The following is a 113152-nucleotide window of genomic DNA, read 5'->3' on the forward strand; positions in this document are numbered from 1 at the left end:
GCCGGCCTTGCTCGCGGCGAACTGGACGAACTTCCTGGCCAGGTCGGCGTTCTCGCTCCGCTTGTTCACCGCGAACGCCGTCGGCGACCCGAACGTGGTGACGTCGGTGGCGCCCGGCCGCTGCGGCATCGGGGCCAGCGCCCAGTCGACCTGGCTCTCGCCCTTCTCCTTGGCCTCGAGGATGCCGGAGATGTACCAGGTGCCCATGGGCATCATGGCCGTCGCGGCGGTCTCGAACATGGTCCGGTAGTCGGCCTGCTGGGCCGTCGCGGTGCCGAAGTCCAGCGCGTTGCCGCCCTTCTGCAGCGACAGCGCCATGTTGTACTGGTCGGCGAAGAAGTTGTAGTCGCCGCTGAGCTGGTCGCCGCCGGTCTGGGCCGCCGAGATCGCCTGGATCACCGACCGCCAGGTGTGGTGGTAGGTGCCGTAGACCTTCTGGTTGCCGTCGCCCTGGCTGAGCTGCTGGGCGTACTTGGCGTAGTCGTCCCAGGTGATGGGGCCGTCGAGCTTGATGTTCGCCTTGTCGAACATGGCCTTGTTGTAGTAGAGCAGCCAGAAGTCCTGGCGGTACGGCAGCGCGAAGTAGCTGTCGTTGACGTTGAAGGCGTCCAGGCCGGCGAGCTTGGAGGTGTCGGTCGACTTGACCATGTCCGTGATGTCGAGGAGCTGCCCGCGGGCGGAGTAGCGCGAGTAGTCCGTCACGTTCTTCATGGTGATCACATCGGTCTTGTCGCCACCGGCCAGCATCGTGGTGACCTTCTCGGGATAGTCGTCCGCGAGAATGTCGGCCGGCTTCACCGTGACCCCGGGGTTCGCCTTCTCGAAGGCGTCGAACAGGGCGGTGAACTCCGGCGTCTTGGCGAGGTTCCACACGGTGATCGTGAGGGTGGTGCTCCCGCCGCCTTCGGCGGTCTCACCGGAGCCGCCGCCACCGCACGCGGCGACCGCGAGGGCGAGCGCGGTGGCCACTCCCGCGGTCTTCACAAGATGGCGGCGCACTCTGGCCTTGGGGGGGTTCGAAGGGATCATTGATCCGGTCTCCTTCCATGAAGCCGGGCTCAGGCGCTCACGCTGATCTCGTCGGCTGTGACCGGCGCCCGTGGCGGCAGGCCGGACAGGTAGCGTTCGAGCTCGTCGAGGGCGCTCTCACTCATCCGCCGGGTCTCTGATCCCAGAGATCCGGCGACGTGGGGGGTGATCATGACGTTGTGCAGGTCGTACAACGGCGAGTCGGCGGGCAGCGGCTCCGGGTCGGTGACGTCGAGGATCGCGTCGAGCCGCCCCGTCACGCACTCGCTCTCCAGAGCGGCGGTGTCGAGCACGGACCCACGCGCCGTGTTGATGACGGTCGCGCCGTCCCTCAGCAGGGCGAGCTCCGCCGCCCCGATCAGGTGACGCGTTTCGGGCAGCGCGGGCACGTGCAGGGTGAGCACGTCGCAGCGCCGCAGCAGGTCGGGCAGCTCGACCAGCCTGCCGCCGGCCGCGCGCACCTCGGCCGGGTCGGCGTACGGGTCGGCCACCAGGATGTCGACCTCCAGGCCGCGAAGCCTTTCGGTGACCCTGCGGCCCACCCGCGAGAAGCCGACGACGCCGATCGTGCGCCCGCGGTTGGACAGCTCGCCGCGCCCGGCCGCGTAGGACCAGTCGTCGCGATGTTTGCGCGCGTCGTGGGCCAGGAACGGGGCCTTCTTGCCCGCGAAGATGATCGCGGCGAGGGTGAACTCGGCGACCGGTATCGCGTTCTCGTCGGCGGCGTTGGTCACGAGTATCCCGCGCCGCCATACCTCGTCGGTGACGAAGGAGCGTACCGTGCCCGCGCAATGGAAGATCGCCCGGAGCTCCGGCGCACCGGCCAGCAGCTCCTTCGTCAGCGGCGGGCAGCCCCACGAGGTGACGAGCACCTCGACCTCGCGCAGCCTGCGCCGTACGAGCGGGTCGTCGAAGTTCATGGTCGAGATAGGATCGGTGAGTTCGACGAGTTCGTGCAACCGTCGTAACTGCGGCTCCTGAAACTGCACCCCGAAGTGCGCAGGATCCATGACCAGCAGGGCCTGTGGTCGACGACGGTCTCTCACCCGGGTCCTTTCGGCAGCAAGCGCTTACCAGTGTCGCTGATCATGTCCGATCATTTCAATCACGTCAAGATCTCTTTAGGGCGCTATACGATCGTTATCGATCGTCAAGGTCAGGCTTGGCGGCGCATTTCGGCGTGAAGGCTGATCGAAGTGAGCGCTTTTGATCAGTGTTTGCTTGACGTGTTCGCTCGGTGGTGCCAGCATCGCCTGAACTCATCGCTGACTGGGAGGCCCGATGCGCTGGCTGCGGGAGCTGGACGACCGGAAACTCTCGCCCCACACCGGCTGGACCCGCGACCACTGGGCGGCGCTGGCCGACCACCTCCTGCTGTCGGCGCGGCGCCACGCGTCCCCGTCCCACGCGCGGATCTCCTTCCCCGGCGAGCCGGGCGGCTACGGCCCCGACGTGGACGGGCTGGAAGGGTTCGCGCGCACGTTCCTGGCCGCCGGGTTCCGGGTGGCCGGCGAGGGCGGCCGCGACCCGCACGGCCACCTGGAGTGGTACGCGCGCGGCCTGGCCGCCGGCACCGACCCGGCCTCCCCCGAGCGGTGGGTGCGGCTGGACGAGCACGACCAGGCCAAGGTCGAGGCCGCCTCCATCGCGCTGGTGCTCCACCTGACCAGGCCGTGGCTGTGGGACCGGCTCGACGACGGCGTCCGGGAGCGGGTGGTCGCCTATCTGGCCCCGGCGATCGGGTCCTGGTATCCGCCGATCAACTGGGTGTGGTTCCAGATCGTGGTCGAGCAGTTCCTCGCCTCCGTCGGCGGGCCGTGCTCTCCCGCCGACATCGAGGCCGGGCTCGCGCTCACCGACGGGTTCGCCCGCGAGCAGGGCTGGTACGCCGACGGCGACAAACGCGCCTACGACCACTACGTCGGCTGGGCGCTGCACTTCTACCCGCTGCTGTGGACCGAGATGGCCGCCGGCGACCCGGCCGCCGACACCCGCCGCTCCGCCTACCTGTCCAGGCTGGAGCGCTTCCTGCGCGACGCCGTCCACCTCGTCGGCGCCGACGGGTCGCCGCTCATCCAGGGCCGCAGCCTCACCTACCGGTTCGCCGCCGCCGCCCCGTTCTGGGCGGGCGCCAGGGCCGGGGTCGGGTCGCCCGGCCTGCTGCGCCGCGCCGCCTCCGGCATCGTCCGCCACTTCGCCGAGCGCGGCGCCCCCGATGACGACGGCCTGCTGACGCTCGGCTGGCACGGCCCGTGGCGGCCGATCGCCCAGTCCTACTCCGGCACCGGCTCGCCCTACTGGGCCGCCAAGGGCCTGTACGGCCTGGCGCTGCCCGCCGACCACCCCGTGTGGACCGCCGTCGAGGAGCCGCTGCCGGTGGAGGAGGGCGACTTCCAGCTCGCGATCCGGTCACCCGGCTGGCTGGTCTCCGGCACCCGCGCCGACGGCGTCGTCCGCGTCGTCAACCACGGCACCGACCACGCGCTGCCCGGCGACCAGCTGTCCGACTCCCCGCTCTACGCCCGCCTGGGCTACTCCACCGCCACCTCGCCCGTCCTGGCCGGCCCGCACGCCGCCGACCCGCTCGACCAGTCGGTCACCCTCCTCGACCCGTCGGGCCGGCCCAGCCACCGCACCGGCTTCGACGCCCTCCTCGCCGACCGCCTCCCCACCGGCACCGCGCTCGGCGCCTCCCGCTGGCGGGCCCACTGGGTCGAGCCCGGCCTGGACGCCCCGGACCACGGCTCGGGCCGCGCCGGCGCCGCCACCCCCGGCCCGACGCTCACGGTCGTGTCCGCGCTGCGCGGCCCCTGGGAGGTCCGGCTCGTCCAGGTGGCCGCCCCATGCACGTCTCCTTTGCGGATCGGCGGCTGGCCGGTCTCGTCGGCCTCCGACTCCCTGATCGTCCCCGGCCCCGGCCTCGACCTGGCGGACGTCACCCGCGCCGAGGACGCCACCCCGCTGTCCCCGGAGACCTTCATCCCCTGGTGCGGCACCACCGCCGCCGCCGAGCCCGGCCGCTGGTACGTCGCCGGCGTCCATCTCGGCACGGCCGCCTCCCCGGCCCCCGAGATCGCCTGGACCGCCACCACAGCCCGCATCTCCTGGCCGGACGGCGTCACCGACACCCTCGACCTTCCCGCCCTCCTCCGCTGACGGGACGGCGGTCAGGCGGAGGAGGAGGAGCGCACGATCAGCCGGGGCTCGACGACCACGCGGTGAGCCGGTCGGTGCGGGTCCCGGTCGGCCAGGCGGGCCGCCAGCAGCGCGAACGCCGCACGCCCGATGGCCGCCTTCGGCGGACGCACCGCCGACAGCGGCGGGTCGCACAGCTCGGCCACCTCGTCGTCGTACGTGACCACCCCCAGGTCTCCTGGCACCCGCAGGCCGCGTTCCTGGCAGCGCTCGACCAGGCCGATCGCCTCCGGATCCGGATGGACGAGCAGCGCCGTGGTGCCCGTGGCGAGGCAGGCGTCGAGGATTTGGTCCAGGGCCGCCGTCCAGCCGGGATCACGCCGGTCGACCACGGTCAGGTCGGGGGCGCCCTCCAGGCCGAGCTCCTCGCTCGCCTGCCGCCACCCGCGCCGCACGTGCGGCGCGGTCGGGCTCTGCTCGGTGGTGATGACGCCGATCCGGCGGTGCCCCAGCGCGGCCAGGTGGCGCACGGCCATCGCGGCCCCGAGCGCGTGGTCGCTGACGACGGACTCCATGGCCTCCTGGTAGGGACCGATGGTGGCGGCGCGTTCGACGAGCACGACCGGGACGGGCGCCTGGCGCAGCCACCGCACCAGCTCCTCGCCGTCGTCGCCGGTGGTCGTGGGCGCGACGAGCAGCCCGTCCACGCCCACGAACTCCACCAGCCACGACAGCTGCCGCCGCTCGTCGGCCGCCTGGTAGGAGGCGCCGCGCAGGACGATCCTGGCCCCGGCCGCCGCCGCGGCCTGCCGGACGCCGCGGATCACGTCGGGCCAGTAGTAGTCGAGCGACGGCACGACCATCCCGATCGTGAGCCGCCGCGCCTCGCCGCCGTTCTCCTCGGGGACGGGCTGCGGCGGCGCGGCCCCTTCCGGCTCGCCGACGAGCGCGCCGCCGTGCAGCACGGCCCCGCCGCGCACCCGCCGGATCACCCCCTGGGAGGCGAGCAGCGCGATGTCGCGGCGGATGGTGATGGCGGAGACGTCCAGCTCCTCGGCCAGGTCGGTGACGCGCACCACGCCGCGCTGCCGCAGCAGCTCGACCACCTGGGCGCGGCGCTCGTCCGGCAGCGGCGCCGGCGAACCGGTCCCGGTCATCCCCGCACCCCCACCCGCACCAGGACCGACCCTTCGGCGGTGCCGGGCAGGGCCAGCTCCAGCCGGGTCAGCCGGTCGCCCCACACCGCGGTGAGCATCGGGTCGTCCAGCTCGCGCACGGTCAGCGAACCGGCCGCCCGCTCCGGGTCCCACGTGAGGACCGCGGCCCGCCCGCCGCCGGGCGGCCGCACCTCCACCTCCCCGGGCCCGTCCTGCCGCACCTCGCCGGCCAGCAGGAACCGCAGCGCGCTCGGCTCCCCGTCGCCGGTGAAGCGCCAGGCGTCCTCGATCGTCACCTCGCCGGACGAGCGGTCGAGCAGCGCCGTCCGCCACCACCGCTCCAGCCCGCCGACCGGGTAGGCGGCCGCGAGGTCCAGCCGTACCCGGAAGAGGCCGGGCTCGTCGGCCACCTCGACGTCCCTGGCTCGGTAGGACGCGCCCGCACGCTGCGGCGTGCCGCGGACCTCGGGCACGTTGTGCCAGTCACCGCGCATCGTCCAGATCGCGTAGCGGTCGGGCCCGAACGTCCGCGCCGTGTACGTGGGCCGCCCCGCGTCGACCACGGCCGGCACCCCGTCGACGGCCACGATCACGGAACCGACGTCGTTGTGGTTGTGGTTCTCCGCGTTGTGCCCGCCCTTGACCACGAGCGCGAGCCCCCGGTCGGTGCCGCCGGCCGCGCGCGCGACGCCCACCTGAGTGCCCGGCAGCCACGCGGAGGCGACCAGCGGCGGCCCGGCGGCCTCGGCCGCCAGCCACGCCGGGTCGCCCAGCGCGGTCATGACCCGCCCCAGCTCGGCGGCGGGGGAGACGGCGGCGGCGCGCTGGGCGGCCGCGTGGCGGACGCCGTCGGGATCGCCGACCCGCCGCGCCCACCGGTGGAGCACGTCCCAGGGCTGGCCGGCGGGCGGCCGCGCGCGGGCGTCGGCGACGTTCACGTACCACCCGCCGCCCAGATGCATCAGGTACGGGAAGCGCACGGTCGCGCGGACCACCGGCGCCCCGGCCGCGTCCAGCACCCCCGAGGTGGCGTGCGCCAGCACGTCGAGCGCCTCCAGCGCGCGGCAGGCGCCGTTCCACCAGTATTCGTAGCCCTCGTCCACCGACCCGTCGGGAGGCAGCGCCGCCAGATAGCGGTCGACGCCCTCGACGGCCAGCGCGACCTGCAGCGCCCGCTCCTCGCCCGGCTCGGCCAGGCGCAGCGCGGCGACCAGCACGTTGCCGCAGATCCACGGGCACCAGTTGTGCACGTGACCGTCGAGCCCGAGCCAGTGCCAGTCGCGCCGCCGGGTGAACGGCTCCAGCACCCGCGCCCGCACCTCGGCGCGCACCCGCTCGCGCACGCCGGGGAAGCGCTCGTCCAGCCGCTCGCCGATCGCCTGGTCGGCCCAGGCGAGCTGGGCGGCCACGTCGCCGGCGCCGAGGTCGAGGCAGGGGACGGCCGGGTCCGGCAGCACGGCGCCGCGCGGCCGGCAGGACTCCTCGTGCGCCGGCCAGCACCACGAGCTCTGCTCGCACAGCAGCACGATCCCGTCGGCGGCCTCGGCCAGCCACCCGTCGTCGCCGGTGGCCGCCGCCATGAGCACGGCCCGGGTCAGCCGGTCCTGGCGGTCGAACACGTTGCGCTCGTAGACCGTGCGGTCGCCGTCCTGGAAGTAGCGCGCGTACTGCGAGGCGAGCGGCTGCGGCCACGGCGAGCCGCGCTCGGCCTCCGCCCGCTCGCGCACCGGCTCCAGCGCCCGCCGCGCCGGCTCGCCCGCCAGGTCGGGGGCGGGCAGCGCGCGGCCGGGATCCAGCAGGACGCGGGCCAGCGCGCCCGGAGAGGCGGCCGCTCCCCAGAGGTTGAGCAGTGGGCCGGGACGGGCGGTCTCCGCGGCCCGGAGGGGCGGGCCGGTCGCCGTGTTCGTCATAGTCCCTCCTCGGGAGCCACCTCATAGTACCGATCGAACCTGATCGAAGATGATTCACCCGCGAACCTCCATGGAGCAAGTGATCGAACCCTTACACTCCTCTGGATCATGAAAAGAAAACTGTGGGTCGCCGTGGCGGCGCTCGTCCTCGTAGCCGCGTGGGGCTGCTACGAGCTGGTCAACGCACGCACGTTCCAGCTCGCGGGGAAGCTGGTCGACCGGGTGGAGACGGCGGAGAAGGTCGTCGCGCTCACCTTCGACGACGGTCCCGACGAGCACACGCGGGAGATCATCGACGTGCTCGCGAAGGAGCGGGTGCGTGCCACGTTCTTCGTCGTCGGGTCGGAGCTGCGCGCCCGCCCCGGGCACGCGGCCGCGCTGGTGCGGGCCGGCCACCAGCTCGGCAACCACACGTTCACGCACCGCAGGATGGTGTTCGTGTCCGGCTCGACCGTGGCCGAAGAGGTGGAGCCGACCGACGCGCTCATCCGCGCCGCCGGGCAGCGCGGCGACATCCCGTTCCGGCCGCCCACCGGCAAGAAGCTGCTCGCGCTCCCTCTCTACCTGGCCGAACGGGAGCGGGTCACGGTGATGTGGGACGTCGAGCCCGACTCGGGCCGCACCCCCACCGCGGAGCGGATCGTGGCCGAGGTCCGCGAGCAGGTGCGGCCGGGCTCGATCGTGCTGCTCCATCCCTGGTACGAGAGCGGCGCCCGGACCCGGGAGGCCATCGGCGGCGTCGTCTCGGGGCTGCGGGCCGACGGGTACCGGTTCGTGACCGTGGCCGAACTGCTCCGCCAGGAGTGAAAGCCGGAACCGAGGGGAAGAGGGGAGCCTTCGCGGACGGGAGGCCGGATGGGGACGAGCGCCGAGCGGCGGGTGGAACGGGTGGCCAGGGAGGCTCTCGGGCTGGACGAGCTGCGGCCCGGCCAGCCCGAGGCGATGGCGGCGCTGGCGGAGGGCCGCGACACGCTCGTGGTCATGCCGACGGGAGGCGGCAAGTCGGCCGTCTACCAGGTCCCCGCGCTGCTGCTGGACGGGCCGACGCTGGTGGTGTCGCCGCTGATCGCGCTCCAGCGCGACCAGGTGGAGGCGCTGCGCGAGCGTGACGAGCAGGCGGTCAGGCTGGACGCCGGCACCTCGAAGGGCGAGCGTGAGTCGTCGTTCGAGTCGCTGCGCGCGGGCGAGACCGAGTTCCTGTTCTGCGCGCCCGAGCAGCTCGCCAGGCCCGACGTGGTGCGCGAGCTGGCCGCGGCGAAGCCGTCCCTGCTGGTGGTGGACGAGGCCCACTGCGTCTCGGCCTGGGGCCACGACTTCCGGCCCGACTACCTGCGGCTGGGCGCCGTCGCCGACGCTCTCGGCCGGCCGGTCGTGGCCGCGCTGACCGCGACGGCCGCGCCCCCGGTGCGGGCCGAGATCGTCGAACGGCTCCGCATGCGCGACCCGCTGGAGGTGGTGTGCGGCTTCGACCGCCCCAACATCAGCCTGGAGGTACGGGGGACCACCGGCGACGGCGAGGACGTGGCCGAGGCCGTCGAGGCGCTGGCCAAGCCAGGACTCGTCTACACCGCCACCCGCAAGCGGGCCGCCGAGCTGGCCGGACGGCTGGGCGAGCGGGGCGTGCGGGCGGCCGCCTACCACGCCGGGATGCGGCGGGCCGACCGCGACGCCGTCCAGGAGGCGTTCATGGCCGGGGAGCTCGACGTGGTGGTGGCCACCAACGCGTTCGGCATGGGCATCGACAAGCCGGACGTCCGGTTCGTGGTGCACGCCCAGGTGCCCGGCTCGCTCGACTCGTACTACCAGGAGATCGGCAGGGCTGGCAGGGACGGCGAGCCCGCCGCGGCGGTGCTGTTCTACCGGGCGGAGGATCTGGGGATGCAGCGGTTCTTCACCGGCGGGCTGCCGGACGAGGACGCGCTGGCCGCGGTCGCCCGCGCCCTCGGCGAGGAGGGCGGGCGGACCGACCGCAAGCACCTGCGCGAACGGCTCGGCATCACCGCCCGCCGCGTCACGTCGCTGCTGAACCTGCTGGAGAAGGCGGGCGCGGTCCGGCTCGGCACCCGCTCCGTCGCCGCCGCCGAGGACGCGCCCGCCCCGGAGGAGGCGGCACGGGCCGCCCGCGAGGTCGCCGAGCGGCACCGGGAGGTGGAGCGCACCCGGCTGGAGATGATGCGCCGCTACGCCGAGACCCGCGACTGCCGCCGCGGCTTCCTGCTCGGCTACTTCGGCGAGCGGCTGCCCGGCCCGTGCGGCGCCTGCGACACCTGCCTGGCCGGCACCGCGTCCCACCCGGAGCCGGCCGGCGACGTCCGGTTCCCGATGCACGCCCGCGTCGAGCACGTCGAGTGGGGGCCGGGCGAGGTCATCCGCCGTGAGGAGGACCGGCTGACCGTGCTGTTCCACGAGGGCGGCTACCGCGAGCTGCTGCTGTCGGCCGTCACAGAGGAGGGCCTGCTGCGCGAGGCCGGGTGACCGGGCATCCCGCCCGGTCGTGCACCATGGAGACGTGACCGTAGCAGAAGGCACCGCGCTCGGCCGGCTGGCCGGGCTGGTGGAGTGCGGCGGGGTGGTGGTGCTCAGCGGGGCGGGCCTGTCCACCGAGTCGGGCATCCCCGACTACCGCGGCCCGACCGGCCGGTCCCGCAACGCCCAGCCGATGACCTACCAGCGCTTCGTCGGCAGCGAGCAGGCGCGCCGCCGCTACTGGGCGCGCAGCCACGTCGGCTGGCGGCAGATCGGCGCCGCGCTCCCCAACGCCGGGCACCGGGCGGTCGCCGCGCTGGAGCGGCGCGGCCTCCTGTCAGGCATCGTCACCCAGAACGTCGACGGGCTCCACCAGGCGGCCGGGGCGCGGCAGGTGATCGAGCTGCACGGAGGCCTGGACCGGGTGGTCTGCCTGTCCTGCCGCGAGCGCACCCCTCGGGCCGAGCTCGACCTGCGGCTGCGCGCCGCCAACCCCGGCTGGGCGGCCGACGCGGGGCAGATCAACCCCGACGGCGACGCGGTGCTCACCGACGAACAGGTCGAGGGCTTCCGGCTGGTCGGCTGCCGCTCGTGCGACGGCGTGCTCAAGCCCGACGTGGTGTTCTTCGGCGAGAACGTGCCGCGCCCGCGCGTCGAGCGGTGCTTCGAGCTCGTCGGGTCGGCGCGGGCGCTACTCGTGCTCGGCTCGTCGCTGGCCATCCGCTCCGGCCTGCGCTTCGTGGACCGGGCCGCCGCGCTCGGCCTGCCCATCGCGATCGTCAACCAGGGGGCCACGGGCGGCGACCACCACGCCACCCTCACCGTCGACGCCCCGCTCGGCGCCACCCTCACCGCTCTCACCGCGACCACTGCGCCGCTGCGGGCACAATAGGGTCATGCCCGCCACCTGCCACTGCGGCCTGCCCGCCGCCTACGCCGACTGCTGCGGCCGGTTCCACCGAGGCGAGGCCGCCGCCGCGACGGCCGAGCAGCTGATGCGTTCGCGGTTCGCCGCGTTCAGCGTCCGCGACTCCGCCTACCTGATGCGCACCTGGCACCCGGCGAGCCGCCCGCCCGGCATCGACCTGGAGCGGAAGACGCGCTGGGTGCGGCTGGAGATCCTGGAGAGCACCGGCGGCAGCGTCGTCCACACCGAGGGCACGGTCCGTTTCCGCGCCCACTACGTCCACCGCGGCAAGCCGGGCGAGATGGAGGAGCACAGCCGGTTCGTCCGCCACGAAGGCCGCTGGGTCTACTCCGGCGCTCTCTAGGAGGCCCGCCCCCGCCGCCCCGTCCGGTCCCGCCGGGTGAGCGCGGGCACCAGCCCCTGCGGCAGGAACAGCACGACCCCGATCAGCACCAGCGCGTACACCGCGTACGACAGCACGCTCGGCGCGTAGGTCGGCATCCCCGGCAGCGCGGCCAGCCGGTCGAGCCCCTGCACGAGCAGGGTGATCGCGCTCGCCCCCGCCAGCGCGCCCCACACCGTGCCCAGCCCGCCCACGACCGCCATGACGATGTACTGGATCGAGATCAGCACCGGGAACGACCCCGGCGCCACGTACCCGGTGTAGAAGCAGTAGATGCCGCCCGCCAGCCCCGCGAACGCGGCCGACAGCGCGAACACGACCAGCTTGTAGCGGCCCACCGGGATGCCGGAGGAGGCGGCGGCCGTCTCGCTGGTGGCCAGCGCGCGCAGCGCCCGTCCGGGCCGCGAGGCGATGACGTGGTGCGTGACCAGCATGACCAGCCCCAGCGCCGCCCACGTCAGCCAGGCGTACGCGGCCGCGCTGTCCATCTCCCACGACCCGATGCCGAACTGCGGGATGCCCTGCAGCCCGATGTCGCCTCCGGTGAACTCCAGCTGCCCCGCCAGCGACAGCAGGATGAGCTGCACCGCCAGCGTCGCGAACGCCAGATGGTGGCCGCGCAGCCGCAGCAGCGGCATCCCGATCAGCACCGCGAAGACGGCCGCCATCAGCGGCGCGGCCACCAGCCCCAGCAGCGGCGGGAACCCGTTCAGCGCCAGCAGAGCCGCCGTGTACGCGCCGACGCCGTAGAACGCGCCCTGCCCGAGCGAGACCTGCCCGGCGAACCCCATCAGCAGCGACACCCCGACGGTCACGATGGCCGCCAGCCCGAGCAGCACGTAGACGGCCAGCGCGCTGTCGTCGAGCACCAGCGGCAACCCCAGCGCGACGGCCACAACCAGAGCCGCGGCGGCGATCCTCTTCACACCGCCTCCTCATGGATGGCCGACCGGCGGCTCGCCTGCACGATCATGACCACGAGCATGAGCCCGAGCGCCACCTCCAGCTGGTGGGAGCCGTACCCGTACCCGGCGGCCATCGTCTCGGCCACCCCCAGCAGCAGCGCCCCGCCGAGCGCGACGACCGGGCGGGTGAGCGCGCCGAACACGGCCGCGGCGAACGCGTTCACGATCAGCGTCACGTCCGTGTCGAACGAGATCGGCCGCAGCGGCGTGATCAGCACCCCGGCGAGCCCGCCGAGCAGCCCGCCGAGGGCGAACGCCAGCAGCCCCATCCGCCGGGTGTCGATGCCGACCACGCGGGCCGCGTACGGGTTGGAGGCGCACGCGGTCAGCGCCTTGCCCAGGTAGGTGCGCCCGAAGAAGAGCGCGAGCAGCACGAACGTGGCGGCGGTGACGGCGATGACGAGCAGGTGCTGCGTCTGGATCCGGGCCCCGGCGATCGTCACCGACCCGGCCAGCCCCGGAGCCGAGCGCGGCTGGTCGCCCCAGAGCACGATCTCGACTGCGTACGCGAGCACCCCGACCCCGAGCGTGATGATCAGCGACGACAGCGGCGTGGTGCCCGGCCGGCCGATCGCGGCCAGCCCGGTCAGCAGCCCGGCCACGCCGGCCAGCAGGACCGCCGCCGCCTCGCTCACCCCGTGCGGCACCCCGAGCCCGAGCAGCGAGGACGTGCACAGCCCCGCGACCACGGCGAACGTGCCCTGCGCGAAGTTGACCACCCCGGTCACCCGGTGGATGGCGACCAGCCCGCTGGCGATGAGCGCGATCGCGCACCCCACGGCCAGCCCGTTCAGCAGGTACGTCAGGAACGCGCTCATGTGATCGCCCCGCCCAGGTAGGCGCTGGCCACCCGCGGGTCGTCCGCCAGCTCCGCGCACGCCCCCTCCGCACGCACCTGCCCCGATTCGAGCACGTACGCGCGCGAGCACAGCTCGAATGCCAGCCGCGCGTTCTGCTCGATGAGCAGCACCGCCAGCCCTTGCTCCCGGTTGAGCGTGGCCAGGTGGGCGGCCAGGTCGGCGGTGATGTTCGGGGCCAGGCCGAGCGACAGCTCGTCCACCACGAGCACCTGCGGCCGGGACATCAGCGCCCGCCCGACGGCCACCATCTGCTGCTCGCCGCCGGACAGCACGCCCGCCCGCCGCCCGGCCAGCTCGGCCAGGCGCGGCAGCAGCTCGTAGACGGGGGCCGGGTCGCGCTGCCCGGAACGCCAGCCGCCCAGCGCCAGGTTGTCGGCGACCGACATATCTGGAAAAAGCTGGCGGCCCTCCGGCACCAGCGCCAGCCTGCCCTCCACCCGCACCGTGCCAGAAACCGTGCCCGACGCCGGAGCCAGCAGCCCGGCCAGCGTGTTGGCCAGCGTCGACTTGCCCGCCCCGTTCGGGCCGAGCAGCGCCACCATCTCGCCCTTGCCCACCGCGAGCGTGACGTGGTCGAGCGCGATGGCCGTGCCGTACGAGACCACCAGGTCGGTGACGTCGATCATGAGGCCTGTCCGAGGTAGGCGGCGAGCACGAGCGGGTCCTCGCGGATCTCGGCCGGCGGGCCGTCGGCGATGACCCGCCCCAGGTCGAGCACCACGACGCGGTCGGCCAGCCGGGTCACGAACCCCACGTCGTGCTCGATGAGCAGGATCGTCAGCCCGTCCGCGCGCAGCTCCTCCACCAGCGCGGCCAGCCGCTCCCGCTCGTGCCCGCGCAGCCCGGAGGCGGGCTCGTCGAGCAGCAGCAGCCGGGGCCGCGCGCACAGCGCGCGGGCCAGCTGCAGCGCCCGCTGCTGGCCGATCGGCAGCCGGTCGGCCGGCCGTCCCGCCCACTCGGCCAGCCCCACCCGCGCCAGCGCCGCGTCCGCCTCGCGGCCGATCTCCCGCTCGTCGCGCCGGTGGCGGGGCAGCCGCAGCGCCGCCGACACGAACCCCGACCGGGTACGGCCGTGCATGCCGACCATGACGTTCTCCCGGACCGTCATGCCGCGGAACACCCGCGCGCCCTGGAAGACGATCGACATGCCGAGCCGGGCCCGCCGGTGCGGCGCCAGCCGGTCCACCCGGTGCCCGAGGAAGGCGATCTCCCCGTGGTCGGCCGCCAGATGGCCGGTGACGAGGTTGAACAGCGTCGACTTGCCCGCCCCGTTCGGCCCGATGATGGCGCACAGCTCGCCCTCGGCCACGGCGAGCGAGACGTCCCGCACGGCGTAGACGCCGCCGAAGGAGCGCGACACCCCGGTGACCGCCAGCACCCGCTACCCCAGCCCGGCGACAGTCTTGGTCAGCTGCTCCCGCGCCCACTCGGTCGGCACGAACGCGCCGTCCCGCACGGTGTTGACCGAGATGTACTCGGGCGTCAGGCCGGAGTGGTCGGTGGGGGAGTAGCGGAAGCGGCCGTTCGGGGTGATCAGGTCCATCGTCTCCAGCGCCTGCTGGACCTTCTCCTTGTCGGTGCCGCCCGCCTTCCTGATCGCCTCGAACAGCAGCAGGCTCGCGCTGTAGCCGTCCTGCGCGAACTGCGGCGGCGGGTAGCCGTGCTTCTCCTGGTAGGGCTTCGCCATCTGCTCGATGACCTGCTTCTGCTTGCCGTCCGGCAGGTGCTCGCCCACCACGCCGATCGCGCTCTGCACCGTCATGCCCTCGGCGGCCTCGCCCATCGGCTCCAGCCACAGCTTGCTGGCCTGCGACGCGGTCAGGAACAGCGGCGTCTTCAGCCCGGACGCCGCGTACTGCTTGGCCGCGGTCACGCCCGGCGCGCCCGAGCCCCAGAACACCAGCGCCTCCGCCTCCGAGTCGCGCACGTGCTGGAACACCGGGCTGAAGTCGGCGGTGGTGGTCTCGTATGGCTCGTCCACCGCGATCGTGACCCCGTACTTCGGCGCCAGCGCGACCATGGACTCGTGCCCGGAGACCGAGTAGGCGCTCTTGGAGTCCCAGGCCACCGCGATCGTCTTGATGCCCTCCGCCTGGATGTACTGCAGGTAGCGCTCGGCGTACATGCTCGACAGCGCGGGCGTGACGAAGATGTACGACTTGATCGGCTCGACCTGCTCGACGGCCGGGGCCAGTGACAGGTAGGGCATCTTCTCGCGCTGCGCGAGCGGCTCGATGGCCAGCGCCGAGTTGGAGAACACCGGGCCGATGAGCGCGTCGATCTCGCCCTTGATCTGGTTGTAGGCCACGATGCCCTGGTCCGGCGCGGTCTTGTCGTCCCGCACGACCAGCTCGACCTGCCGCCCGAGCAGCCCGCCCTGCGCGTTGACCTGCTCGACGGCCAGCTCGACCGCCTTCTTGTCCTCGCTGCCGAGCGGCGTGTAGTTGCCGGTGAGCGAGACGATGAGGCCGACCCGGATCGGGTCCTGGGCGCCGGAGCCGCCGCCACCGCCGCCGTTGCCGCCGCACGCGGCGAGCGCCACGGCGAGACTTGCCAGGAACGGTAGAAGCTTGCGCATCAGGACCTCCTGGTGGGAGTGGCCCGAATGTAGGCAGGTACATTACGGCTGTCAAGACAATGCCTAACATTGCGGCGGAGCGGGCTGTGGTGGAACGGGACGGCGGCGTGCGGCCGCAATCGGTGATCCTGACCTTTCTCGGCGATCACGTGTACGGCCGACGCTCCTGCGTGTTCTCCGGCAGCTTCATCGAGGCGTTCGGCCGGGTCGGCATCTCCGAGGAGGCCACCCGGTCCACCCTCACCCGGATGGTCCGGCGCGGCCTGCTGCGCCGCCAGCGCGCGGGGCGGCGCATGTACTTCGGGCTCACCCCGACCAGCGCCGAGGTGCTCAAGGACGGCGAGCGGCGGATCTGGCACACCGGCGTGGTCAACGACGCCGCAGGCGACCGGTGGACGCTGGTCGGCTTCTCGCTGCCGGAGTCGTGGCAGCGGCAGCGGCACGAACTGCGTTCGCGGCTGATCTGGGCCGGGTTCGGCCCGTTGCAGAACGGGCTGTGGATCGCTCCAGGCGAGGTCGACGCCCCCGGTTTGATCGACGACCTGGGCGGCGTGAAGGTGTTCTCCGCCGAGCCCCGGCATCCCACCGACATGCAGGCGCTGGTGGCCGACGCCTACGACCTGGCGGGGCTGGGCCGGCGCTACGAGGGGTTCCTGCGCCGCTGGGACCGGCCCGACCCGGTGCCGGCCGCGCCCGACGACCTGGCCCGCTCGCTGCTGCTGCTCACCGAGTGGCTGCAGATCATCAGGACCGACCCCCGGCTGCCGCTGCGCCACCTGCCGCCCGACTGGCCCGCCGAGAAGGCCCAGCGGCTCTGCCACGCGCTGCACCAGCGGTTCAAGCCGGAGGCGGCGGCGATCGCCGACGAGCTCCTCGACACCGTTCCCGATCTATGTTGGGCAGAACCGTGACAGCCGTTGCATAGTGGCCTAACTTGATGGCGAGAACGTCGAGGAGCGCGATGCGGAATCAGGGGCTGGGCTCGTGGCCGGCACGCAGGACCCGGATGACGCCCGACGGGGTGGCTCTCACGTACCGGGATGACCGGCGCACCTACCGCGAGCTGGCCACGCGGGTGGACCGGCTCGCGTCGGCGCTGCGCGCGCTCGGCGCGCGACGCGGCGACCGGATCGCCTACCTGGGCGCCAACCACCCGGCGCTGGTCGAGACGTTCTTCGCGGCCGGGGCGCTGGGCGCGGTCTTCGTGCCGCTCAACACCCGCCTGGCCGCGCCCGAGCTGGACTACGTCCTGCGCGACGCGGGCGCGGAGATCCTGCTGCTCGGCGAGGGCCACGACGGCGCCGGGCTGCCCGGACGGCACATCGGGGCGGGGGAGTACGAGGACCTGGTGGCCTCGGGCGACCCCGCGCCGCTCGACGAGCCCGTGGCCCAGGACGACATGTGCCTGATCATGTACACCTCGGGCACCACCGGGCGGCCCAAGGGCGCCGTGCTCACCCACGCCAACCTCATCTGGAACACCTTCAACCTGCTCGTGGACGTGCCCTTCCGGCATGACGAGGTGACGCTGATCAGCGCCCCGATGTTCCACATCGCCGCGCTCGCCCAGACGCTCGTCCCCACCGTGCTCAAGGGCGGCCGGGTCGTCCTGGAGCCGTCCTTCGACGTCGGCCGCACCTTCGACCTCGTCGAGGCCGAACGCGTCACGGTCATGTTCGGCGTGCCCGCCATGTTCACCTTCCTCGCCCAGTCGGACCGCTGGCCGCACGCCGACCTGACGAGCCTGCGCCACCTGTTGTGCGGCGGGGCCCCGGTGCCCGAGCCGCTCATCCGCCTCTACCAGGACCGCGGGCTCACGTTCCTCCAGGGCTACGGCATGACCGAGACCGCGCCCGGCGCGCTGTTCCTGGCCGCCGAGCAGTCGATCGCCAAGGCGGGCACGGCCGGCGTCCCGTGCTTCTTCTCCGACGTCAAGCTGGTCGCCCCCGACGGCTCTCCCGCCGCGCCCGGCAGTCCGGGCGAGGTGTACGTGCAGGGCCCGAACGTCACGCCCGGCTACTGGAAGCGGCCCGAGGAGACCGCCGAGGTGCTGTCGGACGACGGCTGGTTCCGCTCCGGCGACATCGGGGTGGCCGACGAGGACGGGTACGTGCGCATCTCCGACCGGATCGGCGACATGTTCATCTCCGGCGGCGAGAACGTCTACCCGGCCGAGGTGGAGAGCGCCCTTTACAGCCATCCCGCGGTCGCCGAGGTCGCCGTCATCGGCGTCCCCGACGACAAGTGGGGCGAGGTCGGCAAGGCCCTCGTCGTGCTCCGCCCCGGCACGGGCGCGCGGGCCGACGAGCTGATCGCCCACCTGTACGGGCGGCTGGCCCGCTACAAGATCCCGAAACACGTGGAGTTCGTGCCCGAGCTGCCCAGGAACGCGGCCGGCAAGCTGCTCAAGACCCGGATCAGAGCCCTTTACGGCGAGGCCGGCTCCGGCCCGCCCGATCCCCGTGACACGAGGAGATGACCCCGCATGCGCACCTCACCGCCGTTCCGCGCGGACCACGTCGGCAGCCTGCTGCGACCCCAGCGGCTGCTCCAAGCCAGGGAGACCCTGTCCGGGGAGGCGCTGCGCGAGATCGAGGACGAGGCGATCCGCGAGGTCGTGCGCAGGCAGGAGGAGATCGGCCTGCAGTCGGCCACCGACGGCGAGTTCCGGCGCGCCTCCTGGCACATGGACTTCATCTACCGGCTCGGCGGCATCGGCCAGGCCTCGGACGAGCACATCACGGTCCGCTTCCACAACGAGCGGGGCGACATCGAGTTCACCCCCGCCGCCCTGCGCGTGCACGACAGGATCCGGCTGGAGGAGCCGATCTTCGCCGGAGACTTCGCGTTCCTGCGCGACACCGTCACCACCGCGGTGCCCAAGCTGACCATCCCGTCGCCCAGCATGGTCCACTACCGCGGCGGGCCCGCCGCCATCGACCCGGACGTCTACCCGGACGTGGAGGAGTTCTGGGCCGACCTCAGCGCCGCCTACGCCGAGCAGGTGCGCCGCATCGGCGAGCTGGGCTGCACCTACCTGCAGTTCGACGACACCAGCCTGGCCTACCTGAACGACCCCGCCCAGCGCGCCGAACTGGCCGGACGCGGTGACGACGCCGATCACATGCACCTGCGCTACATCAAGCAGATCAACGCCGCGCTCGCCGCCAAGCCCGAGGGCATGACCATCACCACCCACATGTGCCGCGGCAACTTCCGCTCCTCGTGGGCCGCCGCCGGGGGCTACGACTTCGTGGCCGAGGCGCTCTTCTCCGAGCTGGCCGTCGACGGGTTCTTCCTGGAGTTCGACGACGAGCGCTCGGGCGGCTTCGAGCCGCTGCGGTTCGTGCCGCCGGGCAAGATGGTGGTCCTCGGGCTCGTCACCACCAAGCGTGGCGAACTGGAGTCGAAGGACACCCTCAAGCGCCGCATCGACGAGGCCGCCAAGTTCGTCGACCTCGACCAGATCTGCCTCTCGCCGCAGTGCGGCTTCTCCTCGACGGTGGAGGGCAACGTGCTCACGTCCGACCAGCAGTTCGCCAAGCTGGCGCTGATCGCGGAGACCGCCCGGGAGGTGTGGGGCTGACGGCCGGTCCGGACGTCCCCGCCATCCCTTTTTCGATGAGGGTACGGCTGGACGCCGTTATCTTCTCTGTGAACGAGAGGGTGTTCAGTTATCCGTTTTTATTGTGATTAATTCCTGAGGTACTCCGCCGCCGGGCAATGGGCCGATCTGACCCGCACCCTCCCTGACCGGGCCCCGCCACCGGGGCCCGGTCTTCCCGCGTCCGTCAGAGGCGGGGCTCCGCGCGGTTGAGCACGACCACCACCACGGGGCGCCCGGCCTTCCCGGCGCAGGGGCCGGCGGCGTGTTCGGCGGGCGCGGCGAAAGGGCGGGCGTTGACGAGGCGCCCGCACTCGGGACCGCCGGACTGCCGGTCGCACGAGGGGCGGGCCGGGAGGCCGAGCGCGGTCATCAGCGCGTGGGCGCCGGTGTTGGTGAGGCTGACCGGAGGTCCTGCCACGGCCTCCGGGCGCGCACCGCGGGCGGCCTTGCCGCGCCGGGGCGGTGGCTCGCCCCTGGCCCGGAGCAGGCCGAGCATGGTGAGGAGCACGACGAAGCCGCCGATGACGCCGGCGACCTCGTCGGCCGCGTCCGTGCCGCGCACGAGGACGGTGACGCCCAGATACACCAGCCCGACCGAGGTCAGGAGGGCGGTGAAGACCTTTATCGCTCGATTTTTACAGTTTTTCGGCATCGGAATCGTGTCTCGGCTTTCCCTTTAAGCGGTCGTTTCACCGTGATCTGACGAGGGTCAGCCGAGTTTCGCCGAAGTGTGGTCGTCACGATTCCGCAACGTTGAAAGTTGTACGAGAAACGCTGGGCGACATTTCGAGAAATGTCAGGTTGTCGAGCATGAAAGGGCGGGCGCGGTATTCGTGCCGTTCCATGACGCCAGGAAACCGAAACTCGTCGACCCGCCGGGGGAGAGGAGGGCGTTCCAGCCGACGTGCGTCACGGTCACGTTCGCACCGGAGGCCGCCAGGGTGCCGTTCCAGATCTGGGTGACGCGCTGCCCGTCGGCGAACGTCCACGACACCCGCCACCCGCTCGTCGCGGCGGCGCCCGTGTTGGTGACCGTCACCTCGCCCTGGAACCCGCCCTGCCACTGGTTCGTGTTCCGGTACACGGCGGTGCAGCCGCCCGGCGGCGTGACCGTGGGGGTGACGGTAGGCGTGACCGTCGGGGTGACCGTCGGCTGCGGGCCGGACAGGACGTCCACCAGCGCCGGGTACCACCGGTCGGCGATCTTGCGGTCGCCCGCCGCGTTCGGGTGCACCCCGTCGTAGGTGTCGGCGCTCGTGCTGAACCCCGTCCACTGGTCGACCACCACCACCGGAGACTGCGCGGTGGAGATGCCCGCGGCCCAGGCCGGGATGGCGTTGTTGAAGGCCACGACCCGCTGCGCGCACTCGCCGCAGGTGCTCGGGTTCATCGGGATGATCTGCGCGACCAGGATCCTCATCGCCGGGTTGCTCGCCCGCATCTGACCCACCAGCGTGGTGAACGCGCCGAGGATGGTGGCGGGCGCGACGTTGCTCCACACGTCGTTCGTGCCGAAGTGCATCAGCACGACGTCCGGCCTGGTGGCCGCCAGCCAGCCCGGCAGCTGGTTCTGGCGGGCCACGTTGGTGACGAGCGCGCCGCCGTGCCCCTCGTTGTCGCCGTCGTACGCGACCGAGCAGCCCTGCGGGGGGAGGGTGCCGACGAAGTCGACGTCCTGGTAACCGGTGTCCTGCAGCCGGTTCCACAGCAGCGCACGCCAGCAGCCGGGGGAGCCGGTGATCGAGTCGCCGAGAGGCATGATCCGGGTCGCGGCCGCGCCCGCCGCGGTCCCGTTCGCGGCCACGAGCATCGCCGCCACCAACGCCAGCACCGCCACCAGGATGACCCGCGCCCTCGCCATCGCCCGCTCCCGTCGTCGCCTCCGCAGATCGTAAGGAGCCCGCTCCGCCCCGGAAAGGCGGCCGGCCACCGCAAGGGCGTGACCTGCGCGGATGGGCGGGGAAGCGCTGTAACTTTCAGGATCCGCGCCGGTGGGGGAGGCCGTTCCCTCGTCCGGTTGACGGGTAAGGGGACACGGAGTCATCGGAAAGGGGGACTGATGATGAGCGGCATGGGCGACTGGGCCAAGAAGGCCGAAGACCTGGCCAAGAAGAACCCGGACAAGGCCGACGAGATCCTCGAGCGCGGCGAGCAGGCCGCCAGCGAGAAGACCGGCGGCAAGTACGACGAGCAGATAGGCAAGGGCGTGGACGCCGCGCAGCGCCGCTACGGCGGCGGCAAGGGCGAGGGCGAGGACCAGCCCGACCAGCAGCAGGGCTGACGACCTTCCGGGACCCGCCCATTCCAGGTGGGTTCCGGCCCGTCCGGACCCCCGGGAACGGGCCGTCACGGCGAGGAGAGCCGGTGAGCACTGTCACGGTCTTACCTGTATGCCTACAAGGCGGACGGCGCTTCCTCGCCGCCGTCGAGCGCGGAGATCACCGACCCGAGAATATGTCCTCCGGCAGCAGCGCCGACACGAGGAAGCTGGGCACGTCCACGAGCTGGCTGACCCGCAGGTCCACCGCCACGCTGCAGATCGCGTACGCCTGCTGCCTGTCGAATCCCCGCTCCCCGAGGTGGTCGATCATCTCCAGGAGGGCGTTGCGTGCCGCCAGGGTGAGGTCTTCGGCGGCCACCTCGCCGTCCCGGCTGACCGACATGCCGGTGGTGGCGTAGAAGGAGCGCGGGGCGGCGAAGGGGGCCGCGACCCAGTAGTCCGAGCGGGCGAACCGGGGCCCGCGGATGCCCTTGGCCGCGGCCTCGCCGGTGTGGACGGTGAAGCGGACGCGCAGGGTGGCGCGCATCTCGATGGCGGTGCCGCAGGTCTCGCTGTCGCCCTGGGCGTAGTGGGCGTCGCCGGCGGAGAAGAGGGCGCCGGGCGTGTCCACCGGGATGTAGAGGCGGCTGCCCGCGCCGAGCTGCTTGATGTCGACGTTGCCCGCCTGCTCGCGGGGCGGGATGGTGCGCAGGGCGCGGGTGGCGATGGCCGGGTCGCGGGGGACGGCGCCGTCGGCCGACGGCGGGAGGACGAAGCCGCCGCGCTCCATCGACGCCTGCTCGCGGGCGGCGGTCCTGGCGAGGCTCTGGTGACCGGGGGACAGGCCGATGGTGCCCATGAAGGGCGCGGCGGGGATGCGGACGCCCGGCAGGCCGGGGGAGTACGCCCAGCCGTCCGACAGGTGCCAGCGCACGATGTACGGGTCGGGGAACAGGTCGCGGAGGAAGCCGAAGCCGGGCACCTGCACCGTGTAGCCGTAGGTGTCGGGCACGACCTCCAGGATCTCGATCTCCAGCAGGTCGCCCGGCTGGGCGCCGTCGATGTAGACGGGGCCGGTGAGCGGGTGGACGACGTCGAGGTCGGGGGAGCCGACGGTCTTCAGGGTGGCGCCGGGGCCCATCTGGCCGTCGAAGGCGTCGCGGGTCTCCATGACGACCTCGTCGCCCGGCTGGACGCGCAGGATGGGCGGGATGTCGGGATGCCACCGGTTGTGGCCGGTGGCCGGCTCCTCGGCGAGGGTGCGGTTCGGGTCGATGCGGATCTCGTGGACGGCCATGTCAGGACCCCCTCAGGGTACGGGGACGGCGGGGATGGTCACCGGGCCGGGCAGCGGGTTCAGCACGTCGGCCTGGGAGACGCCCGCCGGCAGGACGACGTCGAGCGCCTTCGGCACCGCGCCAGGGGCGGACGAGCAGATGGGCTCGGCGCCGCCCGGCGCGCACACGCCGAACTGGAACGGCTGCGGCGTGGGGGCGAAGCCCCTGGCCTGGTCGGCGCTGAAGCCGTCCTGGCCGGTGAGCACGACGGCGAAGCGCCAGCCGGGGCCCGGCGTGCCGAACGACGCCCGGGGCAGCGCGACGGTGATCGTCCTGGTGGCGCCCGAGGCGCGCACCGCGGCGCCCGGCAGCGCGGTCCCGCCGGCCGTCACCCACACGGGCGCGGCGAACCCCTGCGCCTCCACCCGCTGCGTCCACGGGTCGGCGAGGCGGTGGTTGCGCTGCGGGAACGCGGCCTCGGCCGACCGCTCGGCCACCTGCGGGTCCTGGACGTAGACGTCGAGCAGCTGGGCGCCCATCTGGTTGCCGAAGGTCGGGGTGAGGTCGCGTACCTCGGCCCGGAGGTAGACGGTGGTCTCGTCGGTGATCACCTGGAAGCGGCGCAGGTCGAACGCGCCGTCGTGGAAGTCGGGCGAGGTCGGGTAGGCGTACGTGCCGGGCCCGTGGTCGTCGCCGTCCGGGTCGGTCACGTCGAGCACGGTCGTGGCCCCGGTGATGTCGCCGACGACCGAGCGGCGGGCGTAGGCGGTGCGGTCGTCCGCGGTCGCCGTGACGACCAGCGCGACCTCGCCGAACGAGACCGGCGCCGCGGCGGTGAACGAGCCGTCGGTACGGGCGCGTACCGACACCAGGCGGGCGGGGGCGCCCGTGTCGACCGGGGTGGCGGCGACGTCGACCCGCGCTCCCGGCGCGGTGGTGCCGGTGACGGTGACGGAGGTGCCGGAGGGGGTCGCGCCGTTCTCGGGGGCGGTGACCGTGAGCGGGACGGTTCCCGGCATGCCGTGGTCGGCGTAGCGGCGGCGGACCACCTCGGGCTGCTCCAGCGGGCGGCCCTCGGCGAGCGACAGGATCAGCCGCAGCTCCTGGGCCTGCGCCCAGGTCAGCGGCGAGGCCGAACCCGCGGGCCCGCCGGCCGTGAAGCCGATGGAGGCGGTCGCCGGGTCGGACCCGTACGGGGAGGCGGGCAGCGCGGGGTTCTCCCAGGTCTGCTCGGGGACGAGGCCGGTGCCGGAGGACATGGCGTGCATGGCGTCCAGCAGCGATCCGGCGGTGGCCCGGTCGCCGGTCTGCAGCGCGTGCTCGGCGCGCTCGCCGGACAGGACGGGCCACAGGTGGCCTGAGCCGGTGTTCGTGGTGGGCCACGGGCTGCCGGTGGGCGCGCAGGCGGTCGGGTCGGGTTCGTAGCAGTCGCCGTAGCCGTCCTCGGTGCCCTCGGTGCCGGAGCCGTACCGGTACCAGCCGGGGCCGTTCGGCGTGGTCCGCCGGATGACCCGGTCCACCACCTGGAGACTGGCCAGCACGTCCGGGTCGCCGGGCGGCAGGACGCCGAGCCTGGTCAGCTCCAGGAAGCCCGCGTCGACGACCCGCCGCTGGTCCTCGGTCGGCGCGCCGTTGCCCAGGTTGTAGGAGTCGGCGGCGTCCGGGTCGCCGTGGCGCGACAGGCGCAGGAAGTAGCGGTCCGCGTACGGGCCCGTCGTGGTCACGGTCCAGCCCTTGACCGAGCGGGCGAAGTGGTCGGCGGTCGCCCGGTAGAGCCTGGCCCTGGCCGGGTCGTCCTGCCGGGAGGCGATCTCCCCGGCGGCGACCAGCCCGGCGATCTGGGAGGCGATCGTGGACGGCGAGTGGCCCGACTGCTCCTCCCACCGCTCCACGCCGAACGCCGGCCCGTGCGCGACCACGAAGTCGGCCGCCGCCCGCACCCGGGGCCACAGCTTCCGGTCGCCGGAGAGCCCCGCCTGGTAGGCCATGAGGATCGGGAACGCCGTCTCGTCGAGCTGGTCGCCGCCCGAGTCGGGGGCGAGCCTCCCGTTGATCAGCGAGTTGCGCGGCATCCGGCCGTCGGGCAGTTGCTGGCGCTCGAACAGGAAGCGGGTGACGGCCCGCGCCGTGGCCAGGTCCCCGGCGGTGAGGAACCCGGTGAACGTCTCGTACGCGTCGCGGGCGAACACCTGGCGGTACGAGCCGAAGTAGACGGCCCGGCCGCCCACCTCGGCGCCCGCGTCGACAGCCTGCCCCCACGGGCTGCCCAGCGAGGCGACGACCGCGCCCGGGAACGTCTTGTCCTCACTGGCCTTGAGCACGTTCGCCGACAGCCGGTAGCGGTCGGCCAGCGGTCCCGACGGGCGCCGCAGCCCGGCGTCGTAGACCGTCCAGCCCGCCTCGTACCGGGCCAGCATCGCCGCGAAGGGACGCCCGGCCGCGTCGCGCGCGGTGCGCAGCGCGGCGGCCTTGGTGCGGCCGAAGCCGAGCGCGAACGTCACCTCGCCCGACCGGTCGAGCGGCAGCCGGACCGCGGCCACCACGTTGCCGTCCGGGGCGGCGGTGTACGGGGTGAGCGAGCGTGCGCCGTCGAGCTGCACGGCGCCGTCGCTCCCGGTGCCCGCGTAGCCGACGCTCGCCTCCGGCAGCCGCCGCTCGGCGCGCAGGGCCAGGTGGGTGGGCACGGCGTAGTCGCGGCCGGGCGCGGACGTCACCGTGTTCACGTCGGAGACCACCGGCGCGCCGGTGGCGGCGTCGACCGTGCCGCTGTCGGCGCCGCCGTTCGCGGTCCCGCCGCCGCCGTTGCCGTTCACGCTCGCGTCCAGCAGCGCGTACAGCCGCAGGTTCGCGGGCCGCAGCCGGGCGCTGACCACGACGGCGTCCCGGTCCGGGTCGGTGACGTACGTGGTGGTCAGCCGGTAGCGGCCGGCCCTGCTCGTGGCGGTGACGGTGCAGGCCATGCCGGAACGGCTGGTGGTCACCTCATAAGTCGTGTCGCGGGACTGCAGCTCGGTGAACGTGCGGCCGTCAGTGACCGCGAACCGCATGGTCTCCACGTTCGTGTTGTCGATGGTGGGCTCGTACACGTCGGACAAAACGCCGCCCGCCACCGTGAACCAGACCTTGGACTCGCGGCCCGCGGACGTGCCGACGCAGTCCTTGCGCGCGAGCCCGAAGTGGGACGCCGAGCCGGGCCCGCCGGGCGCGGGGGCGGCGTGCGCGGGCAGAGGCGGCACCCCGGCCAGCGAGGCGGCGACGACCAGGGCGAGCGCGAACCGGCGGACAGCAGCCATGCGAAGCTCCCTCTGGAACCGCACGCGCCCCGCCCCGTGCCTGGTAATCCCCTTTGCAGACAAGACCGTCACCGCCCGCGTGTCAACCCCGCGGGTGAGCCGCCACGCTGACGGGGCAGGGGCGACCGTCATGAAGAAGACACTGCTGGCCACGGCGCTCGGCACCGCCGCCGCGGCCGCCCTGGGCGGGATCGCCACCAGATCGGGGCGGCCCTGGTTCCAGAAGCTCGACAAGCCCTCCTGGCAGCCGCCACCGGCCGCCTTCCCGCTGGTGTGGAACCCGCTGTACGCGCTCATCGCCTACGGCGGCGCCCGCGCCCTGGACCGGGCGGGCGACGAGCGCGCCGCCCTCGGCCGCACGCTGGCCGCCAACCTGGCGCTGAACGCCGCCTGGCCGGCGCTGTTCTTCGGCGTCCGCTCGCCGCGCCTGGCGCTGGCGGAGATCGTCGCGCTCAACACCGCCAACGTGCTGCTCGTGCGCAAGGCCATGCGCGCCGACCGCACCGCGGGGCTGCTCCTGGTCCCGTACGCGACGTGGACGGCGTTCGCCACCGCCCTGAACGCGGAGATCGTCCGGAAGAACCCCGAGTAAAGAGCAGTAGATTCAAACATTAAGTAGCCAATCCCTCACTATGGGTACTGATCACTTCGGATGATCACATCACCGCCCGCAGGGGGATGCATGTACAAGTACGCCATGACCGCACTAGCCACCGCCGCCACCAGCGTGCTGCTGGTCGCGGGTCCCGCGGCAGCCGAGGACGCCGGCCAGTGCGCGCCGGCCGCGGCCGGCTCCGTCCCGAAATCCGGCTCCGTGGGCGGCGTGACCGCTCCGGCCCACACCGCGGAGACCCAGCGGTTCGTCGAGAAGCTGGTCCAGGTGGTCCAGCCGGGCCCGGCGGCACCAGTGCTGGACGAGTCGGGCGCCAAGGCGCTGCTCGGTCAGCTCGCCTGCCAGTCGGGCGCCGACGGCCACGTCGCGCGGACGGCCGACAACGAGGAGGAGAACTGCATCAGGTACCGGGTGGGCCCCGGCTGGTCGCCGAACTGGCCGATGCTCGACGCACTCGGCGTCAGGGAGCTCATCGAGCGGTCGTCAGGCACCGCCTCGGTCTGCGTCGGCGACCCGTCGATGCTGCCCGGCACCACGGCCGTCCAGCCGCAGCCCGGCCCGCAGGCCGGGTCCGCTTCGCAGGCCCTGTCCGACGACCCGACCCCGGCCCCGGCCGCGCCGGGCGCCGACGCCCAGCCGCAGCCCGAGCCCCAGGCCCAGCCGCAGCCCGAGGCGCAGAACCAGCCTGAGGTTCAGCAGCAGGTCCAGGTCCAGCCGCAGGTCCAGTGGCAGGGCCGGGGGCAGCAGCGGGCCCAGGCTCAGGTGCAGCCGTACCAGTACTCGCAGGTCTACGTGCAGCCGAACGGGCAGTCGCTGATGGAGAGCCTCGGCATCGGCCTGCTGCTGCGCGGCATGGTCGACGACGACTGACGGCCGCGGCCGGGCGCCGGGTTCGGCGCACCCGGCGCCTGACACCGTACGGGTGACAAGGTCAGGCGACAGGTGAAGAGAACCGGCGCCCGCTGAGGCCGTACGCTGCTGCGCATGGTGAATCGGGTGATCGACGGCCGATTCGAGCTCGTGGAGCGGCTCGGCGGCGGGGGCATGGGGCTGGTGTGGCGGGCCTGGGACCAGGCGCTGCACCGGGAGGTCGCGCTCAAGGAAGTGCGGCCGCCCGACCCCGCCCTGGGCGACCCCGACCCCGCCCGGGACCGCGAGCTGCGCGCCAGGGTGCTGCGCGAGGCCCGCGCCCTGGCCCGGCTCAACCACCCGCACGTCGTCACCATCCACCACATCGTCGACACCGGCGAAGACGGCTTCCCCTGGCTGGTCATGGAGCTGGTGACCGGCGGCTCGCTGCAGGACCGGTTGTCCGACGGGCCGATGGCCCCGGCCGAGACGGCCCGGCTGGGGCGTGAGGTGCTGTCCGCGTTACGCGCCGCGCACGCCGTCGGCATTTTGCACCGTGACGTCAAGCCGGGAAACGTCCTGCTCCGCCCCGACGGGCGCTCGGTCCTCACCGACTTCGGCATCGCCGCCGTGCGGGAGTCGCCCGGGCTGACCGCGACCGGCTCGTTCATCGGCTCGCCCGAGTACATGGCGCCCGAGCGCATCAACGGCCACGAGGGCGACCCCGCCTCCGACCTGTGGTCGCTCGGCATGCTCCTGTACGTGGCCGTCGAGGGCCGCCACCCCCTGCGGCGCGCCACTCCGCTGGCCACCCTGGCCGCGGTGCTCAACCAGGAGGTGCCGGCGCCGGAGCGGGCGGGCAGCCTGACCCCGGTGCTGTTCGCCCTGCTCAACCGCGACCCCGCCGCCAGGCCCGGCCCCGACGCCCTGGACCGCATGCTCGCCGCCGCCCACGACGCCCCGCCCCAGAACTTCTCCCCCCACCCCGGCCCGCCCTTGGCCCACCCACCCCACCGCCCACCCCCGACCGGTCCGCCGTCAGGCTTACCGTCCGGCCCGCTGTCAGGCGTATCGTCCGGCCCGTTCTCAGGTCCCCCGTCCGGCCCGCACCGGCCCGCCGGTCCCGCGTACCCCGGCTCGCACGGCGCCCCCGCCTATCCGGGCGCGCCAGGGCATCCCGGCGCGCCCGGGTACCACGGCGTGCCCGGTGGGCCCGCGTATCCCGGCTCGGCCAGGCCGTCCGGCCCGCAGTGGAACACCGAGCCGCCCTCGGTGACCGCGCCCACCAGGGCGTCCCGGCGCAGGAGTCAGGTGACGACGTCGGTCGTCGCCGGGGTGGCGGCGGTGTCGGTGGCGGCGGTCGTGGTGTGGGTGTTGCCGCCCGGCCATCGCGGCGGCGCCTCCGAGAGCCCTGCAGCCGACAGACGGACGAGCGCCGCCGAAGAGACCCCGGCCACGGAAGGGACCTCGGCGGAGACCGGCACGGAACCGACCCCGGCGGAGACCGGCACGGAACCGGCCCCGGCGGAGACCGAGGAGCGCGAGCCCGTCAACCTGCTCACCCCCGCCGGGATGCGCCGCCTCGTCGCCGACCTGAAGCCGGTCATGGGCGGCACCCAGGTGGTCGACCTGACCGTCTATCCCACGTACGCGATCGCCGGCGCCCCGGTCAAAGGCCGCAAGACGGTCTACGACCGGTACACCTACCGCGACGGCGTGGCCACCAAGGACGGCCCCGGCTCCACGGTCAGCAAACCCATCGTGGACCTGCGGAAGTACAACTGGGACGCGCTGCCCGCCCTGATCCGCAGGGCGAACAGGGAGCTCGGGGTCAAGAAGCCCACCACCCGCTACATCATCGTCGACGCCGCCTTCCACGAGACGGGCGCGATCCGGGTCTACGTCTCCGACGAGTACCACGCCAGCGGCTACCTGGCCGCCGACCCGACGGGCAAGGTGATCGCGAAGTACCCCGCCGGCGGATGAAGCGGTTAGTTCCCGGCGAACACGGGCACCTCATCGGCCATGGCGGAGCACGGGTTCGTGGTGATCGGCAACGCGGCGGCCGGCGGCGTCGACGGGACGGCGCGCGAGGAGGTGCTGGACGCCCTGTCGGGTGACGTGGTGGTGTGCGACGTCGAGCGGCCGGGCGACATCGAGCGCGCGCTGGCGGAGCATCCCGGCAGGGTCCCGGTGGTGCTGGGCGGCGACGGGACCGTGCACGCCGTCGTGGCGGCGCTGCTGACCAGGGGAGAGCTGGCCACCCGCCCGATCGGGCTGGTGCCGCTCGGCACCGGCAACGACCTGGCCCGCGCGCTGGGCATCCCGCTCGACGCGCGCGAGGCGGCCCGCGCGCTGTCCGACGGCCGGGAGCGGACGCTGGACCTGCTGGTCGACGACGAGGGCGGCATCGTGGTGAACGCCGTGCACGTCGGCGTCGGCGCGCACGCCTCCGAGCACGCGGCCGCGCTCAAGCCCTTGCTGCGCAGGGCCGCGTACGCGGTGGGCGCGCTGGTCGCCGGGGCGCGCAGCAAGGGGTGGCGGCTGCGGGTGAAGGTGGACGGCGAGCCGGTCACCGACGGGCGGCGGCGGGTGCTCATGGTGGGGATCGGCAACGGCGTCTCGATCGGCGGCGGCACCCCGCTCGCCCCGCACGCCCGCCCCGACGACGGCCTGGCCGACGTGGTGATCTCGTACGCGGTATCGCCGCTGGCCAGGCTGGCCTTCGGCGTCCTGCTGCGCCGGGGCAGGCACCCGGAACGCGCCGACGTGATCACCGTCAGGGGCAGGGGCATCACCGTCGAGGGCGAGCCGGTCGCGGCCAACGCCGACGGCGAGCTCCTCCCACCGGCCCCGCACCACGCCTGGACGCTCCGCCCCGCGGCCTGGAGCGTGATCGTCCCCAAGGAGGGCTGACCCCTGGCGAGGCGGCGCGGGATCGATCACAGTGGAGGCATCCGGATACTCACCTCCAGGGGGATCGCGTGAGCGAGCCGACGCAGCCGCCGATGTACATGCGCAGGGACGGCTTCGGCCCCGCGCCCGAGCTGTCCGCCCTGCGCGCGGAGGGCGTCAGCAGGATCGGCACCCCGTTCGGGGTCGACGCCTGGATGGTCACCCGCCACGCCGACATCCGCGAGGTGCTGGGCGACGCCGAGCGCTTCCCGATCGCCTTCTTCGGCCTGCCGCAGCTGCCCGGCGCGCCGGAGCTGTCGGAGGAGCAGCTCGCCACCCTGCGCGCCGGCAACCTGCTGCAGCTGAACCCGCCCGACCACACCCGGATACGCCGGATGCTGGCGCCCGAGTTCACCATCCGCCGGATGCGCCGCCTGGAGCCGCGCATCGCCGGCATCGTCGCCGAGCACCTGGACGCGATGGAGGCGGCCGGCCCGCCCGCCGACCTGGTCCGGTCGTTCGCGCTGCCGATCCCGTCGCTGGTCATCTGCGAGCTGCTCGGCGTCCCGTACGAGGATCGGGAGGGTTTCCAGCGGCGCACCAGCCGCATGCTCGACATGTCGACCCCGCCGGAGGAGGCGCTGGCGGTCCGGATGGAGTCGCGCGCGTACATGGCCGGGCTGGTCGCCCGCGAGCGGGCCGAGCCGGGCGACGACCTGATCGGCACGCTGGTGCGGGAGCACGGCGACGACCTCAGCGACGACGAGCTGATCGGCATCGGCGGGCTGCTGCTGCTCGCCGGGCACGAGACCACCTCCAACATGCTCGCGCTGGGCACGCTCGCCCTGCTGCGCCACCCCGGCCAGCTCGACCTGCTGCGCAAGGAGCCCGCCAGGATCGACGCCGCCGTCGAGGAGCTGCTGCGCTGGCTGAGCATCGTGCACTCCGGCACGCTCAAACTGACCGCCACGGAGGTCGAGATCGCCGGGCGGCGGATCGGCCCCGGCGAGCTGGTGGTGTGCGCGCTCCCGGCCGGCAACCGCGACCCCGGCCTGGCCGCCGACCCGGACACGCTGGACCTGTCGCGCGGCGAGCCCGGCCACCTGGCCTTCGGTCACGGCGTGCACCACTGCCTGGGCGCCCCGCTGGCCCGGATGGAGATGCGCATCGCCTTCCCGGCCCTGCTGGAGCGCTTCCCCACGCTCAGGGAGGCGGAGCCGGCCCCGGTCTTCCGCACCATGCACATCGTCCACGGCCTGACGTCCCTGCACGTCGCCTGGTAGCGGTCAGGCGGGCGTGATCGGGAAGTTGTGGCGGAACACGTTGCCCGGGTCGTACGCGGCCTTCACCTGCCGCAGCCTGGCCAGGGTCGCCGGCGGGAACGCCCTGGTCAGCAGCTTGTCCTCGAAGCGCGGCTCGAAGCTGAGGTAGGCGGCCGTCACGCCCAGCCCGTCCCACGCCCGCTCGGCCCGCGCCGCCCGCGCCGCGGAGATCACGCCGTTGACGGAGAAGTTCTGGGTGCGGTGGGCGTACGCGGTGGCGCCGGGGGCGACGTCGTTGACGGCGCCGCCGACCGAGCGCACCTGGACCATGGTGAGCAGCCGCTGCTCGAACATCTCCGCCAGCCGCCCCGAGGTGTCCGCGTCGAGGTGGTCCACCAGGGCGGAGTGGCCGCGCAGTCCGCCCTGCTGCCCGGTGTGCCGGTTGCGGTGCGGCGCGACGACGGCCGCGTACGGGGCGAGCTGCGCCTGCTGCTGGAGCACCGGCGCCACCTCCAGGAACGGCTCCAGCGCCGCCACGGCCGCGTCGGTGTCGTCGCCGGCCCACACGGCGAACGTCTGGGCCAGCGCCGAGTAGCCCTGCTGTCCCGGGAACACGGTGGTGAACGGGGTCAGCTTCCGCGGGCTCGCCTCCACGGCCCGCCCCCAGCGCTCCAGGAACGCGGCCGTGTCCGAGGCGTCGTGCACGAAGACCGCGAACACCACGTCGGACAGCTCGGTCGCCTCGATGTCGAACGAGGTGACGACGCCCAGGTTGCCGCCCGCGCCGCGCAGCGCCCAGAACAGGTCAGGATGGTGCTCTGGGTCCGCCCGGACGGTCCGGCCGTCGGCCAGCGCCACCTCGGCGCCCACCACGTGGTCGATCGTCAGCCCGTAGGAGCGGGCCAGGAAGCCCTGCCCGCCGGCCGTGGCCAGCCCGCCCACGCCGACGTCGCCGTAGTCGCCCGAGCTGATCGCCAGCCCGTGCGGGCTCAGCGCGCTCGCCACGTCGCCCCAGCGGGCGCCGGCGCCGACGCGCACCAGCCTCCGCCCGCGGTCGAGGACCTCGACCGCGTCCAGCGCGCCGACGTCGACGACGATCCCGCCGTCGTTGGTGGACCGCCCGCTGATCCCGTGCCCGCCGCTGCGCACGGCCAGCGGCACGTCCTGGCCCCGCGCGTACGTGAGAGCCTCGGCCACCTGCCCGGCCGTGGCGGGGCGGAGCACCAGCCCGGGGGAGCCGGTCCAGATGTAGGAGGAGCGGACGCGCTCGTACTCGCGGTCGCCGGGCTCCACCGCGGTGCCCGCCAGCGAGGCGGGCACCGCGTCGTAGTCGATGCCGGGGCGGCGCAGCGCGAGCGCCCGGGGAGGCCGCGCGGGGCCGGTCGTGACGCCGCGGGCGGCGCGTTCGGCGGCGACGGCCTCGCGCAGCGCGGGCGCCACCTCCCGGCCGAAGCGCTCGATGGCGGCCGGGTCGTCGCCGGGCAGGATGAACGTGCTGATCCCGTCCTCGACGGCCAGCGGCAGCAGCCGCTCCACCCACTCCTCGGCGGAATCGCCGGCGAACTCGCTCATGAGGTTGAGCAGGCGGCGGATCTCGCGCGGGTCGCGGCCCGCCCCGTCCGCCGCCTCGTCGATGATCTTGTTGCCGGCGGTGAGGTCCTCCGGCGTGGCGTAGCCGAGGCTGGGCAGCCACCCGTCCGCCTTCGCGCCGACCAGCCGCAGCATCCTCGGCTTGTACGCGCCCAGCCAGATCGGCACGTCGTGGGCCGGCGCCGGGCCCCGCTTGGCCCCCTTGACCGTGTAGTGGGCGCCGTCGACCCGCAGCGGGCGCCGCTCGTCGGCGTCCCACACGCCGCGGATCACGTCGATGGCCTCGCTGAGCGCGTCCACCGCCTGGCCGGGGCTCAGCCGCCGGCCGCCCATGGCCTCGATAGCGTCCCAGAACCCGCCCGCGCCCAGGCCGAGCTCGACCCGCCCGCCTGACAGCAGGTCCAGGCTCGCCACGGATCTGGCCAGCACCGCCGGCGGGCGCAGCGGCAGGTTGAGCACGTTGCCGGACAGGTGGACGCGCTCGGTGCGCGCCGCCACCCAGCTCATCAGCGTCCAGGTGTCCAGGAAGGTCGCCTGGTACGGGTGGTCCTGGAACGTCACCAGGTCCAGGCCCGCCTCCTCGCTCAGCCGCGCCAGCTCGACGGCCAGCTCGGGCCGGCCGTTCTGCGGGGTGATGAACGACCCGAAGCGTAGGTCGTGGCCGTAGTCGGGCATCCCGTCCTCCATATGGTAGATGTGTCAACCTTATTCGGGATGGATGACATGTCAACCTTTGTGACGTAGGCTGGTGGCATGACAGCCGACCTGGCCGCGTGGCGTGCTTACAGCACCGTGCACACCCAGCTCGCGGCTCACCTGTCCCGCGAGCTGACCCGGGCCACCGGGCTGTCCGAAGCCGACTACCAGGTCCTCGACGCGCTGCTCGACGCCCCCGGCGGCCGGATGCGCGCGCTGGAGCTGCGCTGGGTGCTGCAGTGGGAGAAGAGCCGGCTGTCCCACCAGGTCGGCCGGATGGCCAAGCGCGGCCTCCTGGGGCGCGAGTCGTGCGCCGAGGACGCGCGCGGCTGGGACATCGCGCTCACCCCCGAGGGGCGCGAGGCGGCCGCCCGCGCCCGGCAGGTGCGCGACGACTCCGTCCGCCGCCTCGTCCTCGACGCACTCGGCCCCGACCGGCTCGCCGGGCTGGAGGAGACGGCCGCTCTCCTGTCGGCCCGCCTGGAGAGGGCAGCGGAGGAGGACCCGTCCTGCCGCGCCGCCCGCGCCGAGGTCTTCCCCGGCGCCCCGTCAGTCGACTGAGCGCAGCAGGAGCAGCGCGATGTCGTCGAGGCGCTGGTCGACGTTGGACGAGGGGGCGATGAGGGCGTCCGCGAGCTCCTGCAGCGGCCGCCGGGCGAGCCTGCCGAGGTGCAGGGAGAGTTCGGCGATGGCGTCGTCCAGCAGCACGCCGGGCGCTTCGACCAGCCCGTCGGTGTAGAGGGCGAGCGTGCCGCCGGGCGGCAGCGCGACCTGCGAGGCCTCGTACTCGGCGTGCGGGTCGATGCCGAGCAGGAGCCCGGGGGTCGGCTCGATCAGCTGGGTCGCCCCGCCGTGGTGGTGCAGCAGCGCCGGCAGGTGGCCGGCGCTGGCCACGTCCAGCACCCTGTTGTGCAGGTCGAGGTTGATGTAGAGGCAGCTGGTGAACCGGTTCGGCGTCAGGTCGATGACCAGCCGGTTGGTGTGCGCGAGGATCTCGCCGGGATCGGCTCCCGAGGCCGCGTAGGCGTGGATCGCCGTGCGCACCTGCCCCATCAGCGCCGCCGCCGTCGGGTCGTGGCCCTGCACGTCGCCGATGACCGCCGCCGCGCACTCGTCACCCAGGCTGATCAGGTCGTAGAAGTCGCCGCCGATGTCCATGCCGAAGGTGGCGGGCAGGTAGCGGGCGGCCACGTCCAGCCCGTCGATGTGCGGCAGGCGGCGGGGGAGCAGGCTTTCCTGAAGGCTCTGCGCGAGCCGGTGCTTGGCGTCGTACAGCTTGGCCCGGTCGAGCGCCTGCGCGACCAGCCCGGCGAGCGAGGTGAGGGTGGCGCGCTCGTCCTCGGTGAAGTGGTGCGGGCGTTCGTAGCCGATCACCAGCGTGCCGAACGACCGTCCCTGCGTGGTCAGCGGCAGCACCGCGCAGGCCGCGATGGGGTCGTCGACCGCCGGAGGATAGATCGTGCGCAGCTCCCGCCGGGAGGCGAAGAACCCCGGCTCGGTGGCGTCGGCCGGGGACCCGGCCGGGCTCGATCTGGTCGTCGACCACTCGTTGAACGTGTCGATGGTCTTCCGGCTCGTGCCACGGCTGCCGAGCAGGATCATCCGGCCGCTCTCGGCGGTCAGGATGGACAGGGACTGCGCGCTGAAGACCGGCAGCAGGTGGTCGCCCACCAGGTCGACGATCTCCCGCACGGTGGCCGCCTGGCTGAGCATGGCGGTCAGCTGCAGCATGCTGTGCAGCGTGGAACTGGCCGTCCCCCTGCTCCCGGCCAGCATCTGGTCCGGCATGAGATGCCCGGGGTCACGCGCCATGGTGCTGGGCGTGACGCGGACGCTGATGCCCATCGGCGCGGGATAGAGCTGGAAGGCCAGCCACTGCCCGCTGGGCCGCCGGGCGGTGAAGGAGGTGGCCTCCTGGCTGATCACCGCCGCCCGGTAGCGGTCCTCGTACTCGGGGGTGTTCAGCCACGGCAGCGCCTCCCAGGCGCGCCGGCCGAGCAGTTGGGAAGGCGAGTCGCCGAGCAGCTCGGCGGCCGACGGGGTGAGGAACGTGATCCGGCCTTCCAGGTTCAGCGCCAGGTAGCCTTCGGGCAGGCCGATGAGGCAGTCCAGGGCGGCCATGCCGGCGTCGGGGTCGAGCCGCCGCCCCCGCCGGGGGGAGATCACGCGCGGCCGGACGCGGGGCGTCACCGGCTGCCCGCGCCGCGCGGCGTCGCTCAGCACCGCGCCCATCCGGTGGCACGTCCGCTCGATCAGCTGCCGCCGTTCCTCGGTGAGCTCGGTCTGGCCCGGCGGCCAGGCCAGCAGCAGCGATCCCCAGCACGCGTCGCCGGCGCAGATGGGAGCGGCGGCCATCGAGAAGTCGTACGGCAGTGACAGCGCCGCACCGGGGTAGTCACGGGCCAGCTCCGCCTGGTCGGCCAGCCAGACCAGGCGCCGCTCGCGCAGGGCCACCGCCGACGGCACGGGCCCGTTGACGCGCACTCTCGACCAGGCCCTGGCGATCGTGATGGGGAAGCCCTGCTCGGCGTCCATGAGCAGCAGCTCCTGGTCCTCGTCGAGCAGGTAGAGCGCGCCGAGGTGGGCCCCGGTGGCGTTGATGACCGCCACGAGCAGGTCATGCAGCTGCCGCGCCTCCGGACCGGGAGCCGCGGTGGCCTCGAACTCCTGTCGCACGCCGCTAGCCCGTCCGGCCCCCGGCGTGCGGTACCCGTGGAAACAGTCCTCCGAAATCCCCCATACAGGCAGGATGCGTCCACAGAGCGTCAGTCAAACCTAAAATCTCGGGCGCCGTCATCCGGTTTCGCGGCCTTGAGGTCGGCTTTTCCGCAGGTCGATGGGTATGGGGCAGGTGGAGCTAGGGCATCGGGGGAGGCGTGAGGGGTTCGAGGCGGGTGCGGCGCGGGCGGGCCGTTCTGTCAGAGTGGACTTTCGCCGCCATGCTGCTCGTCGTCACCGTGGCCGTGCTCGGGCTCGGCCTGCTGGTCGGGGCCGTCGACCGGCTGGTGCCGCTGCTCATCTTCCTGCCCGCGGTCATCTCCGGCGTGGGCAGTGTGGCGCAGACGACCACGGCGTCCGTGTGGGTGGTCGCGGTGATCGGCTTCGTCGTGGCGTCCGAGGGCGAGGGCATCGGCATGGACCTGGGCGCGATGACGTTCACGGCCCTGTTCGGCGTGTGGAGCGTGCTCAGCTGCCGCTACCGGATCGCCCGCGAAGAGGAGATCCACCGGCTGCGCTCGGCCGGCGCGGCGCTGCAGAGCCAGATCGTCCGCCCGTTGCCGGTGCGCACTGCCGACGTGGTCGTGGACGGGGTCTACGAGCCCGTGGAGGAGGACGCCACGGTCGGCGGCGACATGTACGAGGTCGTCGACACCGATCACGGCACCCGGGTGATGATCGCTGACGTGCAGGGCAAGGGCCTGCACGCGATCGGGGCGGCCATCGCGCTGCTGGGCGCGTTCCGGGAGGCGGCCCACCGGGAGCGGAGTTTGGCCGGGGTGGTGGAGGCGCTGGAGACCGCGGTGGTCAGGCACAACGAGGGCGCCCGGCGCACCGGCGAGTACGAGCGGTTCGTCACCGCCCTCGTGCTGCACATCGACGCCCGGGTGGAGGTGGAGGCGGTCAACTGCGGCCACATCGCCCCCTATCTGGTCGCCCACTCCCACGCCTGGCAGGCCGACCTGGGCGAGCCGGAGCTCCCTCTCGGCCTGGGCCGGCTGGCGGACAAGCGCCGCGAGGCGGTGCGCTTCGCCTTCCCGCCGGACGCGACGATGCTGCTGTGCACCGACGGGGTCACCGAGGCGCGCGACCCCCGCGGCGCCTTCTACCCGCTGGAGCCCCGGCTGCGGGCCTGGGCCAGGCGTTCTTCGTCGGCCCTCGCCGAGGCCCTGCTGGACGACCTGCACGCGTTCACCGCCGCCGACTTCGGCGACGACCTGGCCATCCTCACGTTGCGCAGGAGCGGCTCGCGGCACTGATCAGGAGGGGTCGCTCTCCTCCGCGCCGGCGGGCCCGAGGTCACGGTGGCGGAACATGTCGATCAACGCCTGGACCGGGATGCCGGCCTCGGTGTGGTGGCGCAGCTCGGCGCTCGGGTTGATCTCATAGCGGTTGCGGCGCCCCATCCGCTCGCGCATGAGGTATCCGGCGTCCTCCAGATCGGAGACGATGCCCTGGGCGGCCCGCTCGGTGATGCCGATCTTCGCGGCGATGTCGCGGAGCCGCACCTCGGGATCGGCGGCCACGGCTATGAGGACCCGGGCGTGGTTGGTCAGGAACGTCCAGCCCGATCGCCGATCGACGACGCCGCTCATCGACTTGCCGCCCTCCTTGGGGCTCGATTTCCGTACTGGAACATTTTATACAGAAAACTTCTTCCTGTATTGTGTTGGCAGGAGGTTGGTCGGGTCGTGGCGAGGCCTAGTGACGAGGGGTCGGGGCGATGGCGCTGGCGGGAGAGACGATGGTGATGAGTGGTGCCGGGCACGCCCACGTGCCGGCGGCTGAGCATCTGCTGTATGTCGACAGCCTGCTCCGCGTCACCTGCACGGTGATGCCCGGTCCCTCGCTGGTGCGGCTGGAGGGCGACATCGACGTCACCAACCGCGCGGAGGCGGTGTCCGCGCTGCAGCGCGCCCGGCGCATCGACGCCGACCTGATCGTGGACGTCGGCCGCGTCGGCTTCATCGACCTGGCGGGGCTGCGCTCGCTGCTCGGCCTCGCCGCGTGCGACGGCGTCGTCGTCCGCAACACCCCGCGGCAGATGCGCCGCCTGATCGACGTGCTCGGACTGCCCCCACTCGACTGACACCCGGCGACGCCCGCCCCGTGCGGGAGCGGGCGCCGGGGGAGAGTGTCTACTTCAGCGCCTCCGCCGGTCCGTGGCGGTGCTCGGCCTGGGCGGCGCGAGCCTGGGTCGGCGCGGCGGCGCCGATCGTGCCGGTGTCGAAGGCGTAGGTGGCCGCCAGGGTGGCGATCGCGTCGGAGTTCACGTCCAGCGCCTTGTCGCTGATGTTCTTGATCGTGTCGCAGGCCTGGTGGTAGCACGGGTCGAGCGGGATGCCCGCCGTGCCGCCGAAGATCGCGGCCTCCTCCTCCGTCTTGAGCACCTCGGCGCCGGTGAACAGGCCGCCGGCCGGGATGCCGACCGCGATGAACGGCCCGTAGTCCGAGCGGCCGGTGAACGCGGTCGCCTTGAACGGCTCGCCGCGATCGGCGAAGAACTTCTCGAAGTCCGCCTCGATCTGGTCGGATCCGGGAGGCCCGGCGGTGCCGAAGGCGTCGCCGTCACCGTCGTAGATGCCGAAGGTGTAGTTCGGTGAGGCGATCATGTCGAAGTTGAGGTACAGAGCGATCTTGGCCCGCTCCGCCTCCGTGAGGTTGGCCACGTAGTGCTCGGAGCCGAGCAGGCCGAACTCCTCGGCGCCCCAGAACGCGAAGCGCATCTTGTTCTTCGGCTTGAGCTTGGCCATCTGCAGCGCCACTTCGAGGGTGCCGGCGCTGCCCGAGCCGTTGTCGTTGATGCCGGGGCCCTCCTGCACGCTGTCGAGGTGCGCGCCGAGCATGACCACGTTGTCCGGGTCCCCCTTCCGGCTCTCCGCGATCACGTTGTACGTGGTCCGCGTCTCGGAGATCGGGTCCCAGTTCATCGTGACGGACGTGCCCTCGGCGGCGAGCTCCTGGCCGACGGCGAAGCTGGTGAAGAACGACGGGATCGTGATGCCGGGGCCGCCGAGCACCGGGTTCAGGTCGATCTCGGTGCGGCCTTCCTGGCCCTCGTTGAAGATGATGGCGCCGGTCGCGCCCGCGGCGATCGCGTTCTCCACCTTGACCCGGAAGTTGCAGGTGCCGCGCTGCATGAGCGCGATGCCGCCCGCGGTGAAGCCCTCGAAGTCGCTCGCCTCGCAGCCGGAGCTGGAGCTGTTGGGCTCGCCCGGCGGCAGGACCACGTCCACCGGCTGGACCTGGCCGCTCACCGAACCGGCGGGGGAGTCGCCCATGGCGATGTAGTCGCTGAAGAACCCGTAGGTGTAGGTCTCCTGCTCCGGCGCGGTCCGCTTGAGCACCGGCGGCGTCCGGTAACCCTCGAAGAGGAACTCGAACGGCTGGACCGTCACCTTGTAGCCGGCCAGGCGCAGCCGCAGGGCGACGTAGTCGCGGGAGGCGTCGTAGCCCCTGGTGCCCGACACGCGGGTGCCGTCGAACCTGTCGGCGATCGCCTGGAACACCTTGAGGTGCTTCTTGACGTTCTTGCCCGAGACAGCCTTGACGATCTTGCTTACGTTGTCGTGGGGTTTGGGGTGGGCTTGAGCCGGTCCGGCGGCGGCGACCGTGGAGAGCGCCACTGCGGCGGCGACCGCGCCGACCACGCATTTACGCAGGCGGGAACGCATGATTGCTCCTCAGAACCATGGGAGGTGACCCCGGGGTCAAAAAGCGCGCGTTCCCCGAACTTATTGATAAATCCGGCTATCAGGGAAGATGTGGCAATGCATCTGTTGCATCACGGAGTCAGAACGGGTCAGGAGGATTACCCGTCACCGTAGGGTGGGCGGCATGTCTCCGAGGATCGCCACCGCCCAGCGCGTGGAACTGCCCGAACTGCTCGACTTCCTCCGCCCCCGCCATCACGGCCTGCTCTCCACCGCACGGGCGGACGGGCGGCCCCAGCTGTCGCCCGTCGCCTGCGGCGTCGACGGCGACGGAAGGATCGTGATCTCCACGTACCCCGACCGGGCCAAGACGCGCAACGCCCGCCGTGACGACCGGGTGTCCATCTGCGTGCTGTCCGACGACTGGGACGGCCCGTACGTGCAGGTAGACGGGCGCGCGGAGGTGCTCGACATGCCCGAGGCGCTCGACGGCCTGGTCGAGTACTTCCGGTGCATCTCCGGCGAGCACCCCGACTGGGACGAGTACCGCGAGGCCATGCGCCGCCAGGACAAGTCGCTCATCCGCCTCCACATCGAGCGCTGGGGGCCGATCGCCACCGGCGGCTTCCCCGCGCGGCTGGCCGGGTGACCTGGGCGTCCACCCTTGTGGTGACCCCGCGCCGAGGCGGAGACTGAGAATGACGGAGGGGGACGTCATGATCGAAGTCAAGAGTCTCGACAAGCCGGACGAGCGCCGCGACTTCCCGCAGGGTCACATGGAAGTGCTGGAGCTGAGCGGGCTCAGCTTCGGCGTGGCCACCTTCGAGCCCGGATGGCGCTGGTCGGAGTCGGTCAAGCAGATCGCCGGAACGAAGTCCTGCCAGATCCACCACAACGGGCTCGTGGTCCGCGGCCGCCTCTTGATCAGGATGGACGACGGCACCGAGACGGAGGTCGGGCCCGGAGAGCTCTTCGTCTGCCCGCCGGGACACGACGCGTGGGTGCTGGGTGACGAGCAGGTGATCGTCTACGACTTCGCGGGTGGTGCCGCTGAGTACGCCAAGGCAAAGGAGTCCTGAAAAATCCGGACACGTGGGGCCCTCTGGGGCTCCCGTGTTCTCCTACGCGGAGCGGCTCGAGACCCCCGGCGGTTCTCCGTCACGGCAGACGGGTCACCAGGATCCCGTCGTCGTCGCTCCACAGCTCCGCGCCCGGACGGAAGGTGACGCCGCCGAACGTCACCGGCACGTCACGCTCGCCCGCGCCGTCCTTGGCGCTCTTGCGCGGGTTGCTGCCCAGCGCCTTGACGCCCAGGTCGAGTTCGCGCAGCGCGGCGACGTCGCGCACCGCGCCGTTGATCACCACGCCCGCCCAGCCGTTGGCCACCGCGGACCCCGCGATCACGTCTCCCATCAGCGCCGTGCTCACCGAGCCGCCGCCGTCGACCACCAGCACCCGCCCTTCACCAGGCTCAGCCAGGGCCGCCTTGACCAGGGCGTTGTCCTGGTGGCAGCGCACGGTCGCGATCCGGCCGCGGAACGCGCGACGTCCCCCGTACTGACGCAGTTGCAGGTCGCAGGAGTCGAGCTCGTCGCCGCGCTCGTCGTACAGGTCGGCGGTGATGACGGTCATGGGGGCTCCTTCGACGGTCCGGTACGGCGACACAAGCTACAGCCCAGCGGGCGGCGTCCCGCTACCGGTGGTGGCGCCACGGCATGGCCAGGTCGGCGCCGCGCGGCGCGTGGGCGCCGGTGTGCAGGCCGGAGGTCTGGATGGCGCGGCTGATGTCGGTCGGCGTGAGCAGGCCGACCAGGTGGCCGCCGGGATCGAGCACCACCGCCCGGCCGTCGGCGCAGCCCGTCATCCGGGGCAGCAGGTCCATCAGCGGCTCCTCCGGCGTGGACCTGGGCACCTCGCCGGGCGGGCAGGCGATGTCCGCCAGCCGGGTGGTGGCCCGCTCCTCGGGCGGCAACTGCCGGATGCGGTTCAGCGTGACCAGCCCCGCGAAGCCGCCGCGCTCGTCCACCAGCGGATAGGTCGACAGGCGGCGGCTGAGCACCACCTCCTCGATCAGGTCCGCCACGGTCTCGTCGGGACGCGACACCACCGGGTCGCGGGACATCACCTCGCCCACCCGTACCCCGCGCAGTGCCACGCCGAGCTGCGCCTGCTGCTCCTCGGCGCTCGCGGCGTTGACCAGGAACAGGCCGATCAGCGCCAGCCAGATCCCGCCGAAGCCGGCCCCGACCGCCACCTGGAGGAAGCCGAGCGCGATCAGCACGTACCCGAACGTCCGCCCGGCCCGGGCGGCGGCGACGGCGGCCCTGCCGCGGTCGCCCCACCGCCACCACAGCGCGGCGCGCAGCACCCGGCCGCCGTCCAGCGGCGCGGCCGGGACCAGGTTGAAGACGGCCAGCAGCACGTTCACCGCCGCCAGATAGACGAACACGTCCCCGGCGAGCGACGGCCCGGCGGCGGCCCGGACCAGCACCGCCACCACACCGAACAGCAGGCCCGCCACCAGGCTCGTCAGCGGCCCCACCACCGCGATCTGCAGGTCGGCGCGGGGCGTCTTGGGCTCGCCGCGCAGCTCCGCCACCCCGCCGAGGAGCCACAGCGTGATCCGCGACACCCCGATGCCGTGACGCCCCGCCATCAGCGCGTGCGCCACCTCGTGGGCCAGCAGCGAGGCCATGAACAGCAGGGCGGCCACCACCCCGGCGGCCAGGTAGGCGGCCGTGGACAGGCCGGGGAAGGTCAGCGGGAACCGGCCGAAGGCCAGCCCGAACACCAGGATCGCGACGATGAGCAGCACGCTGAGGTTCATCCCGACCGGGACACCGCCGATCCGGCCGAGTGGGATCGTTGAGCGCATCTTCCCTCCAACGGAGCCGACGTCCGCCATGCGCCTACCCACGCCGCGACCGAGGTCACCGGCCCCGACCTGCTCCGATCCGGTTTCGGGACGGGAGCGCCGGGCAGGTCGCACCGGGTGACGAGACGACGTTTCACCCCGCTCGACAACACGTTGGTCCTGCTCACCCGCGGTTACGCCTGGCTGCCCGACCTGCTCCGGCGGACCCGCGGCGACGTGATGACCCGGGTCATGGGCAACCGGGCCACCGCCCTGCGCGGGCCGGAGGCGGTGCGGTTCCTGTACGACGAGCGCCACGTGCTCCGGCACGGCGCACTCCCCGAGCCGATCCAGGCCACCCTGCTCGGCAAGGGCGGGGTGCACTCGCTCGACGGCGCCGCCCACCGGGCGCGCAAGGCGCTCTTCATGTCCGTGCTGGCCGACCCCGAGTCGGTCGCCCGCCTGGTCCGCCACGTCGGCGACGCGTGGGACGAGACCGTCGCGACCTGGCCGGGACGCTCGCCCGTGGTGCTCTTCGACGAGGCCGCGGAGATCATCGCCAGGGGAGCCTGCCGCTGGGCGGGCGTGCCCGTGGCCGAGGCCGGCGTCAAGGCGGTCGCGGAGGACATGGTGGCCATGGTCGACGGGTTCGCCACGCCGGGACCGCGCCACTGGCGGGCCAGGCGTGCCAGGAAACGCAGGGAGCGCTGGCTCACCCGGCTGTTCGACGACGCCCGCTCCGGCTCGGTCACCCTGCCCGCCGGCTCGCCCGCCGACCTCGTCGAACGCCACCACGACAACGAGGGGCAGCCGCTGCCGTCGCACGTCGCCGCGGTCGAGCTGATCAACCTCATCAGGCCGACCGTCGCCGTCGCCTGGTTCGTCGCCTTCGCCGGGCACGCGCTGCACCGCCGGCCGCACCTCAGGCAAGCGCTCGCCGATCCCGCGTACGCCGAGGCGTTCGCCCAGGAGGTCAGGCGCTTCTACCCGTTCGCCCCGTTCATCGGCGGCCGGGCGGCCGGCGACCTGACCTGGCGCGACCTCCGCATCCCCGAGGGCACGCTCGTCCTGCTCGACCTGTACGGGCAGAACCACGACGCCGGACTGTGGGAGGACCCGTACACCTTCGACCCCGGCCGGTTCGTCGAGTCGCCCCCGGGCCGCGACGACCTGGTGCCGCAGGGCGGCGGCGACCCGCACACCGGCCACCGGTGCCCCGGCGAGGCTGTCACCGTCGAACTGCTGAAGAGCCTCTCCGCGCGGCTGGCCGGCCTGGAGTACACCCTGCCGCCGCAGGACCTGACGATCCCGCTGCGGCGGATCCCCACCCGGCCGCGCAGCGGCGTCGTCATCGACGCCGTGCGGGTGCCGGCTCAGTCGAGGTCGACCACGACGGGCGCGTGATCGGACGGCCCCTTCCCCTTGCGGGCCTCGCGGTCCACGTACGCCGACCGCACCCGATCGGCGACGCCCGCGGCCGCGTACACCAGGTCGATGCGCATCCCCATGAGATCTAGCGAGGGAATTGCCGCGTTCACCCGGCAGGGGAATCGCTTCCCTGTTATAGTTTCTTTGTTCGAAACGGGCAGGGCTTGTCCGTCGCCTACCCCAGCAGGGGAAAGCGAGAAGCCGCTTCCTTCTGGAAGTGGAGGAGTCACGTTCTTGTGGAACATCCGCGGACGCGGACGTGGGTGGACCTGGCGAATACGGCCGGATCCACCCACGTCCGCGTCCGTCGGCGCCACGTTGAAGTCGCCGCACGCCACCACCGCGCGCCCGGCCCGCAACTCCGCCCGCACCGCCTCGCCGAAGGCGGCGAACCAGGCCAGCTTGTACGTGTAGTGCGGCGAGTCGAGCGTGCGCCCGTTCGGCGCGTAGATCGACCAGACCCGCAGCCCTCCGCAGGTCGCGCCCACGGCCCGTGGTTCGGGCGTGACCGTGACGGTGCCCTTCGCCGAGTCGAAGCCCGGTTCGCCGGGGAAGCCGGGTGACACGTCCTCCAGCCCGATCCTGGAGAGCACCGCCACCCCGTTCCACCGGCCGTCGCCGTGAGCGGCCGTCGCGTACCCGAGCGCGGCCACCTCCCGCGCGGGGAAGCCGTCCGCCGGGCACTTCGTCTCCTGGAGGCAGACGATGTCGGGCTCCTTGTCGGCCAGCCAGTCGAGCAGGCGCGGCAGCCGGGCCTTGACCGAGTTCACGTTCCACGTCGCCAGGCGCATGGTGCCAGCTTGTCAGAGCCGCGGCCCGGCCCGGCGCGGTAGCGTCGCAAGCGTGCGGCTGGAAGGAATGCCGGCGGGTCACCGGCTGCGTTACGGGCCCGCGGCCGAGGGCATCGAGCGGCTGGAGGCGTCGCTGGTGGGCGTGGCGTTCTCGCCGCACCGCCACGACACGTACGCGATCGGCGTGACGCTCGCCGGGGTGCAGACGTTCCGTTACCGGGGCGAGTCGCGTCACTGCCTGCCGGGGGAGTGGCACGTGCTCCATCCGGACGAGGTGCACGACGGGGCGGCGGGCACCGGCGACGGGTTCGGCTACCGGATCTTCTACATCGACCCGGCGCTGGTGCAGGAGGCGCTGGGCGGGGCGCCGCTGCCGTTCGTGGCCGACCCGGTCATCCGGGGGCGTGGCGTGCCCGCGTCGCTCGCGGCCTGCCTGGCCGGGCTCGACGAGCCGCTCGACGGCTTCGCGCGGGTGGAGGTCGGCGTGCTGGTCGCCGGGATGCTGGCCCGGTACGGGTCGGCACGGTACGGGTCTGCGCGGTACGGGCGCCGGGGGCCGCTCCCGATGGCGGCGCTGGCCCGGGTGCGCGAGCTGATCGCGAGCGACCCGGTGGTGCGGCGGCCGGTCGAGGAGTTCGAGCGGGTGGCAGGGCTGGACCGGTGGACGATCGCGCGCCAGTTCAGGGCCGCGTACGGCACGAGCCCGACGCGCTTCCGCACCATGCGGCAGCTCGACCTGGTGCGGCGGCTGCTCCTGGCGGGCACGCCGGCGCGCGAGGCCGCGGTGGGGGCGGGCTTCGCCGACCAGGCCCACATGACCCGCATGTTCAAACGCGCCTACGGCCGCACCCCGGCCGCCTGGCGAGCCGCCCTCCCCTGACCTCCCGCGGACCCTCCGCACAGGCGGTCGCCCGATCGGGCGGGACCGGTCCGGTACGGGCGATCGCCCGAGGGGGTCGGATCGCGGCTGGGTGGCGGGGGCGGTCGTCCGGTCAGGTCGGGTCCGGGTGGAGGGTCGCGGTCCGGTTTTCGAGGGCGTGGATGACGGCGGCCATGTCCTGGGCGCCGTGGCCGAGTGCGAGCGTCTCGCCGAAGAGCGCGTGGCAGACGTCCAGCAGGGGCGAGGCCAGTCCCCGTTCCCTGGCCGCCTCGGCGATCAGCCGGTTGTTCTTGAGCACGTCCGCGATCGCCGCCTGGGCGGTGAAGTCCTCCCGCGCCAGCTTGGCCGCCTTGGTCCTGGACACGTCGCTGGCCATCGGCCCCGAGTCGAGCACCTCGCGCAGCCGGTGCACGTCCAGCCCGTGCCCGCGGGCGAAGTGCACCGCCTCCGCCAGCCCGGTGACCGTCGTGATCAGGAACACGTTGACGGCCAGCTTCATCAGCAGCGCCCCCGGCACCGGCCCGCAGTCGAAGGCCTCGGCGCACATCGGGCGCAGCAGCGGCCGTACCTCCTCGACCGTCCCGGCGCCCCCGGCGAGCATCGCCACCAGCCGCCCCTCCTCGGCGGGCCGGCGTGACCCGGAGACGGGGGACTCCACGTATCCGCCCCCGGCGGCCAGGACGTCGGCCTCCAGCCCCGCCGAGTAGCCGGGCGAGGTCGTGCCCATGTGCACGATGACGCGACCGGCCACGTTCCCGGCGAACCGCGGCGTGCCGCGCCCCAGCACCGTGTCCATGGCGGACTCGTCGGCCAGCATGAGGATCGACACCCGCGCCCGCCGCAGCACCTCGTCGGGGCTCGCGGCCACCTCCGCCCCCGCCGCGCGGACCGGGTCGCAGCGTCCGGGGGTGCGGTTCCACACCACGAGGGGGATCCCGGCGCGTGCCAGGTTCACTGCCATGGGCTGCCCCATCAGGCCGAGCCCGAGGAAACCGACGTTCATGGGGCTTGTTGTAGCCGGAACGGCCGGTCCGGGTCTTGTACGGTTGTGACACCTCGCCACGCCGTGTCCGGCGGTGCCTTGATCGTACGGATGCGTGCATCTAGCCTCGTTCTGGGTGTTCAAACCTGTTCGGCTAGGGGGGCCACATGGCAAGAACGCGCAAAATCACTGTGGCGACGGCGGCGGTCGTACTCACCACATCCGCTCTGACCACGCCGGCGGCGGCCGCGAAACCGCCCCGCTGCCCGCTGATCTTCGGCCACGGGGGCTATCCCGACAACCCCGGCGCCAGCCTCAAGGACCGCATCCGCCAGGCCAACAACCCCAGCGCCGTGCGCCACATGCGGCGCTCCGGCGCCCAGGGCGTCGAGGCCGACGTCCAGCTCACCAAGCACGGCACCAAGGCCGTCATGTGGCACAACACCACCACCAACGGCCTGACCGGTCCCCGGCGGGCGATCACCGACCTGTGGTGGAGCACCGGCGACGGCAATCTCAGGTCCCGCCGGATCTCCCGCGGCCCCTACAAGGGCGAGAAGGTCTACACGCTGCGCGCCTGGCTGCAGCATGTCGCGTCGGTCCGCATGATCGCCCTCCTGGAGGTCAAGCCGCAGGCCAAGCGCGTCCTGGCCAGCAAGGCTCACTCCGCCGCCGCGTGGCGGGAGCTCTCCTACCCGCTCCTGGAGCGGCAGGACCTCCAGCCGATCATGGTCTACTCGACCGACCCGTGGATCCAGAACCAGCTGGCCAAGCGCCACCCGTCGCTGCTCAAGGGCGAGCACGCGCGCTGGACCGACAGCGTCGTCTGGGACGAGCCGCCGCCCGGCTGGAAGGGCAACACCCACCGCTGGCAGAGCATTCTCAAGCTCCGCCCCATCAGCATCATGACCAACTACCCGCTGGAGTACCGCCGCTGGCTGGAGGGCCGGTGCGACTGACGGCTACCTGGCCGCGCTGAAGTCGTTCAGCTCGCGTACGGCACGGTCCATGTCGTCGGCGGTGCCGAGGCGCAGCAGCTTGGTGTAGAGGATGTCGCCGGCGGCGGCGCCGCGGCGGATCGCCAGCGCGCGGGCGGTCATCCGCGCCTGGATCTCGTTGACGATCACCTGCGGGTCGCCGCCCCAGCCGTACGCCGACAGGAACTGCCGCAGCCGCTTGGGCCTGGCCTCGAACGCGGTGAAGCCCTCCGCGGCGGCCACGTGCCGGGAGTGCAGCGGCACCCAGCTCAGCGCCATCCACGCCACGTCGGACTCCACCGAGACCGGGCCGGCGAAGTCCCAGTCGAAGAAGCCGGTCAGGCGGCCGTCGTGCCAGGCGGCGTTGAACGGGCTGGCGTCGTTGTGCGCGATGATCAGACCGGGCCGCCAGCGCCCGCCGCCGCGCCAGGCCGCGTCCGGCGGCGGCACGAACCCCGCCACGGCCTTGTGGTAGTCACGCAGCCACCAGGCCACCTGCCGCAGCGCGTCCTCGGTGCGGGTCCACTCGGGCCACACCTGGCGGGTGCCCAGCGTCTCGCCTTCGAGGAAGGTCAGGACCTCCCGCCCCTGGCTGTCGACGCCGACCACGCGCGGCGCCCCGGCGAAGCCGACGCGCTCCAGGTGTCTCAGCAGCTCGTGGACGGCCGGGGTCCACGAGCGCACGGTCCTCCTCACTGTCGCGCCCAAGCGGGTCGCGCCCCCGTCGTTGCCTCCATCGAGGCGAGTCTCCAACTCTCACCCACCTGCCTCTGGGCTCGCAGGAACGCCTCAACCCAGGCTCTCAACAGGCAGGGCAATCTCCAAGATGGAGAACTGCCAAGGAACAAGCTTTGTCCACATTTGGACATACCAATAAGCCAGCTAAACGGGTGTATCTGCTTATACGCCGATTTTTCGTGCTTGACAAGATCTTGTCAGGCCATCCGGCCGGTGCTACCTCTTGCGGATGCGGGTGAAACCGCGCGTCCCGGGCACCACTGGAGGGAAAACGTGCCGACCATACCCTGGTTACGCAGCACCGTTGTCGTCGCCGCCACCGCGGCGTTAGTCCTGCCCCTCGCCACGCCGGCCCTGAGCGAGCAGACCCGAACCGCCGGCAACGACCCGATCGTCCACGACTTCCAAGCAGAGGAACACGGCAAACCCGACGTCGACAACCGGCAGGGAACGGTCCCGCCGCCGATCGGGGCCAACGCGCGCACCGCCGCGCCCGAGGCGACCGTCCGATGGAACGCTCTCGGCACCCCTGCCGTCGTCACCGCCGCCCAACCGCTCGCCGAGGGCCTCGGGTCAGTCCCCGAGCAGGCCGCGCGCGCGTACCTCAAGAACAACGAGCGGCTGTTCGGCCTGTCCGCCGAGGCGGTCGACGCGCTGGAGAAGGTCGCCGTCAACCCGATCGGCGACGGCCACGCCGTGCTGCTGCGCCAGCGCTTCGGCGACCTGCCCGCCGGGGTGGACGGCATGGTCGCCGTCGGCGTCCATGACGGGACCGTACGGCACGTCACCTCGACGCTGTCACGCGAGAGCGCCGCGCCGCCGGCGGCCACGCTCAGCGAGCAGCAGGCGCTGGAGATCGCGGCGAGGGACGGCGAGATCGACCTGGCCACCGCCGTCACCAAGCGGGTCACCAAGGTCGCGGTGCCCGCGCCCGACGGCGTGCACAGCGCGTACGAGGTCGTCCTGATCGGCGGCGCCGACGGCGAGGCCGCCGCGTACACCACGCACGTGGACGCGGTGAGCGGCCAGATCCTGGTCCGCGAGAACCTCGTCGACCACCACCACGACGCGGACAACCCGAAGTGGGACGTCTTCCCCGCCAACCCGCCGGCGAACTACTCCTCCCGCGACACCCGCGAGACCTGGTGCCACGAGGGCGAGCGCGGCTGTGACTACGTGCCCGGCGGCGACCCGGCGACCGGCAAGGCGTGGGACGTGGACCACGCCACGGACCAGCCCACCGGCACCAGCCTCGGCAACGCCGCGCGCACGTACGAGAACCGGGCCAGCGGCGACCCGTTCACCGTCGGCACCCGGAGCAACGTGCTCACGCCGAGCCGGAACTACCAGTACCCGTGGCGCAACACCTGGTTCGAGGCCAAGTGCAACCCGGCCGTGTTCGACCAGGAGGGCGAGGCCGACCTGGAGGCCGCGATCGCCAACCTGCACGTGATGCACAACCGCATGCACGACTGGTCCTACCGGCTCGGCTTCACCGAGACCGCGTGGAACATGCAGCAGGACAACGGCGAGCGCGGCGGGCTCGGCGGCGACCCCGAGCAGGGCAACGCGCAGGCCGGCGCGCGCGACCTGACCGTGCGCGACAACGCCAACCAGATCACCGGACCCGACGGGGTCGCGCCGATCACCAACATGTACCTGTGGCAGCCCATCGCCGGCGCCTTCTACGCGCCGTGCGTCGACGGCGACTACGACATGTCCGTGATCGGGCACGAGTACAGCCACGCGATCTCCGGCCGCATGATCGGCGGCCCGAACGCCGGCTGGAGCGGCGCCCAGGCCGGCGCCATGAACGAGAGCACCTCCGACCTCATCTCGATGGAGTACCTGTTCGAGTACGGGTTCCGCCCCGCGGGCAAGACCCCGTACGTGACCGGCGGGTACGTCACCGGTGACCCGGAGCGCGGCATCCGCAACTACGACATGTCCAAGTCGCCGCTGAACTACAGCGACATCGCCTACGACCTGGTGGGCCAGCAGGTCCACGCCGACGGCGAGATCTGGACGGCGACCCAGTTCGACGTGCGCGAGGCGTTCGTCAAGAGGTACGGCAAGGGCACCGCCAAGCAGCAGCGGGAGTGCGCGGACGGCAAGAGGCCGGTGGACAAGTGCCCGGGCAACCGGCGCTGGGCGCAGATCTCGTTCGACGCGCTGCTGCTGATGGCCTCCGGCGCGGTCAGCTACGTCGACCACCGCGACGCGCTGCTCGCCGCCGACACCATCCGGTTCGGCGGCAGGAACCACGACATCATGTGGCGCGCGTTCGCCGCTCGGGGCCTGGGCGCGGCCGCGGCCAGCAACGGCTCCGGCGACCCGGACCCGACGCCGAGCTTCGTCGACCCCGAAGGCCGCAACGGCTCGCTCAAGCTCAAGCCGCTGGGCGAGGCCAAGGGCGCGGCGCTGCGGCTGTACGTGGGCGACTACGAGGGCCGCGCGGTGCCGGTCGCCGACACCGACCCGGCCACCGAGCTGGGCGACACCGTCGAGATGACGCCCGGCGTGTACGACTTCGTGGTCACCGGAGCCGGCTTCGGGCACACCAGGATCAAGGGCGCTGTGGTGCCCGGTGTCACGCTGCCGCTCCCGCTGGCCCTGACCCGCAACCACGCCTCCGGCGCGGCCGGCGCCGCGGCCGCGGGCGACGGCGTCAACCACGGCAGGCTCATCGACGAGACCGAGGCCACGAACTGGGCCTCGCTCACCGGCGCCCCGGCCGGCAAGTCGGTCACCGTGGACCTGGCGGGCGACAAGCCCGTCAAGATCCGCCGCGTCCAGGTGAGCGCCATGCTGCGGCCCAACGTCAACGACCCGGCCGACCCGGGCGGCCAGAACCGGTTCTCGGCCCTGCGCTCGTTCGAGGTGCTGGCCTGCGCCAAGGACTGCGCCGACCCGGCGAAGTTCAGGAAGATCTACACCAGCCGGGCGGACGCCTTCGACACGGCGCTGCCCCGGCCCCGCGGAGCCGACCTGCTCATCAAGTCGTTCCGCGTGCCCGCCACCGACGCCACCCACCTCATGATCCGCGCGCTGACCACCCAGTGCACGGGCAACCCGCTGTACGCCGGAGAGCAGGACGAGGACCCCAACTCGGCGACCGACTGCGGAACGGCCAGCCCGGCCCGCGACCAGGTCAGGGCCGCCGAGTTCCAGGCGTTCTCGCACTGACGTCCCGGATCGCGGCCCGCGCCCGGCACGGGCGCGGGCCGCGGTGACGGCGCGGACCCCCGGATCCGCGCCGTCGCATCGCACAACACCCGTGGAGGCCTTCCGTGCGTCTACCCGCCGCCCTCGCGGCCGTCGCCTTCTCCGTCGCGCTGCTCGCCCCAGGAGTGGCCGTCGCCGAGCCCGTACCGCCCTCCAGAGACTTCGGCAACGGGCCGGAGCGCAACGAAGAGGCCGCCGGCCTCGGCGAGCGGGCCTCCGCCCTGCGCGCCGCCCCCGGCGAGGACTTCCGCCGCCGTCCCGGCCATGACCAGGGCTACCCCCGGCGGAACACGCTGCCCGTCCCCGCCGAGAACCCCGCCGACGCCGCCATCAAGCTCGGTCTCGTCCCGTACCACGGCATCGCCGCCAAGCTGAACGACCTGCAGAAGCGCAGCGACCGGGTGAGCGCCGAGATCACCGGCCGCAGCCACGACGGCCACGACCTCTACCTGGTGACCGTCACCGCGCCCGAGAGCCGCGGCGAGGCGCGCGAGCAGGACCGGATCCGCGAGCGCATCGAGAACGACCCCGCCGGGGCGGCCCGCGACCGGAAGCTCGTCAAGAAGTACAAGGCGCCGGTCTTCTTCAACGGCAACATCCACGGCAACGAGTGGGAGGGCACCGACGCCGTCCTGCGCGTGATCGAGGAGCTCGCCACCAGCACCGACCCCAGGACCGCCGCCCTGCTGGGGCGGACCAGGCTGTACTTCAACGTGACCGCCAACCCCGACGGCCGGATCGCCGGGACCCGGCAGAACGGCGCCGGGTTCGACCTGAACCGCGACTTCATCACGGCCTCCCAGCCCGAGGTCAGGGCGATGCGCCAGATCATGATCGACACGCAGCCGGTGGCCATGATCGACCTGCACGGGTACGTCAACGGCACGCTCGTCGAGCCCACCACGCCGCCGCACGGCGCGAACTACGAGTACGACCTGTTCATCACCAACGCCTACCCCAACGGCCTGGGCATCGAGGCGGCCATCCTGGCGCTCGGCTACACGCCGGAGGCGGACGGGGTGTTCCCGCCGCAGATCCCGTTCCGGGACTCCGCCGAGGGCTGGGACGACTGGCCGCCGATCTTCACCCCGCAGTACGCGCCGTTCCAGGGGGCGGTCGCCTCGCACACGATCGAGTTCCCGATGCGGGTGAACGGCTCCGACTACACCAACCGGCCCGTCGAGGAGCTGCGCCGCCGCTCGGCCATCAACGTCGACATCGCCGCCGCGGCCGTCCGGGCCACGTACGCGTTCGTGGACTCCCGGCACGACCGGATCATCGCCGACCAGATCGAGGTGTTCAGGCGCGGCGCGGCGGGAGAGCCGGCCAAGGAGGTGCCGCTGGGCATCGTGCCCGGGTTCGGGCCCGAGGACGTCTACACCACCACCTACCCGCGCGCGTACGTCATCCCGGCGGGCAACGCGCAGCGCTCGGCCACCGCGGCGGCCCGCCTGGTGGACCACCTGGTCGCCAACGACGTCCGGGTGGAGCGGGCGAAGCTGCCGTTCCGGGCCGGCGGGAAGACCTATCCGGCGGGCTCGTACGTGGTCGACATGCGCCAGCCCAAGCGGGGGCTGGCGAACGTGATGCTGGAGCCGGGGCAGGACATCTCCCCACGGGTGGATGCCATGTACGACATCTCCGGCTGGAGCCACGCCCTGCTCTGGGGCGCCACGGTGGACACCGTCGCCTCCGGCTCGCTCCACGTGCTCGGCGTGCCGGTGAGCGCGGCCGCGCCGACCGGGTCCGTGCCGGACGGGCGCGGGCCGCTGGCGCTGGCCGTGCGTGACGCCAAGGAGGTGCGGGCCGTGAACGACCTGCTCTCCCAGGGGGTCGAGGCGGTCTGGGCGGACGGCGCCGTGGTCGTCCCCGCCGGGGCCCGTGGCGCCGCCGAAGCCGTGGCCGACCGCTACGGCGTGGCCTTCACCAGGGCGCGCTCGGGCGCCGGCGTCCCGCTGACGCCGGTCCGCGTCGCCGCGGCGGTCTCCGCCGACGAGCTGTTCACGCTGCGCGAGCTGGGCTTCGCCGTCACCCCGGTCTCCACCGCCGTGCTCAACGCCGGCTTCGACTGGAGCGGCGCGGACGTGCTCGTCGTCTCCAGCGGGCTCAGCCACGCCGCGCTCGACCCCCAGGCCAGGGCGGCGCTCGACGCGTTCCTCACGACCGGCGGCGTGGTCACGCGCGGCGGCACCGGCGCGGCCTTCAACGCCGCCGCGGGGCTGCTCACCGCGACCTCGGTGACGCGCCCGCCCACGCGTTCGTCTACTCGCCGCGCTGGTTCACCGGCCTCGGGCCCGAGGTGACGGTCGAGCAGTCGTACGCGGCCGGCGACCCGCTCGTCTCCGGCCACTGGCGTCCGAACCCGGACGGCACCGGCGGCCAGGACGCGGCGGCTGGTCAGGCGGCCGTGGTGAGCGGGCGGGACGAGCGGGGCGCGGCGGTGGTGCTCTTCGGCACCGAGCCGCTGTTCCGCAACCACCCGAAGGGCCTGTTCCCGCAGGTCGCCCGGGCGCTCTACTGGTCCGCCGCCGTCACCGGCAGCCCCGTGACCACCCGATAGCGGGCGTGGCCGGCGGCCCCTCGCGGGCCGCCGGCCCGTCCGTCAGTCCGGCGCCGGGACCAGGGGCAGGAACTGGTCGTAGAAGTCCGTCTTGATCCGCAGGACCCGCTGCTCGGTCTCACGGAAGCCCGCCGCGGACTCCTCCCCGGTGACCAGCTCGGCCAGCCGGGCGCCGAGCTGGTCGGAGTGCGTCCCGGACGGGAGCGACTCCGCGCCGAGGGGGTGAGCCTTCGCGTCGTGGACGAGGTGGGGATGGTAGAACCTCGACCGGTTCACGCCGTCGCCGGTCAGCACCTCGGCCATCCTCGGCCAGAGCCGCCCGTACTCGGCCGCCACCAGGATCTCGCCCCAGAACCGCAGGATCGTCACGAGCCTCAGGTCGGCGTCGGGCCCGCGGCCCGCCTCGGCGATCAGCCGGAAGATCGCGGTGGTCGCCTCCACCGTGACGGCGGTCGGCGCGGTCTCCACCAGCGCCTTCCTGGACACGCCCAGCCGGAGCATGTCCGCCTTCATGTCCTCCCGGTGCGAGGGCACGCGGCCGTCGCCGCCGGGGTACTCCTCGCGCAGGATGACGCGCGCGATCCGGCGGCTGGACTCGTCCTCCAGCAGGTCGATGGCCAGGTCGTAGGCGGGGGTGAAGGCGAGCGAAAGGAACCGCCGCTGGAGCAGCACGGCGGCGAAGCCGTCGGCGGAGAGCAGGGCCGCGCCGGCCAGCACCGGGTGCCGCTCGAACCGCTCGACGAGGTCGTCCTCGAACGCGTCCAGCTCCTTCATGTGGGCCTCCTGGGCGGGATGTCCTTGAGTGATGTGCGCCAGTCGGAGAGGTCGACGTCGTGGCCGACGGCCCAGAGCATGTCCAGCTCGCCCTGGATCTCCGCGCCCATCGGGGTGTCGGCGCCGTCGATCTCCAGCTGCGTCGAGTCGACGGCCAGCTTGCCGTGCAGGAACGAGCTGACGAAGTAGCGGTCGTCGGCGCGGTAGACGGCTATCGACGGCAGGGAGTCGTAGACGCGGACGCCGAGCAGGTGCTTCTTCGCCCCGGCCTTCTTGTGCACCGAGGCGAGGACGGACAGGCACCGCTCCACGTTCGCCGGCACGTCCTCTTCGAGTGCCGGGTCGCGCACCACCCGCAGCGCCTCCTCCCTGAGCTTCGCCACGGCCGACCGGGGATGCAGGAGCAGGACGCGCACCCGGACGCCGCGGTGCAGGGCCTCCTCCAGCGCGTCCTCCAGCCGGTGCAGGTGAGGTATCCACGTCTGCAGGATCGCGGCCTCGCGCCTGGCCGCGACCAGGTGGTCGATGAACACGTCCTCGGCGAAGCGGCGGTGGATCCGGGTGACGCCGCCGTAGTGGGAGACCTTGCGGTCGCGGGCGATGGCCTCGACGTCGAGGGTGACGATCAGGTCCTTGATCTTCTCGATCGCCCTGAGCCGGTCCAGCTCCAGGAGCAGGAAAAGCGTCACCGTGCTCAGGATGAGCAGCGTGATCTTCGGAATGGCCGCGCCGAGCATGCCCGGGTCGAACCAGCCGAACAGGGCGGCGGCCGAGACCACCGCGCCCAGGCCCACCGTGAGGGTGAGGGTGACGCGCTCCGCTATGTGACGTATTCCGCTGGCCATGGCAGATCCCGGGGGGTTGCGCGCTGCGATCGACTGCGACGATAACCGCGGATCGGCCGCCGCGCTGCGGGAGTGGTGAAGTGCGGTGTTTCGTCCCCGCGCAGGGCGGTCCCCGAGGCGCTGGCGTAGGATGGAGCGATGTTCTGCCGCGTCAGGGACGGCGTCGTGCCGGAGAGGGACGGATGAGGCTCACGCTCGGCTCCCGGACGTTCGGAGAGACGCCGCTGCTGATGGCGATCGTCAACCGCACCCCCGACTCCTTCTACGACCGCGGCGCCACGTTCGCCCGTGAGGAGGCGCTGCGCCGGGTCGACCAGGTGGTGGCCGAGGGGGCCGACATCGTCGACATCGGCGGGGTGAAGGCGGCGCCCGGCGGCGACGTCGACGTGCGCGAGGAGATCGAGCGCACCGCCCCGTTCGTGGCCGAGGTGCGCGAGCGCCATCCCGACCTGGTGATCAGCGTCGACACCTGGCGTCACGAGGTGGGCCGCGAGGTGTGCCTGGCCGGGGCCGACCTGCTCAACGACGCCTGGGGCGGGGCCGATCCCAAGCTGGCCGAGGTGGCCGCCGAGTTCGGTGCGGGGCTGGTGTGCGCCCACACCGGCGGGGTGGAGCCGCGCACCCGGCCGCACCGGGTGGAGTACGACGACGTGGTGACCGACGTGATCGAACGGACCGTCGCGCTGGCCGAGCGCGCGGTGGCGGCCGGGGTGCCGCGCGAGCGCCTGATCATCGACCCGGCTCACGACTTCGGCAAGAACACCTGGCACTCCCTGGAGGTGACCCGGCGCGTCGACGAGCTGGTGGCCACCGGCTGGCCGGTGCTGGTGTCGCTGTCCAACAAGGATTTCGTGGGCGAGTCGCTCGACCTGCCCGTGGGGGAGCGGCTGATGGGCACGCTCGCCGTGACCGCGCTGTGCGCCTGGCAGGGGGCGCTGGTGTTCCGGGCGCACAACGTGCCGGAGACGCGGCAGGTGCTCGACATGGTCGCGGTGACGCGCGGCGTCCGCCCGCCCGCGCGCACCGTACGGGGGCTGGCATGATCGTCGCGGCGGCGACCGTTCCCGGCGCGCCGCTGCTGCTGCCCGGCGTCACCGGCGGGCCCGTGCGGGAGGTCGCGAAGGCGCGCGAGGCGATGGCCGCGGCCGTCACCGCGCTGCTCGACCAGGGGGCGGAGGAGATCGTCGTGGTGGGCGGCGCGCCCGCCACCCGCCCGTTCCCGCCCGACGCCCCCGGCCCCGAACAACGCGTGGCACCGGGCTGGCGACGGCCGCATCATGACCGCCGGTCCGCGCCCGACGGGCGGCGGGGCGGGGCGGGTGCTTCGCCGGAGGTGCCCGGCGGCCCTGAGAAACGGGTGGCACCCGGCAGCCCCGGTCGGCGATGGCCGCGTCTTGACCATCGGCCCGCGCCCAACGGGCGGCGGGGCGACGAGGTGCTGCCCGAGGGTGCTTACTCAGAGGTGTCCGGGCCGGGTGGCGAGAGCGTGCCGGGGTCGGCTGGTTCCGGGGGGAGAGACGGCGCGGGGGTGGCGGTGGAGGATCTTCTTCCGGTGTCGCTCGCCGTCGGGCGGTCCCTGCTGGGAGGGTGCCCGGTGCCGTGGACCTTGCGGGGGGTGGGTCGTGACGAGTCGCGTGACCGTTGCCTTGAGCTCGGCCTTGAGCTGAGGGAGGGCGGGCGTCCGGCGGGGCTGCTGGTGGTCGCCGATGGCAGCGCCCGGCGGAGTGAGAAGGCTCCCGGTCATCTCGACCCGTCCGCGATCGGTCTCGACGCCCGGATCGGGGCCGCGCTCACGGCGGCCGACGCCGGCGCGCTGCTGCGCCTCGATCCCGCCGCCTGCGAGCGCGCCCTGGTCGCCGGGCGGGCCGCCTGGCAGGTCATGGCCGCCGCCTGCGAGGACCGGCCATGGCAGGCCCAGGTCCTGTACGAGGAGGACCCGTTCGGCGTCGCCTACTGGGTCGTCACCTGGACCTGACGCGGGCCCCGTACGTCACCTGGACCTCATGCGGACCTGGCGTCAGGGCTTGGACGCGAGCCCGGTGTGCGGCGCAAGGAGTGCCCACCCTGGAGGTGATGGTGGGCGGACGTCTCAGCGCGTGGAGTGCCCAGTCGCAAGGAGTGCCCACCCCGGGGGACGGGGTGGGCGGGCGGGTGTCAGCGGAGGCTTGCGTGCTGGGTGGCTGAGGCCCAGGTGCGGAGGTAGGACTCGGCGCCGGCGGCCAGGTCCTGGACGATCTCCGGGCCGGCGATGATCCGCATGTCCTCGATCCAGTCGGGCACCAGGCCGTAGTTCGCGACGCCGTCCTGGTTGACGTCCCAGACCCGCTCGCCGGTGCGCTGGCGGTCGAGGGTGACGCCGTCGAGGGAGGTGAAGGGGTACGTGACCGGGTTCGACGCGTTGCCGGCCCGGGGCGCGGGGAGGCGGCCCATGCCGTTGGCGTCCAGCCCGTACCCGTAACCCGGCACCTGGTGAGCCTGCCGGAGCGGCTCGGTGCGCCGCCACTCGTCCACGAAGTGCTCGGCGTCGTGACCGTACTGGGTGACCATGCCGCCGAGGGCGTAGATGCGGTCCAGGTAGTGCGGGTCGGTCCAGCTGTGGGAGGAGATGACGCCCGGGTAACCGGCGGCTTCGAGCAGGTCGAGAGCGCTGTCGGCGGCCTTGACGCTCATGTGGTCGACCTCGATCATCATGCCGCGCCGCATCATGCCCTCGATCATGTACTGGCCGAGCGAGGTCAGGCCGCGCGTGTTGCAGTGCGGGGCCGCGGGATAGATGGGCAGCGAGACGCCCGGCGGCAGCAGGCGGGCGATCTGACCGGGCAGCACGCCCGCGGGCTCGATGGTGTTGTCGTGCTCGGCGGTGGTGCAGGTGCGCGCCTGCCAGAACCTGCCGGTGCCGAGCAGGTTGCCGATGTTCACGATCGCGCCCTGGGTGCCCGAGTCGAACCGCACCCCGCACAGCGCGTTGTCGTACTTGTGACAGGCGAACATGCTGCGCACGCCCAGCTCGTACATCTCGTCGAGGCCGCGGTCGATCTGCGCCCGCGTGCACGCGGAGATGCCGAGGACCTGCCGGCAGCCGAACGGCTCGGAGGTCTCCACGCCGAGCACCACGGCCAGCTTGCCCGCCTGGACGACCTGCCGCGCCTCGGCGGGGTCGCGGACGATCCGGAACCAGCCCCGGCCCGGCCCGCCGTGCTCGGCGTCGATGTGGGCCTGCAGTTCGCGGGCGCGCTGGGCCTGGAGCCTGATGGAGTCCATCTCGTCGCAGCCGTGGCGTCGCAGCGGGTAGATGGCGCACAGCTGGCGGTTGGCGACCAGGTGGTTGACCATCACCCGCAGCCCGCCGCGCCAGGCCCGCTCCACCCAGGTGTAGTACGCCTGCTGGTGGGTCAGCGAGTCGTGCGCGGGCCAGTCGCGGAACGTCGGCCAGCCCACCGGGTCGTGGGTGCCGGTGGGCGAGCCGGTGCGGGTGAAGTTCTCGAACCAGGCCAGCTCGCCGTTCGGCAGGTGGTCGGGGCAGTCGCGCAGCGCCTTGGCGATGCCGTCGGGATCGAACGGCTTGCCGCACATCAGCATGCCGCCGAACGCCTCGTACGAGAACAGGTGGCTGTGGGCGTCGACGAGGCCGCGCACGTCGGCGGCGGCCGAAGCGGTGGCCGGGGTGGTGGCGGAGGTGGCGGTCGCCGGCGCGGAACTCTGCGCGATCAGCGAGCCGGCCAGGAGGACGAGGCCGGAGGTGATGCGGACGAGGGATCGGAGGCTCTTCACGGACACCTCACAAGTGGGGGGTGCACTCAGCATCCGCCGCCCTCAAGGACCCGGCAAGGCCCAAACATGAGCTGCTCTCATCAACTCGCGAGCCGGACCAGCCGCGTGATCGTCACCAGCACCCCGGCGGCCGCGGCCGCCAGCAGCGCGATCGACAGCGGGGCGGCGTAGTACGTGACCTGGGCCCAGGTGACGGTCCGCCCGTTCATGAGGGTCGAGACCAGGTCCGGATAGGCGGCCAGCAGCGCGACCGGCAGCAGCGCCGGGACCAGGCGCACCGCGATCCGCCACCGCGGCCTGCCCGCCCGCTCGGCGGCCCAGCGCCGCGCCCGGAGCGCGCCCGTGATCCCGAGGCCCGCCGCCAGCAGCGCGATCGCGGCCAGCACCAGCTCGAACAGCTGCCGGTCGCCTCCGGGCACCTCGGGCGCCCGGCCCTCGCTCATGGCCACGAGGCCCGTCATGACCGCGTAGGTCTCGTCGGTGAGCCCGGCGCTGTCCGTCATGACCGCGAACCCGTACCCCGTCCCGGGGGAGATCGCCTGGACGGCGTTGTAGGTGAACAGGTTGCCCGAGTGCACGAGCAGGCCGGACTCGCGGCCGGGGCTCCAGCCCATCCCGTACTCGTGGATCCCGGAGGGGGCGTGCATGGTCTCCAGGCTCTGCCGCTGCACCAGGGGGCGGCCGTCGCCCGTGTGGAGCCTCAGCCACCTGCCCATGTCGGCGGCGGTGGTGATGACGCCGCCGCTGCCGCTCTCGTCCAGGAACCCGTCCAGCTCGGGACGGGGCAGCCAGAGGCCGAAGATCGAGTTACGGCCGTCGGCCGGTCTGACGACCTCGTCGCTGACCGCGCTGGACGTCATGCCCAGCGGGGTGAAGATCCGCTCGAGCAGGTAGTCGCCGAAGCGGCGGCCGCTCGCGGTCTCGACCAGCCTGGCGGCCAGGTTGTAGTTGACGTTGCAGTACTCCCAGCGGGTGCCGGGGGCGGCCGCGAGCCGGTCGTCGGCCAGCCGCGAGGTGTAGTCCGCGAGCGAGGCGGCGTCGCCCAGATCCGTGACGTCCACCGAGGTGTCGGACAGGCCGGAGGTCTGGTTGAGCAGCTGCCGCACGGTGATCCCGGCCGCCCGCGGGTCGGCCATGCGGAACCCGGGAAGCTGCGCGGCGACCGGCTCGTCGAGCCGGATCTCGCCCCGCTCGACGAGCGTCATGACCGCCGCCGCGGTGAACGACTTGCTGACCGAGGCCACCCGCATCGGGGTGCCGGCGGTGATCGGGGCGCCGCGGGAGTCGTGCCCGTACCCGGCCGCGTGCACGACCTCGCCGTCCCTGGTCACCACCAGCGACATTCCGGGCACGCCCGTCGACTCCATCGCCTGCCGGGCGTAGGCGTCGACGGCGGCGGCCGTGAGCTCGCCCGGCACGCGGGCGTCTCCGTCGAGGGCGGCGGGGGTGAGGGCCAGGACCAGGGAGAAACCGGCCAGAAAGGACTTCATGGGCAAGCACCGTACGAAGCCCGGTACCCCTGCCGGATCCGCCGAACGTCCAGTGACACCCCTGACGAAGGTGAGGAGTCTCGCCTGAGTCAGGCGACGGAGCTGTACAGGGGGTCGCCCGTCCACGCGTAGGTCATGTAGACGACGCCCGCGTCGGTGGTGGTGCAGCCGGTGAGCTTGAGCCCGGCCGGGAGGGCCCCCTCGGCGAACATCCGCTTGCCCTCCCCGAGGACGACGGGGAAGACCATCAGGCGGTACTCGTCGACCAGCTCGGCCCTCTGCAGCGTGCGGATGAGGTCGCTGCTGCCCTGGGTGATGATCTCGCCGTCGGTGCGCCGCTTCAGGTCGGCGACCGTCTGCGCGGCCTCGCCCGCAAGGACCTCGGTGTTGCGCCACTCGGCCGTCATCGGCGACCTGGTGGCGACGTACTTGGGCATGCTGTTGATCTCGGCGCCGCCGTCCTCGTCGGACACGTGCGGCCAGTACGAGGAGAGGATGTCGTACGACCTGCGGCCCAGCAGCATGCCGTCCGCGCGGTCGAGCTGGTCGCCCATGATGCGGTTGAACCCCTCGTCCACGTGCGGGGCCAGCCAGCCGCCGTGCTTGAAGCCGTTGTCGTCGTCCTCGCCGGGCCCGCCGGGAGCCTGCATGACACCGTCCAGCGAAACGAAGGCGGAAACCACCAGCCTGCTCGTCATCTCGTACTCCTTCTTCCCGATACGGGCCCTTTCTCCGAGCCCGCCGTGTTCATGTCCCCAAGGCTGCCGATGCCCTCTTAAGAGATGCTTCAGGTTTCCTTCAGCGAAGGGCCGGTCCCCCCGAAAGGAGGGACCGGCCCCGGCCGTCACGGTATCCGGGCGTAGCCCGCGGCACGGGTGGTGAACGTGCCCCGGCCCTGCGTACGGCTGCGCAGATGGGTGGCGTAGCCGAACACCTCGGCCAGCGGCACCGTGGCGGTGGCCACCACCGTGCCGGCCTTCGCCGCCGTGCCGCTGATCCGGCCGCGCCGGGCGGCCAGGTCGCCCAGCACGCCGCCCGCGGCCTCCTCCGGCACCGTCACCGTGACCTCGACCACCGGCTCCAGCAGCGCCATCACGCAGGACCGCAGCGCCTCGCGCAGGCCCAGCCGGCCCGCCGCGCGGAAGGCCGTCTCGGAGGAGTCCTTCACGTGCGTGGCGCCGTCGGTCAGCGTGACGCGCAGACCGGTCACCGGGTGGCCGCCGAGCGGGCCCTCGGCCAGCGCGTCGCGGCAGCCCGCCGCCACCGCGCGCACGTACTCGCGCGGCACCCGGCCGCCGGTCACCGCCGACTCGAACGCGAACCCGGTGCCCGGCTCCACGTCGAGCACCACGTGCGCGAACTGCCCGGCCCCGCCGTCCTGCTTGACATGCCGGTAGAGGAGCCCGGACACGCCGCGCACGACCGTCTCGCGCAGCGCCACCCGGGGCCGGCCCACGGCGACCGCCATCCCGTGCTCGCGGCGCACCTTCTCCACCGCCACCTCCAGGTGCAGCTCGCCCAGGCCGGACAGCAGCGTCTGCCCGGTCTCGGGATCGGTCCGTACGGACAGGGACGGGTCCTCGTCCGTCAGCCGCGCCAGCGCCGACGACAGCCGCCCGGCGTCGGTGCTCCGGCGCGGTTCGACGGCCACGGACACCACGGGCTCGGTCGCCGACGGCGGTTCGAGCAGCAGCGGCGCCTCCCGTGCGCACAGCGTCGCGCCGGGACGCGCCGCCTTCGGCCCGGCCACCGCGACGATGTCCCCGGCGACCGCCCGGTCCACCTCGGTGTGCCGGTCGGCCTGCACCCGCAGGATGCGGGCGACCCGTTCGGTGCGTTCCGCGCCCGCGTCCAGCACCGTGTCACCCTTGCGCAGCGTCCCCGCGTACAGCCGCAGGAACGTCAGCCGGCCCGTCGCGGTGGAGCTGACCTTGAAGGCCAGCGCCGCGAGCGGCGCCTCGGGGTCGGCGGCGCGCTCCTGCTCCGCGCCGGCGTGCGTGCCGCGCACCGGCGGCACGTCCAGCGGCGAGGGCAGGTACGCGACGACGGCGTCCAGCAGCGGCTCGACGCCCCTGTTCCGGTACGCGGACCCGCACAGCACCACGACGCCGTCACCGGAGCGGGTGAGGTCGCGCAGCGCCGTCTGGAGCGTGCCGGCGGAGATCTCCGGTCTTGCGCAGAACTCCTCCAGCGCGCCCGGGTGCAGCTCGGCCACGGCCTCCTCCAGCAGTCTGCGGCGCCGCCGCGCCTCGTCCAGCAGGTCGTCCGGCACCGGGCCTTCCCTGAGCACGTCCCGGTCCCAGGTCAGGGCCCGCATGCGCGGCAGGTCGACGACGCCGGTGAAGGCGTGCTCGCGGCCGATCGGCAGCTGCGCGACCAGCGGCGTCACCCGCAGCCGGTCGCGGATCGAGGCGACGGCCGTGTCCAGGTCGGCGCCCGCCCGGTCCAGCTTGTTGACGAAGGCGACGCGCGGCACGCCGTGGCGGTCGGCCCGCCGCCACACCGACTCGCTCTGCGGCTCGACGCCCGCGACCCCGTCGAACACGGCGACGGCGCCGTCGAGCACCCGCAGCGAGCGCTCCACCTCGTCGGAGAAGTCGACGTGGCCGGGAGTGTCGATGAGGTTGATCCGGTGTCCGGCCCACTCGCAGCTCACGGCCGCGGCGAAGATCGTGATGCCGCGGTCGCGCTCCTGGGCGTCGAAGTCGGTGACGGTCGTCCCGTCGTGCACCTCGCCGCGCTTGTAGGTGGCGCCGGTGGCGTACAGGACGCGTTCGGTCAGGGTGGTCTTGCCGGCGTCGACGTGGGCGAGGATGCCCAGGTTGCGGACGACGGCAGGCGATCGGGTGGTGTGACGGCGCACGGTCCATGACCCTTCTTGCGGGATGGAGAACAGGACGGCGCGATGTGCCGGACGAGAAGAGGGGCAGGGCAGACAGAGCAGGGCCCCGCCCCGGGAGGATCAGGGGTTCGTCACGGCGTCCGGTGGCGGGCGCGCAGCCGGCACCGGGCCGCCGGAGACACCAGGATCACCTCGTACCGCGACGGGGGGACGGCGGCCGCGGTGCTGTGGTGGCGCACGGCGGGCTCCCCTCACACGTCGGAGCGCGCCACTGCGGCGCGCGGTACGGCGGCGAGTCTAATGATCGCGAGGGTGACGCGGAACCGGTTTTTCCGGTCAGCGTGACGTCCAGCGGGGGCCGTCGAGGCGCTCGCCGTTGTGCAGCGCGGTGAACAGGTCCTCCCACAGCGGCATGACGACCTCGGGCGAGTAGCTCTGGGCGGTCCTCGCCGCGGCGGCGCCCAGCCGCCGGCGGGTGTCGATGTCGCCCATCAGGCGCGACAGCGCGGCGCCCAGCGCCTCCGGGTCGCGCGGCGGCACCAGCACCCCGTCCACGTCGTGCGTCAGCACGTCCGCCGGGCCGGTCGGGCAGTCGAAGGCCACCACAGGCAGCGCGTGGCCCATCGCCTCGATCATCGCCATCGGCAGGCCCTCGATGCGGGAGCTGAGCGCGTAGATCGACGCCGCGGCCATCTCGTCGTGGATCGTCTCGGTGCGGCCCATCAGCTTGAACCGGCCGGTCAGGCCCGCCTCCTCGATGCGCTCGCGCAGCTTCTCCTCGGACGGGCCGGTGCCGAAGACCTTCAGCTCCCACTCGGGGCGCTCGTCCGCGATCGACGCGAACGCCTTGATGAGGTAGTCGAAGCCCTTCTGTTTGACCAGCCGGCCCACCGCGATCACCACCGGTGCGGTGTGGTCGGAGTGCACGCGCCCCGCCATCGGGATCCCGTTGGGGATGCGGATGACCGGGCAGCCGGGGAGCGCCTCGCGGTATTCGGCGCGGCTGGTCTCGGTCAGCACCACGACCGCGTCGAAGCGGCTGTAGTGGCGGCTGATCTGCTCCCGTACGGGCTTCCGGTACGAGCCCAGGTTCATGTGGTCCTGGGCCACCCGGATCACGCCGGACGTGGCCCGGCGGGCGGCGATGAGGTTCAGCGCTGGGCGGGTGGTCACCAGGATGCCGTCGCTCAGCGGGCTGACGTAGTCGATGACCGCGCGCTCCACGCGCTCGGTGAAGTAGCCGGCGGCGAACTCGCCCGCGGGCACGATCTTGCCCCGCGCCCGGCGCCACACCTTGCGGGCCAGGGAGTCGGTCTCGACCGCCGTCCGCTGGTCGACCAGGGCCCACACCTTCACCCGCGGATCGATGGCGAACTGCGGCTTGGTCCGCCGGCGGACCGCGCTGACGATCTCCACGTCGTGACCCGCGGCCGCCATGGCGTTCGCCTGGTTGACCACGGTGCGGATGGTCCCGCCCATGCCGTAGGCGTGCAACAGCATGTACCGGATCTTCATCTCTTGCGTCTCCGAGGCATGTCTCAGCCGGATGGCGTCCCGGGGCCACCCGTTTCATGCGGAACGAGGCTAATGCCTCTAGCTGGGAGTTCACTGGCAACGGCCCATGGACCCGCTCAGCCAGGGTACTGGCGATCCGGAGGACAATGATCAACGGAACGGGCGTCAGGGGCGGATCGAGCGGCGCAGCAGGGCCCAGGACCGCTCGGCCGCGGCCGGCCGGGCCTCCGCCGAAGCGCTGGACAGCACCCCGGCCAGCATGGCGATGACCAGCAGCAGGTCGTCGGCCGTGACGTCGGGGCGCACGGTCCCTTCGCGCCGCGCCTGGTCGAGCTTGCCCGCCAGCAGCCGGGCCACCCGGGTGCGCACCGCGGCCATGCGCTCGTCGGCCGAGGTGACCAGGTCGAGGAACGCCACCGAGGCGACGGTCTGCTCGATGATCCGCGCGAACAGGTCGTCGAGCGTGGTCGTCCGTTCGGCGGCGAGCGATTCCAGTTCGGTCACGTTTCCGTCGAACACCGCCAGCGCCAGGCTCGCCCGGTCGGGGAAGTGGCGGTAGAGGCTGCCCTGCCCCACACCGGCCCGCCGCGCGACCGCGCTCAGCGGAGCGCCGAATCCGGCGGTCGCGAACAGCTCCCGGGCCGCTGTGACGAGCGCCGCGCGGTTCTCCGCCGCCGCGCTGGGCCCTCTGTTGGCTTTCCGTACGTGCGCCACGGCAGCAACGGTAGCCACCGGACAGTAATGTCCTGGGGCTTGCGGCGAAATGTCCAGTACGTGCCATGGCCATTCCGGTCAGGAGGCGCGAGGGGAGCCGAGGCTGCGGGAGAGGGCGCGGGCGGTGGCGCGCAGGGCGGGAGCGAGGGCGCGTGGCTCGGCGCCGGAGGCGGGGACCACCACCGACAGCGCCGCCACCACCCCGTCGTCGGCGCCGCGGACGGGCGCGGCGACGGTGAGGAGCGGCCCCGGCTCCGACCGCTCGGCCACCGCCAGCCCTGTCTGGCGCACCCGCGCCAGCGTCCGCCGCAGCGCGGCCGGTGAGACGGGCAGCCCCTCGGGCTCGTGCACCAGCGGCTCCGCCAGCACCCGGTCCTGGAGCTCGGGCTCGGCGTGCGCCAGCAGCACCAGGCCGACGCCGGTCGAGTGGAGCGGCAGCCGCCCGCCCACCCGGTAGAGCACGTCGACGGCGTCCCTGGCCGACAGCCGCTCCACCAGCAGGGCCTCGTGCCCGTCGCGCACCGCCAGCAGCACGTGCTGGTGCGTGGCCTCGTACAGATCCTCCATGTACGGCAGCGCGGCCTCGCGCAGCCCGTGCCCGCGCGGCGCGAGCGAGGCGAGCTCCCACAGCCGCAGCCCGATCACGTACCGGCCGCCGCCGTCGCGTTCCAGCGCGCCCCAGTGGAGCAGGCGGCGGGCCAGCCGCAGCGCCGTGCTCGGCGGCGTGCCGGTGGCGCGGCTCAGCTCGGCCAGCGTCATCGCCCGCCGGGTCGCGGAGAAGGCGCCGAGCAGCGCGAAGGCCCGGTCGATCACGGGGGCGCCGTGCGGCGGCCGGTGTCCGCGTGGAGCGTTCGTCACCCGTGCAGTGTGCCAGTGACGCATGCCATTGAGTGAAATCCTCCCTGGTGCGCGCCGGGGCCACGCCCTAGGGTTTGCCGATCAAGACAGATGTGGAGGCGACGATGACCGCGAACCCCGGATCCGACCGGCTCGACGCCCTGCTCGCGCAGGTGCTCGCCTCCGTCGGCGGTGAGGACGCGCGGGTGCGCGAGCTGGTCGGCGGCCTCGTCGCCCACCTGCACGCGTTCGTCCGCGAGAGCAGGCCCACCGAGGCCGAATGGCTGCGTGCCGTCGACTTCCTGGTCCGCGTCGGGCAGACCTGCACCGAGACCCGCAACGAGTTCATCCTGCTGTCCGACATGCTGGGCGTCACCTCGGCCGTCGACGAGGTGAACCACACCGGCCCGCCCACCATGACCCCCAGCTCGGTCGAGGGCCCCTTCCACTCGCCCGCGCCGCCCCGCCCCATGGGCGCCTGGATCGCCGAGGGCCCCGAGCGGCACCGCGGCGAGCCCGCCGTCGTGCACGGCCGCGTCACCGACTGCGACGGCAACCCCCTCGCCGGCGCGGTGCTCGACGTCTGGCAGTCGAACGACACCGGCCTGTACGACAGCCAGGACGCCGAGCAGCCCGACGGGAACCTGCGCGCCCTGCTCACCACCGGCGACGACGGCGCGTACTGGTTCCGCACGGTGAAGCCGAGCAGCTACCCGGTGCCGACCGACGGCCCCGTCGGCGAGCTGCTGCGGGCGATCGGCCGCCACCCCATGCGGCCCGCGCACGTGCACATCAAGGTCCAGGCGGCCGGGCACCGGCCGCTCACCACCCACATCTTCGTCGCCGGCGACCCCTACCTCGGCTCCGACGCCGCGTTCGCGGTCAAGGACGCGCTCGTCACGGACTTCCTGCCGTCCGCCGGCGCGCGCTTCGGCATGGACGGCCCGTTCCTGGCGGCGGAGTTCGACATCAGGCTGGTCGAGGAAGGAGACCCGCGGTGAAGCTCGTCGGCATGGCCGCGCGCGACAACGGACGGCACGTCACGGTCGGCGTCCTGGCGGACAGCACCGTCACGCCCCTCGCCGAGGTGACCGACTTCTACAGCGACGTCCCGTACTGGCTGGACCGGGCGCGCCAGGCGGGGCCCGGCGGGGTGCCGCTGGCGGAGGTGGAGCTCGCGCCGCCCGTGCCGCCGTCGGCGCGGGTGCTGTGCGTCGGGCTCAACTACCGCGCGCACGCGGCGGAGGGCGGCTTCGAGCCGCCCGCGCACCCGACCGTGTTCGGCCGGTGGACGGCCTCGCTCTCGGTGACCGGCACGGCCGTGCCGGTGCCCGCCGGAGAGCCGGGGCTGGACTGGGAGGGCGAGGTCGCCGCCGTCGTCGGCGCGCGGCTGGCCGACGCCGGCGAGAGCGAGGCGGGGGCGGCCGTCCTCGGGTACGCCGCGTTCAACGACATCACCGCCCGCACCGCCCAGAAGCTCACCAGCCAGTGGACGCTCGGCAAGAACGCCGACCGCAGCGGCCCGATCGGCCCGATCGTCACCGCCGACGAGACCGGGAGCCCCGGGGACGGATGGCGCGTGGTCACCCGGGTCAACGGCGAGGTGATGCAGGACGGCGACACCAGTGACATGATCTTCACCGTGCCCGCACTCCTGTCGCGCATCAGCGCCACGCTGACACTCCACCCCGGCGACGTCATCGCCACCGGCACCCCGGAAGGCGTCGGCTACGTCCGCACGCCGCCCCGGCTGCTGACGCCCGGCGACGTGGTCGAGGTGGAGGTCGACCGGCTGGGCGTGATCCGGACGCCGGTCACCGGCCCGGCCGGCAGGAGGGGCGCGTGAGCCGGGTCCTCGTCGCGGGCGGCGGCCCCGCCGGGCTGGCCGCGGCCGTCGAGCTCGGCCGCCGCGGCGTCACCGTCACCGTGGTCGAGCCGCGCACCACGATCGACCAGGACCGGCCGCGCGCCAAGACCACCAGCATGCGCACCATGGAGCACCTGCGCCGGTGGGGGCTCGCCGACCGGCTGCGCGCCGCCGCGCCGCTGCCCGTCTCCTGGTCGCAGGACGTCCTGTTCTGTACGAACCTGCTCGGCGTCGAGCTCACCCGCTTCCCCCACGCCTTCGGCCTCCACCCCGAGCGCGACGAGCGGTGGGCGGAGCCCGGCCAGCAGGTGCCGCAGCCGATCGTCGAACGGCTGCTGCGCGAGGCGGTGGCCGAGCTGCCCGCCGTCACGCTGCTGACCGGGGTCGCCGTCACCGCGATCGACCAGGACGGCGACCGGGTCCGCGCCCGGCTCTCCGACGGCTCTGCGCTCGAAGCCGACTACTTACTGGGCTGCGACGGCGCCGCCGGGGTCAGCCGCGAGGCGATCGGCGCGTCGTACGAGGGCTCGTCCGGCGAGCGGCCCAACCTGAGCGTGGTGTTCCGGGCGCCCGGCCTGGCGCAGAAGATCCCGCTCGACCCGGCCGTGCAGTACTGGGTGATCCATCCGGAGGTGTCCGGCCTGATGGGCCGGATGGACCTGGACGACAAGTGGTGGGCGATCATGGTGGGCGTCGACGTGCGCACCTCCGCCCCGGACCCGGAGCGGCTGGTGCGCGTGCTCATCGGCGCCGACCTGCCGATCAGCGTCGTCAGCACCGACCCGTGGGTGGCCCGGATGCTGCTCGCCGACCGCTACCGCGCCGGCCGGGTCTTCCTGGTCGGCGACGCCGCCCACCTCAACCCGCCGTGGGGCGGCCACGGGTTCAACACCTGCGTCGGCGACGCGGTCAACGTCGCGTGGAAACTCGCCGCCGTGCTGCAGGGCTGGGGCGGACCCGGCCTGCTCGACAGCTACGAGGCCGAGCGCCGCCCGGTGGCCGTCCAGACCGTCGCCGACAGCTCCGCCCAGGAGAAGCTGCTCGCGCCGACCTTCGCCGACCGGCCGCTCACCGGCCCCGGCCCGGAGGCCGCCCGCGCCCGCGCCGAGACGGCCGCCGCGCTGCGGGTCAAGGCCGGCGAGTTCTACAGCGAGGGGCTCGTGCTCGGCTACCACTACGCGGGCTCGCCGATCGTGGCCGACGACGGCTCGCCCGTCCCGCCGCACACCCCGCAGGACTACCACGGCTCCGCCCGGCCGGGCGCGCGGCTGCCGCACGCCTGGCTGCCCGGCGGCCGTTCCCTGTACGACACGCTGGGCGAAGGGCTCACGCTGCTGCGCCTGACACCGGAGCCCGGCCCGGCCTTCGAGGAGGCGGCGCGGGCCCTCGGGGTGCCGTTCACGGTGGTGGACCTGGCGGGCGAAGGGCTGCTCGACAGGTACGGCGCGCCGCTCGTCCTGGTCCGGCCCGACCAGCACGTGGCCTGGCGGGGCGGCGGCGGCGACCCGGCGGCGATCCTGCGCACGGTGCTCGGGTTCAGCGGGGCGTGAACCAGACGCTGATCTGGTTCAGCTGGTCGGCCGGGCCCTCGGCGAGGACCCGCACGGTCTCGCCGTCCATCCCGCCGAGCACCAGCCGGCCCTTCTCGCGGCCGATGACGGTCGCCAGGAAGTGGCTCCGGTCCAGCCAGCCGTTGAACACCATGCCCTTCGCCGGCGGGATCACCGCCTTCCGCTCGCCGGTGGCCGCGTCCCACAGGCAGACGTCGCGCGACCCCTCCCGGCAGGTGGTGGTGAAAACCCGGCCGGCCGTGGTGTCCGCGACGCCGCCCCGGATCAGCGCGCCCTTGCCGGTGAACGTGCGCAGCACCCGGCCGTCGAGCCCGACATACCGGATGGCGCCGTCGCCGCCCTGGGTGACGAGCGTCGAGCCGTCCGGCCCCCACCCGTAGCCGGCCTCGCCGCCGAAGTCCGTGCGGCGGGTCTGGACGCTCTTGGCGGCCGGGTCGACGACGACGAAGCCGACGGTGCGCTGCTCGTCCGGGCCCGCCCTGAGCGTCAGGAGCAGGCGGCCGCCGTCGGCGGTCCAGGCCGGGTCCAGCGTGAGTCCTGGCTTGCCGGCGGTCCGCAGCGTGACGTCCTCGCCGGTGCCGCGGTCCACCAGCCGCAGCGTGTTGTGGTCGGTCACGTCGAGGTTGGAGACCGGGAGCGCGGCCACGTACCGGCCGCCGGGGGAGACGACCGGGATCTGGAAGCTGCCGAACCGCCGGAACTGCCCGGTCCGGGGATCGCGGACGTAGGCGGGGAAGTCCGCCTCCGCGAAGCCGCCGTAGTAGGAGCTGGCCCAGATCGGGTCGGCGGGGTTCTCGTGCAGCTCGACCCCGGTGCCGGGGAGCGTCGAGGTGGTGGTGGAGCCGGTGCTCATCGGACCGGAGGAGACGCGCTGCGGCGCCGGCGGGATCGGGTCGTCCGGCGTGCTCCGGAGGCCGAGCACGGCGGCCGTCGCCGCGCCCGCCAGCACCACGGCGGCGGCGCCCGCGACGAGCACCCGCCGCCGCGGCCCGCGCGGGGCGGGCTCGGGGGCCGCGCTCCTGGTGCCCTCGGCGAGCAGGCGCTGCGGCTCCACCCGGTGACCGAGCAGCCGCAGCAGCGCGGTGCGCGCGGTCGGCCGGGCCGCCGGGTCCTTGGCCAGGCAACTGCTCACCACCTCGCGCAGGTCGCCGGAGAGATCGCCCAGGTCCGGCTCGGCGCGCAGGATCCGGTTCACCAGCGCGGGCACGTCGCCGGAGCCGAACGGCGGCGAGCCGGTCGCCGCGCACACCACCGTGGCCGCCCACGCGAACAGGTCCGCGGGCGCGCCCGCCCCGCGCCCGAACTGTTCGGGGGCCATGAACGGCGGCGTCCCCGTCAGGTGGTCGCCGTCCGGTTCCGCGGCGTCGAGCGTCCTGGAGATGCCGAAGTCGATCACCCGCGGCCCGTCCCTGCCGAGCAGCACGTTGCCCGGCTTGAAGTCGCGGTGCACCACCCCCGCCTGGTGGATGGCCGCCAGCGCGGTCACGCTGCCGATCGCCAGCCGGCGCAGCTCGGCCCCGCCCAGCGGCCCCCGCTCGGCGAGCACCCGGGCGAGCGACGGCCCGTCGACGAACTCGCTGATCACGTACGGGACGCCGTCGAGCTCGCCGCTGGCCAGCACGCTCGCCGTGCAGAACGCCTTGACCCGCCGCGCCAGCTCGACCTCCTTGGCGAAGTCGGCCCTGGCCTCCTCGTCCAGCGCGTGCGCCAGCAGCTTGATCGCCACCCGCTCGCCGGTGGCCGACTCGCCCAGGTAGACGACGCCCTGCCCGCCCTCGCCCAGCCGCCCCGCGACGCGGTACGACCCCACCCGCGCGGGGTCCTCCGTCAGCAGCGGCCTCGGCTCCACGGTCACCGCCGGATCGCCGCCCACTGGCGGTTGCTGCCGCGCTCGTCCACGTCCGCGAGCACGCGCTTCGTCCTCCCGAGGAAGTCCACGACCTTCACCTGGAGGCGGCCCTTCTTCTTGCCGGGATCCTCGATCAGCAGGTGGTCGTCGTCGAACCAGCCGATCAGCCGGACGTCGTCGTCGAGGCCCTCCACCGTGGCCTTGCGTGCGCCGGTCACCGCGTCCCAGACGCACACGTCCCCGCTCTTCGGACAGACGGTGAAGAACTGCCTGCCGTCGGGCGAGTACCAGTCGCGGTCGCGCGGCATGCCCACCCAGTGCCTGGTGGTCGTCACCTTGCCCGACATGTCGTACGTCTCGATGCCCTGCGACTTCTCACCCGAGTAGCCGCGGGCGATCGTCCCGTCCGGGAGGAACGTGAACGGCAGTGAGATCGCGTCCTTGTACTGGGTGTTGACCACCGTGGAGGTGCGCGCGGCCACGTCGACGACGACGAAGCCCGAGAACAGCTTCGCGTCCTCCGTCCTGATCGACAGGAGCAGCCGGCGGCCGTCGCGCGACCATGCGGGCACCTGCGTGGACTCGGGCTTCTTCACGGTCTGGACGGTGAAGGTCTCGCCGGTCGACAGGTCGCGGAACCGGACGTGGTCCATGTCGGAGTTCTGGTACTTGAGCCACGGGTTGAGCGCCACCCACCGGCCGTCCGGCGACACCCGGGGCTCCTCGGCCAGGCCGACCTCCTCGAACCGGCCGGACGCGTCCCTGACGAACGTCTTGAAGGGCCGGCTCACCTGGAGGTAGGCCGTCAGGCGCGCGACGTCGTCCGGGTGCTCGTGCAGCGTGGCGCCGATGTCGGGCAGCTCGACGTCCTTGTCCGCCTTCGGGGGGACGCTGGCGACCGGCGCCGTGGTCACGCTGGGGGTGATCGGCGCGCCGGAGGTGATGACCGCGCCGGGCGAGGGGGACGAAGCCGCCGAGGTGGTCACCCACGGGGGCGCCAGCGTGTACACGGCGGCGCCCGACAGCAGCGCCCCGGCGGCGAACGCCGCCACCGCGACCAGCGGCCCCCGCCCGCGCCGCGCGGGCGGCGGCTCGTCCCTCCCGCCGGCCTGCGGGAGCAGCTTGCCGGTCAGGAACCGCGTCTCGCCGACCAGTCGCAGCAGCACGTCGCTGGAGGAGGGGCGGCGTGCCGGGTCCTTGTCCAGGCACCCCTCGACGACGCCCCGCAGGTCCCCGAGATCGGGCAGGTCAGGCGGCTCGCCGACGATCCGGTTGACCGTGCCCGCCATCGACCCGCCGTCGAACGGGGAGCGCCCCGTGGCCGCCGACACCAAGGTCGCGGCCCACGAGAACATGTCCGCCGCCGGCCCCGGCTCCGCCCCGTCGAGCCGCTCGGGCGCCGCGAACGCGGGCGTCTCCACCTGCCGGGTCGTCGTCTCGGCGGAGGCCGCCATCGCCCCCGCCACGCCCACGTTGATCAGCCGGGGGCCGTCGGGACCGAGCACCACGTTCTCCGGCCGCACGTCGCCGTGGACCGCCCCCGCCTGGTGGATCGCCACCAGCGCGGTCACCGTGCCGACCGCGAGCCGGTGCAGCGCCGCCTCCCGCAGCCGCGTCCCGCCCGCCGTCACCGCCGCCAGCGTGGGCCCGTCGATGTACTCGCTCACCACGTAAGGGCGGCCGCCCGCCGTGCCCGAATCGAGCACCTGGGCCGAGCAGAAGGCGGACACCTCGCGGATCGACTCGACCAGTCGCAGGAACCGCTCCTGGTCGACCTGCGGGCCCAGCAGCTTCACCACCACGGGCCGGCCGGCCTCCGCGCCCTCGGCCGCGTACACGCCCCTGCCGAGCCGGCCGATCAGCCGGTACGGGCCCACGTGGGTCGGGTCTTCCTCGCGCAGCGGTAAGAACTCGGGCATCCCGGTTTCTCCTCCCGGCAGGTGAGGCTGCCGCGTAGATCACCGATTATGAGTGTTCACCGGGCGGATTGACATGCCCTTGACACCCATTGTGCGCCCGGATCCGCGCGGGAGCGCTACCCCGGATCCCGGTGCGCCCGCACCGCCCCCACCAGCAGAACGACCAGCCCGAGCACGATCCCGGCGAGCACCAGCGGCTCGTTCCAGCCGGTGACGAAGGGGGTGGCCGCGGTGACCGCCCAGAGGACGGCGACCGCGTACGAGAAAGGGGCGAATCTGACGTGTATCCGCCGCCAGGCCTCATCGCTCGCCATGGACGTCCTCGTACGGACCCCGAAGAGGGGGTTGCGCGGCAGCCGCCGGGACGCGCCCAGCAGGCCCAGGGCGAGCGCGAGGAACGCCGCCCCGCCGAAGAGGACCGCGACGATGATCTGCTCGCCCGCCGTCATGATCGCCCCTCCTCGGATCGAGGCTGTCACGCGCAGAGGGCGGTGTCCAGGGCGGCTTCCAGGTTCTTGACGGCGGGCAGGTCCGACGGCAGGGAGGTGACCGCGACGGTGGCGGCGCGGCCGTCCTCGGTGACGCCGTTGCCCGTGGCGTAGCCGGGGGCGGAACCGCCGTGGGACCAGGCGAAACCGCCGCAGCTCAGCTTGAAGGTGGCGATGCCCAGCCCGTACCGGGCGCCGCCCACGGTGTCGAACTCGGGCGCGGCGACGGTCTTCTTCATCTGCTTGAGCTGTGCGGGCCTGAGCAGCTCGCCGTTCATGAGCGCGGTCATGAACGTGTTGAGATCCTTCGGGGTGGCCACGAGCGCGCCCGCCGCCCACGCCATCGACGGGTCCAGCCGGGTGACGTCCCGGTACGGGTCGCCGGGCTTCAGCGCGAGGTAGCCCTTGGGGTGCGGGCCGCGGATGTCCCGCTCGCCGACGCCTGGCCAGTACGTGTCGCGCAGGCCCAGCGGCTTGATGACGCGCCTGGTGATCTCCTCGCCGATCGGCCGGCCGGTGACCTTCTGCACGACGAGCCCGGCCAGGATGTAGTTGGTGTTGCTGTAGTCCCAGCCCTTGGCGGGGGAGTCCCGGCGCGCCAGCGCCGTGTCCACCAGCTCGCGCGGCTCGAAGTGGCGCTCCAGCACGGAGAAGAAGTCGCCGATGAGGACGTCGTCGTAGTCGCGCAGGCCGCTCGTGTGCTGGAGCAGCCGGCGGGTGGTGATCTTCCGCCCGTCGACGCCCTTGCCCCGGACCACCCCGGGCAGGTACTTCTCGATGGGCGCGTCCAGGTCCAGCTTGCCCTCACCGGCCAGCTGGAGCGCGACCACGGCGGTGAACATCTTGGTGTTGCTGGCGATCCGCACCCGCGCGTCCGCCGGCATCTTCGCCTCGGTCTTCAGGTCGGCCACGCCCGCCGTGTAGGTGCGGGTCCGCCCGTCGCGCCCGCGCACGGCCGCGATCGCGCCGGGGAACGACGACTCCTGGACGAGCGTGTCCAGGCGCTTCTGCACGGGGTCGGCGGGGGCGGCGTGCGCGACCGGGGCGGTCAGGCCCAGCCCGGCCAGCGTGGCGAGTGCCGACGCCGCCAGGATGCGTGCGGGGTGCTGCGACATGGGTGGCTCCCTCTGCTCGGATGGCTCGTTCTCGAACACCACCCAGCCTGTCGGCGCGCCACCTCAAGATCGATCCAGCCCGCTGGAGACCGCTGGTACAGCCTGCACTACGTCGTGGGAACGGCGGCGGCGAGCAGGTGCTCGTCGCCCGGCCGGCAGACGAGCTGCAACCCGACAGGCAGCCCGCCGGCCAGGCCCGCCGGCACGGACAGCGCCGGGAAACCGAGCACGTTCCACGGGGAGGTCAGGGCCAGCAGCGCGGCGCGGACGCCGACCGGCCGGCCGTCGAGCACCGTCTCCCGCAGGCCCAGCGGCGGGGCGGTGAGCGGCACGGTCGGCAGCGCGAGCACGTCGTGGTCCTCGAACAGCTTCTCGGCCACCCCGGCGAGCCGCCGCCGCTCCGCCGTCGCGCGGACGTACTTCCAGCCCGGCACCCGCATCGCGCCCCTGAGCCGGTCGAGCACCTCGGGCTGGAACAGCTCAGGCGCCTCCGCCACCCGCTCGGCGTGCACCTCGGCCGCCTCGGCGCCGCCGATCGTGACGTACACGTCCATGAACGCCTCGGCGGCCCCCGGCGGGAGCGCGACCCGCTCCTTCGCGCCCGCAGCCCCGGCGGCGACCCGCACCACCTCGGGGTCGCAGGGGTGCAGGTCGGAGGGGTCGAGCCAGGCGACGCGTGGCGTGACGGAGCCGCTCTCGACGGCGTCCCGGCCGCTGAGGAGACGGTAGGCGAGGAAGCACTCGCCGGCGGTGCGGGCGAGCACGCCCACGTGGTCCAGGCTGGGCGACAGCGGGAAGGCGCCGTCAGCCGGGATCGCGCCGTACGCGGGCTTGAGACCGGCCACCCCGCACAGCGCCGCGGGGATGCGCACCGAGCCGCCGGTGTCGGTGCCGATCGCCAGCGGCACCAGCCCCGCGGCCACGGCTGCGCCGCTGCCGCCGCTGGAGCCGCCCGACATGCGCGCGGGGTCCCACGGGTTGCGGGACGCGCCGTTGGCCGAGCAGTCGCCGGTCGGCCCGTACGCGAACTCCTGGGTCGTGGTCTTGCCCACGATCACCGCCCCGGCCTCGCGCAGCCGGGTCACGCACGCCGCGTCGGTGTCGGGGACGTACCCCGCGAAGTGCCGCGAGCCCATGGTGGCGGGCATGCCCGCCACCAGGAGCAGGTCCTTGACCCCCACCGGCAGCCCGTGCAGCGGGCCCCGGTCGGCCCCACCGGCCAGCTCGGCGTCGGCCTCCCTGGCCGCCGCCAGCGCGCCGTCCTGGTCGACGCTCACGAAGGCGTTCAGTACGGGATCGAGCCTGGTGATGGCGTCGAGCGCCTCCCGCGTCAGCTCCTCGGCCGTCGTGCGGCCCGCCCGCAGGTCGCGGCCGAGGTCGTCGATGGTGCGGCCGGCGAAAGGCCCGGAAGACGTCGTCATGCAGTCACTTCTACATGCTCACGCCACGCGCCCCAAATGTGCGGGTGGTTAACCGATTCAGGGTTCACGACATGACCTTAGTTGTGTTGGGCTGGCGAAACTTTCAGTCGGTTCGGTGAACCAGTTAAGAAAAGCGTTGACGGTGTGGATCAGCGTAGGTAGCGTCCCCGATCGCGTACCCCGCCATCAGCCGGAGGCGTCCATGCGGCTCACCGCCCTCGTCACCGCCCTGCTCGTCGCCGGAGCGACGCTCGTCGCGGCGCCGGTCCAGGCCGCGGCCCCCGCGCCGCCGACCGCGGGGCCCGCCCTCGCCGCCACCCCGCCGATGGGGTTCAACAACTGGAACGCGTTCGGCTGCGAGGTCAGCGAGACCCTGATCAAGGAGACGGCCGACGTCCTGGTCTCCAGCGGGCTCAGAGACCTGGGGTACGAATACGTCAACATCGACGACTGCTGGTCCCTGCGCGAGCGCGGACCCGACGGCAGGCTCGTCCCCGACCCTGACAAGTTCCCCGGCGGGATCGACGGCGTCGCGGACTACGTCCACGCCAAGGGCCTCAAACTGGGCATCTACGGCGACGCCGGCACCAGGACGTGCGCCGGTTATCCGGGCAGCCTCGGCCACGAGGAGATCGACGCCCGCACGTGGGCCGGCTGGGGTGTCGACTACCTCAAGTACGACAACTGCAACAACCAGTCCGACGGCTCGCAGGAGGACTACATCCGCCGCTACACGGCGATGCGCGACGCGCTCGCCCGAACCGGGCGGCCGATCGTCTACTCCATCTGCGAGTGGGGCACCTCCCAGCCGTGGACCTGGGCCGAGGGCGTCGGGCAGCTGTGGCGCACCACCGGCGACATCAGCGACGACTGGTCCAGCGTCCGCTCCATCATCCGCCAGAACGCCCCCCTCGCCCCGTACGCGGGACCGGGACACTGGAACGACCCCGACATGCTGGAGATCGGCAACGGCGGCATGACGGCCACCGAGTACCGCACCCACATGAGCATGTGGGCGATGATGGCCGCCCCGCTGATCATCGGCACCGACCTGCGGGCCGCCTCCGCCGAGACCCTGGAGATCCTCGGCAACCGCGAGATCATCGCCGTCGACCAGGACCGGCTGGGCGTCCAGGGCGCGGTCGTCTCCGACGAGAACGGGCTCATGGTCCTCGACAAGCCGCTGGCCGGCGGCGACCGGGCGATCGCCCTCTACAACTCCACCGACACGCTCGCCACGGTCGGCGTCGCCGCCGCCGACACCGGGCTGCGCCGGGCCGGGGCGTACCGCCTGCGCGACCTGTGGACCGGGCGGACCCTCCAGGCCCGGTCCACCATCTCCGCCGCCGTCCCCGCGCACGGCACCGTCGTCTACCGGGTGAGCCCGCTGCGCGGCCCCGGCGACGTGCCGCCGTCCGTCGTCGCCGGCGCCGCCCTCGGCACCGTCGTCCCCGCCGACGGCGGCACGCTGACCACGGCGGTCACCAACCGCGGCGCCGGAGACGTCCGCGACGTCAAGGTCACCGTGCGGACGCCCGAGGGCTGGACCGCCACCGCGACCGGCCCGTCCGGCAGCGCCCGGCTCCGGACGGACGCCGCCCTGGAGACCGCCTGGCGGATCGGCGTCCCCGCGACCGCGGCAGCCGGCCGCCACCCGATCGAGATCACCGCCGCCTACCGGTGGGGCCGCCGCTCCGCCGGCACGTCCAGCGAGATCGTCGCCGTGGTCGTGACCGCCCCCGGGGACGGCCGCCGCCACCTCAGCACCGTCGCCCCGGTCAGCACCGTCAACGCCACCGGACCCGTCGAGGCCGACCAGAGCAACGGCGGGCCGCTGGAGGACGACGGCAACCTCATCACCATCGGCGGCCGCGTGTACCAGCGCGGGCTCGGCACCACCACCGGCAGCGAGATCAGCTACTACCTCGGCGGCCGCTGCTCCCGCCTGGTCACCGACGTGGGCGTCGACGACGAGGCGGCGGCCGGCGCCCCCGCCACGTTCACCGTCCACGCCGACGCGCGCACCGCCGCGACCAGCGGCCCCATGACCTCCGGCCAGGCGCCCGCCACGCTCACCGCGGACCTCACCGGCGCCGACTGGCTGCGCCTGACCGCCGAGTCCGGCGCGGCTGCGGTCCACGCCGACTGGGCGTCACCGGTGCTCACCTGCGGCGACGTCCCCGACGACAGCCCGGTGCTGCCGGTCTCGCGCACCCTGTTCTCCTTCGAGACCGGCACCGACGGCTTCACCATCGCCAACCCCGGCGACGGCGGAACCGTCGCCCGGTCACCCCTCTTCCACACCCACGGGACCAGCGGGCTCAAGGTGTCCACCCCGGTCGCCGGCAACTGGTTCGGCAGGCCGCTGGACGAGCCGCTCGACCTCACCGGCACGAGCATGCTCAGGTTCGACGTGCGGGCCGGCGAGGTCGGCACCGTCGGCGAGATCGCCATCCAGGTCGGCGAGGACATGTCGTGGTGCCAGGGCGGCCGGTGGGGCTGGATCGGCCCGCACTCCAGCAGGACCGTCACCGAGCGGTTCGACCAGATCGCGTGCCCGCTCGGCGTCACCCTCGACCTGGCCGACGTCCGCGCCGTCTGGGTGTTCCTCAACACCGGCGGCGACGTGCACATCGACGACGTCCGCGCCGAGTAGGGCGCGCTGTGCGACGATGCGGTGTCGTCCCGCGCCGATCGGAAGCAGATGAGATACGGAGTACGCGAGTTCGAGCTCACGCTGATGCACCGGATGCGCGACGTCAACGCCCCGCGGGTGGAGCGGGCGCTGCGCGACCTGGGCGCGACCCGGGCCGAGCTGCGGGCCGCGCACGCGCACTGGACCAGGCTGGCGCACGCCGCGCGGGCGCCGAAAGGGCTGACGGCGCTGCGGTCGGCGCTCGGCCCGCCGGCCCATGAGGGCGAGCGGCCGGTCGGCAGCCTGACGTGCGAGGTGGCGTGCTGGGTGCTGCCGTCGTGGCCGGAGCTGGAGTTCGAGGTGCTGACCGGGCCCGGCGGCGAGGTGTGGAACCAGTGGTTCGTCCGCCCCGGCGGCGGCAGGCCGGTGGCCTTCGCCGACCTGGAACCCTGGGAGTGCGTGGTCGCCGACCTCGGGGCCGGCTTCCCTGACGCCACCCAGCTCGAAGGCGGCGCCCCGCACCACTGGGCGGCCGACTTCCGGCACGACGGCGCGACCTACCGGGCCCGCTTCGTGTACGGCCTCTACCAGGACAAGGAGCGCGTCACGCGGTGACGAAGTCGGCGACGAGCACCGTGGCGTCCTCCTCCGGCTCCACCACCGACATCTCGTCGTACAGCTGATCCAGGCAGGACGCCGGGGACCGGCCGTCGGCGAACAGGGCGGTCATCCGCTCCGCCCCGAGCGCCGTGACCACGCCGTCGGTGACCACCACGATGCGATCGCCCTGGTGGAGCGGCACGCTGCCGACCTCGGGTTCGGCCGTCCCCACCGGGCCGTCCCCGGGCCTCGTCAGCCGCCGCGGCCGCCCGCCCTTCGCGCAGTACCAGATCGCGCCGCCGCCGACGTGGGCGTAGCGCAGGCGCGGGCGCTCGCCCGCGTCGAGCACGATCAGGTCCAGGCCGGTGGCCCGCTCCGCCAGGGCGAGCTCGTCGCGGGCCGCCCGCGCGCAGCCGCCCAGATCCTCCTCTTCCGTACCGGCCGTCTGCGGTCGTGCCGCGACCACCGCGCCCAGGGCCAGCGCGGCCGCCGTGTGACCGCGCCGGCCTCGCCCCCCTCCGTCCGCCACCGCGATCAGCCGCTCCTGGATCACGTAGACGTCGGACGGACGGCCGTTCGAGCCCTCGTACGTGCCGCCCGCTGCCGACAGCCGCGGCCGTGCCACCGGAATGCCCGGTGGCCACGGCCCCCGCCTGCCACGGACCGCCATCACCGACAGGCAGGAGATCAGGATCGAGATCGAGATGAGCGTCATTGAGGTCCCCCCTCGGCCGCAGTGATCGCGACACGGATCAGTACACGCCGCCCCGCCCGGGGTGGCATGACGGTCGATCAGCCGTCATGCCGCAGAGGGCGCGGACGGTGGAAGGTTCGAAGGTGAGACAGGCCCGAGGAAGGCTGCCATGCGATCCATGACCGCGCACCCGGCCCGCCCGCGCCCGGTGCGTTATCGTGAGTGCCGACTTGTGATCTCGTCGCGGGCGGACGGGCGATGGCTCACCTCGGTTCCACGCGCTACGACTCGGCGGCCAGGCAGCTGGAGCGCACCGCCGCGCGCACCGCTGCCGGCGCGCGCGGTGTCGTCGGCCTGGTCGCGGCCGTCGCCGCGGCGCTCGGGGCCGCCCCGCCCGTCTCCGCGGCCTGGCTGGCGCCCGCCCTGGCGGTGGAGCTCGGCTGGACCGCCCTGTTCCTGTGGCGGATGTGGCGCGGCACGCGGCTGCCCGCCTGGCTCGTGGCCGGCGACGTGGCGATCACCGTGGCGCTCTGCCTGGCGCAGCGTCACCTGGTGGCAGGGGAGGCGCTGGCCGGCGGCGCGAGCTGGGTCGCGGGGCTGGTCACGATGACGATCATCGTGCCCGCCGTCGTCTGGCGGCCCGCGGCGGCCGTGCCCACCGGCCTGGTCGTCGCGGTGGCGTACCTGGCCGGGATGCGGCTCGCCGACCCGGGGCAGGACGTGACCGTCTCGCTCGGCATCCACCTCGTCCAGGTGCTGGCCATCGCGGTGCTGATGACGCTGCTGCGCCGCTCCGCCGCCTCCGCCGACGGCTTCCTGCGGGAGAGCGCCAGGGCCGACGTCGCGCTCATGGTCGAGCGGCTGCGCCGCGAGGACGAGCTGAAGCAGGTCGGCAGCGTGCACGAGACGTCCCTGCACACCCTCACCATGGTCGGGCTGGGAACCTACGACGGGCCCTCGGCCACGCTGCGCGAACAGGCGTCCCACGACCTGTCCGCGCTCGACCGGCTGCGCGACACCCCCGGCAGGGAAGGCGTGCCCATCGCCCTGGACGCGCTGCTCGACGAGGTGGCCGGGCGCGCCACCGGGCTGCGGGTGCGCAGGCGGCTCACCCACGAGACCGTGCCGGGCGAGGTGGCCGAGAGCTTCGCCCGCGCCGTCGCCGAGGCCCTGTCCAACGTGGCGCGCCACGCCGGCGTGCGCGAGGCCGAGCTGACCTCGCGCAGGAGCGGCGGCGAGATCCGCGTGGAGGTCGCCGACCACGGCCGCGGCTTCGACCACGACCGGCTGCCGCCCGACCGGTTCGGCGTGCGCGGCTCCATCCTCGACACCATGCGCGCCCTGCCCAACGGCGGCGCCGACATCACCTCCGGCGGCGACGGCACCCGGGTCACCCTGTGGTGGCGGCCATGACCGGCGACATCGAGCAGGTCGCGCGGCGCTACGCCCGCTACACGGCGATCGGCGCCGTGGTCATCGCCGGCGTCTGGCACGTCGGCTACGACCTGACGGTCACGGTCACCGGCTGGCACGACTTCCGCTGGCCCGTGCTCGCGGCCGTCGCCTGGGTGGTCTACACCGCCGTCGGGGCCGTCGCCGCCGTGGCCCTGTTACGCGGCGCCGAGCCGTCCACCGCGGGGACGGGCCTGCTCGTGGCCGCGACGCTGGCCGTGGACGTCGCGGTCATGCTCGCCTGCCACCCGCGCGACCTGCTCGGCACCATCGACTGGGGGTGGGGCTCGGTCGGCTGGGTCGGCGTCATGCTGCTGTGGAACCGGCCGCGCTGGCGGGCCGAGCTCATCGCGTTCCTGGCGGCGAACGCCGGGCTCATGCTCGCCGCGATGGCCGTCACCGGCACGTTCGACCGCGTCTCGGTCGCCAAGTATCTGGTGGTCGTGGCCGGCAGCATCACCCTGCAGCTCGGCTACAGCGTCGGCTGCCACGCGCTGCGCGCCAGCGCCGAGGACGCGGCGCTGCTGGCGCGGCGGCTCGCCGCCGACGAAGCCTGGCGGATGTCCGCCCAGCGCATCCACGCCGACCGGCTGCGCCGCTACGCCGCCATCCGCGACGTGGCCGAGGACCTGCTGGAACGGCTCGCCGACGGCGCCGACCCCGGCGACGCGCGGGTCCGCGAGGAGTGCACGGCCGGCGCCCTGCGGCTGCGCCGCCTCATCACCGAGCGCGAGGACGTGCCCGACGCGCTCGTCACCGCGCTGCGCGAGCGCATCGACGCCGCCGAGCGGCGCAAGGTGCTGGTGACGGTCCCGCCGTTCGGCGGCACGTTGCCCGACCTGGCCGACCGCGTACGCGAGGACCTGCTCAGAGTGCCGCTCCAGGCGCTGGACGGGGCCAGGTCGCGGGCCAGGGTCACCGTGTCCGCCATGTCGACCATGGTGAGCGTGGCCGTCGTGGCCGACAACGACGACCTGCCCGTCAGCCCGGCGCCGGTGCGCGAGGCGAGCGGGGTCGTCATCACCTACCAGCGGCAGGGAGGGGAGGTATGGGTCAACAGCATCTGGCAGGCCCCGTGACGGTCGCCCTGGTCGAGGACCACCAGGTGGTGGTCGACGGCGTCCGGTCCTGGTTCGGGCAGCCGGGCCCGGTGACGCTCGTCGCCCAGGGGCCCACCATCGAGTCGGTCCGCGGCGTCCACGCCGACGTGCTGCTGCTCGATCTCAACCTCAACGGCACCATGATCGTCGACCGGATCGGCGACCTGTGCGAGGGCGGGCAGCGGATCATCGTCTTCTCCGAGCACGAGGAGCCGGAGACGGTCCGCGCCGTGCTGGACGCGGGCGCCTCCGCGTTCATCGGCAAGGGGCGGGCCACCCGCGAGTCGTGCGTCGAGACCATCCTGGAGGTGGCCGCCGACCGGCCCAGCGTCACCCCGCCGATGGCGCAGGCGATCGCCACCGACGAGAGCCCGCACCGGCCCCAGCTCTCCGACCAGGAGCGGCTGGCGCTCCTCTACTGGTTCCAGTCCATGTCCAAGGCGTCCGTGGCGGCCCGGATGGGCATCAAGGAGCGCACCGTGCGCCAGTACATCGACCGGGCCAGGGTCAAGTACGCGGCGGCCGGCCGGCCCGCCCCCACCAAGGAGAAGCTGCTCATCTGCGCCATCCAGGACGGCCTGATCAGCCCGGGGGAGGTGGACGTCTACACCTCGCTGGCCGCCCGTCCCGACCGGTAGGCGATCCGGCCGCCGAGCATGGTCAGCCACGCGTCCACGCCGGACAGCTCGTCGGCCGGCAGCGACCGGACGTCCGCGTCGAGCACCACCACGTCGGCCAGCTTGCCGGGGGCGAGCGAGCCGATCACGTCCTCCATGCGCAGCGCGTACGCCGCGTCGACGGTGTGCGCCCGCAGCGCCTCCTCCAGGGTGACGGCCTGCTCGGCGCCGATCGGCCCGCCCTCGCGGGTCCGCCGCCGCACCGCGTTGGACACCGTCTCCATGGGCCGCAGCGAGGAGACGAACGAGTCGCTCGACAGCACCGGGCGCAGCCCCGCGTCCAGCTCCTCGCGCATCGGCTGCAGCCGGTGGGCCCTCCTGTCGCCGAGCCGGCGCACGAAGTCGGTGCCGCTGTCGTACAGGAAGTTCGGCTGGTTGACCGGGATGACGCCGAGTGAGGCGAACTCGCGCACCTGCGCCGGCGTGGGGTGGCCGCAGTGCTCGATCCGCGGCCTGGCGTCGTCGCCGGACACCGCGACCGCGGCCTTGAGCGCGTCGAGCGTGTAGCCCATCGCCCGGTCGCCCTGGGTGTGCACGCCGACCTGCCAGCCCGCCGACGCGGCCCGTCGCACCAGGTCGACGAGCTCCTCCGGCCGGTGGTAGAGCGTGCCGGTGAAGTCGTCCCCGTACGGCTCGTCGAACATCGCGGTGCCGCCCAGGAGCGTGCCGTCGCAGTAGAACTTCATCGCGCCGAACCGCAGCCGGTCGTCGCCGAACGGGCCCGCCAGGCCGATCGAGGTAAGCTCGTCGAGCATGTGCGACAGCGGCATGACCACCGTGCGCACCGGCAGGGTGCCCGCGTCCCAGGCGGACCGGTAGATCTCCAGCTCGCGGCGCGACACCTGCGGGTCGCACACGGTGGTGACGCCGGCCTTCAGGTACGGTTCGGCGGACATCTCCAGCCAGGAGCGCAGCTGCTCGCGCGGCAGGTCGACGTGGAAGTTCGGGCCGTGGCAGCCGATGTCGACGGCCACGGGCAGCAGCAGCTCCATGGCGGAGTCCAGCACCATCCCGGTCAGCCGGCCGCCCTCGTCCCTGACGAACGCGCCGCCCGCCGGGTCGGCCACGTCCTCGCCGATGCCGCGCCAGGCCAGCGCCGCGGAGTTCACCACGGCCTGGTGCCCGGAGACGTGGTAGACGATCACCGGATGGTCGGTGGTGGCCTCGTCGAGCTGCCGCCGGGTGGGCCGGCCGCCGGGGAACTTCGCGTCGTCCATGCCGTACGCGCGGATCCACTGGCCGGCCGGGGTCCTGGCCGCCTCGGCGGCGATCCTGGCCACCAGGTCCCGCGCGCTGCCCACCCCCGGATAGCGGGCGTCCACCGCCACCAGCGACTCCGCCGTGGACAGCAGGTGGTTGTGCGGGTCGACGAACCCGGGCAGCACGCTGCGCCCGCCCGCGAGCACGACCTCCGCGCCCGGCCCGGCCGCGGCCAGCACCTCGGGCTCCCGCCCGACGGCCAGCACGCGGCCGTCGCGCACGGCCACGGCGTCCGCGGCGGGGTTCGCCGGGTCCATGGTGATGACCTTGCCGCCGGTGATGACGATGGTGGACACGCGAGTCTCCTTACGGGATCAGTGGGTGGCCGGGGCGGCCGGGGCGGGGTCGCGGTAGCGGGGCGCCACGGCCAGGCAGATCGCGCTCAGCGCGCACATGCCGACCAGCATCGCCACGGCCGGCCAGGCCGCGCCGCCTGCCGCGCCCACGAAGGCGGTCGCGACGATCGGGGACAGGCCGCCGAAGATCGCGCCCGCGCCCTGGTAGGCCAGCGAGATGCCGGTGTAGCGCACCTGCGGCGGGAACATCTCGGACAGGATGGCCGCCATCGGCCCGTACGTCCCCGAGGTGGCCAGCCTCATCAGGCCCAGCATCGCGAAGATCAGGAACGCGTTCTGCGAGCCGAGCACCGCGAACTGCGGCACGGCCAGCGCGGCGGTGATCACCAGGAAGAAGACCACGACCTTGCGGCTGCCCAGCCGGTCGCCCACCCAGGCGATGGCCAGCGTGGCCACCAGCTCGACGAACGCGGCGAAGCTCAGACCGCTGAGGATGAGCTGCTCGGACGCGCCGACCGACTCGCCTGTCGCGTACGCCAGCAGGAAGGTGGTGAGGATGTAGTAGCCGCCGATGGCGACCGGCAGCGTGCCGATGCCGAGCAGGACCGACCGCCACGAGAGGCGGAACACCTCCTTGATCGGCGTCGCGGCCTTCTCCACCTTCTGGAAGACGGGCGACTCCTCGACGCGGAGCCGGATGAACAGGCCCACGAACACCAGCACGGCCGAGACGATGAACGGCACCCGCCAGCCCCACGTGTGCAGCACGTCGTCGCCGAGCAGCGTGATGAGGCTGAACGCGCCGGTGGCGAGCAGCGCGCCGGCCGGGTTGCCGAGCTGGGCGAACCCGCCGAAGAACGTCTTGCGGCCCTCCGGCGCGTGCTCGACCGCCATCAGCACGGCCCCGCCCCACTCGCCGCCGACGGCCAGCCCCTGCACGAAGCGGAGCACCACCAGCAGCAGCGGCGCGAGCGCGCCGATGCTCTCGTACGTGGGCAGCACGCCGACCGCGAAGGTGGCGGCGCCCATCATGACCAGCGTCACCACCAGCGCCGACTTGCGGCCCACGCGGTCGCCGAAGTGGCCGAACACGATGCCGCCGAGCGGCCGGGCGAAGAACCCGACGGCGTAGGTGGCGAACGACGCCATCAGGGCGACCGTGGGGCTCGACGCGTTCGGGAAGAAGAGATCCCCGAAGACCAGCGCGGCCGCTGTGGCGTAGATGTAGAAGTCGTACCACTCGATCGTGGTCCCGACGAAGGCGGCGCCGGCCGCTCTGTTGGCGCGTTTCATGGGGTCCTCCGGGGTCATCAGGGGGTGCGATGACGATATGCGCAGGTCACAGCACCGGCCCCCGGGGCAAATCGCACCGTTGGCGATGAATTAGAGTGCGGTATGCACCTTGCAGAGGATGCGTCATGGCCCTGACCGTCGCCCAGGCGATGACGCTGCCCGGGATGAGCATGCGCCTGCTCGCCGGACGGGCTGGGCTGGGCCGGGAGGTCCGCTGGGCGCACGTGTCGGAGCTGGCCGACCCGGTGCCGTGGCTGCGCGGCGGCGAGCTGGTCCTGACCATCGGGCTCGGCCTGCCCGGCGACGTCGAGGGGCGGCGCGCGTACGTCGAACGGCTGTCCGTCGCGGGCTGCGCGGCGCTCGCCTTCGCGCTGGACGAGGCGATGGCGGAGGTGCCGCGCGACGTCCGGGACGCGGCCGATTCGTGCGGGCTGCCGGTCCTGGAGATCCTCACCCCGTTCGTCGCCGTGACCGAGGCGGTCGCCCGCTGGCACGCCGACGAGCGGGTGCGCGGCGAGCGGAAGGTCGTCGCCGCCCAGGAGGCGACGGCCAGGGCCGCGCTGACCTCGGGCACGACGGGCATCCTGCGCGCGCTGGCCGAGCACGCCGGCGGCGTGGCGCTGCTGCTCGGCGCCCGCGCCGAGCCCGCCGCCGCCAGCCCGGAGGGGGAGCGGCCGTGGCACGCCCGCGCCGTGGAGGCGGCTGGCCGCGCGGCCCCGCGCAGCGCCGGCGTGCTCGACGACGGCATCCAGGCCGTCCAGGTGCAGAGCCTCGGCTTCGCCGGGCCGCCGATCGGCTGGCTGGCGGTGTGCACCGCCTCGCCGCTGGACTGGCACGTGCGGATGCTGGCCAACCAGGCCGCCTGCCTGCTCGCCCTGGAACTCCTCGGCGTGCGGGCCGGCCGGGTCAGGGAGCACGTCCAGCGCGGCCGGCTGCTGTCGGCCGCGCTCGACGGGGTGCTGCCCGCACCCGCGCTCGGCGAGCTGTGCCAGGTCGCGCCGCCCCCGTACGAGGTCGTCCTGGTACGGGAGGAGATCGCCCTTGAGACGGCCGTCGAGGCGCTCGAAGAGGTGGCGGCCGGCTCCCATGCCTTCGTCTGCGTCCGGCCCGAGGGCACGCTGTTCGTGCTGCCCGAGGACGGGCGGCGGCGCGGCGGCGACCTGTGCGGCCTGCTCGGCGCTCCGGGTGGCGGCTGCCGGGCGCACCGCCTGGACGAGCTGCCCGCCGCCGTCCGGCACGCGGCGGGGCTCGCCGCTCTCGGCGGCTACACCCACGTCGACGACCTGGAGCCGTGGGCGTTGTTGCGGGAGGCGATCGTGCCGGACGCCGCCGGTCGCTTCGCCGCCGCGGTGCTCCGCCCGCTGCGCGAGCACGAGGAGCGGCACGGCGGTGACCTGATCGCGTCCGTGCGCGCCTACCTGGAGTCGGGGGAGAACCTGGAGACCGCCGCCCGCCGCCTGGGCGTGCACCGCAACACGCTGCGCCGCCGGCTCGCCGCCGCCGAGCGCGTCTCCGGCCGCCCGCTGTCCGATCCGGACCACCGGCTGCAGATCTGGCTGGCGCTGTCGCTCGCCGACCTGGTCCCGCCGGGCCGGCCATGAAAGTTTCTTGCCGTTGCTAGATCGTCTGCGCATGTCAGAGGGCTGACCTGCTGAGGGCGGGCGCGCCACCGGTTGCTCGACAAAAAATTTCGGCTCACCATCGAAATGTTTCGACCCCGATGGGAGAGGCGCGGATGAGAGCACGTCACCGTATAGCCGGAGCCGCGGTCGCCACCGCCCTCCTGGCCGTCCTCGGCCTGGTCCTCGCCGCCCCGGCCTCGTCGGCCCAGCTGGTGGAGGTCACCGGATTCGGGACCAACCCCACCAACCTGCGGATGCACCTGTACGTGCCCGACGGCGTGGGGTCGCGGCCGCCGGTGCTGCTGGCCGTGCACTACTGCACCGGCTCGGGCCCCGCCCTGCACTCCGGCACCGAGTTCGCCTCGCTGGCCGACCGGCACAAGTTCATCGTCGTCTACCCGTCGGCCACCAGGAGCGGGGCCTGCTTCGACGTCTCCTCGCCGCAGGCGCTGCGGCGCGACGGCGGCAGCGACCCCGTCGGCATCATGTCCATGGTCCGGTACGTCCACCAGCGCCACGGCGGCGACCCGGACCGCACCTTCGTCACCGGCGTCTCCTCCGGCGCGATGATGACCAACGTGCTGCTCGGCGACTATCCCGACGTGTTCAAGGCCGGCGCCGCCTACATGGGCGTCCCGTTCGGCTGCTTCGCCACCACCGACGGGTCGAGCTGGAACAGCCAGTGCGCCAACGGGCAGATCGTCAGGACGCCGCAGCAGTGGGGCGACCTCGTCCGCGCCGCCTACCCCGGCTACGCGGGCCCCCGGCCGCGCATGCAGATCTGGCACGGCACCGAGGACAGCACGCTGCGCTACCCCAACTTCCAGGAGCAGATCAAGCAGTGGACGAACGTCCACGGCCTGGGCCAGACGCCGTCCTCCACCGACACGCCGCAGGCCGGCTACACCCGCACCCGCTACGGCGGCACGGGCGGCACGGCCCCCGTCGAGGCGATCAGCCTCCAGGGCGCCGGCCACGACCTGCCCAGAGGCGGGATGGCCGCCGAGACCATCCGCTTCTTCGGCCTCGACTCCGGCGGCGGCCCCACCTCCACACCCACCATCACGCCCACCGTCTCGGGACCCTGCCAGGTCGGCTACACCATGAACACCTGGAACACCGGCTTCACGACCGCCGTCTCCATCACCAACAGGGGCGCCTCACCCGTCACCGCCTGGTCGCTGGCCTTCACCCTGCCCGCCGGCCAGACGATCACCGGCGCCTGGAACACCACGATCACGCCGTCGAGCGGCCAGGTCACGGCCACCAACGCGCCCTACAACGGCACCATCGCCCCCAACGCCACGGTCACCTTCGGCTTCCAGGCCACCCACACCGGCAACACCGCGAAACCCTCCGCCTTCACCCTGAACGGGGCCGCCTGCGCGGTCCAGTGAGTCCCCGGGACGCCAGGAGGATGACCGCCCGGCGAGGCGGCGCGCGGATCACCACCGGGGGTGACCCGCGCGCCGGCCGGACAGGCGGCAGGCGCGATCTCCGGGAGCCGTCCGGGCCCTCGACCGCCGGTGCAGCGGGCGATCGAGGGCCCGGCGGTGTGCCGCTACCCGGCTCCGAAGAACCGGGTGATCGCCTCGGCGAGCGCTTCTGGATGGGTCAGCGGGGCGGCGTGCCCGGCGCCGGGGATCTCGCGCATCCGGCCGTCGCGGACGTGACCGGCCACATGCCGCGCGCCCGCGCGGTAGAAGGCCATGGTGCCGGACCCGTACAGGACCAGCACGGGAGTGGAGACCGCGCCCAGCACGGCCGGGTCCTCGACGGTGGGACCTCCGGACGCCTCCACCTGCCCGAGGAGGCTGAGCAGGTGCGGGACGTATCGGCCTGCGGCCTCGAAGTAGCCGGCCTCCTCTGCGACGGCGAGTTCCTCGTCGCTGAAGGGCCCGCCGGCGAACGCCCGGATCGCGGCCGTCACGTCGCCTCCGGCGGCCAGCTCGCCCATGCGGGCGATGGCGCCGACGATGACGGCTAGCTCCCGCCCGTCCATCAGGCCCCGCATCGGAGGCTCCAGAAGGACCACCGCGTCCACCGCGCCGGATCGCGCCGCCGTGTCGGATCGCGGCGTGCCGGACCGCGCCGCCGCGCCGAGCGCCAGGTTGGCGCCGGCGGACCAGCCCACCAGTCCGGCCGGTTCGCCCAAGCTGTCGAGGTAGGCGAGGACGTCGTCGACCTGCCTGCCCGGGCTGAGGTCGGGGTGGTCGCCGCTGAGGCCGCGGCCGCGCATGCTCGGCAGATGGCAGGTGAACCGGCCGGTGAGGTGTCCCACCAGCCGGCCCCAGTCGAGGTCGCCGTCGCCGATGGCTCCGTGCAGGAACACGAGCGGCCGCCCCCGGCCGTGCACGGTCCCGCCGATGGTGACGCCGTCGGTGGTGGTGACGTGGTGCGTGCGCTGTGTGCTCATGGCAGGCTCCGGCGTTCGGGCAAAGTAAACGCGTTTACTCTAGCCGGGGCTTCCCAGGTAAGTAAACGCGTTTACTTTCTGGTGTCACCGTGCAGCAGCGCCCGCACTCCCTGGCGGACGTACTCGACCACCTGCTCGGGCGGCGCGGTGGCCAGCCGCCCCTCCGGGGACGCCCACCGCATCACCCGGATCCCGGCGAGCAGCGCGGCGGCCAGCTCCGCGCGCAGCCGGGGGTCGTCACCCGCCGCGACCGTGGTGAACGGGCCGACGACGGTGTTCTCGGCGTAGTCCCGCACCTCCTCGGGCAGCTCCACCTGACCAGGGGTCTCCCCGAGGAGCCGCCAGACCGTGAGCAGGTCGTCCAGGGCGAGCGGGCTCTCCGAACCGGACCCGTACAGCTCGGCCATCCGGTCCGGCAGTTCCTCGGCCGGCACGTCCAGCTGCCCGAACATGGCCGAGTCCGCCGCGGCCATGGCGAACAACCCCGCCTTGGACCCGAAGTAGCGGTACACCAGGGCGACGTTGACGCCGGCGTCCGCGGCGACGTCCCTGACGCTGACGGCCTCGTAGCGGTCACCGGCGAACCGCCGGCGGGCCGCCTCCAGCAGCGCCTGCCGCGTCGCGGCGGCATCGCGGCGTCGCCGCGGCGCCGCCGCGCCCTCGGGGGTCTTCTTCTCCGCCGCCATCTCCGTCACCACCATGACTCGACGTCAACGGCGGTAACGCTAGCGGACACCCGCCGGGCCAGGAGGGTCGTCAGTCCGCCTGGAAGTGCCAGATGACCATCGAGGACAGGCCGGCGCTCGCGGCCCTGGCCGCCTCCGGGGCCAGGTCGGTCAGCACCCACGGCCACACGTCCCAGGGACCGAGCGCCTCGGCAGGGGCGGGCGGCGGGCCGTCGTCCGGCTCCGGCGTCAGCTCCTCGCAGCGGCGCGGGCGCAGGCCGGCGGCCAGGGCGGCGCGCAGGTAGTCGCCGATGCCGTGCCGGTAGGTGGTCACGCGGCCGGGGCTGCCGTCCGGCAGGCGCACGGGCGGGACCACGCCGCGCGCCACGCTGTCCGGATGGATGTCGGAGAGCACCACGTGCCCGCCCGGCCGCAGCACCCGGGCGAACTCGGCCAGCACCGGCCCGAGCGCGGGCACGTGCGTCAGCGCGAGCGAGCAGGTGACCAGGTCGACGGCGTCGTCGGCCACCGGCAGCCGGTCCAGGTCGCCGGGCAGGAACTCGCGGCCGGGCGCCTTCTTCCGTGCCAGCGCCAGCATCTCCGGCGATCTGTCCACGCCCCGCACGCGGTGGCCGTGCCCGGCGACCAGAGCTGTGAGCCTGCCGGTGCCGCACGCCGCGTCCAGGGCCTCGCCCGCCGGGATGGCGCCGAGGATCTCGTGGAGGATCGGCTCGTCGAGGTCGAAGGCCGCGTTGGGGCCGTCGTAGGTGGCCGACCAGATGCGGTAGCCCGCGACGGGGTCCACGCGGGCGACGTCCACGGCGGCGTCGGCCAACCGCGGGTCATCCAGAAATTTCCGGATCTCGGCGATGCGCGCCTCGGTGAACTCGCGCCCGTGCGCGCCGGTGAAGGCCCGCAGCAGCGCCATGCCCTCGATGCCGAGCAGGTATCCCAGGGGACTTTCGTGAATCATCGCCCGCCACGCTAAGCCCCAGCCTCCGGAGACCGCCACGGATTATCCGTTCCGGGCCACTTGCCGGTGATTGGCCGGATACTCCTGGCGGCCCCGTCCCTACGCTGGGGCCATGGACCCGCGACTCGACGACGATCTCGTACAGCTGCCCGACCTGCTCAAGGAAACCCAGGAGCACGCCGTACGCCTCCTGGAAGGGCTGGCGGAGCGGCCGGTGGCGCCGCCGCCAGGGCGGCGCGAGCCGGTGGCGCTGCCGGAGCGCGGCGAGGGGGCGCGCGGTGCGCTGGAGGCGTTCGCGCGGCGCTGGGAGCCCGGCTTCTCGGCCAGCGCGGGCCCCCGCTACCTGGGGTTCGTCACCGGCGGCAGCACCCCCGCCGCGCTCGCGGGCGACTGGCTGACCGGCGCGCTGGACCAGAACGTGGTGGGCGACCTCGACTCCGCCGCCGCCGGCCTGGAGCGTGAGACGGTCTCGTGGCTGCGCGAGTTGCTCGGCCTGCCGGTCGCGTACGAGGGCGCGTTCGTCAGCGGCGCCACCATGTCCAACGTCACCGGACTGGCCATCGCCCGCGAGTGGATCGGCGAGCGGCGCGGCGTCTCGGTCGCGGAGCAGGGGCTCGCCGCGCTCGGCCCGGTGCGGGTGCTGTCCGGCAGCCCGCACTCCAGCATCGGCAAGGCGCTGTCCGTGCTCGGCCTCGGCCGCTCGGCGCTGCGGCGGGTCGAGTCGCTGCCCGGCAGGGAGGCGGTCGACGTGGACCGGCTCGCGGAGGCGCTGCGCGAGCTGGACGGGGAGCCGGCGATCGTGGTGGCGAACGCCGGCACGGTCAACACCGTCGACTACGACGATCTGCGGGCCATCGCCGCGCTGCGCGAGCGGCACCCGTTCTGGCTGCACGTGGACGCCGCCTTCGGCGCCTTCGCCGCCCTCTCACCTGAGCACGCCCACCTGGTCGACGGGCTCGGCGAGGCCGACTCGATCTGCGTCGACCTGCACAAATGGCTGAACGTCCCGTACGACAGCGCCGTCCAGCTCACCCGCCGCCGCGACCTCCAGGCGCGGGTCTTCCAGAACTCCGCCGCGTACCTCGGCGCGGTCGGCGACGACCCCGACTTCGTCCACCTGACCCCGGAGAACTCGCGGCGGCTGCGGGCGCTGGCGGCCTGGTTCACGCTCGCCGCCTACGGGCGCGAGGGCCACGCGGAGATCGTCCGGCGTGACGTCGCGCTCGCCGCCCGGCTCGGCGAGCGGCTGGCCGCCATGCCCGCCTACCGGCTGCTCGCCCCGGTACGGCTCAACGTCGTCTGCTTCACCGTCGCCGCGGACCCGTCCCGCGCCGACGAGGTGGCGCGGGCGGTCGCCGCGTCCGGCGAGGCGTTCGTCACCCCCACCGTGTACGCGGGCGTGCCCGCCCTGCGCGCCGCCTTCTCCAACTGGCGTACGACCGAGGCCGACGTCGAACGGGTGGCCGAGGCGCTGGCACGGGCGGCCGGCTAACCCCACACCAGCCGGGCCGTCCGCGCGACCAGCTCCAGCTTGCGCCGCTGGTCGTCGACGGTGAGCAGGTTGCCCCTGGAGGTGGAGGCGAACCCGCACTGCGGGCTGATCGCCAGATCCTCCGGAGGCACGAACGCGGCGGCCTCGTCGATGCGGCGGCGCAGCTCGTCGGGTGACTCCAGGACCGGCACCTTGGACGAGACGAGCCCGAGCACCACCGTGGTCCCCCGGGGCACGAACCGCAGCGGCTCGAAGCCGCCGGCCCGCTCGGTGTCGTACTCCAGCAGGAACCGGTCCACCGGGACCTCGCCGAACAGCCGCTCGGCGACCGGTTCGTAGCCGCCGCTGGACATCCAGGCGCTGCGGTTGTTGCCGCGGCAGATGTGCATGCCGACCGTGACGTCCGGGTTGATCGCCTTGGTGGCGCGGACCAGCTCGGCGTCCACCGCGATCGTGGCGTCCAGCAGCACCTCCGGGGGAGGGGCGGCGGCGCCGAACATCCGCATGCGGAACCCGGGGTCGATCACGAAGTTGTAGCCCAGCGAGTCGAGCTGGATCCACCGCACGCCGAGCCTGATCAGCTTCCTGATCTCCTCGATCCGCAACGCGACCAGGTCGCGCATCATCGCGCCGGGGTCAGGGTAGGCGTCCGCGCTGATCTCCGGCCGCCACAGCAGGTTCCCCATGGACGAGCTCATCATGGTGATCTTGAAGGGGCCGGGCGCGTGCCGCATCAGGAAGTCGGCCTCGGCGGCGGTGAGGTGCTTCTTCTGGGTGAGCCGGGCGTTCGCGGCCACCATGTCGAAGGAGGTCTCGTCGGGCGGCACCGGCTGACCGTCGCCTCTGAACCAGGCCGAGTTCGTCACCTCGGCCGGCACCACTCCGCCGAGCGACTCCAGCAGGCCGGCCATCCAGGTCGCCCGGCGCATCTCGCCGTCGGTGAAGACCTCGATCCCGGCCTCGCGCTGCAGGTCGATCGCGGCCAGCGCCGCGTCCTCCGTCAGCTTCGCGAGGGTCTCCTCGCTCAGCTCGCCGCGCCGGTGCGCCTCACGGGCCCGCAGCAGCTCGGGCGGCCGCAGAAGGCTGCCGACGTGCTCGGCGTGATGGGTGGTGGGCATGCGTTCCTCCCGGTTCGTCAGGTGGAGCGTCCGCCACCACTTTCCGCCCGCCGCCCCGGATCGTCCACCCGTTCCCACGAGATCGCGTCCTCATCTGCGCCTTTTCGTCAGGACGCAATGGTGTGGCCTCATCTTCACCTCCTGGCACAAGCTGTGGAGCGGGGGAGATCCACTCGGGGGCTTGAGGGGGAGCTGAAACGTGGCTTCGGACGACGGGGGAACCAGAACCATCCGTGACCGCTTCGTACCGCTCGCCGCGGCGGCATGCCTGCTGTCCCTGGCCGCGTGCGCGGCGGAGCCGGAGCCGCCCCTGGACCCGGGCCTCCGTCTCGACCAGCGGCCACTGGTGCTCCCGCTCGACGCCTATCACGCCTCCCCTGAGGAGGAGGCCGTCGTCCTGCGGGCCCGGACCGAGCTCTTCCGCGGCTGTATGGCGAGGCTCGGCTTCACGGCGCCCACGGGCGCCCCCGCCACGGGGATCGACCGCAACCACGAGCGCTATTTGCTGGAGGACGAACGACTCGCCAGGACCCGCGGCTACCACCCGTCGGAGGCGTCGCGGGCCGGGCCGCAGCGGGCGCCCGACCCGGGCTACCTCGCCGCGGCCAACGGCACCGGACGTCCCGGCGCCGCCGTCCCTCCCGGAGGGTGCGAGGCGGAGGCGCACGACCGGCTGATCCCCGTGCCCGCCGCCGAAGCGATGCGGCGCGTCACCGACCTGAAGGGGTGGAGCTGGGAGCGCTCGCTGAGCGACAGCCGGGTGACCGGCGTCTTCGCGGCCTGGTCGTCGTGCATGGCCCGGCTCGGCCATGACTATCCCACGCCGCGGGCGGCGAACAACGACGTCGCGTTCAGAACCGACCGGCCGACTCCCCGGGAGATCGCGACCGCCGTCGCGGACGTCCGGTGCAAGCGGCAGACGGATGTCGTCCGCACCTGGGCGGCCGTCGAAGCCGCCTACCAGCAGCAGGCGATAGCCCGGCACCTGGACGAACTGCGGGAAGGGAAGAAGGCGATCACCTCCCTGGTGGCCGCCTCCCGGGCGATCGCGCGGCAGCGCTGACGGCTCCCGCCCTCATGCTCCCGGACCGGGGCTCTCCCGTTCCGGGCCCACCAGAAAGAAAGGCATCACCACCGATGAAGCGTGTCACGCGTTCTGTCGCAGCCCTGGCCATGCTCGGCGCGGCGGCCATGGTCACGACCGCCACCCCGGCCGCGGCAGCCGCCTGCACCGACGCCGTCTGCGTCTACGAAGGGCGGGGCGGGACCGGGACTGTCGCCGGGTTCACCACCGCCGACAACAACTTCTCCAACAACAAGTTCCTCAACGGCACCAACGTCAACGACCGGATCTCCTCCATCAGCGTGGCGACCAACCGCAACGCCGCGATGTTCTACACCGATTCCTACTGGCGTGGCCACGCGCACCGGATCGAGAATTTCGGGCACAGCCGGCCGCACGACGCCGTATGGGACAACCAGTACAGCTCGTTCCGCTATGTCGTCATCGACTGAGTCCTGACCCGGCCGGTGCCCCGCTGGGGCACCGGCCCTCAGCCGATGCGGACCGGCAGCGAGCGCGGCCCGCGCACCTGGCCCGAGGCCCACCGCACCGCCTCCGGGTCGGCCAGCGAGAAGGACGGGATCCGCTCCAGCCACACCTCCAGGGCCACCCGCAGCTCCATCCGGGCCAGGTGGGAGCCCACGCAGCGGTGGATCCCGAGACCGAACGCCGCGTGCCGGTTGACCTCGCGGTCGATGACGACCTCGCCCGCCCGGTCGAACTGCTCCGGATCACGGTTCGCCGACGGGAACGACAGCAGGATCCAGTCGTCCGCCTTCATGTCCACGCCCTGCCAGGTCATGTCCTCCTTGACCAGCCGGGCCATCGTGACCGGCGCGTATGCCCGCAGGAACTCCTCCATCGCCGTCGGCAGCAGCCCAGGCTCGGCCACCAGCCGCTCACGGTCGGCGGGGGTCTTCGCCAGGTGCCACAGCGACGCGCCGATCGCGCTCCACGTGGTGTCGATGCCGGCGATGAGCAGCAGCGCCATGGTGCCGGACACGTGCTCCGGCTGGAGCTTCTGCCCGTACAGCTCGGCGTCGATCAGGTACGTGGTCAGGTCGTCGCGCGGGTTGTCCAGGTGATCGTGGATCTGCGCGTACAGGTAGTCGAAGAGCTCCTGGAAGTTGGCCATGCGCTCTTCCGGCGGCAGGTTGACGCCTTCGAGCACGTTCTCGATGAACACCCGGAACCGCGGCCCGTCCTCCGGCGGGAAGCCAAGCATGTCCGAGATGACCCGGATCGGGATGTGCTGCGCGTAGTCGGCGGCGGCGTCCACCACGTCACGGCCCTCGAACGCGTCGATGAGCGAGTGGCAGTACGCCCGCGCCGCCGCCTCCCGCCTCGACACCGCGGTCTTGGTGAACGCGGGCAGCAGCAGCTTGCGCGCGTCGTGGTGGAACGGCGGGTCGGAGGAGATCGGCGGGGTGCCGCCGACCGGCGCGAGCTCTCGCGGCGGCCGGAAGTTGCTCATGACGATCGACCGTGATGAGAAGCGCTCGGTGTCGTACGCGACGGCCGCCACGTCCTCGTACCGGGTCGGCAGCCATCCGCCGCCGAACCGGCCGGTGTGCGCGATCGGGCAGCGCTGCCGCAGGTCGTCCAGGATCGGGTACGGGTCCGCCGCCCACTCCGGCTCCAGGTGCGAGAAGTCCGTCGCCCAGTCCTCGACGGGACCGGTGATGATCTCGCTGCGGGTGCCGAGGGCCTCGTCCTCCTCCTCGCGAAAGTCCCGGGTGAAGCGGTCGTCGACGCTCATGTCAAGCCTCCTCCGATACGGTGATCGCGTTCTCCGGGCAGTTGGAGACCGCCAGACGGGCCGTACGTTCCTCGCCCGGCGGCACGACGCCGTCGCCGATGACCGTCCCGTAACCCTCGTCGTCCTCGCCGAACAGACCGGGCGCGATGTCGTAACAGCGGCCGTGACCTTGGCAGCGCTCGGGGTTGATCTGAACTTTCACGGTGTCGAATCCCTTTTTATGGTGTCTTCGGCGGGCGCGAGGCCGTGGACGACGCGGGCGAGCAGCGCGGCCCACTCCGCCTCGTCCACCGCGTGCAGGTCCGGCGGGACGAGCGCGCTGCCGATCGCGAGCAGGAAACAGAAGTGGGCCAGAGCCTCCGGCGACAGCGCCGGGTCGAGCTCGCCGTCACCCTGGGCGACGCGCACCAGCCCGGCGATCCAGTCGGCGCGCTCGCCGACGTAGTCGCGCGTGGGCGTGGCCACGTCCGGGTCGCGGCGGGCGGCGACCAGCGCCTCCACGAGAAGGTAGCCGGGGGCGTCGCGGCGGCGGGGCAGCCGGCGCCCGATGGCCAGCAGCAGCTCGGTCGCCGACCGGTCCGGATCGTCGGCGAGCAGGTCGGCCAGCATCCGGCTCGCGTGCGCCCGCAGCGCCGCCACCAGCAGCTCCGCCTTGGAGCCGAAGTGGGCGTAGAGCGCGCCGTTGCTCACCCCCGCCGCGGCGGCGATGTCGGCCACCCGGGTCCCGTCGTACCCGCGCTCCGCGAACACCTCAGCGGCCGCCCGGAGCAGCCGCTCACGGGTCTCGGCGGCGGTGACACCGGCGATACGCCCCATGCACGAATTAAAAGACCGTTCATTTGATTCGTCAACGGGTGCCCGCTCGCTGGTTCCTTGTTGTCTGACGCGCTCGCAGATGGCAGACAGGCACGGGGTGTCAGAGGACCTGGCAACAGGCCCACCGGAGATGTCCTCCCGCATCGCATGGCCCGAACGCGAACACGGCTACACCAGTGCCAACCGCCTTCTCTTCGCGACGGCACCGCGCTGACACCGAGCATGCTTCTGATCGCATGGGCTGTGAACGATCGTTGGGGGAATGAGAGTTCTGGCGTTTAAATGATCTTGCTGGTGGGGGGCGGAGATGAACCGTGGCTCCCACCCTTGGCGGGGCCACGGTGGCGCGATTGTGGTTAAGCCTTCATTGGTGCGGCCGCCCTGGCGACCTGCTCGATCTTCGCGCGGTAGGCCGCACGGGCTTCCTCGTCGATCTGCTTCTCGTGTTCGGGGCGCATCCCGGTCCGGCCGTCGAGGCCTTCGCGCAGGATGTCGGCGTGCCCGGCATGCCGGTTGGACTCGCCGAGGACATGGACCATGACGGCGAACAGGTTCGTGTTGGGATAAGGCTCCGGCCACCACGGCACGTGGCCGGGGGCGTCGAGGGGAAGCTCGACGATCGTCGCGTCCGAGTGTTCCCACGTGCGCCGATAGAACCCGATGATCTGATCGCGGGTCTCGTCCTCGGTCGCCCACAGGTCGCTGCCGTCGGAGTCCTGCCACCGAGGCAGGGGTTCCGGGGATGGGCGGTCGAAGACCTCGCCGAAGTACCGGGCCTCGACGCTGGCCACGTGTTTGACCAGGCCGAGGAGGTTGGTCCCGGTCGCTGTCAGAGGTCGGCGGGCGTCGTATTCGGACAAGCCGTCGAGTTTCCAGAGCAACGCCTCGCGGTCCCGCCGCAGTCTCCCGTGCAGATTGTCTTTCGCGAAATCGTCGATCATGGCTCACGATTCTGTCAGGCTGCGCCGGTGGGCTCAGGTTGCGAGCTGCCTGGCGTCGGCTCCGTCAACCATCGCTCACGGCCACATCGCGGACACGCGTCGAAGCACCGCCTGTGGGAGTGCCTCTCAGTTGATCGGGACGGCGGCGGAACCGGCCGAGCGCCGCGTGAGGTGTGCGAGCCGACGCCACTGGTCGAGTGGGAGGGTGACCGGATCGGTGGGCAGCGCCTGAAGGCACACATGGTCGGCACCTGCTGCCAGGTGAGCGCTGACCCGCGCCATGATCTCATCGTCGCCGATCGCCACCAGCGCGTTGACCAGGCGATCGCTTCCGCCATCTGCGAAGTCGGCGTCGTCGAACCCGAGCCGCTGCCAGCTCGCCCGGTACGGTGCGCCGGGAAGGTAGCCGGCGATGTGGGCGCGCGCCCTGGCCCGCGCCTCGTCGGCGCTCACTCCGGTCACCACGGCTTGTTCGACGATCAGGGCACGGTCCGGCCCCAGCACCGCGCGGGCATGGGCTGTGTGTTCCGGCGTGACCAGGTAGGAGAACGCGCCGGCAGACCGGTCCCGCGCCAGTTCGAGGGCCCGGGGGCCCAGCGCGGCGAGCACCCGGGGTGCCTGGGGCGCCGGACCGCTGTCGACCGCGGCCAGTTCGAGTAGGGGATCGGGCTCGTCCAAGTGGTCGAGGTGTTCGCGCAGCTTCGTCAGAGGCCGCTCGTAGCGCAGGCCCAGCACGCCCTCGACCAGCCGGGCGTGGGACGTGCCGAGTCCCAGCACGAACCGGCCGGGATGAGCGTCGAGCAGCGCCCGCGACTGCGACCTGATCACTCGGGGGTGGCGCCCCCAGATCACCGCGATGCCCGTTCCCACGATCAGTGAACGGGTGGCCTTCAGCAGTGTGGACGCCTCCATGAACGGGTCACGGACCAGCCCTTCGCTCAGCCACAGTGCGCGGTAGCCGAGAGTCTCGACCTCGGCGGCGACCTCGGCGGCCGCAGCCGGTGACCGTAGGTCCATGCCGGGCACCCACAGTCCCACTGCGCCGATGAACGGCAGCGTCGACTTCATGAACGAGCTCCTCGCTAGAATCCGGAGTATCGCTCCGGATAATACCGGAGCGCCACTCCGTTACAACTGGGAGAGGGAACGACGTGATGACCGGAAGCCCCCGACGCAGTGACGCGCGCCGCAACCGAGCTCGTCTGATCGAGGCGGCGACTGCGCTCTTCGACGAGGTCGGCGTCGACACGGCCGCGATGAACGACATCGCCCGCCGCGCGGGTGTGGGACCGGGCACGCTGTGGCGCCACTTTCCCGACAAGGAAGCGCTGACGGCCGAAATCGTCGGTCAAAGCCTGGACAGCCTCGCCGCGCTGGCCATCGAACTGCTCGACGAGCCGGAATCGCGAGACATCCTGCGTGAGTGGGTCTCCGCCCTCGTGCGGCACATCACCCGGTACCGCGGGATCGCCACCAGTTACGCGCGGGCAACGCGCACGGGGGGAGGCCCGCTGGGCTCCCGCTGCCTGGCCGTCGAACAGGCCGCCACCGAGTTGCTGCGCCACGCACAAGCCCGCAGCCAGGCACGAACCGACCTGACCGGCTCCGAACTCATCGAGATGGCTACGGCCGTCGCCTGGGTCAACGAGACGACCGCCCCGCCAGACACCGCCGAACGCCTCCTCGACCTGCTCTTCGAGGGACTGCGTCCACGCTGAACCGCATCGTCGACGAGGCCGCCGGGTGCAGCGGCGCGCCTGGTGACGGTTACAGCGGCTCAGCGCCAAGCCCCGGTTCGGCTCGGGAGATGATGACGCCCTGGCCCGGCGGTCGGCGGCCACGAAGTCGCTGGAGAAGCCGAAGGCTCACATGGTGGATCCAGGCCCGCCGCGCAGGCGGCGCACGAGGTCGTCGGCGGCCTCAGGCCACTGCGGGTAGTCGAAGGCGAAGCCCGCTTCGAGTAGGCGGCCGGGAACGACGCGGCGGCTCTTCAAGAGGAGTTCAGTGTCCGAGCGCAGTGCGAACGCGCCGAGTTCGGCCATCCGCTTTGTTGCGGGCAGGCCTACCGGGACGCCCCGCGCGGCGCGCAGCACGCGCATGAACGTGCGTTGCGGCAAAGGAACGGGAGCGGCGAGGTTCACCGGCCCGGCGAGGTCGTCCCGGTCGATCAGGAACTCGACGGCGCGGACGAAGTCGCGGTCATGGATCCAGGACGTACTGCGCGCCGCCGGCGACCGGGCCGCCAAGTCCGAGGCGCACGAGCCGCAGCAAGACGTCGAAGACGCCGCCAACGCTGTAAGCCCAGTAGCCTGGCACGCCCGGTTCGGTGCCGCCGAGCACGCCGGTCACCTCATCGTTGGGGGCGTCGAAGCGGTGGGCGTAAATGGTGGCGGTGCTCATCTGCAACCAGACTTGGGGAGGCCGTGAGGCGGCCGCGACCGCCTCACCCATCACCCGGGCGGAATGCACCCGCGAATCCATCATCGCCCGCAGATTGTCCGGTGTGTAGCGACAGTTGACACTGCGTCCAGCCAGGTTGATCACGACGTCGCTGCCGTCGAGTTCCTTCGCCCATGGGCCAAGGGTCTCGGCATCCCACCGGACGTCGCGATCGCGCACGGGCCGCCTGGTCAGGATCACCACGTCATGGCCTGCGGCGGTCAGCGCACGACTGAGAATGGTGCCTACTTGCCCGGTCCCCCCGGATGTCACGACTTTCATCCGGCTTCCCCCAAGGTGAGTGGGACGAGCCTAGCGCGGCTGGCTGAACACGTTCAATGGGGCTCATTGCCGCGACCCGGGGAACACCGTTGCCTGTGACACACCGGGGTCTCACATCACCACGTGCCCCATCGTGAGCGCCGCCTGGTCGGCTCGTCCACGCTTCGGTCAGGCTGCAGCAGACACCATCGCCGCGTCCAGACAGCGTTTTCCGGCGGCCTTGAAGATGACAGTCCGTCACGCCATCTGGAAGTGGACATGACAGCGGGCCATCGGAGTTGAGTGGAACGGACGCCCGCCGTGGACGATGGTCGCCCGCCTGCCGCTGCCGGATGTCGGCCCCGCAGAGCCGCCGACGCTGTCCTGACCCGCTCAGCGGCCGTGGAGGAAGTATCGAGCCGGGACGAACAACTCGTGCCCGCTCATGAAGCGTACCCGTACCCCCTCCGGCGTCCACGCCGTCTCCGCGATCTCCTTGCCGGCGTCGATGACGGACGTGTGGACGTTCACCCAGTGGCCGTATCCGAAGCCGGGGTCGCGGCCGACGACCAGCAGGTGTGTCGCGTCCCCGAACAGCGTGTCCCTGCGGATCAGGCCCAGGTGGTGCGCCGAGTCGTCCTCGTACGTCACGGTGGAGGGCTGCTCGCTCCGGTACACCACCTCCGCCCTCGGCCACTGACCGGCAAGCATGATCGCGACACCGGCGAGAAGTCCAGCCAGGAGCAGGGAGAGGTTCTTGACCATGCCCTCATGATCTACCGTCGGTCGCATGGACCTCTTGCTTTGATCCTTTCGTGCACGGGCCGGAGCCGGGATACCAAGATCTAGTCCTTGATCTTGCCGGGATGGCCTGGTTTCCAGCGTCGGCCCGCCCCCGGGGCGGTCGAACCTCGCCGGCGACCATCCGGCTGGCCGGTCGTCGGACAACGTGTCGGTGATGTCAATCGGTCGTGCCGGCGTGCACGGCGATGATTCGCCAGCCGTGCGTCTCGTCGTACAGCCACGTACGGGTGTAGCGCATCCTGGCCGCGAACGGCGCACCGGAGACGGTCCCTTCGACGGTGCCGAGAAACCACGTCACCCCGGTGCGCCCATCGGCGAGCACGGTCAACTCCTCCTCGGCCACCTTCGTCAGCACCTGCGTCCGAGTGCGGTGCAGCTCCAGGTCGTCCGCCTTGGTCGCGACGTTCGCACCGAAGGTGAAGATCAGCCGATCATCCAGCAGCCGATCCAGCGCCTCGGCATCTCCAGCGAGCTGCGCGGCCTGGAGCCGGCGCTCGGCGTCCCGCAAGTCCTCCATCATGCGGTCCACCCTCCCAGCCGGCGCCGTATCCGCGCCGGGACGTTCACGCTCGGCTGATCTTCGCAGTCCGATCCAGGGACTCCGATCGTCGGTGAGCGGGTGTCGGGTTCGAACCCCGGCAGGACTTCACCCTCGCCACACGGCTCGCGGGACACCCGCTCCCGGCCAGCCGCTGGAGCCGAGATGCCCCGGCTTGCACGGCCGGGGCATCAAACCTTCGATTCGCTGCTTCCAGACAGTTGTCTGACGGCCTTGCAGATGTCAGTACGGCACCAGAGATGTCAGTAGGCACGTGTATCGCAGGAGGTTCGGGGCCTGGTCGTCAGTGGGCGCGGGGTGGGTCGAGGACTTCGGCGATTCCCGCCCGTTCGTACTCGTGACCGCTCGGTATGGGACTCGCGTCGCCGGCGAGTAGCGTCTCGGCGACGGCCGTACGGGCATAGAGCACATATCTCCCCGTGCGGTGCGCGCTGGCCAATCCGGCCCTGCGGAGAGCGGTGAGGTGCTGGTTCGCGCCTGGTTCCGACAGGTCGAGGCGAGCGGCCAGTTCCCTGGTCGAGGCGGGCTGGTCGAGTTCGGCCAGCAGTCGGGTGCGGGTCCGGCCGAGCACGGCGGCCAGCGCCTGTGGCGGGTCGCTCTCGCGGTGCTCCCAGAGCGTCGCGACGCCGCGCGGGGGGTAGCGGATCGTGGGCTGCCAGGGCGGGGTCGTGATGGAGAAGACGCGCGGCCAGGTGAACACCGATGGCACAAGCAACAGTCCCAGGCCGCCTAGCGGGCGCACACCTTCGCAGACCGTCTTGGGCAGGCGCAGTGTCTCTCCCCTCCACGTCACGGCGGGGTCAAGGTCGCTGAGCATGCGCCGCAGGCCGCCCTCGGCCAGCAACCTGGCGCGGTAGAGCACATCGCCTTCGAGCAGGGCCCGTACGCGCGGCCATTAGGGCGCGATGGCCGCTTCCCAGTAGCTGCGGATCTCCTCGGCCAGCCGTTCGAGGCCGCCCACGGGGTCGGCGTAGAGCTCTTGGAGTGCTCGGGTGCGCGGACCGTCCCAGACGTCGAGACCCTCCTGAACCAGGGGTGCCATCGCCGCCATCCCGGCCAGCTCGACCTCCAGGTCGGGCACGGAGGTTGAGGGCGGCGGGCAGACGAAACCGACGATCGAGATCGTCGGCACCGGCACCAGGTCGGACAGCAACCGCCAGTCGACATCGGCGAGCCGCCGCCGCACCCGTTCGGCCCAGGGCTTCAGTACGGCATGCGCGGCCGGATCCTTCACCACCCGCACGCTGGCGACGACCTCCCACAGAGGAGAAGCCGCGAAACGGACATTGGCCGCATCCTGTGCGGTGAACGTCAGCTCAAGGCCCATCCGATTCGTCCTCTGCTTAATCAATAGCGCGCGGACTGACGATTCCATCATCTAGGTGGTATGACAACTGTTGCCGAGCCTCCGCTCCTGCATGACCCCTCCTTCAGAAATTTCTACCTGGCGTCGGCGGTCAGCCAGTTCGGCACCCAGGTCGGCTACGTGGCGATGCCCCTGCTCGCGGTGATCGCCCTCAACGCGGGGCCCGGTCAAGTGGGACTGCTCAGCGCCCTCACCACCATCACCGTGCTCGTGCTCGGCTTGCCCGCCGGAGCATGGGTGGACCGGGTCAGGCGCCGCCCGGTGATGATCGCGACGGACCTGGTTCGCGCCGTGCTTCTGGTGTCGGTAACGGTCACGTGGTGGCTGGACGCTCTCACGATGACCCAGCTGTACGGCGTCGCCATCGCGACGGGAATCGGCACGCTCTTCTTCGACGTCGCCTCGCAGAGCACGGTCCCGCACCTGGTCGGCCGCGACCGGCTCACCGCCGCGAACTCAGTGCTCGTCGGTACGAACGCGGCGATGGATGTGGGCGGCAGAAGCTCCGCCGGAGTGTTGGTGGCTCTCGCGGGCGCGCCGGTGGCGATCCTGCTCGACGCGCTCACCTACCTGTGGTCGGCCGTGTGGCTACGCCGGATCAGTAAGCCCGAACCCGCGCCCGCCCCCGTACCCGGCGAGCGACTCGGACGGCAGATCGGCGAGGGGGTGCGATTCCTCTTCGGCAACCGGGTCCTCATCGCCATCGCGACACAAGGCGGCATGACGAACCTCGCCTTCCCGCTCTGCTCGACGCTGCTGCCCGTGCTACTCGTCAACGAGCTCGGGCATCCCGCCTGGGTGCTCGGGGCTTACCTTGCCATCGGCGGGCTCGGTGTGCTGGCCGGTTCCTCGACGGCTCACCTGATCGGCCGGCGGTTCGGCCGCGGGCGTGCCGTGTGGATCGTCGGCATGACCACTGCGCCGTTCGCGCTTCTGGTGCCGTTCGTCGGCTGGAGCGTCTGGATCTCGGCGGCCGCATGGAGCATCTTGTGCTTCCGGACAGGGATGAACAACGTGCTGCTCGTCAGCTTCAGGCAGAAGGTTACACCCGACCCGATGCTCGGCCGGATGAACGCCACCATGCGCCTGATCCTTATCGGTGCGGTCGGCGTCGGTGGTCTGCTGGCGGGCCTTCTTGGCGAGGTCTGGGGCATCGGGACGGCAATGTGGACAGGCGCAGCGATCATGGCGCTTAGCTGGATACCGATCTGGTTCAGCCCACTCCGCCACGAGGTCTGATGCAGGCAGCCCACCCAAGCCATGACACTTGATCTTCGGCCGGATACTGCCGACTTCGATGACGCGAGCACTGGTAATTCGACACCATCGAAGTGACAGTGCCCAGGTCGTAAGCAGGTCCTACTGTCATCTTCGCTGCGTCCAGACAGTTGTCGGGAGACACCCGAACCGATAGTCCGTCATTGACCGGCGTCCGCCCGTGCCCCGGAGCGGGGCACGGGCGGTCCGGCGGGCCCTCTGACGAGCGGCTCCGGGGTCCGGTCAGACTCTGTCCGGGTGTGGCCGGAAGCGCGGGCCGCCGAGCGCTTCGTACCAACCGGCGACCTTGTCACCGGGCGGCGCGACCGCGTCGATCGCGGCCAGATCCTCGGCGGTCCACTCGATCGCCAGGGAATCCGCGCACGAGTCGAGGTCGGCCAGCCGCTCCGGCCCGCACAGCGCGCTCGTCACGCCGGGCTGCCGTGCCACCCAGGAGTAGGCCAGCTGGGCGACGGTCATGCCTTGCCGCGCCGCGATCTCCTCGAGCACGTCGAGCACGTCGAACACGGCGTCGCTGAACCGGTCACCGGCGAACCCGGCGAGCACGCCGCCCGCGCCGTACCTGCTGCCCTCGGGCGGCGGCTCGCCGCGCCGGTACTGTCCCGTGAGCACCCCTCCGCCGAGCGGCGCCCACGGGTTGACCGCGAGCCCGAACGTCGCGGCCATCGGCAGCAGCTCACGCTCGACCCGCCGGTCGAGGATGTTGTACGGCGGCGTCTCGGCCACGATCCGGTTGAGCCCGAACTCCTTGGCCACCCACAGCGACTCGACGACCTCCCACGCGGCGGACGTGCTCACTCCCAGGTAACGGACCTTGCCCGCGCGCACCAGGTCGTCCAGGGCGCGCAACGGCTCGTCGACCGGCGTGCCGGGGTCGAACCGGTGCAGCGTGAACACGTCGACGTGGTCCGTCCGCAGCCGCCGCAGGCTCTCCTCGCACTGGCGGATCAGATGGCGGCGGCTCACGCCCCGCCCGTTGGGGTCGTCGGGGTCGACCGGCATGTACGCCTTGGTGTTGATCACCACCCGGTCGCGCCGGGACGACCTGGCCAGGCTGGCCCCCACGATCGACTCACTGCGCCCGGGTGCTCCGCCGTAGTTGTTCGCCGTGTCGAAGAAGTTGACGCCGAGGTCGAGCGCCCTGTCGATGATCCGGGCCGACTCGGCCTCGTCGGCCCGGTCACCGAACATCCAGCACCCGAGGCCCAGGGCGCTCACCCGTACGCCGGTCCGCCCGAACGGCCGGTACTCCATGGCGGTCACTCCCTACTCCACGCCGGCGACCGCGCGCACGGCGTCGGCCAGGGGGACGAACGGTTCGGCGCCCGGCGCGGCACCCAGGAACATCCGGTTGTGGGTGATGACGACGGCCAGGCCGCTCGCGAGGTCGGCCCAGCCCATCGACCCGCCTATCCCGGCGTGCGCGAGCACCTGAACCGACCGGCCGAGCAGCGGGTCGGCGGGCGGAGACTCGCCGCCCAGCCAGAAGCCGCCGGTGCCGATCCAGGTCGTGCCCTGGTAGACCTCGTCGAACTCGCCGGCGCCCGGCCGCGGCCGGGTCAGGGCGAGCAGGCGGCCGGCCGAGAGGTACCGGCGGCCGCCGAGCTCACCGCGGTTGGCGAGCAGGCTGAAGAACCGCGCACCGGCGCGGGCCGTCATCACCGCGCCCGCCGCCGGGACCGACGACGACCGGAACCGGGGGTCGTTCCAGCGGTCGGCGTCCGGACGGATCTCCGGGGGCATCGACAGCAGCGGCACCCCGGTCATCGGCGCCCGCTTCGGCGGGTTCGGCCCCCAGGTCAGCCGGGCGACCCGATGCTCGTGCTCCGCCGGGAGCACGTCCCAGACGTCATCGGCGCCGATCGGCAGGCACAGCTCCTCGCGCAGGAACCGGTCGTACGGGCGGTGCTCCGGGTCGGTGCGGCGGACGACCTCGCCGAGGATGTGCCCGAAACTCATCGAGTGGTACATGGAGCGTTCGCCCGGCGGGTGCAGCGGTTCGACGCCCGCGAGCCAGGAGGTGATGGCGTCCCAGTCCGCCAGTCCGGCGGCGTCCAGGTCCGGCGGCATGTGCGGGACGCCGGCCCGGTGCGTGAGCACGTGACCGACGGTGATGCGCTCCTTGCCGCGCTGCCCGTACTCCGGCCAGTACGTCGCGACCGGCTCGTCCATGTCCACCAGCCCTCGTTCGCACTGGAGCTGGATCGCCGTCGCGAGCAACGCCTTGCTCACCGAGAAGACGGGGAACAGGGTGTCGCCGTCGACCGGCCGGCGGTCGCGCGGGTCGGCGACGCCGGTCCACGCGTCGACGATGAGCTCGTCACCGAGGTAGGCGGCGACCTGCACGCCGACCTCGCCCAGCTCGACGGCGCGGGCGAGCGCCTTCTCGATCCGATCGTCGGACCTCATTGCTCGGCTTCCTCTCTCTCGCGGGCCGTCTCGTTCCGTGCTACGACGGGTTCCCGAGGTTCCGCTTCCGTCGGCTCGTCGCCGAGGTACGCCGCGATGACCCGGGGGTCACGGCGCACGTCGCCCGGTGTCCCGTCGGCGATGATCCGCCCGCGTTCCATCACGATCACCCGGTCGCACACCCGCATGACCAGCTCCATGTCGTGCTCGACGACCAGCACTCCCATGCCGCGCTCGTCGGCGAGCCGCCGCAGCAGCACGCCCAGCTCGGCCGACTCGGTCGAGCTCAGCCCGGCCGCCGGCTCGTCGAGGCAGAGGATGGACGGCTCGGCGGCCACCGCGCGGGCGATGCCGACCAGCCGGCGCCGGCCGTACGGCAGCTCGGTGGGCAGCCGGTCGAGGTCGGGACCGAGCTCGAACAGCTCGACGGCGGCGAGCGCCCCCGCGGTGAAGGCCGTCGGGCGCGGCCAGACCAGGTCGGTCAGGTAGGCGCTGCCGGACCGCGCGTCGACCGACGCCTTGAGGTTGTCGGCCACGGTCATGTCGTCGAAGAGTTCGAGACTCTGGAACGATCGGCCGATCCCCTCCCTGACCCGGCGGTGCATCCTCATGGACCCGATCGGCTTGTCCCCGAGCGTGACCGTGCCGGCCTTCGGTCTGGTCGCGCCGGTGACCGCGTCGATCAGGGTCGTCTTGCCCGCGCCGTTCGGCCCGATGAGGCCGACGATCTCGCCCGGCCCGACGTCCAGCGAGGCGTCGTCGACCGCGACCACCCCGCCGAAGGCGACCGTCAGCCCCTGGCCCCGCAGCGTCCGTTCCGGCACGCGGCCGGGCGGGGCCGCGGTCGTGGCGGTCACCGGCGCCGGACGGGACCGGCGGGGCAGGTGGATATGCCGCCCGAGGCCCTCCGCGGCCCCGTCTGGCCGCGCCTGCAGGTACCAGATGGACAGGATGCCGCCCACGAGCGCGATCCACAGCGGCGTCGTCGCGCTGTCCGAGTCGAGCAGCGTGGAGATGAAACCGCCGGGATGCCCGAGCACGCCGAGGAGCGGGCCGGCGATGTAACCGATGCCGCCCAGGACGACCTGGGAGATCCCCAGGATCGAGTCGAAGGCCGCGAAGCCCCGCTCGAACACCATGGTCGGCTGCCGGAACACCACGAGGATCCCGCCCAGCGCGGCGATGGCCGCCGCGAGGGCGAACGCGTAGAGGCGGACCCGCCACGGGTTCAGCCCGACGGACTCGGCCGCCCGCTCGTTGGTGCGTACCGCGATCATGCGGCGTCCGACGCGCCCGCGCCGCACGTTGGCGACCACGAGACCGGCGAGGACGAACGCGATCAGGCACACGACCGCCCACCGCTCGGGATGGACGAGCGAGTCCACCTGCCAGCCGAACACCGTCAGCGGCCCCGGCAGGGGCGTGTAGGCGCCCGAGTACGTCGGATTCTGCAGCAGCACGCCCTGGATCGCCACGGCGGAGCCGAGCGTCGCCACCGCGAAGTTCACCCCGCGGGTGCGCAGCAGCGGCACACCGAGCAGCGCGCCGACGACGAACGTCGCGACCAGGCTGAGCGCGATCGCCGGCAGGAACGGCATTCCGGTACGGGTCAGCAGCAGCCCGGTGATGACCGCGCCGATGCCGGCGAAACTGAACTGGCTGAGCGACAACTGCCCGGTGTAACCGGTGATGACGACGCTGGACAGCAGGATGATCCCGTACGTGCAGGTGATCGTCATCGCCGTCACGTACGACAGGTCGAACACCAGCGTGAGCAGCAGGATCGAGCCGCCGACGAGCGTGAGGAGGATGAACGGCCGGATGTGGCCGTCGCCGACCTTCGGCCGCCGCTCGACGATGGCCGTACGGATCCCGCCGCCCGTGCCGCGCCACACCATCACGAGCACGATCAGCAGGAACGGCACCGCGTCCGCCCAGCCGGGCGTGGCAACGTAGCGGGTCACCTCGGCCTGCGTCACCCCGATGAGCAGGGCGCCCAGGTACGTGAGCGGGAACGAGCGCAGCCCGCCGATCAGCGCGGCGGCGAGCGCCGGGACGATCAGGTGGGTCAGCGTGACGATCTGCACCCCGACGATCGGGGCGAGCAGGACCCCGGCGACGCCGGCGAACACCGAGCCGATCACCCAGTTGCTGGTGGCGATCCGGGCCGGGGAGATGCCCAGCGCAGCCGACGCGATCGGGTTCTCCACCTGCGCCGCGGTGGCCAGCCCGAACCGGGTGCGGCCGTAGCATGCGGTGAGCAGGGCGACGAGCACGGTGGCGATGAAGAAGGTGATGATCCGGTCCTTGCCCAGGTGGATCCCGAACAGCGACACCGGATCGGTGGGGAAGATGGGCTGGACGATGCGTTCGTCCGCGCCGTACCTCAAGGTCAGCGCCGACTGCACGACGACGAGCACGATCAGCGAGACGCTGGTGCGGCTCAGTGTCGACATGCGCGCCATGCGCTGGATCGCGAGCCGGTAGGTCAGGTAGCCGCACAGCGCGGCGGCGAGCAGCGCGCCGGGCACCGCGAGCACGGGCGAGAGCCCCTGGCCCGCGTTGAGCTCCCAGTAGGCGAACGCCGCCACGGTCCCGACGATGCCGTGGGAGAAGTTGATGATCCCGGACCCGCGATAGGCGATCACGATGCCGAGCGCGGTCAGCGCCAGGAGAGATCCCGACGACATCCCGACCAGCGCGAGCTGGATGGCGCCGTTCATGACCCGTGGCCTCCGATCGTGGCGCCGGGTTCGTCGGCCGCGGCCGACAGATAGCTGGCCTCGATCTCGGCCAGCCGCGATCCCATCTCGGCCGCCGTACCCTCGATCACGATCTCTCCCCGGCGCAGCACGCAGACGCGATCGGCGATCTGGAGAGCGCGCTGGACCCGCTCCTCGACGATGAGCACGCCGACGCCCCGGTCGGCGGCGGCGCGCAGACTGGTGAGCAGCCGGGCCACGATGAGCGGGGCGAGGCCGAGCGTCAGCTCGTCGGCGAGCAGCACCTTCGGCGAGCCGGCCAGCGCGCGGGCCAGGGTGAGCATCTGCTGCTCGCCGCCCGACATCAGCCCCACCTTCCGGTCCAGCAGCGGCTCCAGTTCGGGCATCAGAGCCAGGCTCTCCTGGACGCCGCCGCGGCCGAGCCGGAGGTTCTCCCGGCAGGTGAGGCCCATGAAGACCGAGCGGTCCTCGCAGATCAGCGCCACGCCGGCGTCGGCCCTGCGATGCAGCCCCTCCGGCGCGGGCCGGCCGTCGAGCCGGACCGAGCCGGAGATCGGTGTCAGGACTCCGGACAGGGCCATGAGGGTCGTGGTCTTGCCGGCTCCGTTCGCGCCCAGCAGCGCGACGATCTCGCCGGGACGGACCGCGACCGACAGCCCTTTCAGTACGGGGAGGTGGCCGTAGCCGACCTCGAGGCCGACCGCCTCGAGGATCGGCTCCGCCCCGGTCTGGGTCACCCGTTCGCCTTGACGGCGTCGAGCACGCTGAACGGCTCGGCGGCCGGGCCGTAGGTGCCGTCCTTGACCGTGTACGTGACGACGTTGGTGTTCAGGATCCGGCTGAAGTCCTTGATGCCGATCGGCGT

101 protein-coding genes and 1 pseudogene (2 of these 102 only partly in view) are annotated in these 113152 nt (G+C 72.9%); 42 read left to right on the plus strand and 60 right to left on the minus strand.

The window, feature by feature from the left end; genetic code table 11:
• Together ABD999_RS15335 and ABD999_RS15340 are read right to left on the minus strand one after the other, a co-directional pair.
• A protein-coding gene (locus ABD999_RS15335; RefSeq protein ID WP_271276948.1) for an ABC transporter substrate-binding protein crosses the window boundary here: on the minus strand, window positions 1-1029 show its 5' portion. The gene continues 276 nt to the left of window position 1, outside the view; 1029 of the gene's 1305 nt are visible here — the first part of the coding sequence; its start codon is at window positions 1027-1029; its stop codon lies beyond the left edge, outside the window.
• A gap of 29 nt (window positions 1030-1058) precedes the next feature.
• A complete protein-coding gene (locus ABD999_RS15340; RefSeq protein WP_246640779.1) occupies window positions 1059-1949 on the minus strand; it encodes a hydroxyacid dehydrogenase in 891 nt (296 codons plus the stop codon).
• Window positions 1950-2310: 361 nt separating this feature from the next.
• On the opposite strand from ABD999_RS15340, the gene ABD999_RS15345 reads away from it, so the two are divergent.
• Window positions 2311-4185, plus strand: coding sequence for a DUF2264 domain-containing protein (locus tag ABD999_RS15345; RefSeq protein ID WP_271276949.1), 1875 nt, complete (start codon window positions 2311-2313; stop codon window positions 4183-4185).
• Window positions 4186-4196: 11 nt separating this feature from the next.
• Here the strand turns inward: ABD999_RS15345 and ABD999_RS15350 are convergent, their stop codons facing one another.
• Together ABD999_RS15350 and ABD999_RS15355 are read right to left on the minus strand one after the other, a co-directional pair.
• A complete protein-coding gene (locus tag ABD999_RS15350; RefSeq protein ID WP_271276950.1) occupies window positions 4197-5321 on the minus strand; it encodes a substrate-binding domain-containing protein in 1125 nt (374 codons plus the stop codon).
• A complete protein-coding gene (locus ABD999_RS15355; RefSeq protein ID WP_345482758.1) occupies window positions 5318-7231 on the minus strand; it encodes a heparinase II/III family protein in 1914 nt (637 codons plus the stop codon). Before ABD999_RS15355 ends, ABD999_RS15350 begins: the two co-directional genes overlap by 4 nt.
• Window positions 7232-7339: 108 nt before the next feature.
• On the opposite strand from ABD999_RS15355, the gene ABD999_RS15360 reads away from it, so the two are divergent.
• Genes ABD999_RS15360 through ABD999_RS15375 form a run of 4 tightly spaced genes read left to right on the plus strand, consistent with a single transcriptional unit; the run spans window position 7340 to window position 10968 of the window.
• A complete protein-coding gene (locus tag ABD999_RS15360) occupies window positions 7340-8038 on the plus strand; it encodes a polysaccharide deacetylase family protein (protein WP_271277909.1) in 699 nt (232 codons plus the stop codon).
• A gap of 48 nt (window positions 8039-8086) precedes the next feature.
• Window positions 8087-9706 (plus strand): RecQ family ATP-dependent DNA helicase, encoded by a 1620-nt coding sequence (locus tag ABD999_RS15365; RefSeq protein WP_271277908.1) that lies wholly within the window; start codon window positions 8087-8089, stop codon window positions 9704-9706.
• A gap of 34 nt (window positions 9707-9740) precedes the next feature.
• Window positions 9741-10589: an NAD-dependent protein deacetylase gene (locus ABD999_RS15370; protein ID WP_271277907.1), complete on the plus strand. Its 849-nt coding sequence runs from the start codon at window positions 9741-9743 to the stop codon at window positions 10587-10589.
• A gap of 4 nt (window positions 10590-10593) precedes the next feature.
• Window positions 10594-10968, plus strand: a complete 375-nt coding sequence (locus ABD999_RS15375) for a YchJ family protein (protein WP_271277906.1) — start codon at window positions 10594-10596, stop codon at window positions 10966-10968.
• Here the strand turns inward: ABD999_RS15375 and ABD999_RS15380 are convergent.
• From ABD999_RS15380 to ABD999_RS15400, 5 genes are read right to left on the minus strand one after another with little or no spacing between them, the layout of a single operon-like run.
• On the minus strand, window positions 10965-11933 hold the full coding sequence (locus ABD999_RS15380) for a branched-chain amino acid ABC transporter permease (RefSeq protein WP_271277905.1): 969 nt from the start codon (window positions 11931-11933) through the stop codon (window positions 10965-10967). The genes ABD999_RS15375 and ABD999_RS15380 overlap by 4 nt on opposite strands.
• A complete protein-coding gene (locus tag ABD999_RS15385; protein ID WP_148033291.1) occupies window positions 11930-12790 on the minus strand; it encodes a branched-chain amino acid ABC transporter permease in 861 nt (286 codons plus the stop codon). Before ABD999_RS15385 ends, ABD999_RS15380 begins: the two co-directional genes overlap by 4 nt.
• Window positions 12787-13458: an ABC transporter ATP-binding protein gene (locus ABD999_RS15390; RefSeq protein ID WP_271277904.1), complete on the minus strand. Its 672-nt coding sequence runs from the start codon at window positions 13456-13458 to the stop codon at window positions 12787-12789. The genes ABD999_RS15385 and ABD999_RS15390 overlap by 4 nt, the downstream gene beginning before the upstream one ends.
• Complete coding sequence (locus ABD999_RS15395) at window positions 13455-14210, minus strand: ABC transporter ATP-binding protein (protein WP_148033289.1); 756 nt, start codon at window positions 14208-14210, stop codon at window positions 13455-13457. The genes ABD999_RS15390 and ABD999_RS15395 overlap by 4 nt, the downstream gene beginning before the upstream one ends.
• Window positions 14211-14213: 3 nt before the next feature.
• The gene (locus tag ABD999_RS15400; protein ID WP_148033288.1) at window positions 14214-15410 is read right to left on the minus strand and encodes an ABC transporter substrate-binding protein; all 1197 of its coding nucleotides are present in this window, start codon (window positions 15408-15410) and stop codon (window positions 14214-14216) included.
• A gap of 86 nt (window positions 15411-15496) precedes the next feature.
• Here ABD999_RS15400 and ABD999_RS15405 point away from each other — a divergent pair, with 86 nt between their 5' ends.
• Genes ABD999_RS15405 through ABD999_RS15415 form a run of 3 tightly spaced genes read left to right on the plus strand, consistent with a single transcriptional unit; the run spans window position 15497 to window position 18996 of the window.
• Window positions 15497-16321, plus strand: coding sequence for a PaaX family transcriptional regulator (locus ABD999_RS15405; RefSeq protein WP_271277903.1), 825 nt, complete (start codon window positions 15497-15499; stop codon window positions 16319-16321).
• A gap of 50 nt (window positions 16322-16371) precedes the next feature.
• The gene (locus tag ABD999_RS15410) at window positions 16372-17889 is read left to right on the plus strand and encodes an acyl-CoA synthetase (RefSeq protein ID WP_271277902.1); all 1518 of its coding nucleotides are present in this window, start codon (window positions 16372-16374) and stop codon (window positions 17887-17889) included.
• 6 nt (window positions 17890-17895) lie between these two features.
• On the plus strand, window positions 17896-18996 hold the full coding sequence (locus ABD999_RS15415; protein WP_148033286.1) for a 5-methyltetrahydropteroyltriglutamate--homocysteine S-methyltransferase: 1101 nt from the start codon (window positions 17896-17898) through the stop codon (window positions 18994-18996).
• A gap of 205 nt (window positions 18997-19201) precedes the next feature.
• On the opposite strand, the gene ABD999_RS15420 is transcribed toward ABD999_RS15415, so the two are convergent.
• Window positions 19202-19669, minus strand: coding sequence for a hypothetical protein (locus ABD999_RS15420; RefSeq protein ID WP_271277901.1), 468 nt, complete (start codon window positions 19667-19669; stop codon window positions 19202-19204).
• Between the two features lie 144 nt (window positions 19670-19813).
• Window positions 19814-20878, minus strand: a complete 1065-nt coding sequence (locus tag ABD999_RS15425; RefSeq protein ID WP_271277900.1) for a cellulose binding domain-containing protein — start codon at window positions 20876-20878, stop codon at window positions 19814-19816.
• Window positions 20879-21076: 198 nt separating this feature from the next.
• On the opposite strand from ABD999_RS15425, the gene ABD999_RS15430 reads away from it, so the two are divergent.
• Window positions 21077-21298, plus strand: a complete 222-nt coding sequence (locus ABD999_RS15430) for an antitoxin (protein ID WP_271277899.1) — start codon at window positions 21077-21079, stop codon at window positions 21296-21298.
• Window positions 21299-21455: 157 nt separating this feature from the next.
• On the opposite strand, the gene ABD999_RS15435 is transcribed toward ABD999_RS15430, so the two are convergent.
• The gene (locus ABD999_RS15435; RefSeq protein ID WP_271277898.1) at window positions 21456-22574 is read right to left on the minus strand and encodes an acetamidase/formamidase family protein; all 1119 of its coding nucleotides are present in this window, start codon (window positions 22572-22574) and stop codon (window positions 21456-21458) included.
• Between the two features lie 12 nt (window positions 22575-22586).
• Entirely contained in the window at window positions 22587-25847 is a 3261-nt protein-coding gene (locus ABD999_RS15440; protein ID WP_271277897.1) for a glucodextranase DOMON-like domain-containing protein, read from the minus strand.
• A gap of 130 nt (window positions 25848-25977) precedes the next feature.
• Between ABD999_RS15440 and ABD999_RS15445 the strand changes: the two genes are divergently transcribed.
• The 5 genes from ABD999_RS15445 (at window position 25978) to ABD999_RS15465 (ending at window position 31487) form a co-directional block, all read left to right on the plus strand.
• On the plus strand, window positions 25978-26439 hold the full coding sequence (locus ABD999_RS15445) for a TspO/MBR family protein (protein WP_219548571.1): 462 nt from the start codon (window positions 25978-25980) through the stop codon (window positions 26437-26439).
• A gap of 105 nt (window positions 26440-26544) precedes the next feature.
• Window positions 26545-27330 carry a hypothetical protein gene (locus tag ABD999_RS15450; protein ID WP_271277896.1) on the plus strand — a complete coding sequence of 262 codons (786 nt, stop codon included), beginning with the start codon at window positions 26545-26547 and terminating at the stop codon, window positions 27328-27330.
• 114 nt (window positions 27331-27444) lie between these two features.
• Window positions 27445-29295 (plus strand): serine/threonine-protein kinase, encoded by a 1851-nt coding sequence (locus tag ABD999_RS15455; RefSeq protein WP_271277895.1) that lies wholly within the window; start codon window positions 27445-27447, stop codon window positions 29293-29295.
• A gap of 39 nt (window positions 29296-29334) precedes the next feature.
• Entirely contained in the window at window positions 29335-30225 is an 891-nt protein-coding gene (locus ABD999_RS15460; protein WP_271277894.1) for a diacylglycerol/lipid kinase family protein, read from the plus strand.
• Between the two features lie 68 nt (window positions 30226-30293).
• Window positions 30294-31487, plus strand: a complete 1194-nt coding sequence (locus ABD999_RS15465; RefSeq protein ID WP_271277893.1) for a cytochrome P450 — start codon at window positions 30294-30296, stop codon at window positions 31485-31487.
• 3 nt (window positions 31488-31490) lie between these two features.
• Here ABD999_RS15465 and ABD999_RS15470 read toward each other — a convergent pair whose 3' ends face one another.
• Entirely contained in the window at window positions 31491-33731 is a 2241-nt protein-coding gene (locus tag ABD999_RS15470) for an LLM class flavin-dependent oxidoreductase (protein WP_271277892.1), read from the minus strand.
• A gap of 78 nt (window positions 33732-33809) precedes the next feature.
• Between ABD999_RS15470 and ABD999_RS15475 the strand changes: the two genes are divergently transcribed.
• Entirely contained in the window at window positions 33810-34313 is a 504-nt protein-coding gene (locus tag ABD999_RS15475) for a MarR family winged helix-turn-helix transcriptional regulator (RefSeq protein WP_271277891.1), read from the plus strand.
• On the opposite strand, the gene ABD999_RS15480 is transcribed toward ABD999_RS15475, so the two are convergent.
• A complete protein-coding gene (locus ABD999_RS15480) occupies window positions 34302-36428 on the minus strand; it encodes a SpoIIE family protein phosphatase (protein WP_271277890.1) in 2127 nt (708 codons plus the stop codon). The genes ABD999_RS15475 and ABD999_RS15480 overlap by 12 nt on opposite strands.
• Window positions 36429-36691: 263 nt before the next feature.
• On the opposite strand from ABD999_RS15480, the gene ABD999_RS15485 reads away from it, so the two are divergent.
• The gene (locus tag ABD999_RS15485) at window positions 36692-37729 is read left to right on the plus strand and encodes a PP2C family protein-serine/threonine phosphatase (RefSeq protein ID WP_271277889.1); all 1038 of its coding nucleotides are present in this window, start codon (window positions 36692-36694) and stop codon (window positions 37727-37729) included.
• Here ABD999_RS15485 and ABD999_RS15490 read toward each other — a convergent pair whose 3' ends face one another.
• A complete protein-coding gene (locus ABD999_RS15490; RefSeq protein WP_271277888.1) occupies window positions 37730-38065 on the minus strand; it encodes a helix-turn-helix transcriptional regulator in 336 nt (111 codons plus the stop codon).
• A gap of 128 nt (window positions 38066-38193) precedes the next feature.
• Here ABD999_RS15490 and ABD999_RS15495 point away from each other — a divergent pair, with 128 nt between their 5' ends.
• Window positions 38194-38559: an STAS domain-containing protein gene (locus ABD999_RS15495; RefSeq protein ID WP_271277887.1), complete on the plus strand. Its 366-nt coding sequence runs from the start codon at window positions 38194-38196 to the stop codon at window positions 38557-38559.
• Window positions 38560-38608: 49 nt separating this feature from the next.
• Here ABD999_RS15495 and ABD999_RS15500 read toward each other — a convergent pair whose 3' ends face one another.
• Window positions 38609-40144 carry a M28 family metallopeptidase gene (locus ABD999_RS15500; protein ID WP_271277886.1) on the minus strand — a complete coding sequence of 512 codons (1536 nt, stop codon included), beginning with the start codon at window positions 40142-40144 and terminating at the stop codon, window positions 38609-38611.
• A 163-nt stretch (window positions 40145-40307) separates the two neighbouring features.
• On the opposite strand from ABD999_RS15500, the gene ABD999_RS15505 reads away from it, so the two are divergent.
• Both ABD999_RS15505 and ABD999_RS15510 read left to right on the plus strand, forming a co-directional pair.
• Entirely contained in the window at window positions 40308-40772 is a 465-nt protein-coding gene (locus tag ABD999_RS15505) for a PPOX class F420-dependent oxidoreductase (protein ID WP_148033272.1), read from the plus strand.
• Window positions 40773-40839: 67 nt separating this feature from the next.
• Window positions 40840-41202 carry a cupin domain-containing protein gene (locus ABD999_RS15510; RefSeq protein WP_148033271.1) on the plus strand — a complete coding sequence of 121 codons (363 nt, stop codon included), beginning with the start codon at window positions 40840-40842 and terminating at the stop codon, window positions 41200-41202.
• A gap of 79 nt (window positions 41203-41281) precedes the next feature.
• Here ABD999_RS15510 and rraA read toward each other — a convergent pair whose 3' ends face one another.
• A complete protein-coding gene (rraA, locus tag ABD999_RS15515) occupies window positions 41282-41755 on the minus strand; it encodes a ribonuclease E activity regulator RraA (RefSeq protein ID WP_271277885.1) in 474 nt (157 codons plus the stop codon).
• Window positions 41756-41816: 61 nt separating this feature from the next.
• Window positions 41817-42998 (minus strand): site-2 protease family protein, encoded by a 1182-nt coding sequence (locus ABD999_RS15520; protein WP_271277884.1) that lies wholly within the window; start codon window positions 42996-42998, stop codon window positions 41817-41819.
• 117 nt (window positions 42999-43115) lie between these two features.
• Between ABD999_RS15520 and ABD999_RS15525 the strand changes: the two genes are divergently transcribed.
• A complete protein-coding gene (locus ABD999_RS15525; protein ID WP_271277883.1) occupies window positions 43116-44381 on the plus strand; it encodes a cytochrome P450 in 1266 nt (421 codons plus the stop codon).
• Here the strand turns inward: ABD999_RS15525 and ABD999_RS15530 are convergent.
• Complete coding sequence (locus ABD999_RS15530; protein ID WP_345482759.1) at window positions 44351-45196, minus strand: exodeoxyribonuclease III; 846 nt, start codon at window positions 45194-45196, stop codon at window positions 44351-44353. The genes ABD999_RS15525 and ABD999_RS15530 overlap by 31 nt on opposite strands.
• A 52-nt stretch (window positions 45197-45248) precedes the next feature.
• On the opposite strand from ABD999_RS15530, the gene ABD999_RS15535 reads away from it, so the two are divergent.
• The gene (locus ABD999_RS15535) at window positions 45249-46076 is read left to right on the plus strand and encodes an AraC family transcriptional regulator (RefSeq protein WP_271280341.1); all 828 of its coding nucleotides are present in this window, start codon (window positions 45249-45251) and stop codon (window positions 46074-46076) included.
• A 112-nt stretch (window positions 46077-46188) separates the two neighbouring features.
• On the opposite strand, the gene ABD999_RS15540 is transcribed toward ABD999_RS15535, so the two are convergent.
• The gene (locus ABD999_RS15540; RefSeq protein ID WP_271280340.1) at window positions 46189-47079 is read right to left on the minus strand and encodes an NAD(P)-dependent oxidoreductase; all 891 of its coding nucleotides are present in this window, start codon (window positions 47077-47079) and stop codon (window positions 46189-46191) included.
• Between the two features lie 146 nt (window positions 47080-47225).
• Here ABD999_RS15540 and ABD999_RS15545 point away from each other — a divergent pair, with 146 nt between their 5' ends.
• Window positions 47226-48017 (plus strand): glycerophosphodiester phosphodiesterase, encoded by a 792-nt coding sequence (locus tag ABD999_RS15545; RefSeq protein ID WP_271280339.1) that lies wholly within the window; start codon window positions 47226-47228, stop codon window positions 48015-48017.
• Between the two features lie 3 nt (window positions 48018-48020).
• Here ABD999_RS15545 and ABD999_RS15550 read toward each other — a convergent pair whose 3' ends face one another.
• Window positions 48021-48719, minus strand: coding sequence for a phosphotransferase (locus tag ABD999_RS15550; RefSeq protein ID WP_219552138.1), 699 nt, complete (start codon window positions 48717-48719; stop codon window positions 48021-48023).
• 327 nt (window positions 48720-49046) lie between these two features.
• Here ABD999_RS15550 and ABD999_RS15555 point away from each other — a divergent pair, with 327 nt between their 5' ends.
• The 3 genes from ABD999_RS15555 to ABD999_RS15565 all read left to right on the plus strand — a co-directional run bounded on the left by ABD999_RS15555 (window position 49047) and on the right by ABD999_RS15565 (window position 54558).
• The gene (locus ABD999_RS15555) at window positions 49047-51959 is read left to right on the plus strand and encodes a M36 family metallopeptidase (protein ID WP_345482760.1); all 2913 of its coding nucleotides are present in this window, start codon (window positions 49047-49049) and stop codon (window positions 51957-51959) included.
• Between the two features lie 104 nt (window positions 51960-52063).
• On the plus strand, window positions 52064-54301 hold the full coding sequence (locus ABD999_RS15560; protein ID WP_345482761.1) for a M14 family zinc carboxypeptidase: 2238 nt from the start codon (window positions 52064-52066) through the stop codon (window positions 54299-54301).
• Window positions 54298-54558, plus strand: coding sequence for a hypothetical protein (locus ABD999_RS15565; protein ID WP_271280553.1), 261 nt, complete (start codon window positions 54298-54300; stop codon window positions 54556-54558). Before ABD999_RS15560 ends, ABD999_RS15565 begins: the two co-directional genes overlap by 4 nt.
• 42 nt (window positions 54559-54600) lie before the next feature.
• On the opposite strand, the gene ABD999_RS15570 is transcribed toward ABD999_RS15565, so the two are convergent.
• Window positions 54601-55332: a hypothetical protein gene (locus tag ABD999_RS15570; RefSeq protein ID WP_271278695.1), complete on the minus strand. Its 732-nt coding sequence runs from the start codon at window positions 55330-55332 to the stop codon at window positions 54601-54603.
• A complete protein-coding gene (locus ABD999_RS15575; protein ID WP_271278694.1) occupies window positions 55329-56177 on the minus strand; it encodes a phospholipase D-like domain-containing protein in 849 nt (282 codons plus the stop codon). Before ABD999_RS15575 ends, ABD999_RS15570 begins: the two co-directional genes overlap by 4 nt.
• A gap of 182 nt (window positions 56178-56359) precedes the next feature.
• Here ABD999_RS15575 and folP point away from each other — a divergent pair, with 182 nt between their 5' ends.
• Both folP and ABD999_RS15585 read left to right on the plus strand, forming a co-directional pair.
• Complete coding sequence (gene folP / locus ABD999_RS15580) at window positions 56360-57220, plus strand: dihydropteroate synthase (protein ID WP_271278693.1); 861 nt, start codon at window positions 56360-56362, stop codon at window positions 57218-57220.
• Window positions 57217-58152, plus strand: coding sequence for a class III extradiol ring-cleavage dioxygenase family protein (locus ABD999_RS15585; protein WP_271278692.1), 936 nt, complete (start codon window positions 57217-57219; stop codon window positions 58150-58152). The genes folP and ABD999_RS15585 overlap by 4 nt, the downstream gene beginning before the upstream one ends.
• Window positions 58153-58331: 179 nt before the next feature.
• On the opposite strand, the gene ABD999_RS15590 is transcribed toward ABD999_RS15585, so the two are convergent.
• From ABD999_RS15590 to ABD999_RS15620, 7 genes are all read right to left on the minus strand, one after another.
• Window positions 58332-59948, minus strand: coding sequence for an amidohydrolase family protein (locus ABD999_RS15590; protein ID WP_271278691.1), 1617 nt, complete (start codon window positions 59946-59948; stop codon window positions 58332-58334).
• An 80-nt stretch (window positions 59949-60028) separates the two neighbouring features.
• Window positions 60029-61438 (minus strand): serine hydrolase domain-containing protein, encoded by a 1410-nt coding sequence (locus ABD999_RS15595; protein WP_271278690.1) that lies wholly within the window; start codon window positions 61436-61438, stop codon window positions 60029-60031.
• An 89-nt stretch (window positions 61439-61527) separates the two neighbouring features.
• Entirely contained in the window at window positions 61528-62136 is a 609-nt protein-coding gene (locus tag ABD999_RS15600; RefSeq protein ID WP_271278689.1) for a dihydrofolate reductase family protein, read from the minus strand.
• Window positions 62137-62282: 146 nt separating this feature from the next.
• Window positions 62283-64301: an elongation factor G gene (fusA, locus tag ABD999_RS15605; RefSeq protein ID WP_271278688.1), complete on the minus strand. Its 2019-nt coding sequence runs from the start codon at window positions 64299-64301 to the stop codon at window positions 62283-62285.
• Window positions 64302-64616: 315 nt separating this feature from the next.
• Entirely contained in the window at window positions 64617-65795 is a 1179-nt protein-coding gene (locus ABD999_RS15610; RefSeq protein WP_271278687.1) for a glycosyltransferase family 4 protein, read from the minus strand.
• 165 nt (window positions 65796-65960) lie between these two features.
• On the minus strand, window positions 65961-66509 hold the full coding sequence (locus tag ABD999_RS15615) for a TetR/AcrR family transcriptional regulator (RefSeq protein ID WP_271278686.1): 549 nt from the start codon (window positions 66507-66509) through the stop codon (window positions 65961-65963).
• A gap of 78 nt (window positions 66510-66587) precedes the next feature.
• A complete protein-coding gene (locus tag ABD999_RS15620) occupies window positions 66588-67367 on the minus strand; it encodes an IclR family transcriptional regulator (RefSeq protein ID WP_261808735.1) in 780 nt (259 codons plus the stop codon).
• Between the two features lie 104 nt (window positions 67368-67471).
• Here ABD999_RS15620 and ABD999_RS15625 point away from each other — a divergent pair, with 104 nt between their 5' ends.
• From ABD999_RS15625 to ABD999_RS15635, 3 genes are read left to right on the plus strand one after another with little or no spacing between them, the layout of a single operon-like run.
• Window positions 67472-68347 (plus strand): dioxygenase family protein, encoded by an 876-nt coding sequence (locus ABD999_RS15625; protein WP_271279624.1) that lies wholly within the window; start codon window positions 67472-67474, stop codon window positions 68345-68347.
• The gene (locus ABD999_RS15630; protein WP_271279625.1) at window positions 68344-69192 is read left to right on the plus strand and encodes a fumarylacetoacetate hydrolase family protein; all 849 of its coding nucleotides are present in this window, start codon (window positions 68344-68346) and stop codon (window positions 69190-69192) included. The genes ABD999_RS15625 and ABD999_RS15630 overlap by 4 nt, the downstream gene beginning before the upstream one ends.
• A complete protein-coding gene (locus ABD999_RS15635; RefSeq protein WP_271279626.1) occupies window positions 69189-70763 on the plus strand; it encodes an FAD-dependent monooxygenase in 1575 nt (524 codons plus the stop codon). The genes ABD999_RS15630 and ABD999_RS15635 overlap by 4 nt, the downstream gene beginning before the upstream one ends.
• Here ABD999_RS15635 and ABD999_RS15640 read toward each other — a convergent pair.
• From ABD999_RS15640 to ABD999_RS15660, 5 genes are all read right to left on the minus strand, one after another.
• A complete protein-coding gene (locus ABD999_RS15640) occupies window positions 70750-72657 on the minus strand; it encodes a protein kinase domain-containing protein (RefSeq protein ID WP_345482762.1) in 1908 nt (635 codons plus the stop codon). The genes ABD999_RS15635 and ABD999_RS15640 overlap by 14 nt on opposite strands.
• Window positions 72636-74552: a protein kinase domain-containing protein gene (locus ABD999_RS15645; protein ID WP_345482763.1), complete on the minus strand. Its 1917-nt coding sequence runs from the start codon at window positions 74550-74552 to the stop codon at window positions 72636-72638. Before ABD999_RS15645 ends, ABD999_RS15640 begins: the two co-directional genes overlap by 22 nt.
• A 116-nt stretch (window positions 74553-74668) precedes the next feature.
• Window positions 74669-75001 carry an SdpI family protein gene (locus tag ABD999_RS15650; protein WP_219551170.1) on the minus strand — a complete coding sequence of 111 codons (333 nt, stop codon included), beginning with the start codon at window positions 74999-75001 and terminating at the stop codon, window positions 74669-74671.
• A gap of 26 nt (window positions 75002-75027) precedes the next feature.
• The gene (locus ABD999_RS15655) at window positions 75028-76155 is read right to left on the minus strand and encodes a serine hydrolase domain-containing protein (RefSeq protein WP_271279741.1); all 1128 of its coding nucleotides are present in this window, start codon (window positions 76153-76155) and stop codon (window positions 75028-75030) included.
• A gap of 107 nt (window positions 76156-76262) precedes the next feature.
• On the minus strand, window positions 76263-77576 hold the full coding sequence (locus ABD999_RS15660) for an amidase (protein ID WP_271279742.1): 1314 nt from the start codon (window positions 77574-77576) through the stop codon (window positions 76263-76265).
• Window positions 77577-77778: 202 nt separating this feature from the next.
• Here ABD999_RS15660 and ABD999_RS15665 point away from each other — a divergent pair, with 202 nt between their 5' ends.
• Together ABD999_RS15665 and ABD999_RS15670 are read left to right on the plus strand one after the other, a co-directional pair.
• Window positions 77779-80232 (plus strand): NPCBM/NEW2 domain-containing protein, encoded by a 2454-nt coding sequence (locus ABD999_RS15665; RefSeq protein ID WP_148033246.1) that lies wholly within the window; start codon window positions 77779-77781, stop codon window positions 80230-80232.
• 48 nt (window positions 80233-80280) lie between these two features.
• Entirely contained in the window at window positions 80281-80826 is a 546-nt protein-coding gene (locus tag ABD999_RS15670; protein ID WP_271279743.1) for a hypothetical protein, read from the plus strand.
• Here ABD999_RS15670 and ABD999_RS15675 read toward each other — a convergent pair.
• Window positions 80816-81526, minus strand: a complete 711-nt coding sequence (locus tag ABD999_RS15675) for a SpoIIE family protein phosphatase (protein WP_219551180.1) — start codon at window positions 81524-81526, stop codon at window positions 80816-80818. The genes ABD999_RS15670 and ABD999_RS15675 overlap by 11 nt on opposite strands.
• Window positions 81527-81763: 237 nt before the next feature.
• Here ABD999_RS15675 and ABD999_RS15680 point away from each other — a divergent pair, with 237 nt between their 5' ends.
• From ABD999_RS15680 to ABD999_RS15690, 3 genes are read left to right on the plus strand one after another with little or no spacing between them, the layout of a single operon-like run.
• Entirely contained in the window at window positions 81764-82918 is a 1155-nt protein-coding gene (locus tag ABD999_RS15680; RefSeq protein ID WP_187281296.1) for a sensor histidine kinase, read from the plus strand.
• Window positions 82915-84036: a hypothetical protein gene (locus ABD999_RS15685; protein WP_271279744.1), complete on the plus strand. Its 1122-nt coding sequence runs from the start codon at window positions 82915-82917 to the stop codon at window positions 84034-84036. The genes ABD999_RS15680 and ABD999_RS15685 overlap by 4 nt, the downstream gene beginning before the upstream one ends.
• Window positions 84006-84695 carry a response regulator gene (locus ABD999_RS15690; RefSeq protein ID WP_148033243.1) on the plus strand — a complete coding sequence of 230 codons (690 nt, stop codon included), beginning with the start codon at window positions 84006-84008 and terminating at the stop codon, window positions 84693-84695. The genes ABD999_RS15685 and ABD999_RS15690 overlap by 31 nt, the downstream gene beginning before the upstream one ends.
• Here ABD999_RS15690 and ABD999_RS15695 read toward each other — a convergent pair.
• Complete coding sequence (locus tag ABD999_RS15695; protein ID WP_271279745.1) at window positions 84662-86290, minus strand: amidohydrolase; 1629 nt, start codon at window positions 86288-86290, stop codon at window positions 84662-84664. The two genes, ABD999_RS15690 and ABD999_RS15695, sit on opposite strands and share 34 nt — an antisense overlap.
• A gap of 18 nt (window positions 86291-86308) precedes the next feature.
• On the minus strand, window positions 86309-87583 hold the full coding sequence (locus tag ABD999_RS15700; protein WP_261808734.1) for an MFS transporter: 1275 nt from the start codon (window positions 87581-87583) through the stop codon (window positions 86309-86311).
• A gap of 125 nt (window positions 87584-87708) precedes the next feature.
• On the opposite strand from ABD999_RS15700, the gene ABD999_RS15705 reads away from it, so the two are divergent.
• Complete coding sequence (locus tag ABD999_RS15705) at window positions 87709-89184, plus strand: PucR family transcriptional regulator (RefSeq protein WP_345482764.1); 1476 nt, start codon at window positions 87709-87711, stop codon at window positions 89182-89184.
• A 134-nt stretch (window positions 89185-89318) separates the two neighbouring features.
• Window positions 89319-90602, plus strand: coding sequence for an extracellular catalytic domain type 1 short-chain-length polyhydroxyalkanoate depolymerase (locus ABD999_RS15710; RefSeq protein ID WP_345482765.1), 1284 nt, complete (start codon window positions 89319-89321; stop codon window positions 90600-90602).
• Between the two features lie 164 nt (window positions 90603-90766).
• Here ABD999_RS15710 and ABD999_RS15715 read toward each other — a convergent pair whose 3' ends face one another.
• The 3 genes from ABD999_RS15715 to ABD999_RS15725 all read right to left on the minus strand — a co-directional run bounded on the left by ABD999_RS15715 (window position 90767) and on the right by ABD999_RS15725 (window position 93259).
• Window positions 90767-91621, minus strand: coding sequence for an alpha/beta fold hydrolase (locus ABD999_RS15715; protein WP_271276967.1), 855 nt, complete (start codon window positions 91619-91621; stop codon window positions 90767-90769).
• Window positions 91622-91692: 71 nt separating this feature from the next.
• Entirely contained in the window at window positions 91693-92322 is a 630-nt protein-coding gene (locus ABD999_RS15720; protein ID WP_271276968.1) for a TetR/AcrR family transcriptional regulator, read from the minus strand.
• Between the two features lie 55 nt (window positions 92323-92377).
• Window positions 92378-93259 (minus strand): class I SAM-dependent methyltransferase, encoded by an 882-nt coding sequence (locus ABD999_RS15725; RefSeq protein ID WP_271276969.1) that lies wholly within the window; start codon window positions 93257-93259, stop codon window positions 92378-92380.
• 112 nt (window positions 93260-93371) lie between these two features.
• Here ABD999_RS15725 and ABD999_RS15730 point away from each other — a divergent pair, with 112 nt between their 5' ends.
• Entirely contained in the window at window positions 93372-94751 is a 1380-nt protein-coding gene (locus tag ABD999_RS15730; RefSeq protein WP_271276970.1) for a pyridoxal phosphate-dependent decarboxylase family protein, read from the plus strand.
• On the opposite strand, the gene ABD999_RS15735 is transcribed toward ABD999_RS15730, so the two are convergent.
• Complete coding sequence (locus ABD999_RS15735) at window positions 94748-95869, minus strand: cobalamin-independent methionine synthase II family protein (RefSeq protein WP_271276971.1); 1122 nt, start codon at window positions 95867-95869, stop codon at window positions 94748-94750. The genes ABD999_RS15730 and ABD999_RS15735 overlap by 4 nt on opposite strands.
• 199 nt (window positions 95870-96068) lie before the next feature.
• On the opposite strand from ABD999_RS15735, the gene ABD999_RS15740 reads away from it, so the two are divergent.
• Complete coding sequence (locus ABD999_RS15740) at window positions 96069-96932, plus strand: hypothetical protein (protein ID WP_271276972.1); 864 nt, start codon at window positions 96069-96071, stop codon at window positions 96930-96932.
• A gap of 74 nt (window positions 96933-97006) precedes the next feature.
• Window positions 97007-97384, plus strand: a complete 378-nt coding sequence (locus ABD999_RS15745; protein WP_271276973.1) for a peptidase inhibitor family I36 protein — start codon at window positions 97007-97009, stop codon at window positions 97382-97384.
• A 38-nt stretch (window positions 97385-97422) separates the two neighbouring features.
• Here the strand turns inward: ABD999_RS15745 and ABD999_RS15750 are convergent, their stop codons facing one another.
• The 5 genes from ABD999_RS15750 to ABD999_RS15770 form a co-directional block, all read right to left on the minus strand.
• Window positions 97423-98691, minus strand: a complete 1269-nt coding sequence (locus tag ABD999_RS15750) for a cytochrome P450 (protein ID WP_219551206.1) — start codon at window positions 98689-98691, stop codon at window positions 97423-97425.
• Window position 98692: 1 nt separating this feature from the next.
• Window positions 98693-98893, minus strand: coding sequence for a ferredoxin (locus tag ABD999_RS15755; RefSeq protein WP_148033233.1), 201 nt, complete (start codon window positions 98891-98893; stop codon window positions 98693-98695).
• Window positions 98890-99507: a helix-turn-helix domain containing protein gene (locus ABD999_RS15760; RefSeq protein ID WP_271276974.1), complete on the minus strand. Its 618-nt coding sequence runs from the start codon at window positions 99505-99507 to the stop codon at window positions 98890-98892. The genes ABD999_RS15755 and ABD999_RS15760 overlap by 4 nt, the downstream gene beginning before the upstream one ends.
• Before the next feature lie 356 nt (window positions 99508-99863).
• Entirely contained in the window at window positions 99864-100448 is a 585-nt protein-coding gene (locus ABD999_RS15765; RefSeq protein WP_271276975.1) for a DinB family protein, read from the minus strand.
• A 126-nt stretch (window positions 100449-100574) separates the two neighbouring features.
• Window positions 100575-101516, minus strand: coding sequence for a TIGR03620 family F420-dependent LLM class oxidoreductase (locus ABD999_RS15770; protein ID WP_271276976.1), 942 nt, complete (start codon window positions 101514-101516; stop codon window positions 100575-100577).
• 86 nt (window positions 101517-101602) lie between these two features.
• Between ABD999_RS15770 and ABD999_RS15775 the strand changes: the two genes are divergently transcribed.
• The gene (locus ABD999_RS15775) at window positions 101603-102166 is read left to right on the plus strand and encodes a TetR/AcrR family transcriptional regulator (protein ID WP_271276977.1); all 564 of its coding nucleotides are present in this window, start codon (window positions 101603-101605) and stop codon (window positions 102164-102166) included.
• Between the two features lie 147 nt (window positions 102167-102313).
• Here the strand turns inward: ABD999_RS15775 and ABD999_RS15780 are convergent, their stop codons facing one another.
• The 7 genes and pseudogenes from ABD999_RS15780 to ABD999_RS15810 form a co-directional block, all read right to left on the minus strand.
• Complete coding sequence (locus ABD999_RS15780; RefSeq protein ID WP_271276978.1) at window positions 102314-102694, minus strand: DUF1731 domain-containing protein; 381 nt, start codon at window positions 102692-102694, stop codon at window positions 102314-102316.
• A complete protein-coding gene (locus ABD999_RS15785) occupies window positions 102648-103169 on the minus strand; it encodes an NAD-dependent epimerase/dehydratase family protein (protein WP_271276979.1) in 522 nt (173 codons plus the stop codon). The genes ABD999_RS15780 and ABD999_RS15785 overlap by 47 nt, the downstream gene beginning before the upstream one ends.
• A 372-nt stretch (window positions 103170-103541) precedes the next feature.
• Window positions 103542-103913, minus strand: a complete 372-nt coding sequence (locus ABD999_RS15790; RefSeq protein WP_222709052.1) for a hypothetical protein — start codon at window positions 103911-103913, stop codon at window positions 103542-103544.
• 196 nt (window positions 103914-104109) lie between these two features.
• Window positions 104110-104472 carry a nuclear transport factor 2 family protein gene (locus ABD999_RS15795; RefSeq protein WP_271276980.1) on the minus strand — a complete coding sequence of 121 codons (363 nt, stop codon included), beginning with the start codon at window positions 104470-104472 and terminating at the stop codon, window positions 104110-104112.
• Between the two features lie 322 nt (window positions 104473-104794).
• Entirely contained in the window at window positions 104795-105082 is a 288-nt protein-coding gene (locus ABD999_RS15800) for an ArsR/SmtB family transcription factor (RefSeq protein WP_333485713.1), read from the minus strand.
• 75 nt (window positions 105083-105157) lie between these two features.
• Window positions 105158-105394: pseudogene (locus ABD999_RS15805) on the minus strand (ArsR family transcriptional regulator); the annotation flags it as partial.
• Window positions 105395-105406: 12 nt separating this feature from the next.
• Window positions 105407-105838: a hypothetical protein gene (locus ABD999_RS15810; protein WP_271276981.1), complete on the minus strand. Its 432-nt coding sequence runs from the start codon at window positions 105836-105838 to the stop codon at window positions 105407-105409.
• A 60-nt stretch (window positions 105839-105898) separates the two neighbouring features.
• Between ABD999_RS15810 and ABD999_RS15815 the strand changes: the two genes are divergently transcribed.
• Complete coding sequence (locus ABD999_RS15815) at window positions 105899-107116, plus strand: MFS transporter (protein WP_271276982.1); 1218 nt, start codon at window positions 105899-105901, stop codon at window positions 107114-107116.
• 261 nt (window positions 107117-107377) lie between these two features.
• Here ABD999_RS15815 and ABD999_RS15820 read toward each other — a convergent pair whose 3' ends face one another.
• The 5 genes in view from ABD999_RS15820 to ABD999_RS15840 are tightly spaced (at most 12 nt apart) and all read right to left on the minus strand, a layout consistent with a single transcriptional unit that may run on beyond the window.
• The gene (locus ABD999_RS15820; protein ID WP_261808881.1) at window positions 107378-108409 is read right to left on the minus strand and encodes an aldo/keto reductase; all 1032 of its coding nucleotides are present in this window, start codon (window positions 108407-108409) and stop codon (window positions 107378-107380) included.
• A 12-nt stretch (window positions 108410-108421) separates the two neighbouring features.
• Complete coding sequence (locus ABD999_RS15825; protein ID WP_271276983.1) at window positions 108422-109564, minus strand: serine hydrolase domain-containing protein; 1143 nt, start codon at window positions 109562-109564, stop codon at window positions 108422-108424.
• The gene (locus ABD999_RS15830; RefSeq protein WP_271276984.1) at window positions 109561-112287 is read right to left on the minus strand and encodes a branched-chain amino acid ABC transporter permease/ATP-binding protein; all 2727 of its coding nucleotides are present in this window, start codon (window positions 112285-112287) and stop codon (window positions 109561-109563) included. Before ABD999_RS15830 ends, ABD999_RS15825 begins: the two co-directional genes overlap by 4 nt.
• On the minus strand, window positions 112284-113024 hold the full coding sequence (locus ABD999_RS15835) for an ABC transporter ATP-binding protein (RefSeq protein ID WP_271276985.1): 741 nt from the start codon (window positions 113022-113024) through the stop codon (window positions 112284-112286). The genes ABD999_RS15830 and ABD999_RS15835 overlap by 4 nt, the downstream gene beginning before the upstream one ends.
• On the minus strand, window positions 113021-113152 hold the final stretch of the coding sequence (locus ABD999_RS15840; RefSeq protein WP_271276986.1) for an ABC transporter substrate-binding protein. 1113 nt of this gene lie beyond the right edge of the window; the window shows 132 of its 1245 coding nt (coding positions 1114-1245); its start codon lies beyond the right edge, outside the window; it ends in the stop codon at window positions 113021-113023. The genes ABD999_RS15835 and ABD999_RS15840 overlap by 4 nt, the downstream gene beginning before the upstream one ends.

Origin of the sequence: Nonomuraea ferruginea (genome assembly GCF_039540635.1) — a bacterium.
GTDB classification, from domain to species: Bacteria; Actinomycetota; Actinomycetes; order Streptosporangiales; family Streptosporangiaceae; genus Nonomuraea; species Nonomuraea ferruginea.

Bases quoted from the DNA above. Each gene is read 5' to 3' on its own strand.
- ABD999_RS15665 (WP_148033246.1), top strand. From the start codon at position 77,779: ATGCGGCTCACCGCCCTCGTCACCGCCCTGCTCGTCGCCGGAGCGACG.
- ABD999_RS15490 (WP_271277888.1), bottom strand. From the start codon at position 38,065: ATGAGCGGCGTCGTCGATCGGCGATCGGGCTGGACGTTCCTGACCAAC.
- ABD999_RS15670 (WP_271279743.1), top strand. From the start codon at position 80,281: ATGAGATACGGAGTACGCGAGTTCGAGCTCACGCTGATGCACCGGATG.
- ABD999_RS15575 (WP_271278694.1), bottom strand. From the start codon at position 56,177: ATGGCCAGCGGAATACGTCACATAGCGGAGCGCGTCACCCTCACCCTC.
- ABD999_RS15685 (WP_271279744.1), top strand. From the start codon at position 82,915: ATGACCGGCGACATCGAGCAGGTCGCGCGGCGCTACGCCCGCTACACG.
- ABD999_RS15470 (WP_271277892.1), bottom strand. From the start codon at position 33,731: ATGCCCGACTACGGCCACGACCTACGCTTCGGGTCGTTCATCACCCCG.
- ABD999_RS15455 (WP_271277895.1), top strand. From the start codon at position 27,445: ATGGTGAATCGGGTGATCGACGGCCGATTCGAGCTCGTGGAGCGGCTC.
- ABD999_RS15700 (WP_261808734.1), bottom strand. From the start codon at position 87,583: ATGAAACGCGCCAACAGAGCGGCCGGCGCCGCCTTCGTCGGGACCACG.
- ABD999_RS15705 (WP_345482764.1), top strand. From the start codon at position 87,709: ATGGCCCTGACCGTCGCCCAGGCGATGACGCTGCCCGGGATGAGCATG.
- folP (WP_271278693.1), top strand. From the start codon at position 56,360: ATGAGGCTCACGCTCGGCTCCCGGACGTTCGGAGAGACGCCGCTGCTG.
- ABD999_RS15745 (WP_271276973.1), top strand. From the start codon at position 97,007: ATGAAGCGTGTCACGCGTTCTGTCGCAGCCCTGGCCATGCTCGGCGCG.
- ABD999_RS15375 (WP_271277906.1), top strand. From the start codon at position 10,594: ATGCCCGCCACCTGCCACTGCGGCCTGCCCGCCGCCTACGCCGACTGC.
- ABD999_RS15350 (WP_271276950.1), bottom strand. From the start codon at position 5,321: ATGACCGGGACCGGTTCGCCGGCGCCGCTGCCGGACGAGCGCCGCGCC.
- ABD999_RS15530 (WP_345482759.1), bottom strand. From the start codon at position 45,196: ATGCGCCTGGCGACGTGGAACGTGAACTCGGTCAAGGCCCGGCTGCCG.
- ABD999_RS15355 (WP_345482758.1), bottom strand. From the start codon at position 7,231: ATGACGAACACGGCGACCGGCCCGCCCCTCCGGGCCGCGGAGACCGCC.
- ABD999_RS15360 (WP_271277909.1), top strand. From the start codon at position 7,340: ATGAAAAGAAAACTGTGGGTCGCCGTGGCGGCGCTCGTCCTCGTAGCC.
- ABD999_RS15540 (WP_271280340.1), bottom strand. From the start codon at position 47,079: ATGAACGTCGGTTTCCTCGGGCTCGGCCTGATGGGGCAGCCCATGGCA.
- ABD999_RS15730 (WP_271276970.1), top strand. From the start codon at position 93,372: ATGGACCCGCGACTCGACGACGATCTCGTACAGCTGCCCGACCTGCTC.
- ABD999_RS15400 (WP_148033288.1), bottom strand. From the start codon at position 15,410: ATGCGCAAGCTTCTACCGTTCCTGGCAAGTCTCGCCGTGGCGCTCGCC.
- ABD999_RS15345 (WP_271276949.1), top strand. From the start codon at position 2,311: ATGCGCTGGCTGCGGGAGCTGGACGACCGGAAACTCTCGCCCCACACC.
- ABD999_RS15645 (WP_345482763.1), bottom strand. From the start codon at position 74,552: ATGCCCGAGTTCTTACCGCTGCGCGAGGAAGACCCGACCCACGTGGGC.
- ABD999_RS15460 (WP_271277894.1), top strand. From the start codon at position 29,335: ATGGCGGAGCACGGGTTCGTGGTGATCGGCAACGCGGCGGCCGGCGGC.
- ABD999_RS15595 (WP_271278690.1), bottom strand. From the start codon at position 61,438: ATGAAGTCCTTTCTGGCCGGTTTCTCCCTGGTCCTGGCCCTCACCCCC.
- ABD999_RS15340 (WP_246640779.1), bottom strand. From the start codon at position 1,949: ATGAACTTCGACGACCCGCTCGTACGGCGCAGGCTGCGCGAGGTCGAG.
- ABD999_RS15690 (WP_148033243.1), top strand. From the start codon at position 84,006: ATGGGTCAACAGCATCTGGCAGGCCCCGTGACGGTCGCCCTGGTCGAG.
- ABD999_RS15765 (WP_271276975.1), bottom strand. From the start codon at position 100,448: ATGATCGACGATTTCGCGAAAGACAATCTGCACGGGAGACTGCGGCGG.
- ABD999_RS15610 (WP_271278687.1), bottom strand. From the start codon at position 65,795: ATGAAGATCCGGTACATGCTGTTGCACGCCTACGGCATGGGCGGGACC.
- ABD999_RS15450 (WP_271277896.1), top strand. From the start codon at position 26,545: ATGACCGCACTAGCCACCGCCGCCACCAGCGTGCTGCTGGTCGCGGGT.
- ABD999_RS15365 (WP_271277908.1), top strand. From the start codon at position 8,087: ATGGGGACGAGCGCCGAGCGGCGGGTGGAACGGGTGGCCAGGGAGGCT.
- ABD999_RS15820 (WP_261808881.1), bottom strand. From the start codon at position 108,409: ATGGAGTACCGGCCGTTCGGGCGGACCGGCGTACGGGTGAGCGCCCTG.
- ABD999_RS15440 (WP_271277897.1), bottom strand. From the start codon at position 25,847: ATGGCTGCTGTCCGCCGGTTCGCGCTCGCCCTGGTCGTCGCCGCCTCG.
- ABD999_RS15750 (WP_219551206.1), bottom strand. From the start codon at position 98,691: ATGAGCGTCGACGACCGCTTCACCCGGGACTTTCGCGAGGAGGAGGAC.
- ABD999_RS15625 (WP_271279624.1), top strand. From the start codon at position 67,472: ATGACCGCGAACCCCGGATCCGACCGGCTCGACGCCCTGCTCGCGCAG.
- ABD999_RS15570 (WP_271278695.1), bottom strand. From the start codon at position 55,332: ATGAAGGAGCTGGACGCGTTCGAGGACGACCTCGTCGAGCGGTTCGAG.
- ABD999_RS15735 (WP_271276971.1), bottom strand. From the start codon at position 95,869: ATGCCCACCACCCATCACGCCGAGCACGTCGGCAGCCTTCTGCGGCCG.
- ABD999_RS15420 (WP_271277901.1), bottom strand. From the start codon at position 19,669: ATGCCGAAAAACTGTAAAAATCGAGCGATAAAGGTCTTCACCGCCCTC.
- ABD999_RS15810 (WP_271276981.1), bottom strand. From the start codon at position 105,838: ATGGGCCTTGAGCTGACGTTCACCGCACAGGATGCGGCCAATGTCCGT.
- ABD999_RS15655 (WP_271279741.1), bottom strand. From the start codon at position 76,155: ATGTCGCAGCACCCCGCACGCATCCTGGCGGCGTCGGCACTCGCCACG.
- ABD999_RS15790 (WP_222709052.1), bottom strand. From the start codon at position 103,913: ATGGTCAAGAACCTCTCCCTGCTCCTGGCTGGACTTCTCGCCGGTGTC.
- ABD999_RS15435 (WP_271277898.1), bottom strand. From the start codon at position 22,574: ATGGCCGTCCACGAGATCCGCATCGACCCGAACCGCACCCTCGCCGAG.
- ABD999_RS15545 (WP_271280339.1), top strand. From the start codon at position 47,226: ATGGCAAGAACGCGCAAAATCACTGTGGCGACGGCGGCGGTCGTACTC.
- ABD999_RS15675 (WP_219551180.1), bottom strand. From the start codon at position 81,526: ATGACGCTCATCTCGATCTCGATCCTGATCTCCTGCCTGTCGGTGATG.
- ABD999_RS15785 (WP_271276979.1), bottom strand. From the start codon at position 103,169: ATGAAAGTCGTGACATCCGGGGGGACCGGGCAAGTAGGCACCATTCTC.
- ABD999_RS15830 (WP_271276984.1), bottom strand. From the start codon at position 112,287: ATGAACGGCGCCATCCAGCTCGCGCTGGTCGGGATGTCGTCGGGATCT.
- ABD999_RS15445 (WP_219548571.1), top strand. From the start codon at position 25,978: ATGAAGAAGACACTGCTGGCCACGGCGCTCGGCACCGCCGCCGCGGCC.
- ABD999_RS15650 (WP_219551170.1), bottom strand. From the start codon at position 75,001: ATGACGGCGGGCGAGCAGATCATCGTCGCGGTCCTCTTCGGCGGGGCG.
- ABD999_RS15390 (WP_271277904.1), bottom strand. From the start codon at position 13,458: ATGATCGACGTCACCGACCTGGTGGTCTCGTACGGCACGGCCATCGCG.
- ABD999_RS15475 (WP_271277891.1), top strand. From the start codon at position 33,810: ATGACAGCCGACCTGGCCGCGTGGCGTGCTTACAGCACCGTGCACACC.
- ABD999_RS15385 (WP_148033291.1), bottom strand. From the start codon at position 12,790: ATGAGCGCGTTCCTGACGTACCTGCTGAACGGGCTGGCCGTGGGGTGC.
- ABD999_RS15725 (WP_271276969.1), bottom strand. From the start codon at position 93,259: ATGATTCACGAAAGTCCCCTGGGATACCTGCTCGGCATCGAGGGCATG.
- ABD999_RS15410 (WP_271277902.1), top strand. From the start codon at position 16,372: ATGCGGAATCAGGGGCTGGGCTCGTGGCCGGCACGCAGGACCCGGATG.
- ABD999_RS15720 (WP_271276968.1), bottom strand. From the start codon at position 92,322: ATGGTGGTGACGGAGATGGCGGCGGAGAAGAAGACCCCCGAGGGCGCG.
- ABD999_RS15495 (WP_271277887.1), top strand. From the start codon at position 38,194: ATGGCGCTGGCGGGAGAGACGATGGTGATGAGTGGTGCCGGGCACGCC.
- ABD999_RS15825 (WP_271276983.1), bottom strand. From the start codon at position 109,564: ATGAGGTCCGACGATCGGATCGAGAAGGCGCTCGCCCGCGCCGTCGAG.
- ABD999_RS15585 (WP_271278692.1), top strand. From the start codon at position 57,217: ATGATCGTCGCGGCGGCGACCGTTCCCGGCGCGCCGCTGCTGCTGCCC.
- ABD999_RS15795 (WP_271276980.1), bottom strand. From the start codon at position 104,472: ATGATGGAGGACTTGCGGGACGCCGAGCGCCGGCTCCAGGCCGCGCAG.
- ABD999_RS15485 (WP_271277889.1), top strand. From the start codon at position 36,692: ATGCTGCTCGTCGTCACCGTGGCCGTGCTCGGGCTCGGCCTGCTGGTC.
- ABD999_RS15815 (WP_271276982.1), top strand. From the start codon at position 105,899: ATGACAACTGTTGCCGAGCCTCCGCTCCTGCATGACCCCTCCTTCAGA.
- ABD999_RS15775 (WP_271276977.1), top strand. From the start codon at position 101,603: ATGACCGGAAGCCCCCGACGCAGTGACGCGCGCCGCAACCGAGCTCGT.
- ABD999_RS15430 (WP_271277899.1), top strand. From the start codon at position 21,077: ATGATGAGCGGCATGGGCGACTGGGCCAAGAAGGCCGAAGACCTGGCC.
- ABD999_RS15600 (WP_271278689.1), bottom strand. From the start codon at position 62,136: ATGACGAGCAGGCTGGTGGTTTCCGCCTTCGTTTCGCTGGACGGTGTC.
- ABD999_RS15680 (WP_187281296.1), top strand. From the start codon at position 81,764: ATGGCTCACCTCGGTTCCACGCGCTACGACTCGGCGGCCAGGCAGCTG.
- ABD999_RS15660 (WP_271279742.1), bottom strand. From the start codon at position 77,576: ATGACGACGTCTTCCGGGCCTTTCGCCGGCCGCACCATCGACGACCTC.
- ABD999_RS15500 (WP_271277886.1), bottom strand. From the start codon at position 40,144: ATGCGTTCCCGCCTGCGTAAATGCGTGGTCGGCGCGGTCGCCGCCGCA.
- ABD999_RS15520 (WP_271277884.1), bottom strand. From the start codon at position 42,998: ATGCGCTCAACGATCCCACTCGGCCGGATCGGCGGTGTCCCGGTCGGG.
- ABD999_RS15760 (WP_271276974.1), bottom strand. From the start codon at position 99,507: ATGGGGCGTATCGCCGGTGTCACCGCCGCCGAGACCCGTGAGCGGCTG.
- ABD999_RS15510 (WP_148033271.1), top strand. From the start codon at position 40,840: ATGATCGAAGTCAAGAGTCTCGACAAGCCGGACGAGCGCCGCGACTTC.
- ABD999_RS15425 (WP_271277900.1), bottom strand. From the start codon at position 20,878: ATGGCGAGGGCGCGGGTCATCCTGGTGGCGGTGCTGGCGTTGGTGGCG.
- rraA (WP_271277885.1), bottom strand. From the start codon at position 41,755: ATGACCGTCATCACCGCCGACCTGTACGACGAGCGCGGCGACGAGCTC.
- ABD999_RS15770 (WP_271276976.1), bottom strand. From the start codon at position 101,516: ATGAAGTCGACGCTGCCGTTCATCGGCGCAGTGGGACTGTGGGTGCCC.
- ABD999_RS15505 (WP_148033272.1), top strand. From the start codon at position 40,308: ATGTCTCCGAGGATCGCCACCGCCCAGCGCGTGGAACTGCCCGAACTG.
- ABD999_RS15415 (WP_148033286.1), top strand. From the start codon at position 17,896: ATGCGCACCTCACCGCCGTTCCGCGCGGACCACGTCGGCAGCCTGCTG.
- ABD999_RS15710 (WP_345482765.1), top strand. From the start codon at position 89,319: ATGAGAGCACGTCACCGTATAGCCGGAGCCGCGGTCGCCACCGCCCTC.
- ABD999_RS15715 (WP_271276967.1), bottom strand. From the start codon at position 91,621: ATGAGCACACAGCGCACGCACCACGTCACCACCACCGACGGCGTCACC.